Genomic DNA, 113,350 nt, shown 5'->3' with positions numbered 1-113,350 from the left:
AGAACTCAAATTTGACCAGCGCCGCCAGCGCGGGGGCCGACACGTACAGCAGGGCGATGCAAAATATGGCCCACGCCACGGAGTTGCGCGTCTCCTTCACCGACGGCGTGGTGTACAGGCGCGTGAGGATATGCGGCAGGCTGGCAGTCCCCACCATCAGGCAGAACACCAGCAGCACGAAATTCAGCCGCTTGTTCCCGCGCTCCTGCTCCGACGCCGAGGGATAGGGCTCGGTCGATGGCGTGGAAGGCTTGCTTCGCGCGAGCGCGTCTTCACGCATCTGGTTCCATTGCTGCTTCGCGGCGGCCGCATCGGCCGGGAATTCGATGCGTTCGCGTTCCTGTGCCTTGATTTCCCGCAGCGGCGCATTGCGCCCGCGCAGGTCCATGAGCCGCGCGTCGAGCGCATCACGCTCTTCGGCGAACGATTCGGGCAGCCGCGCGATACGGTCCTGCATCTGGATGGCCTGCTGCCGGTAGTACTCTCGTACCGCCTGCTCGGCCGGCTCGCGTTCCAGCTGCCGTTCGCGCTGGTCGAGCTGTGACAGCATCGGGCCATAGCTGAGCTGCGGCACCACTTCCTGATGATGCTTCCAGGCGATCATCGAGACCGTGACCAGGAAGGCGACGATCATCATGATGTACTGGGCCACCTGAGTCCACGTCACGGCGCGCATGCCGCCCAGGAACGAGCAGACCAGGATGCCGGCCAGCCCGAAGAAGATGCCGACCGCAAAATCCACGCCGATGAAGCGCGTGACCACGAGGCCCACGCCCTGAATCTGCGCGACAAGATAGACAAACGAGCACAGCGATGCCGCCAGTACGGCGATGGCGCGCACGGGCAGGTTGCCGCCCGGCTTGCCATTGCCGTAGCGCGCCGCCAGGAAATCGGGAATGGTGTAGCCGCCGTACTTGCGCAGGTAAGGCGCGAGCAGGAATGCGACCAGGCAATAGCCGCCCGTCCATCCCATCACATAGGCCAACCCTTCATAGCCGGACGCGAACAGGATGCCCGCCAGGCCGATGAACGACGCCGCGCTCATCCAGTCGGCCGCGATCGCCATGCCGTTGAACATGGCGGGCACGCGCCGCGCGGCCACGTAGTATTCGTTGAGGTCGGAAGTCCGGCAGATCAGGCCGATGCAGGCGTAGATCGCGATCGTGATAAAGAGAAAGACGTAGCCGAGCCAGAGCGCATCGGCATTGGATTTCTCGAGCAACCCCATCATGCCGACGAAGCCGAACAGACCCAGCGTGAACAGGCCGTAGTACAGCATCAGCCGGCGGCGGAAACGCGACTGGGCGTCGGGCATAGGCGGCGGTCGGGCGGTCGAGGGGGAATTACAGTGAAGAACCCGCCGGCGCGCTGGGCGCGGCGGCGGGTCCTGTCGGGCTGGCCGTTACCGGATGATCCGTTTACTGCGCCTGCTTCAGTTGATCAAGAATCGCGGGGTTCTCCAGCGTGGAGGTATCCTGCGTGATCTCCTCGCCCTTGGCCAGCGAACGCAGCAGACGCCGCATGATCTTGCCCGAGCGCGTCTTCGGCAGGTTGTCGCCGAAGCGGATGTCCTTCGGCTTGGCGATCGGACCGATTTCCTTGGCTACCCAGTTGCGCAGCTCCGCGGCAATCTGCTGCGCCTCGGCATCGCTCGGACGCGAACGCTTGAGCACCACGAACGCGCAGATGGCCTCGCCCGTGGTGTCGTCCGGCCGGCCCACCACGGCGGCTTCGGCGACGATCGGGTTGGCAACCAGCGCCGACTCGATTTCCATCGTCCCCATGCGATGCCCCGACACGTTCAGCACATCGTCGATGCGGCCCATGATGGTGAAGTAGCCGGTGTCCTTGTCCCGGATCGAGCCGTCGCCGGCCAGGTACAGCTTGCCGCCCAGTTCCTCGGGGAAGTAGCTCTTCTTGAAACGCTCCGGATCACCCCAGATCGTGCGGATCATCGCGGGCCACGGGCGCTTCACCACCAGGATGCCGCCCGCGCCATTCGGTACGTCCTGCCCGGTCTCATCCACGATGGCCGCCATGATGCCCGGCAGCGGCAGCGTGCACGAACCCGGCACCAGCGGCGTCGCGCCCGGCAGCGGCGTGATCATATGGCCGCCGGTTTCCGTCTGCCAGAAAGTATCGACAATCGGGCAACGCTCGTTGCCGATGTTCTTGTAGTACCACATCCACGCTTCGGGATTGATCGGCTCCCCCACCGTGCCGAGCAGGCGCAGGCTGGACAGGTCGTACTGCTTCGGATGGATCTTCTCGTCGGCCTCGGCGGCCTTGATCAGCGAGCGGATCGCGGTCGGCGCGGTGTAGAAGATGCTGACCTTGTGGCGCGCGATCATGTCCCAGAAGCGGCCGGCATTCGGGTAGGTCGGCACGCCTTCGAAGATGATCTGCGTCGCGCCGGCGGCCAATGGGCCATAGGCGATGTAGGTGTGGCCCGTGACCCAGCCGATGTCGGCGGTACACCAGAAGAGATCGTCGGGCTTGATGTCGAAGGTCCACTGCATCGTCATCAACGCCCACAGCAGATAGCCGCCGGTGCTGTGCTGCACGCCCTTGGGCTTGCCGGTCGAGCCCGATGTATAGAGCACGAACAGCGGGTGCTCGGCGCTCACGGGCACGGCCTCGCAGGTATCGGGCTGGCCGGCGCTGACGTCTTCCATCCAGCGGTCGCGGCCTTCGGCCCAGTTGACCTTGCCGCCGGTGCGGCGATAGACGATCACGTCCTTCACCGCCTCGCAGCCGCCGAGCGCGAGTGCGTCATCGGCAATGGCCTTCAGCGGCAGAGCCTTGCCGCCGCGCATCTGCTCGTCGGCAGTGATCAGCGCCACGGCGCCGACGTCCACCAGCCGCTCCTGCAGCGACTTGGCCGAGAACCCGCCGAACACCACCGAATGCGTAGCGCCCAGGCGCGCGCACGCCTGCATCGCCACCACGCCTTCGACCGACATCGGCATGTAGATCACCACGCGGTCGCCCTTCTTGATTCCGAGTTTCTTCAGTCCATTGGCAAAGCGACAGACCTTGGCGTGCAGGTCGCGGTAGGACACGCGCGTGGCGGTGCCATCGTCGGCCTCGAACACGATCGCCGTCTTGTCGGCATTGCCGTTCTGCAGGTTGCGGTCCAGGCAGTTGTACGAGGCGTTGAGTTCGCCGTCCTCGAACCACTTGTAGAACGGGGCATTGCTCTCGTCCAGCACCTTGGTGAACGGCTTGTTCCAGTGCAGCAGGTCGCGCGCGCGGCTGGCCCAGAAGCCCTCGTAGTCGCGCTCCGCCTCATCGCACAGCGCGCGGTAGGCATCCATGCCCGAGATCGTGGCTTGCCGGACGAAGGACTCGGGCGGATTGAAAACGCGATGCTCTTGCATCACCGATTCGATGGCGGACATAGGCGGGTCTCCTGATTTTTGACTGAACGGCTTGGCTGCCAAATTACGCCCGGCGGCTTACTTAAACCTGACGCTCCCCCCGCGCTGCGGCTAGGCCGGAGGATCTTGCTGCGAAGCAGCAAGCCTGCGCGCCAATCGCCATGGCAAGGAATGTGCAGCCTTCTTCATTAGGCTAGCACAGCTATAATGCCCCGGGCCCGATATTCGGGCGCCTGAGCGTCCACAGCGCGCCCGATCCCGGCCCGATCCCGGCGTCTGCGGAACTCGCGCACCCTTCCCGCACAAGGGGCTTCGTGCTCATTCCCCAAGACAGTATCCGTGTCCGTCTACCCGTTCTTCCTGATCGCCTCGATGGCACTCGTTGGCAGCAATGTCGGCCTGGGCAAATCGATCATCGCCCATGTGCCGGTGCTGCTGTTCGCGCTGTTGCGCTTTGTCATCGCCATCGTCTGCCTGTCGCCGTGGTACCGGCCCTCGCGCATGCGCCAGGTGTCGCGCGCGGAGTGGCGCAACCTGTTTCTGCAGGCGTTCTTCGGCACCTTCCTGTTCACGCTGCTGATGCTCAATGGCGTGCGCCTGACCAGCGCAATGGCCGCGGGCGTGATTACGAGCACCATCCCCGCGACGGTTGCCATCCTGTCCTGGCTATGGCTGCGCGAACGGCTGTCGCGCCGGACCGTCGCTTCGGTGCTGCTGGCCGTGGCCGGCGTGGCGGTACTCAACGTGGCGCGCGGCGGCTCGCATGGCGCAGGGAGCGGCGGCAGCCAGGCCCTGCTCGGCAACCTGATGATCCTGGGTGCCGTGGTCTGCGAATCGATCTACGTCATCCTCTCGCGTCGACTGACGCAGACGCTGGCGGCGATCGAGATCTGCGCCTACACCCACCTGATTGGCGGCCTGCTGATGCTGCCGCTGGGCTTCATCCCCCTGCTCGATTTCGACCCCTCCACCGTGCCCGCGCAAACCTGGCTCATGCTGCTGTGGTATGCGCTGTCGGCGAGCGTGTTCTCCTTCTGGCTGTGGATGAAGGGCATCCGGCATGTACCGGGCCAGCTCGCGGGCGTGTTCACCTCGGTACTGCCGGTGGCGGCAGCGGCCTACGGCATCGTCTTTCTCGGCGAGACGCCCGGCTGGCCGCACGCCGTGGCGCTGGGCTGCGTGCTGGGCGGTATCGTGCTGGCGAGCTGGCCGGGGCCGGTGGCCCGCCGGGCTTTGCGGGATGCGGGGTGAAACGTTTCAGGTGGTGACAGTCATCGCGACGTGCAACATGGGCAGGATACAATCCAACCCCATTTCGATTGTCTTGTAACAAAGACCTAGCCACCTGATTGCCCATGGCCCAATCCTCGATGCGCCCTATCCCCCGCCTTATCTTTGCCTCGCGCTGGCTCCAGTTGCCGCTGTACCTCGGTCTGATCGTCGCGCAAGGCGTCTACGTCTATCACTTCATGGTCGAGGTGTGGCACCTGCTGTCGCACGTGACCGAGTACGACGAGAACAAGATCATGCTGGTGGTGCTGGGCCTGATCGACGTGGTGATGATTTCCAACCTGCTGATCATGGTGATCGTGGGCGGCTACGAGACCTTCGTCTCGCGCCTGGGTATCGACAACCACCCCGATGAGCCCGAATGGCTCGACCACGTCAATGCCGGCGTTCTCAAGGTCAAGCTGTCGATGGCGCTGATCGGCATCTCGTCGATCCATCTGCTCAAGACGTTCATCGACGCCGAACAGCGTTCGACCCACACCATCATGTGGCAGGTAGCCATTCACCTGGCATTCCTGCTGTCCGCAGTGGCGATGGCCTGGGTGGACCGGATGGTTTCCCACCCCGCCGGCGCTCACGCGAAACCTCAATTGCACTGAAGCCGCGAGCGCCGTTGGCCTCACCCCCGACTGCGGCCTTGCGCCGCGGTTTTCATTTGGGGCTCGGCGCACGTCTGCATATGGCGAAAAAAGCACGCACCACAGTGTCGACGCCTGTATGCAGCCGGGCAGAGCGCCCCGGCTCGGTGTATGATTTCAGGCTGTGTTTCACCGCTGCCACCCCCCACAAAATGACTGCCATCAAGCAAGAAGACCTCATCCAGAGCGTCGCCGACTCCCTGCAGTACATCAGCTACTACCATCCGATGGACTACATCACCAGCCTGGGCCGTGCCTATGAGCTGGAGCAGAGTCCGGCGGCCAAGGATGCGATCGCGCAGATTCTGACCAACAGTCGCATGTGCGCCGAAGGCAAGCGCCCGATCTGCCAGGACACCGGCATCGTCACGATCTTCGTCAAGGTCGGTATGGACGTTCGCTGGGATGGCGCCACCATGAGCCTGACGGACATGATCAACGAGGGCGTTCGCCGCGGCTACACCCATCCGGACAACGTGCTGCGCGCCTCGATCGTCAGCCCGCCCGAAGGCGCCCGCAAGAACACCAAGGACAACACCCCGGCCGTGATCCACTACGAGATCGTGCCGGGCAACACCGTGGACATCCAGGTCGCGGCCAAGGGCGGCGGTTCGGAGAACAAGTCCAAGTTCGTGATGCTGAACCCGTCCGACTCGATCGTCGACTGGGTGCTGAAGACCGTGCCGACCATGGGCGCCGGCTGGTGCCCGCCGGGCATGCTGGGCATCGGCATCGGCGGCACCGCCGAGAAGGCCATGGTGATGGCCAAGGAATCGCTGATGGAGTCAATCGACATCCAGGACATCATCGCCCGCGGTCCGAAGGACTGGGTCGAGGAACTGCGCGTCGAGCTGTACGAGAAGGTCAATGCGCTGGGCATCGGCGCGCAGGGCCTCGGTGGCCTGGCCACCGTGCTGGACGTCAAGATCATGGCCAGCCCGACGCATGCCGCGTCCAAGCCGGTCGCAATGATTCCGAACTGCGCCGCCACCCGCCACGCGCACTTCACGCTGGACGGCAGCGGCCCGGCCAAGCTGGAAGCGCCGGACCTGTCGCAGTGGCCGCAGGTCGAGTGGGCACCGAACACCGAAACGTCCAAGCGCGTCGACCTGAACACGCTGACGCCGGAAGAAGTCGCCTCGTGGAAGCCGGGCCAGACCCTGCTGCTCAACGGCAAGATGCTGACCGGCCGCGACGCCGCGCACAAGCGCATCGCCGACATGCTGGCCAAGGGCGAGAAGCTGCCGGTGGACTTCAAGAACCGGGTGATCTACTACGTCGGCCCGGTTGACCCGGTGCGCGACGAAGCCGTCGGCCCGGCCGGCCCCACCACCGCCACGCGTATGGACAAGTTCACCGAGATGATGCTGGCCGAGACCGGCCTGATCTCGATGATCGGCAAGGCCGAGCGCGGCCCGGTAGCCATCGAGGCCATCAAGAAGCACAAGTCGGCCTACCTGATGGCCGTGGGCGGCGCCGCCTACCTGGTGGCCAAGGCGATCCGGGAAGCCAAGGTGGTCGGCTTCGAAGACCTCGGCATGGAAGCCATCTACGAGTTCGACGTCAAGGACATGCCCGTGACCGTCGCCGTGGACAGCGAAGGCACCTCGGTGCACAAGACCGGCCCCGCCGAATGGCAGGCCAAGATCGGCAAGATTCCGGTCGCGGCGCTGTAAGATTGCGCGCTTGCATGAAAAAGCCGGGTTCTTCCCGGCTTTTTTTCCACCCCTGCCCTTCCGTTTGCCCAACGTGAACCCCGCTCCCATCGGCGTCTTTGATTCCGGCCTCGGCGGCCTGTCCGTGCTGCGCGAGATCCGCGCATTGCTGCCGCAAGAGTCGCTGCTCTACCTGGCCGACTCGAAGTACGCCCCCTATGGCGAGAAGCCGGAATCGTTCGTGCAGGCACGCACGCTGCAGGCCTGCGAATGGCTGCTGGCGCAAGGCTGCAAGGCGCTTGTCATCGCCTGCAACACCGCCACCGGCCACGCCGTGGAACTGCTGCGCCAGACGCTGCCAGTGCCGATCATCGGCGTGGAGCCCGGCCTCAAGCCTGCGGCGGCAGCCAGCCGCAGCAAGGTGGTCGGCGTGCTGGCCACGGCCAATACGCTCCGGAGCGCCAAGTTCGCGCGGTTGCTGGCATCGCTCGACGGGGAAAGCCGGTTTATCTGCGAGGCGGGCCTGGGCCTGGTGCCACTGATCGAGCAAGGCGACATCGACGGCCCGGACATACGCGGCCGGCTGGACAATTACCTCACGCCGATGCTCGAGGCCGGCGCCGACACGCTGGTACTCGGCTGTACCCACTACCCTTTCCTCTCGGACACCATCCGCGGCATGGTCGGTGACCAGCTGGCGCTGGTCGATACTGGCAGCGCGATTGCGCGCCAGCTGGCGCGCAAGCTGGGGGAACACGCCCTGGCCACCACACCCGACGCCATGCCGCAAGACCGCTTCGCCTCGACCAAGGATGCCGCCCACCTGCGGCAGATGGCAGCCGCATTGCTGCATATCGAAGCGCGGGCGGAGACGGTGATCATCGAACCCGCCCCCGCTTTCTGACGTCTACCGCAGGAAGCCAAGCGGCCGGTGCGCGCGCACGTCGGGCTTGACCGCATGCTCGTGCCGTAATTGCGCGAGAAATTCGTCTGGCGTGAGCGAATCCCCGAGCAGCACACACTGGCGCTTGACCGTGGCGAAGTCGCCAGGAGTCAGGCAGTCCATCACGTCCAGCTCTTGCCGCATGGCATCCGTCAGCCGGGCCTCGTCACCATCCAGCGCTTCGTCGACGAACATCGTCGCGCGTTGACCGGCTTTCAGCGGCAGGAAGCGGATCTTGAACGAGAACCTGCGCAAGGCGGCCTCGTCGATGCGGTCGAACAGGTTGGTGGTGCAGACGAAGATGCCGTTGAAGCGCTCCATGCCCTGCAGCATCTCGTTGACCTCCGACACCTCATAGTTGCGCACGGCCTGCTGGCGGCTTTGCATGAAGCTGTCGGCCTCGTCCAGCAGCAGCACCGCGCCGTCTTCCTCGGCCCGGGCAAACATGGCGGCAATCTGCTGCTCGGTCTCGCCCACGTACTTGCTCATGAGGTCCGAGGCACGCCGGATCATCAGCGGCATGTCCAGCGCCGCGGCAATGTGTTCGGCCAGCGCGGTCTTGCCCGTGCCGGGCGGACCATAGAAGCACAGCGTGCCGCGTTGCCGCACACGCAGCGCTTCGGTGATCTTGGCAACGTCGTAGCGCGTCTCCAGGTGCAGGTTGTCCAGGCGATAGTGGGTCACCACCGGCCTGACCTCGGCCTCCGGCCGCAGCCCCATGGCGCGGTCGGCATGCTCGAGCTGGCGCAGGATCAGCGCCTCGACCGGCTCGTCCACATCGGGCCGGGCCAGCTGCACGAAGCGCGCGGCGGACTGCACCTGGGCCGGCGTGAGCGTCTTGCGCCCAGCCAGCGCCGTAATGAACGGATCGCTGACATCCAGCCCGCCGAGGTGCTTGCGGATGATGTTCTCGCGCACCAGCGGCGGCGGGATCTTCAGTTCCAGGTGGAACTGGAAGCGGCGCAGATAGGCGGGATCGATCTGCCGGATTGAATTCGAGATCCAGATCACGGGGACCGGGTTCTGCTCCAGCGTCTGGTTGACCCAGGCCTTGCCGTTCACCGAAGCGCGCGCGTCCTCCTGGCCAAACAGACTCATCAGCTCGCGCGAGCTGCCCGGGAAGACGTCCTCGACTTCGTCGAACAGCAACGCGGTGCGCGGCCGCCCGCGCAGGAAGGCCTGCGACACCTGCAGCGAGCGGTAGCGGTCCTTGCCCGAGAGACTGTTGCCATCACGGTCCAGGCAGTCGACCTCATACAATTCGCAGCCAGCTTCGCGCGCCAGCAGCCGGGCGAATTCGGTCTTGCCGGTGCCGGGCGGGCCATAGATCAGTACATTCACGCCCGCGGCATGCTGGCGTGTGGCATTGGAAAGCAGCGCCGAGAGATAGCGTGCGTCGGTTTCGACATGCGGATAGTCGGTAACGGTCAACGTCGGCGGCGCGGCCGGGCGCGTGAATACCGCCATCATCTCGGCCTCATTGGCATAGTTGCCAAGCAGCACATGCAGCAGGCGGTCGGACAGGCGCATCAGGTCGCCAAGATCGGTCACGCTGTTCTCGGGCAATGGCTGCTCGATCAGGTTCAGCGTTTCCAGGCGCGAGCCGGGCCGCAGCGAAGCGGCCACATCCGCCGGGCTCGCGCCAGTCAGTCCGGACAGGATCTGGAATGCCTCCTGGCTATGCGCCACCTTGCAGTCCACCATCACGGCGCGCAGGTCGCGCTTGTACTTGGCCAGCGCAGCGAACAGCAGCAGCTTGCGCTCGTGCTCGGGCAAGTCCAGCACATGGCTGAGCATGTCGATATTGCGCACCAGCAGCACGCGCTCGCCATCGAGCCGCGATGCGATGGCCGAGGCCGAGGCATCGAACACCGCGAACATGTCCTTGGCGTGGTGCTTGACGTACTCGTCGAGGTAGTAGAACAGCGCGCTTTCGTCGAACGCGCTGTTCCATTGGCCGTGGCGCTCCAGGAACTCCTCAGGCGTCAGGCGGCCGGCCCCTTTCCACGCCGGCATGTCGGCGCAACGGGCCGAGAGAAAGCGCTGCACGCGCAGCACGACACCATATGGCCACACCATCTCCTGCGCGCTGACTGTCAGCACGTCATTGATATTGCTGCGCAGATTGAACCGGGGCCCCAGCGCACACACGACCCGCAGGGCAAACTGGGCGCACATCCAGTCCAGCGCCGAGCTGGCCGAAATGCCCGGCCCGGGGCGCAGTATCTTGGAGCGGTCCTCTTCAGCAAAACGTGTGAAGTCCATGGCCTCATCCCCGTGCACCCGATTGCGACGCCGCAACAGGCGTACCACCACGCTCGCAGTCTTTTTCCTTATGCTAGCGCGCTTCGTGGCTTGCGGCGCATTCCGCATGCCACGCAATGCCGTTCATTGTGGTGCCCGCCACCAACTCGCAACGCTGCCTGGATTTGGGGGTATAACTGCCCTTTGGATAAATTTCCAGCTGCGGCGCACAAATCACAACAAATAAGAATCATTATCGTTTATACTGCTGCACTAACACGCCGCCCGAGAGTGGCGCTCCCCGGCAACCGCTATTGCAGGAGCGTTTATCATGGAATTGCTTGTTAGCTTGCTGGTCGGATGCGGCATCTCGCTGATCCTGTTCTATCGCAAGTGACTCTGTGCCGGCCGGCAGACACTGTTGTTCACCCAATGTTCGATCAACGCTTCCTCAAGATTACGCTCGCCGTCCTGCTGTTCCACGCCGGCCTGCTTTACCTGATCCAGAGCGGCCTGGGCCGCAAGATGACCGAGGCGGTGATTGCCCCGGAAATCATCGCCCGTATCATTCCGCTCGAGCAGCCCAAGCCGCCCGCGCCGGAGCCGCCCAAGCCCAAGACGGAAACGCCGCCCAAGCCGGTCAAGGTGACGACGCCGCGGCCGACGCCGCCGCAGCCCAAGCCGGTTCCGCAAGCGGTCGCCACGCTGCCGCCGTCGCCCACCGCGATCGAAGCGCCGCCGGCACCGCCGACGCCCCCTGCCCCTGCGGCACCCGCGCCCGAACCTGCACCAGTGTCCGCCGCGCCGCGCGCCGTGGGCATCGGCGAGATCCAGTGCTCGCCGCCGCAGCCAAGCTATCCGGCCCAGTCACGCCGCATGGGCGAGACCGGCAAGGCCGTGGTGCGCCTGACAACGGATGAAACCGGCAAGGTGGTCAAGACGTCCGTAGTATCCTCCAGCGGATCGTCGCGCCTGGACCAGGCTGCCGTGGACGCCGTCCAGCGCATGCGCTGCAAGCCGTACATGGACAACGGCCGCGCCATTGCCGTGACCGCGCAGCAGCCGATTGGCTTCGAACTGAACTGATCCCAACCTAAAACGTACTCACCAGGAACCAAACATGCAGGACCTCGGACTTTCCCACCTCTGGTCGCAAGGCGATTTCGTCATGCGTGCGACGGCCATCATTCTGCTGATCATGTCGCTCTTGTCGTGGATCGTGATCCTTACGAAGGCGTGGGATCTGGTTCGCCTGAAGAAGATGGCGCACGGCGCGGAAAAGCGCTTCTGGCATTCCGACGACTTCGACCACGCCCTGGAAACGCTCGGTGCCAGCGACGCCAACCCGTTCCGCACGCTGGCCATCGCCGGCAAGGAAGCCGCCCAGCACCACCGCGCCAGCCAGCCGCAACTGCATGACGTGATGGACATCTCCGACTGGCTCACGCGCTCGCTCAAGAGTTCGATCGACGACGCCGTGGCGCACATGCAGTCTGGCCTGGCGGTGCTCGCCTCGGTGGGTTCGACCGCGCCGTTCGTGGGCCTGTTCGGCACGGTGTGGGGCATCTATCATGCGCTGATCGGCATTGGCGCCTCGGGCGTGCCGACGATCGACAAGGTTGCCGGCCCGGTCGGTGAAGCACTGATCATGACGGCGTTCGGCCTGGCCGTGGCCATTCCGGCAGTGCTCGGCTACAACGCGCTGACCCGCGGCAACAAGTCGGTCATCTCCAAGCTGAACCGCTTTGCCCACGACCTGCACGCCTATTTCGTGACCGGCGCCCGCATTCGCCCGGTCGGCACCCGCGCCGAAGACAACGCCGTGCGGCTCGCCGCGGCACGGCAGTCATAACACCGCATCAAGGAAGTCATCATGGCATTTGGCACCCTCGACAGCGACGATGACGAGGTGATGAGCGAAATCAACATGACGCCGCTGGTCGACGTCATGCTGGTATTGTTGATCATCTTCATCATCACGATCCCGGTCATCAATCACGCGGTGAAGATCGACCTGCCGCGCGCAAGCAATACGCCGAACGATTCCAAGCCGCAGAGCATCAATGTCTCGATCGATGCCCAGGGCAAGGTCTACTGGAACCAGACCGAAGTAGACGATGCCACGCTGGCGAACAACATTGCCCTCGCCGCACAGCAGGAACCGCAGCCTGAACTGCACCTGCGCGCGGACCGCGAGGTGCGCTATGAGCGCGTGGCCGAGGTCATGGCCGCCGCACAGCATGGCGGGCTCGGCAAGATCGGCTTCATCACCGAACCGAAACAGTAGGCGTGGCCTGACCTTGGCCTTGCCATGCGAAAAAGAGGGCATCCCGCGGGATGCCCTTTCTCTTTGGAAGAGTCGCTGCGCCAAATATGTAACGATTGATCGGCACTGTTGAAATGATAACGGTTCTCATTTATGCTCCTTCCATTGCAAGCACGCCGTGACGCCATGCGCCCGGCAGAGCCAATCCCTCATAGCCGAACGGAGCCAGATAATGAGCACCCTTTCCCTGCCGCTGTCGCAACCCCGTGAAGTGACCCGCCGCCGCCTGTCGCTGCGGCGCGTGGAAGTTGCCCCGCAGGGCCGACGCGATACCCCTGCGGCATCAGCCCTCGAATCCGTAAAATCCGCTGTGGCGGGCATTCCCGCCCGCCTGGAAGCCCTCGTGCGCGACAGCCTTCCGAATACCTCTGTAGGCGAGCCTGTCGCACTGGAAACCATCATGCGTGGCGCCACGACGCTGCCGATCCGCCATAACGGCGAAATCTATACGCTGCGCGTCACGCGCTACGGCAAGCTGATCCTGACGAAGTAAGGGAATGGCACGGCGCCGGCACTGCAGTGCGGGCCGTCACAAGACGTGAGATTGTGGCAGGCCGAACGGCCTGCCGATGGCAAAGTAACGCATTTGCCATCCCGCAGCCAGCCGCGGGGCTTCCGGCGAAACGGATCAGAGACCCAGCGCGGCAATGCCGGCACGGGCGATCTGGGCGTCTTCCGTCGACTTGACACCCGACACGCCTACCGCACCCACGACCTGCTCATTGCAGACGATGGGCACGCCGCCTTCCAGCATGCCCTGCAGCGTCGGGGCAGTCATGAAGGAATAGCGGCCGTTGTTGATCATGTCTTCGTAGACTTTCGATTCGCGGCGACCCAGGGCCGAAGTACGGGCTTTCTCCGTCGCGATATAGGCCGAGATCGGTGCAGTACCGTCCAGGCGCTGCATGGCGAGCATGTGGCCACCATCGTCCACCACCACGATCGAGACAGCCCACTGGTGCGCCTTTGCTTCGGCCTCTGCTGCGGCCATGATCTTCTTCACGTCTTCTGCCGTCAGCACGGTCTTTTGCTGCATACCACTCTCCTGATGTTCATACAGTGTGAGGCGGAAGTATAGCGCCGCACAATTGCCACGGTCATCGCGGCAGGCTCGCAAGCAAAGGTCAAACACAATTGCCCAAAACAACATGACCCGCACTTGGGCGGGTCATGTCGTGAATCGGGCGGCGCCGCAGGGCGCCGCGAACGTGTGTCAGGCGCCGTCGGTGAACGGGTCCGGCTTGCTGATCCTGCCACCGTCGGTGTACGGATCCGGCTTGCTTACCCGGGCGCCATCGGTATAGGGATCGGTCTTGCCGACACGCGCGCCGTCGGTGAACGTATCGACCTTGCCAACCTTTGAACCATCCAGATATGGATCCACCTTGCCCGTGCCTGCGAACGACGGCATGGACACGACGGAAAGCGCTGCCAGGGCCGTCGCTGCGGCCAAACTACGCTTGATATTCATGAGAGATTCCCCTTGTTCTCAGTGACAGACAGGCGCTGCGCGAAACACGACCTCTTCGCGTGACATCGCGGCGTCACAAGTGCAGTTTAGGGGAAAACCCTAATATTAGTATCTACTGCCCTTTGTGCAATCTGTTCAGGAAATTTGACCACACTGCAAGCATAGGGAACTTGCCGAGATCCGCCTGCTACCTGCCTCAGGCGAAACCAGACAAAAGAAAAGAGCCCCGAAATGGGGCTCCTTCTTTCAAAAACCTTGCAAGGCTGCTATATCAGCGCCAGTGGCCATGACCATGGCCGTGACCGTAGTAGCCACGGGGACCGTAGTACGGGCGGCCATAGTAGCGCGGACCAGGACCGTAATAACGCGGACCGTAGTAGACGGGAGCCGGGGCATAGTACACCGGGGCCGGCGCCACCACGACCGGCGGCGCGGGCGGATAGTACACCGGAGCCGGAGGATAGTAAGCCGGCGCGCCGATAACCACGCCAGGCACACCGATCGCAACGCCAACGCTCACATGGGCCATTGCCGCACCCGAAGCAAGGCCAGCGACGATACCGAATGCTGCGAGCCACCAACGTTTCATTTCCTGCCCCTCTGTCCCGGATTCCTGATGACTCTATTCTAGTGGCTCGGAGATTTCCGAGTGCAACGGCGCTCACTACATTGTTACGAGCCGTAACAGAAGGATCACTTTTGCTGGAGGGCGGGCTTTAAGGAGAAGTCCCGGCAGCCCGCACTTGCATCCCGGATGCGCAACCACCACAATGTTGGGCTTTCCGCGCGGCCGTGGAGAAATTGGTAGACTCAGCAGACTTAAAATCTGCCGCCCTTACGGGCTTACGGGTTCGAGTCCCGTCGGCCGCACCAGCAACAGGCTGGCTGCGGCCGCCGTCTCATCCCGCCCTTGCGCTCAGGCCATCAGGTAGCAGAGCGAAGCCCCGCCGACCATCAGGAAGACAAAGAGCACGCCTGCCAGGGCGAGCGGCTTGCGCCCGGCGCGCAGCAGGTCGCCGATCCGCGTGTGCAGGCCGATGGCCAGCATGGCGCAGGCCAGCATCCAGTTGTCCAGCGCGATCAGGCCGCTCTTCCACTCCTGCGGGACTGCGCCGGCAGAGTTCACGGCCATCACGGCCACGAAGCCAACCGCAAACCAAGGCACCGACTTCAGCAGGCCGCTCAGGCGCGGAGCGCCGCCATGGGCCTTTGCATCCTTGTTCGGCCACAGGGCCATCACCAGCAGCACCGGCCCAAGTGCCAGCACACGTACCATCTTGGCCACCACGGCAGCGTCGGCAGTCGTGTCGCCGATCATCTTGCCCGCCGCAATCACCTGTGCGACTTCATGCAGCGTCGCGCCGGTGAAGATGCCGAACATGCGATCGCTGACATTCCAGTGCCATGTGCCGGTCACCAGTTCGAACAGGTACGGATAGAGCAGCATGCCGACGGTACCGAACAGCACCACAGTTGCCACCGCAACTGCCGTCTGCTTGTCGTCGGTACGCACCACGGAAGACACCGCGATTGCCGCGGCAGCGCCGCAAATGGCACTGCCCGAGCTGACCAGGATGGCTTCGCGGCGGCTCAGGCCGAATACCTTCGTACCGATGAAGGTGCCGAACAGGAGCGTGCCGAGCAGCATGGCAAGCGGCACCACGATGCCAGGCAGGCCGAGCGCGGCAATCGATGCAAACGTCAGCCGCAAACCATACAGGGCCACGCCCAGACGCAGCAGGTGGTGACGCGCGATCTGCATGCCGGGGGCCAGCGGCTGCAGCCAGTGCTTGGGCATGGTGTTGGCAGCGATCATGCCGGCAAACATTGCCAGCGTCAGGGCGCTCAGGCCATAGCGCGAAATGGCAGGATGGTCGGCCAGGACCATGGCCAGCCATGCCACGCCCCCCAGGGGCAGCAAAGGCAGCAGGCGCTGATGCCACGGCAGCACGACGACTGGCGAAGCAGCCTGGGCGGAATTGGTAGCGGACACGGATGACATGGCGGCAGGGTTTTGATTAGGTGTACGAAGCGTACCCTCGCCCTCTTAATCTGCAAAACGGGTAATATCGTTATGAATTACCTAAAATGTCGATATGGACCAGCGCCCCCTTCGCCTGACGTTGCGCCAGCTCCAGGTCTTCGTATCTGTTGCCCAGCATGGCAGCACGGTAGCGGCCTCGGAAGCCCTCTCCATGTCCCAGTCGGCCGTCAGCGCCTCGCTGGCGGAACTGGAACGTGCGCTCGACGGCCCCTTGTTCGACCGCGTGGCCCGGCGCCTCTGCATCAACGAGACGGGGCGACAGTTTTTTCCGCGCGCCCTGTCATTGCTTGACCAGGCGCAGGAGCTTGAGCGGTTCACGACTCAGACCGGGGTGCAACTGCGCATTGCCGCCAGCAATACGATCGGCAGCTATATCCTGCCGGCGCTGATGGCCGGCTTTCGCGCGTCGCAGGACGGCCCATGCCAGCTGGACCTGCGGATCGGCAACACGCGAGACGTCTTGCGCTCGGTGATGCAGTTCGATGCCGACATCGGGCTCGTCGAAGGCGCGAGCCATGAGCGCGAGCTGCGCAGCGTGCCGTGGTGCGATGACGAGATGGTCGTGGTGGTCGGCCCCTCCCACCCGCTTGCGGCCTCCGATACCCCCCTCGATGGCCTGCGCGATGCCGAATGGATCGTGCGCGAGCCCGGTTCCGGCACGCGCGAGATCATTGAGGAAAGGTTGATGCCGCTGCTTGGCGAACTGCGCTTCGCGCTGGAACTGGGCAATGCCGAGGCGATCAAGCGCGCGGTGATGAGTGGCTTCGGCGTAAGCTGCCTGTCGCTGCACGTGGTTCGCGATGAACTGGAACGTGGCACGCTGGTGGCCGTCAGGCACGGCCTGCCCCGCATCGTCCGTCCGCTGCAATTGGTGGTGCACCAGGACAAGTTTCCGACACGGGGGTTGCTGGCCTTTACCGAATATCTGCGGGTCACGGCCGAACAGGTGGGCGCACGGGCGTAGACGCCGTGAAAACGAAAACAGCGCCGAATAGGCGCTGTTTTCTTCAACTGGAGGCGGAGGTCGGAATCGAACCGGCGTACACGGCTTTGCAGGCCGCTGCATAACCACTCTGCCACCCCGCCAGGTGACGTGCTGCTGGATTGTATCCGCATTCACTGAACGCTGCCTGACAGCGCCCGCGGCGGCTACCAACCCAAACAAAAAGGGAAGCGCTGCTTCCCTTTGGGGATGGAGCGGGAGACGAGTCTCGAACTCGCGACCTCAACCTTGGCAAGGTTGCGCTCTACCAACTGAGCTACTCCCGCATACAACTACTGCTACGAGCCTGACTGCCATCAAACCCGGAATCAACCTGGAGCGGGAGACGAGTCTCGAACTCGCGACCTCAACCTTGGCAAGGTTGCGCTCTACCAACTGAGCTACTCCCGCATGGCGCTGCTTCATGCCCACCACTTCGGCGGACTACGCAATTGACTGCAAATAACAGCTTCTTGCGTTAAACCAGCTTATCTTGCCGCTTTCGTTTGCGTCGTCAGCAGCGAGAACGAGATTATTGCAAAGAACGAATCCGTTCGTCAACCCTTTTTTGCGCGCGGCATCATTTTTGCGCGCGCGCCTCGCCAAGAACGCCGGCCCGCTCGCGGATCTGTGGCCAGGCCAGCTTCATGTAGTAGACCATCGACCACAGCGTCAGCACCGCGGCCAGGTAGATCATCCATGTGCCCATTACCTGTGCGTCGATGCCGAACAGGCGATCACCGTAGAGCAGCATGGGGATCGCGATCATCTGCACCGTGGTCTTCAGCTTGCCGAGGAAGTTCACGGCCACGCTCTTGGAGGCGCCGATCTGCGCCATCCACTCCCGCAAGGCCGAGATCGTGATCTCGCGGCCGATGATGACCAGTGCCACCAGGTCCGCCACCCGGCCCAGCGCCAGCAGCGACAGCAGCGCAGCGGTGACCATCAGCTTGTCGGCTACCGGGTCCAGAAAGGCACCAAATGCCGAAGTCTGGTTCCAGCGCCGCGCCAGGAAGCCGTCCAGCCAGTCCGTCACCGCGGCGACGATGAAGAAGGACGCCGCGGTGACGTTCTTCGTGTGCATCGGCAGCCATGCTTCCGGCAGGTAGTACACGCCCACCACGAGGGGGATCATGGCAACGCGCAGCCAGGTCAGCAGGATCGGGATATTGAAGGGCATGGGGCTTGGAGACCGACGGGGCAATGACGAATTCCGCGATTGTCGCCGATTTCGGCGCCAATGCACGCCCGGCGGGGTAAATCGCCGGGCGGGGAGCATCAATGAAGCTGGCGGTAGATCTCCTCGGCGAGGCCGCGGGAAATGCCGTCGACGCTGGCCAGCTCGTCAATGCTGGCGGCCATGACGCCGCGCAGGCCGCCAAAACGGGTCAGCAGCTTCTGCCGCCGGCGCGCGCCTACGCCCTCGATCTCTTCCAGGCGCGAGGTCGTGCGCGTCTTGGCCCGACGCGCGCGCATGCCTGTGATAGCAAAGCGGTGCGCCTCGTCGCGGATCTGCGCGACCAGCATCAGAGCCGCGCTGCCCTGCCCGAGTTCGAGCGATGGCCTGCCATCGGCGAACACCAGGGTCTCGAGGCCGACCTTGCGACCCTCCCCTTTGGCCACGCCCACCAGCAGCCCGATATCGAGACCCAGTTCCTCGAACACCTGGCGCGCCACCTCCACCTGCCCCTTGCCGCCGTCGATGAGCACCACGTGCGGCACCGGCGACGCGGCCTCGCTGGCGGTGTCAAGCCCGCCTTCCTCCTGCATCTGCTCGACCAGCTTCTGGTACCGGCGCGTCAGCACCTGGCGCATGGCCGCGTAGTCATCGCCCGGCGTGATGTCCTGGATGTTGTAGCGCCGGTACTCGCCGTTCTGCATGTCGTGATGGTGGAACACGACGCAGGATGCCTGCGTGGCCTCGCCCGCGGTATGGCTGATGTCGAAGCACTCCACGCGCAGCAGGGCCAGGTCTTCGAGATCGATGCCGATCGTCTCCGCGAGCGCGCGGGTCCGCGCCTCCTGGCTGCCCTGCTCCGCGAGCCGTCGCGCCAGCGCCAGTGCCGCGCCCTGCTGCGCCATTTCCAGCCAGGCCTTGCGCTGGCCCTGCGGTTGCCGCACGAGCGCGATCTTGCGCCCCGCGTGAAGCGCGAGCGCGTCCAGCAACGCGGCATCATCGGGAACGTGGCTGACGACGATGATCGGCGGCGGCGCCTGATCGAGATAGTGCTGCGCCATGAACGCCGACAGCACGCGCGCCGCAATGCGCTCCACGCCCGGCGCGGCCTGTGCCGGCTCGCTATCGGCGCTCTCTGGCCGCTCATCGCTGTCCTCGACGATCATTGCCGCCTCGTCGGCATGCGCGGGGAAGTAGGCCTTGTCGCCAAGATGGCGGCCGCCGCGCACCATGGCCAGGTTGACGCACGCGCGCCCCCCTTCCACGGCCGCCGCCAGCACGTCGATGTCCCGCGCCTGGCCGACCTCCTCCACCGCCTGCCGCTTGAGCACGGTCGATAGCGCCGCGATCTGGTCGCGCACCGCGGCGGCCTGCTCGAACTCCAGCCGGGTGGAGTGCTCTTCCATCTTCGATTGCAGGCCCTCCAGCACCTCGGTCTCGCGGCCCTGCAGGAAGCGCGCCGCGTTGCCGACGTCGCGCGCGTAGTCCGCCTCATTGATCGCGCCCACGCATGGGCCCGTGCAGCGGTGGATCTGGTGCAGCAGGCAGGGCCGCGTCCGATTATTGAAGACCGTGTCTTCGCAGGTGCGCAGCTGGAACACCTTCTGCAGGATCTGCATGCTCTCGCGCACCGCGTAGGCGCTCGGGAACGGGCCGAAGTACTGGTGCTTGCGGTCCGTGGCGCCACGGTAGTAGGCCATGCGCGGAAAGCGGTGGCCGGTCAGCTTGAGGAAGGGATAGGACTTGTCATCGCGGAACAGGATGTTGTACCGCGGCGCCAGCGCCTTGATCAGGTTGTTCTCGAGCAGCAGGGCCTCGGCCTCGGTGCGCACCACGGTGGTATCGATGCGCGCGATCCTGGCCACCATCATGGCGATGCGTGGCGACAACTGCGTCTTGTTGAAGTAGCTCGATACCCGCTTCTTGAGGTCGCGCGCTTTGCCGACATACAGCACGTTGCCGGCGCTGTCGAAATAGCGGTACACGCCGGGCAGGCCCGGCAGGCGGGCAATGACTGGCTTGGGGTCGAAGGGTTCTGCCGGTGCCGCTTCAGGCGGCTGGGCCGAAGCGTCTGGAAGCTGGTCGGACATGAGGGACGATGACCAATTCGATGTGGCCGGCTCGCGATTCGCGGCAACGGCTCTAAAATCCGAAGTTTAGAGCAATTCACTGCCCCGCCCCGCTTTGCCCGCCCTTGCCGCATTTCCTGCCACCTCCGACATGCCAATCCGCTCCTGGGACATCTTCTGCACCGTCATCGACAATTTCGGCGATATCGGCGTCTGCTGGCGGCTGGCGCGCCAGCTTGCGCAGGAACACGGCCATGAGGTGCGCCTGTGGGTGGATGACCTGCAGAGCTTTTCCCGCCTTGCGCCGGCGCTGGACACGGCAGTACGCCAGCAGCGCCTGTCCGGCGTGGAAATCCGCACCTGGCGCCCCGGCGGCGAAGCCGATGACCGCGCCCGCTTTGCCAACCTTGCGGTTCATGACGCCGTCATCGAGGCCTTTGCCTGCCACCTGCCGGATGCGTTCCTTGCCCGCATGGTGGCACGCGAGCGTGCTCCCGCATGGATCAACCTTGAATACCTGAGCGCCGAGCCCTGGGTGCGCGAGCACCACGGCATGCCTTCGCCGCATCCGCGGCTGCCGTTGATGAAGCACTTCTTCTTCCCGGGTTTCGAGCACGGGACTGGCGGCCTGCTGCGCGAATCGATGCTGGGCGAACAGCGCGACACATTCCTGGCTGGACCAGCCGCCCAGGCCGCCCTGTGGCACCGGCTGCAAGCGACGCCCGATGCCAGCGCGCTCAAGGTCAGCCTGTTTTCGTACCGGAACCCCGCGCTTCCCGCGCTGCTCGAGCAATGGCGCGATGGCCCGGAACCGGTCCAGTGCCTGATTCCGCAGGGCATGGCGGCGGAGCAGCTTGCCGCATGGTCCGGCGAAGCCGCCGCGCCGGGCAGGACGCTGGTGCGGGGCAACCTGCAGGTCAACATCGTGCCCTTCGTGCGCCAGGAGCACTACGACGAAATGCTGTGGGCCTGCGATCTGAATTTTGTGCGCGGCGAAGACTCGTTCGTCCGTGCGCAGTGGGCGGCGCGGCCGCTCGTGTGGCACATCTATCCGCAGGATGAGGACGCGCACCGCGACAAGCTGGACGCGTGGCTCGCGCTGTTCAGCCGCAGCGGCGTGGACAGCGCTGCGGCCCAGGCCCTGGCGGATTTCTGGCACGCCTGGAATGCGTACGGCAATGCACCCGACTGGACCGCCTTGCGCAGCAAGCTGCCCGTCCTGACACAAGCCGCCCGGCAATGGCAGGCGCGCTTGCTCGGATTGGGCGACCTGGCGGCAAATCTCGTGGCGTTCTGTGAAAATCGGGTAAAATAGTGGGTTGATTTGATGGCGACCGGGCCGGGTAACCAAGGCTCCCAGCGACCAGCCGGCAGCGCTGCAATGCGCGCGCCGCAGCGCGGGATCCTGAGCGAACGCTGAGCACGGGGTCAAGCGCGCGTGGGCAGGGGCCCACCAGGCGGCTAAGGCGGCAAGGCGACAGGGCTTCCTGCTGGCCGCGCCTCCGCCACACCTCGCCATACCAATTTCCGAGACTTTCTTTTTCAGGAAAACAGTTCAGATGAAAATCGCACAGGAACTCCGCGTCGGCAACGTGTTCATGATGAACGGCGTCCCGATGGTTGTGCAGAAGGCCGAGTACAACAAGTCGGGCCGCAACGCCGCCGTGGTCAAGATGAAGTACAAGAACCTGCTCACCGAAGCCCCGGGCGAGTCGGTGTTCAAGGCCGACGACAAGTTCGAAGTCGTGATGCTCGAGCGCCGCGAATGCACCTACTCGTACTTCGCCGACCCGATGTACGTGTTCATGGACGCCGACTACAACCAGTTCGAAGTCGAGGGCGACAGCATGGGCGACGCGCTGAACTACCTCGAAGACGGCATGGCCGTGGAAGTGGTGTTCTACAACGAGAAGGCCATCTCGGTCGACATGCCGACCACGCTGGTGCGCGAAATCGTCTATACCGAGCCGGCCGTCAAGGGCGACACCTCGTCGGGCAAGGTGCTGAAGGGCGCCAAGATCAACACGGGCTTCGAGCTGCAGGTGCCGCTGTTCTGCAACATCGGCGACAAGATCGAAATCGACACCCGTACCGGCGAATACCGCAGCCGCGCCAACTAAGCGCACGGCTCGCCCCGCCGCACAAGCGGGGCCGGTAACGAAGAAAGGCAGCCTCGGCTGCCTTTTTTACTGTCTGCCGCAAACGCAGTCGCCCGCTCAGGCGATCAGGCCATGGTCCTTCAGCAGACGCAGCGCCGCGCGATATTCGCCCTCCTGCTGCAGCTTGTTCCAGTCGAGCGGCTTGCGGCGCGCGAACAGCTTGCGGATGCGACGCTGCGAAGTCTTGTCGATGCCCGCATCCAGTTCGGACAGCAACTGATCGGCACGCTCGGGGTGGTTGCAGATCAGCACCATGTCACAGCCTGCGGCCAGCGCGGCTCGTGCGGCCTGCGTGACGTTGCCGGCGACGCTGGCCCCCTCCATGCTCAGGTCATCGCTGAAGATGACGCCCTCGAAGCCCAGCTGCGCGCGCAGGATATCCTGCAGCCAGAACGGCGAGAAGCCCGCTGGATTTGGGTCGACCTTTGGATAGATCACGTGCGCGGGCATGACCGACGACAGCGACAGGCCCATCCAGTCGTACGGGCGCGCATCCTGTGCAAGGATCTCTTCCAGGGACCGTTCGTCCACGGGAATCGCGACATGCGAGTCCGCTTCTACGTAACCATGGCCGGGGAAATGCTTGCCGCAGTTGCTCATGCCCGCCAGCAGCAGCCCGTGGTTCAGGTGGCCCGCCAGCATGGCGACCACGCGCGGGTCGGCGTGGAAAGCACGGTCGCCGATCACGGCACTGCGGCCGTAGTCCAGGTCCAGCACCGGCGTGAAGCTCAGGTCGATATCGCAGGCGCGCAGCTCGGCGGCCAGCACGTAGCCGCAGCTCACCGCGGCCTTGGTGGCGGCCAGCACGTCGCGGTCCCACAGCTCGCCCAGCTTGCCCATCGCAGGCAGGTGGGTGAAACCGTCGGTCTTGCAGCGCTGCACGCGGCCGCCTTCATGGTCGATGCAGATCAGCACGTCGTCGCGAATGGCGCGAATGGCGCGGGTCAGCGCCAGCAGTTGCGCACGCGATTCGAAATTGCGCGCGAACAGAATCACGCCGCCGGTCAGCGGGTGTGCGATGCGGCGCGCGTCTTCGGCATCGAGCTGCTTGCCGACAACGTCGAGCACCACCGGTCCCGGCCGTTTGCCGGAGAGCTTCTTGGTCATGGATATGGTTCGAGGCTAGGCTGGATTTTCCGGGGTGGCCGCTTGGCCGCCCCGCTCGGCGATTGCGAAGGCAACCGCGTAGTCATGTTCATCACTGACACTGACACGTATCGTCAGGCCGCGTTCCCGGATCCATTGGGCGAGCTCGCCATGACATACCGGTGTCGGCTCGCCCGACGGCAGGTTCATCAGTTCCATCGCGCGCCAGGTCATCGGCCAGCGCATGCCGAGCCCGATCGCCTTGGAGAAGGCTTCCTTGGCGGCAAAGCGCGTTGCCAGGAAGGCCAGGCCGCGCCGCTCCGAGCGCGCCTTGCGCGCGTGGTACTTGACCAGTTCGTCCGGCCCCAGCACCTTCTCGGCGAAACGGCCGCGCGTGCGCTCCATCACGCCCTGGACGCGCGCGATCTCGATGATGTCGGTGCCGACGCCGTAGATCACGCCGGGCTGCCCGCAGCGGGATAGCGGGTGCCCAGGCGCGCGGCGACCATGATGGCCTTCATCTCGCGCACGGCGTTCTGCCAGCCGGCGAACACGGCATGCGCAACGATCGCGTGGCCGATGTTCAGCTCCTTGATACCCGGCAACGCGGCAATGGGCTGTACGTTGGTGTAGTGCAGGCCGTGGCCCGCATTGACCACCAGGCCATGGCGGATGCCGGCATCGACGCCATCGGCAATGCGGCGGAATTCGATGGCCAGCTCGTCGGGCGTATGCGCGTCGGCATAGCGGCCGGTATGGAGTTCGATCACGGGTGCACCGCAGGCTGCGGCCGCAGCGATCTGGCCGGCATCGGCGTCGATGAACAGCGACACGCGGATACCCGCCGCGGCGAGCTGCCGGCATGCCGCACTGACCTGTTCAAAACGCCCCGCCACATCAAGACCGCCTTCGGTGGTCACCTCCTCGCGCCGTTCGGGCACGAGGCACACATCCTGCGGACGGATCTCGCAAGCGATGTCGAGCATCTCCTGCGTGATCGCGCATTCGAGGTTCATGCGCGTGGTCAGTTGGGGGCGCAGCGCGCGCACATCGGCGTCGCGGATATGGCGGCGATCTTCGCGCAGGTGCAGCGTGATCAGGTCCGCGCCGGCCTCCTCGGCCTGCAGCGCCGCCTGGATCGGGTCGGGATACACCGTGCCGCGCGCATTGCGCAGCGTGGCAACGTGGTCGATGTTGACGCCAAGGTCGATGACGCCCGGATTTGCGTGGAAGATCATGCTTGCGGAATCAGCAGTGGGCCGGTAGCCCGGCGGGTCAGAGGTAGTGCAGGTCGATCAGGATCTGCCGCGTCTTGAGCGGCGCACCCTGCAGATAATAATGCAGAAGGAAGCGCATCAGCGCGCGGCTTTGCAGCGCGGTCTGCGCGCGCCCGTAATCATCCTGCGACATGTCCAGCAAGGTCTGGCCCGACACCACGGGCCACGACGACGGGTCACTCGGCTGGGCCCTGCGCACACCGCGCTCGGGCTGGTAGACATAATCGAGGCCCGGCTGCACGCGCTCGCCAGTGCTGAGGCACTGGTCGAAGGCCACGGCGAAGCCCGTTTCCTGCAGCAGCACGCGCTCGAAACCGCGCAGCACCAGCCCCGCGGGCTCCCCATGCGCCAGGCGCGTGAGCGTGGCCATGTAGTGGCGGAACAGCGCCGGATGGCCGTCTTCGCGCGGGCAGAACCGCATCACCAGTTCATTGAGGTAGAACGCGGACAACAGCGCGTCGCCGGACAGCGGCGGCATGCCGCCGACCCATTCGGCTCGCGTCAGCGTCTTGACCTCGCCACGTCCGCTCCAGGACAGGGAGATCGGATGAAAGTGCTGCAGCACCGGGCGCAACGAAGAATGCGGCCGCTTGGCCCCCTTGGCAACCATCGACAGCCGGCCGTGGTCGCGGGTGAAGACATCGAGAATCAGGCTGGTTTCGCGATACGGCCACGCGTGCAGCACGAAGCCCGGTTGCTCCGATATGCGCGATTCGCTGCGCGCCGGAACGATGCGCATCGCCCGATCCATCATCGCGCGGCCAGCCGCGTCGGCCATGCCGGGCAACGCCCGGTTGTCCAGCAGCTCGGCGGCTTCGTCCACGACCGGATCGGCGCGGCGGACCTTGGCCGGCCCGCGCGCGAAGTCAGGCATTTTGCTCACTCGTAGCCGTAGGCGCGCAGTCCGGCTTCGTTGTCGGCCCAGCCGCTCTTCACCTTGATCCACATTTCGAGGTAGACCTTGCCGTCGAAGAGCTTTTCCATGTCGAGGCGCGCCTCGGTGGAAATCTGCTTGAGCTTGCTGCCCTTGTTGCCGATGATCATGGCCTTATGCGCGTCGCGCTCGACCAGGATGGTGGCAAACACGCGGCGCAAGCGCCCTTCCGTCTCGAACTTGTCGATGATGACGGTACTCGTGTACGGCAGTTCGTCACCGGTCCAGCGGAACACCTTCTCGCGGATGATCTCCGAAGCCAGGAAGCGCTCGCTGCGGTCGGTCATCGCATCGGCGTCGTACATCGGCTCGCCTTCCGGCAGATAGGGCCGGAGGATCTCGAACAAACGCGCGATATGGTCGTGCGTCTTGGCTGACATCGGCACCACTTCGCGGAACGGAAAGAGCTGCCCCATCTTTTCCAGGAACGGCATCATCACCGCGGCGCGGTCGTCGCCAGTGACACGGTCGAGCTTGTTCGTCACCAGCAGCACGGGCGTGTTCTTCGGCAGCAGGGCCAGCACCTTTTCGTCATCGGCGCCGTAATAACCGGCTTCGACCACGAACAACACCAGATCCACCGACGACAGCGTGGAAGTGACCGCGCGGTTGAGCGAGCGGTTCAGCGCACTGGCGTGACGGGTCTGGAAGCCCGGCGTGTCGACGAAAACAAACTGCGCGTCGTCGGTGGTCTGGATGCCGACGAGGCGATGGCGCGTGGTCTGCGCCTTGCGCGACGTGATGCTGATCTTCTGGCCGACCAGCGCATTCATCAGCGTGGACTTGCCAACATTGGGACGGCCGACAATGGCGACGGTGCCGCAGCGGAACGCCTTGGCTGGGGTATCCGCAGCGGGCTGCTGCGGATGGTTCGATTCGGTCATTCCTTCAACCTGAGAGACAACTGTGGGTCCGGTGGCACCGGCTGCTTGCGAGTCTTGCCCGTGCGCTCGGCCCGACTGCGCTTGAGCAGCTGCGGCACCAGCTTCTGGACTTCATCGAGCGCCAGCTTGGCCGCCGCCTGCTCCGCCGCGCGGCGCGAGGCACCGGTGCCGAACACCCGGACTTCCAGTTTAGGCACCATGCACTCGACTTCAAACTGCTGGCTGTGCGCGGCGCCATGAGTGGCGATTACGTTATATTGCGGCAAGGCGATCTTGTGGCCTTGCAGGTATTCCTGGAGCAGCGTCTTGGCATCCTTGCCAAGCGTGCGCGGATCCACCTGCTCCAGGATGGGGATATACAGCTTGCGGATCAGCGCGCGCGCCGCCTCGAAGCCGGAGTCGAGGAACACGGCGCCGACGATGGCTTCCAGCGCATCGGCCAGGATCGAAGGACGCCGGAAACCGCCGCTCTTCAACTCGCCCTCGCCCAGGCGCAGCGCCTCGGAGAGCTGCAGCATCTGGGCGATCTCGTACAACGCCTGCTGCTTGACCAGGTTGGCGCGCACGCGGGACAGGTCGCCTTCATCCAGCTTGCCGAACATGCCGAACAGCATGTCCGCCACGGCGCAGTTGAGCACCGAATCCCCCAGGAATTCCAGGCGTTCGTTGTGCTGGGCGCTGTGGCTGCGGTGCGTCAGCGCCTGCTGCAGCAACTCAGGCTTGCTGAATCGGTAGCCGAGACGTTGCTGCAAGGCGTCGAGGTTCATATCAGTGCTGCGTTCCCGAATAGCTAATCAGTAGACTCAGTGGACCGTAGACGGGGACCTCGGTCCGGTAGGCAAAATCGACCGACTGGATCGTTCCGTTCTCATCTTCGCGGATCTGGAGGTCTTCTCCCCGCACCACGGCAATCCGGTCGATGGTTGCCTGTTTATCAAAATACTCGACCACCTCACGCTTGTTGGTGGCCTTCTGCTTCGCGTAGCTCGCGGCGCGCTTGACGGAGAAATACTCTGTCAGGCTTGGAATTGCCCTCAGCGCCGGCAACGCGACGCCGATCACGAAAAAGATCACAACCAGCAGTGTCCAGAGGGAAAACCCCCCCGCCCGCCGTCGGACCGGACTAACCCGCCCGCGGCCCACACTCCTGGCGCGACCCAATTGACCCATCTGACCCATTTGCGCTTCCCTCTTTCCGGTTGAGTGTTCTGCGCCGCGCGGGTGTGTTATTTGAACGTCCCGACGCGTCCGAAATTACCGAGATTCATCCAGATCACGAAGGCCTTGCCGACGATATTCTCGTCGGGCACGAATCCCCAATAGCGGGAATCCAGGCTGTTGTCGCGATTATCACCCATTACAAAATAGTGACCTGCAGGCACCTTGCAGGTCACGCCCTGCTGATTGTAAGTGCAGTTTTCCCGGAACGGGAAATCCGGATCGGCCCCGGCAACAAATGCCGGCCGATCCGCATCGTTCAGGATGCCGTGCTCCACGCCACCAGGCAGCTTTTCCCTGAAATGCTTGGAATAGGACAGGCGCTCCTCATCCAGATAATCGGGCAACGGGGTGTAGTCGGCCGGCTTACCGTTGACGGTCAGATGCTTGTTCGAATATTGCACCTCATCGCCCGGCACACCGATCACGCGCTTGATGTAGTCGAGCGACGGGTCTTTCGGATAGCGGAACACCATGACGTCGCCGCGCTGCGGCTCGCCAAGTTCAATGACCTTCTTGTTCACCACCGGCAGGCGAATGCCATAGTCGTACTTGTTGACCAGGATGAAGTCACCGATCAGCAGCGTGGGAATCATCGACCCGGATGGAATCTTGAACGGCTCCACCACGAAGGAGCGCAGCACGAACACCGCCAGGATGACCGGAAAGAAGCTGGCCGAATATTCGAGCCACCACGGCTGGCGCAGCTTTTCCTCCGCCAGGCGCTTGCGTGTCGAGTCGATGTCGCCGGATCCGAAACGGCCCTGCAGGTCCGGCTGGTGCGAATCGAACTCGGCCAGCGCCAGGCGCGCCGAAGCGCGCCGCTGCCGCTCAAATACAAGCTTGTCCGCGATCCACGCGATACCCGTGATCACCACCAGCACAAAAAGGATCAGTGCAAAATTCATGACGGCTTCTGGTTCTTGGATGTCCTGCTACAGCTTCTTCTTCTGCCGCCGCGCCATTTGCGCCGCGGCCCCGCTCCTGCCTGTGCAGTCGTTTTACTTGTCGTCGACCTGCAGGATGGCAAGGAACGCCTCTTGCGGAATTTCGACCGTGCCGACCTGCTTCATGCGCTTCTTGCCGGCCTTCTGCTTTTCGAGCAGCTTCTTCTTGCGCGAAATATCGCCGCCATAGCACTTGGCCAGCACGTTCTTGCGCAGCGCCTTGACGTTTTCACGCGCAATGATGTTAGAGCCGATCGCCGCCTGGATCGCCACGTCGTACATCTGGCGCGGAATGATTTCGCGCATTTTCGCTGCCACTTCGCGGCCGCGGTATTGCGAGTTGGAACGGTGAACAATGACCGACAGCGCATCGACCTTGTCGCTATTGATCAGGATATCGACCTTGACCACGTCGGACGGGCGATATTCCTTGAACTCGTAATCCATCGAGGCATAGCCGCGCGATACCGACTTCAGGCGGTCGAAGAAGTCCATCACGATTTCCGCCATCGGGATCTCGTAGGTCAACTGCACCTGCTTGCCGTGGTAGCTCATATTGATCTGGGAGCCGCGCTTCTGCGTGCACAGCGTGATCACCGAACCGACATATTCCTGCGGCATGTACAGGTTGACCGTGACGATCGGCTCCAGGATGGCCTCGATCCGGCTCGGGTCGGGCATCTTGGCCGGGTTCTCCACCGTCACCGTGGTGCCGTCACGCATCTGCACCTGATACACCACGGTCGGTGCCGTGGTAATCAGGTCCATGTCGAACTCGCGCTCCAGGCGCTCCTGCACGATTTCCATGTGCAGCAGGCCAAGGAAGCCGCAGCGGAAGCCGAAGCCCAGCGCCTGCGACACTTCCGGCTCGAACATCAGCGATGCATCGTTCAGGCGCAACTTCTCCAGCGATTCGCGCAGCGCCTCATACTGGTTGGACTCGACCGGATACAGGCCTGCGAACACCTGCGGCTTGACTTCCTTGAAGCCCGGCAGCGGCGACGCGGCCTTGCGCTGCACCGTGGTGATGGTGTCGCCCACCTTGGCAGCCTTCAGTTCCTTGATGCCCGCAATGACGAAACCCACCTCGCCGGCCGACAGCGAATCACGCGGGATCGACTTCGGCGAGAACACGCCGACCTGCTCCACGAGATGCTGGGCGCCGGTGGCCATCAGCAGCACCTTGTCCTTCGGACGAAGCGTGCCGTTCACCACGCGCACCAGCATGACCACGCCGACGTAGTTGTCGAACCACGAATCGATGATCAGCGCCTGCAGCGGCGCGTCGGCATTCCCTTCAGGCGGCGGCACCTTGGCGATCAGCGCCTCGATCACGTCTTCCACGCCCTGGCCGGTCTTGGCCGAGCACGGCGTGGCGTCCTGCGCGTCAATGCCGATGACGTCCTCGATTTCCTGAATGGCGTTGGCCGGGTCGGCCTGCGGCAGGTCGATCTTGTTCAGCACCGGCACCACTTCCACGCCAAGCTCGATCGCCGTGTAGCAGTTGGCGACAGTCTGCGCCTCGACACCCTGCGAAGCGTCGACCACCAGCAGCGCACCTTCGCAGGCTGACAGTGAACGGCTCACTTCGTAGCTGAAGTCGACGTGCCCCGGGGTGTCGATCAGGTTCAGGTTGTAGACCTTGCCGTCACGCGCCTTGTAGGTCAGCGCCGCCGTCTGCGCCTTGATGGTGATGCCGCGCTCCTTCTCGATATCCATCGAGTCGAGGACCTGGGCCTCCATTTCGCGATCGGACAGCCCCCCACACAGCTGAATGATCCGGTCGGCCAGGGTGGATTTCCCATGGTCGATATGGGCGATGATCGAGAAATTACGGATATGGTCCATCTAATCTTCAGGCAAGCGCCGGCGTCTTCGCCCCGGCGCAGCGGATTCGTGAACGGCCAACCGCGGGCGCCCCCTCGGGAACGCCCGCATCGGAAGGCCGCGGGTCTTGGGGCGCGGATTTTGCGCCAAACTGGAATTTTACCGGATTTTCAATGACTTCCGGGTCGTGAATGGGCCGATTGCCAGGCCCTTATGCGCGACCGGATGTGCTCGTTCCGGCCCATGTCTGTGCCGCAAGCCACGCGCGGACGGAGGCAACATCGAGGAAGTAGTGGCAAAGCTCACGGGGCCCTTCCGGTCCCCCTTCCGGTCCTGCTGCGACCAGCACGGGCACGCGCTCGCCAAAACGGGACTCCAGGTCCGGATCGGTATCCACGTCCACCTCATGCAGGACGAACGGGAATTCGCGCCGGAGGGGCTCCAGCGCCTCCCGCATGTCTGTGCACAGATGGCAATATGCCCGGCCGTACAATGTGAGCTGCAGCATGTCCGATGGTCAGCGGGCGGCAGTGGCTCCGGGACGCAGCGTCAGAACCTGGGTCGCGTCGCCACGGCGCACGAACACGGCGGCAATGCGGTTTTTGTCCAGCCCCTTGACCAGATCGTTGAACTGGCGCGCGCTGGTCACATCGGTATCGCCCAGGCGCAGGATGATGTCGCCAGGACGAATGCCGGCACGCATGGCCGGGCCATCCGCGACTTCGACTTCCACCCCCGACTTCACCTTCAGTTCCTTCTGGCGAGCATCCGGAATGTCGTTAACGATCAGGCCCAGCGCGTTGGGCTTGGCCGCCTGCGCAGTGGCCTCATCCTTGGCCGACGGCGTGCCGCGGACCTTCGCGCGGGTTTCCGGCTCCAGTTCCGTCACGGTGATCGAGACGTCGCGGGTGGCACCCTTGCGCCACAACTGCATCGGCACCTTCGTGCCAGGCTTGGTATCGCCGACCATGCGCGGCAGGTCGGACGCCTTTTCAATGTCGCGGCCGTTGAACTTCAGAATGATGTCGCCCGGCTCAATGCCAGCCTTCTCCGCCGGACCGCCCGGCTCCACGCTGCCCACCAGCGCGCCGCGTGCGCGGCCGAGGCCGAGCGAATCTGCCACCTCCTTGGTTACATCGCCGATCGCCACGGCAATACGGCCTCGCGTGACGCGGCCCGAGGTCTTCAGCTGGTCGGTGACGCGCATCGCTTCGTCGATCGGAATCGCGAACGAAATGCCCATGTAGCCACCGCTACGGCTGTAGATCTGCGAGTTGATGCCGATGACTTCGCCGCGCAGGTTGATCAGCGGCCCCCCCGAATTGCCGGGATTGACGGCCACGTCGGTCTGGATGAACGGCAGGTAGTCACCGGTATCACGCCCCTTGGCCGAGACAATGCCAGCGGTCACGCTGTTGTCGAGACCGAACGGCGAACCAATGGCCAGTACCCATTCGCCCGCGCGAACCTTGTCCGAATCACCGAGCGTCAGCCGCGGCAGCCCCGTCGCCTCGATCTTGAGGAGCGCCACGTCCGTGCGCTTGTCCGCACCGATCAGCTTGGCCTTGAACTCGCGCTTGTCGGGCAGCGTGACGTAGATGGTTTCCGCATCGGCCACCACGTGAGCATTGGTCATCACGTAGCCGTCCTGGCTGATGATGAAGCCTGAACCAACGCCGCGGCTCTGCTCCTCGCCCTGCGGCGGCTGGCCCTGCGGCGGCTGGCCACGCCGCGGCGGCGTCGGGGCACCCGGAGTCGGAGCACCCGGCATCGGAACACCGAAGAAGCGCCGGAAGAACTCGGCCATCTCATCGTCTTCGCTGCCCTGGCCGCTGCGCGTGCGCACGCGCTCCGTGGTCCGGATGTTGACTACGGCCGGGCTGGCTTTTTCCACCAGGTCGGTGAAGTCAGGCAGGTTGTAGTTGGAAGCCGCGGCCTGGGCGTGGCCCACTTCGGCAATCGCCGGACCGAGAATCAACATGGCAGCCATGACCATGGCACGCGCCAGGGCTGGGGATCTGAACGTCATCGACAACTCCCGGGATTCAGCAAATGATGAGGTACCGGCTGGGACAAGATGCAGGACGCCGCCCGCTGGGGCACGCGGACATGGGGCCCGGCAGACCCCGCATCCGCCACTTGTACGCGCTCAGTGTAACGCCTTGGGAGGGCGATATTCCACGGCCGACGCGAACTGCCGCACCGTGCTGGCGGGGACTTCGCCCACCACTGTAATCCAGTAGTCGGCGATGCGGCGCACCACGACCTGCGTGGCGCCCAGCGACGCGACACCTTCACGGCGCACACGCTGCTCGGACACGGGTTCGATGAACACCGACAGCCCGGTCAGCCCGTCGCTGTACACCACCTGAAGCACCTCGAACACCTGCCCGCGGCCCTGCGCAGGCGTGCGCAGCTCGCCGAGGGGGCGGCGCACTTCACGAATCTTCTGAAAGCCCTTCAACGGCACGGCGATGTTCCAGCCTTCGTCCGCAACGTTGGTCGGCTGATAGGTGACCTCATAGTGATTCCAGGAACTGGAATTCTTGATCGCCCCGAGGATGCGCTGCTTGTCTGACGGCACACCGATGTCGACCTGCGAAAAGGCCACCTGCTCCAGCACCTTGCCGCCGTCGCCAATGGTCTGCGCCCGCATCAGCAGGCCCGAATTCTTTTCGGCCCACAGGCGTACGGCATAGCGCGCCGCGTCGTGCGGTTCCAGCGAAAACACTTCGCATTCCACCCCGGCCACACGTTCGCCGGGCAGCTTGCGCATGTCGTAGAGATCGAGCACGTCGCTCTTGTTGGTGGCCAGCAGCGCCGGGAAGCGGTCCTTCGCCTCCTGCTTCTCGACCACCACCAGCTTGGCTTCCGGAATCAGGCTGTGGACCACGTCATTCTGCCGCAGCACTTCGCGCGGCTTGCCATCCAGCGTTTCCAGGCGCTCATACTCGTTGTGCACGAGGTCGCTGTAGTGCTGGATCTTCGACGCGTGCATTACGCTGCCGCGCTGGTAGATCAGCGTGCCGACATAGTTCTCGCGCTGTGCTGCGCGATGGATCTTGCTGAGCCAGGCGGAGGCATCACGCCGGTTCAGCGAACTGTCCGAGGGCTGGGCCGTTACCGCCGCCGCACTCAGACACAAGGCCAGAAAAAAGGACCTACGCAGGGCCCCCATTCTCGGTTCGCCCGCTACGCCGGCGGGCGACCATCCTTTGTGCATGTCCGGCATTATTCCTGCGAATTGTCCTGAGAGAAATTAGCGCCGTTGGCGACCGCACGCATGGTCGGCACGAACGCCTCTGTTGCAACCGAGGTGCGATGAGCGCGCAGGTACTCGTCCAGCCGCGGATCGCGGATCATCTGGGCACTTTCGGCTGCGACGGTAACGATGGCCCCGGGCTTGGCGGCCGTCGGCTGGTCCGCTCGCGCGACCACCGCGTCAGGCGTGCCCAGGTCAGCCGGCCCGCGCATTTGCGGTACCACGACCCAGCTCACTGCAGCCACCGCCGCGGCGATGGCCGTGCCGGGCATGACCCGACGCACCCAGGACGGACGCACCAGCAAGCGCTGGCGCGTGCCTGCGGCCTGGGCCACGGCCGGCACGAGCACATGGGGCTCGACTTCCAGCCGCGACGAGAAGCGGGCGAGAAAATCACCGGTCGGACCCGCGTGGCTCAGCTCTTCCGAGCGGAGCGTATCGCCGATCATCTGGAACACGGTCCAGTTCGCCATGCCGGATTCGCTCTTGGCGAGCGCCACGACGGCATCGACCTCATGCGGCGACAGTTCGCCATCCATCAATACGGAGATCTGCTCCGCCGCTTCCGCTACATGAACCGACTGCTTATGAGCCTGACCCATTTCCCACCCCAAGACATTCCAATTCCATTGAACACCGATAGTCCCGTCACCTACTGTCGCTTATCGATGCAGGAATAGGCTGCAACGCTGGCCGCACGACATTCTTCTCACTACCATCGCTTGCCCTCTGCCGTTCCCAGCAGCGGGCGCAATTTCTCGGCAATCGCCTCGCGCGCACGGAATATGCGCGACCGGACCGTCCCGATCGGGCAACCCATCGCCTCGGCGATTTCCTCATAGCTGAGACCTTCGATCTCGCGCAGGGTGATGGCGGTACGCAATTCCTCCGGTAGCGCCTCCATCGCGCGGTTGACCGTCTCGGCAACCTGGCGCGTGTGAAGCATCGATTCCGGCGTATTGATATCCCTTAGTTGCTCACCGTCCGCAAAAGTTTCAGCCTCTTCTGTATCGATGTCGCTGGACGCCTCGGGCCTCCGGCCCTGAGTGGCCAGGTAGTTCTTGGCCGTGTTGACGGCGATCCGGTACAGCCATGTGTAGAAGGCCGATTCCCCGCGGAACTGGGGCAAGGCGCGGTATGCCTTGATAAAGGCATCCTGCGCCACATCCTCGACTTCGGCGGGATCTCTCACCAGGCGCGAAATCAGACGGATGATCTTCCGGTGGTACTTTGCCACCAGCAGCTCAAAGGCCCGCTTGTCGCCCTGCTGGACGCGTTCAACTAGGAGCTGATCGGCTTCGCGTTCGCTCACGTATGGCTCACCTGCAGTGTATCTCTTGGTTTGGTCGTCACGACGAACGTTGTATTTTACCTACGAACCACCGATAGTCCGGTGCTTCAAAGTGCATGCTGTGACCGCTGCCTAACAATAACGTTCCCCATCACCTTGCGCTGGTTGCACCTCGCGTGCAACCGCCAGCGCCACTCTCGCGGCGCGCACCACGCGCGGGGAACGCGCCTGGAACGGGAAAACCAGTAGCCCACGGCGCTTGTCAGGCCCTTGTGCCAGGCTCAGGAAGAGAATGCCGCCGACGTTCCAGCTGCTCGTCACCAAGGCGGTTTCGCTGCCGGTACCGGAGCGCCGCAGCACGACCCGGGGCATGCCGTGGCGCTGCGGCGACGGCAACACGGCGGAACATGACTGGCCGGCCCATGACCACCAATCGCGCGAGGCCCAGACCAGCATGACAGCCATGCCAAGCCACGCGACACCAATCAGGAAAGGAAAGGCGCTGCCGGCCGTCCCATGGGGCGTTGCCGCGCCCAGGCACATCTGGGCCAGCAGGCCCAAGGCAACGACCTCGCCGGACCAGAACACGAGCAGGGCCCACTGCAGGTGAGTGAGCCCGCCGAGACGAGGGCCGGCGAGGCGCTTCCGTAACACCGAATCAGGCGCGACGGAAGACCAGCGTGCCGTTGGTACCGCCGAAGCCGAAGTTGTTCTTCACGGCCACATCGATCTTCATGTCACGCGCCGTGTTGGCCACGTAATCCAGGTCGCATTCCGGATCCTGGTTATCGATGTTGATGGTCGGCGGCGAGACCTGGTGATGCAGGGCCAGCACGGTGAAGACCGATTCCAGGCCGCCGGCGCCGCCCAGCAGATGGCCGGTCATCGACTTGGTCGAATTCACCACCATCTTGTAGGCATGGTCGCCGAAGGCCGCCTTGACGGCGTCGGACTCGTTCTTGTCGCCCAGCGGCGTGGACGTGCCGTGCGCGTTCAGGTACTGCACCTGGTCTGCATTGATGCCGGCATCCTTGAGCGCATTGACCATGCAGCGGCGCGGGCCGTCCATGTTCGGAGCGGTCATGTGGAAAGCGTCGCCGCTCATGCCGAAGCCCACGAGCTCGGCATAGATGCGCGCACCGCGCGCCTTCGCCGACTCGTATTCTTCAAGCATCATGACGCCGGCGCCCTCGCCCAGCACGAAGCCGTCGCGGTCCTTGTCCCACGGACGCGAAGCCGCCGCCGGGTCGTCATTGCGCGTCGACAGGGCGCGTGCAGCGGCGAAGCCGCCAATACCCAGCGGCGACACGGTCGACTCGGCGCCGCCCGCCAGCATGGCATCGGCATCGCCAGCCTGAATCAGGCGGGCAGCCAGGCCAATGCTGTGCAGGCCGGTGGTGCACGCCGTCACCGCAGCAAGGTTCGGGCCCTTCAGGCCGTGCATGATCGACAGGTGGCCCGAGATCATGTTGATGATCGAGCCCGGCACGAAGAACGGCGAGATGCGGCGCGGACCACGCTCGGTCAGCGTGGCATGCGTGTCCTCGATCATCGGCAAGCCGCCAATGCCCGAGCCCACCAGCACGCCGATGCGCTCGGCGTTGGCATCGGTCACTTCCAGGCCGCTGTCCTTCAGCGCCTGGGCGCCGGCCGCGATGCCAAAGTGGATGAAGGTATCCATGTTGCGGGCTTCCTTGGCGGGGATGTAATCCTCGGCATTGAAGCCCTTCACTTCACCGGCAAAGTGCACGGAAAGCGCGGAATGATCGAATTTGGTGACGGTGGCGATGCCAGACTTGCCGGCAACCAGGTTGGCCCAGCCTTCGGCAACCGTGTTTCCGACCGGAGACACAAGGCCAAGCCCAGTGACAACGACGCGACGACGGCTCACTATGATTTCCTACGGGTGCGTGATGCAGGATCGGGGACACATGTCGCCGCGCTCCGCAACCGGCAGGTTTACCCGGCCAGTCAGGTCCACGCGGCACAAGCCTTGATTCTGCGTCTTCGAACAGACGAAAGCCACAGAAAACAGCAAGGCGCTACCGGAACGGTGCGCCCACCCGCCTTCTGTGGCTCGGAATTCAGATACGACTGGCTTAGGCCTTGACGTGCGCGGTGGCGTAGTCGATAGCCTGCTGCACGGTCGTGATCTTTTCGGCTTCCTCATCAGGAATTTCCATGCCGAATTCATCTTCCAACGCCATCACGAGTTCAACCGTGTCCAGCGAGTCCGCACCGAGATCGTTCACGAACGACGATTCGTTCTTGATGTCTGCCTCGGCCACGCCAAGCTGTTCTGCAACGATTTTCTTGACGCGTTGTTCGATATTGTCCATGTAACCCTCCAGGGAAGTTCGACAAAAAGTGGGCGCATTTTAGCAGGTTTGGGGCGTCAGAAATGCCGCCTGCCAAGCTTTGCAAGAATCGCGCCCGATTGGTTCGGAAAACTACGACTTCAGACGGCTTCTTCCGGCTTCTTCTCCGAAAGAAGCACCCAAAAACCTATTAATTCATGTACATCCCGCCGTTCACATGCAGCGTGGTGCCGGTGATGTAGGCCGCTTGCGGACCGGCCAGGAAGGCCACCGCATTGGCGATATCTTCCGGCTGGCCCAGGCGGCCCAGCGGGATCTGCTGCTTGAGCGAAGCATGCTGCTCTTCGGACAGCGCCTTGGTCATGTCGGTGTCGATAAAGCCCGGCGCGACGCAATTGACGGTCACGTTGCGGCTGCCGATTTCGGCGGCCAGCGAGCGGGTCATCCCCGCCACGCCCGCCTTGGCGGCGGAATAGTTCATCTGGCCGGGATTGCCCACCGAGCCCACCACCGAAGTGATATTGATGATGCGACCCTGACGGGCCTTCATCATCGGGCGCAGCACCGCGCGCGACAGGCGGAAAACCGAGGTCAGGTTGGTCTGGATGACGGCCACCCAGTCCTCGTCCTTCATGCGCATGGCGAGCTGGTCCTGCGTGATGCCGGCATTGTTGACCAGCACGCCGATGCCACCATGGCCCTTGACGATCTCGTCGATCAGGGCGTCGCAGGCGGCCGCGTCATTCACGTTCAGCACGGCGCCCTTGCCCTTCAGCCCTTCCGCGCCAAGGTATTCGGTGATGCCGGCCGCACCGGATTCGCTGGTGGCGGTGCCGATCACGGTAGCGCCCTGGCGGGCCAGTTCCAGCGCAATGGCGCGGCCAATGCCGCGCGAGGCGCCAGTGACCAGCGCGACCTGGTTATCGAGGAGTTTGGTCATTCGATTTGTCCTTTCTTGCGATCGCTTACTTCAGCAGCGCCAGGGTTTCCTGCAGCGAGGCGGGATCGAAGATCGCACCGCCAACCAGGTTGCCGTCGATGCGCTTGGTCATGCCAGCCAGGACCTTGCCCGGACCGCATTCGATCACGTTCGTGACGCCTTCCGCGGCCATCTTCTGCACGCACTCCACCCAGCGCACCGGTGCGGCGGCCTGGCGCACCAGCGCGTCCTTGATCGCATCCGGATCGTTGACGATGGCAACGTCGACGTTGTTGACCAGCGGAATCGCCGGTGCCGAGAATGCCAGGCCAGCCATGCGCTCGCGCAGGCGGTCCGATGCCGGCTTGAGCAGCGACGAATGGAATGGCGCCGACACGGGCAGCGGCAGCGCGCGCTTGGCGCCCCTGGCCTTGGCGACTTCGCACGCCTTCTCGACGCCGGCCTTGCTGCCGGCGATCACGACCTGCGACGGCGCGTTGAAATTCACGGCCTCGACCACGCCCGCGGCCGATGCTTCGGCGCAAGCGGCGCGCACGTCATCGTCCGACAGGCCGAGGATGGCGGCCATGCCGCCCTCGCCCACGGGCACGGCTTCCTGCATGGCCTGCGCGCGGAAACGCACCAGCGGCACGGCTTCGGCAAACGGAATCACGCCAGCCGCCACCAGCGCCGAGTATTCGCCCAGGCTGTGCCCCGCAACCAGTGCAGGCACCGGGCCTCCAGCGTCAAGCCAGGCGCGGTAGATCGCCACCGCGGCGGTCAGCATGACCGGCTGCGTGTTCGTGGTCAGGTTCAGTTCTTCAGCCGGACCTTCTGCGATCATGCGGCCGATGTCCTGGCCCAGTGCCGTCGACGCTTCCTCCAGGGTCGCGCGCACCACGGCGTTGTCGGCGAACGCATTGAGCATGCCGACCGATTGCGAGCCCTGGCCGGGAAATACGAAAGCAAATTTCATCGGAGTGCTATTCCAGAAATTGAATACCTGTAGCCGCGCGACCGGCCTTGCCCGCCGCGCCGGCCGTCGTTACATGCGCAGCAGCGCGGCGCCCCAGGTGAAGCCGCCACCCACGCCTTCCAGCAGCACGGTATGGCCCGGGCGGATGCGACCGTCGAGCACAGCGGCGTCGAGCGCCAGCGGAATCGAAGCGGCGGAAGTATTGCCGTGCTCGTGCACGACAGCCACCATGCGCTCGGCGGGCAGGCCGAGCTTGCGCGCGGTGCCCTGCATGATGCGGATATTGGCCTGGTGGGGAATCAGCCAGTCGACCTGCTCGGGCTGGATTTCCGCCGCGGCCATCGCCTCGCGTGCCACTTTGTCCAGGACGGTCACGGCGAGCTTGAACACCGCCTGGCCGTCCATGTGCAGGAAAGCATTCCCCGTGATGGCGCCGCCGGCGACGTTGCCTGGCACGCACAGGATGCCAACGTGGCTGCCATCCGAGTGCATGGCCGTCGACAGGATGCCTGGCTCATCGGAGGCCGTCAGCACGACCGCGCCGGCACCATCGCCGAACAGCACGCAGGTGGTGCGGTCGTTGAAGTCGAGAATCCGCGAGAATACTTCCGCGCCAATCACCAGCACATTGCGATGCGAGCCGCTGCGGATGAACTTGTCAGCCGTGGCCAGCGCATACACGAAGCCCGAACAGACCGCCTGCAGGTCGAATGCCGCACACTGGTTGTCGATGCCAAGCTTGTTCTGGACGATGCACGCGGTGCTCGGGAACACGAAGTCCGGCGTCGACGTCGCCACGATGATCAGGTCGATGCTCTGGCGATCGATGCCAGCCGCCTCGATCGCCTTCTCGGCAGCCTTGACGGCCAGGTCGCTGCTTGCCATGTCGGGCTCGGCCCAATGCCGGGCCGAAATGCCGCTGCGCGAGAAGATCCACTCGTCGCTGGTCTCGATGCCCTTTTCGGCCAACTGCACCGCCAGATCATGGTTGGTCACGCGCCGCGGGGGCAGGTAGCTCCCGGTACCGATGATTTTTGCGTACTTGGTCATGTAGTGTCGGATCGATTTGTCCGTATGGCAGCCCCAGGCGCCGGCCCGATGCATCAGGCGGCGCGGGGGCTGGGGTGCGGGGTCGGTGCTGTCTCCGGGCTGCCCGGCACAGCGCCCACAGCGCTGGTCTTGTCGGCGAATGCCCTTGCTATGCGTTCGATGACGCCGTTCTTGGCGGCATCATACCCGCGTTTGATCGCCCACTCAAAAGAATGGGCATCGGCCGACCCGTGGCTCTTGATCACCAGCCCGCGCAGGCCGAGCAGCGAAGCCCCGTTGTAGCGCGCCGGATCCAGCCGCTTGGCCAGGCGGGACAGTACGGGCATGGCAATGCCCGCGAGCAGCTTGGTGAACCAGGAACGGGTGAACTCTTCCTTGATCATGCCACCGATCATCTTCGCGAGGCCTTCGGTGCTCTTGAGCGCCACGTTGCCGACAAAGCCATCGCATACGACGATGTCGGTCGTGCCCTTGAAGATGTCGTTGCCTTCCACGTTGCCATGGAAATTCAGCTCCGAGGCACGCAGCAGTTCACCCGCGCGCTTGACCACCTCGTTGCCCTTGATCACTTCCTCGCCGATATTGAGCAGACCTACCGTCGGATGTTCCTTGTGGTCCACCACGGCCACCATCGCCTCGGCCATGCGCGCGAATTGCAGCAGGTGCTCCGGTTCGCAGTCGGCGTTGGCGCCAAGGTCGAGCACAGTCGTGCCCCAGCCCTTCTCGTTGGGAATGGTGGTGGCGATGGCCGGCCGCTCGATGCCCTCGAGCGTCTTCAGCACGTAGCGCGACACCGCCATCAGCGCGCCGGTATTGCCGGCGGAAATGCAGGCACCAGCCAGGCCTTCCTTGACCTGGGTCACGGCGACCCGCATCGAGGAATCCTTCTTCTTGCGAAGCGCCACTTCCACCGGGTCATCCATGGTGATGACCTCGGTCGCCGGCACGATGCTGACGCGCGCATGGTTCTGCGCGTGCAGCTTTTTCAGCTGCGTCTGGATGGCGTCGGGCAGACCGACCAGCACCACCTCGGCATCGTCATGACTGGAAAGAAAACTGATCGCTGCCGGGACCGTCACGGAAACACCGTGGTCACCGCCCATGCAGTCGATAGCGATTTTGATCGTCATTGTTCCGGATACGGATTACGCATCGGCGCCGGCGGAAAGCCGGTTCGCATCGCGAGCGCCCAACAAAAAAGCGGCAACGATCTTGCCGCTTTTTTGTCTCTGACCTACAGGCATGCGCGAGCGAGACGCAACGTCACGCCGAACGAAGCGATCAGTCGTTCTTGGTCTTGATGACCTTGCGACCACGGTAGTAGCCGTTCGGGCTCACGTGGTGGCGCAGGTGGGTTTCGCCGGTGGTCGGTTCGACTGCCAGCGGGGCGACCGACAGGTGATCGTGCGAGCGATGCATACCGCGCTTGGACGGCGACTTCTTGTTCTGTTGAACAGCCATGATGACTCCTTCGAGAATTTTTCAATATTAACACACGCATCCCGCACTAGGCGTAGCCGGGGCCCGGCCGGATGCTTCAACCACTACCTTCAAGACCTTGCGCGACGCCGCCCTGCGGCATCAATGCCTGGTCTTCAGGCCGGCCAGCGCCGCAAAGGGCGATGGCCGCTTTTCCTCTTCTTCCGGTGCAGCCTCGGGCTCCACCTCGCCATCGGCGCCGGTCACGAGACTCTCGTGCACTTCCGGGCAGACAGAATGCTTGGGTGCCGCAGGCAGCGCCAGCAACACCTCATCTTCAATCAGTTCAAGCAACGAGAATCGCTTGGAGCCGACAATCGCGTCAATCTCATCATCGTCCATCGGCGCGCTGTCGGCCGCCGCATCGCTGGCGAACACTTCAAAGCGCATGGACGTGGCGACGGGTTCCGCATAGACCTCCAGGCACCGCTGACAATTCAGCCAGACGTGACCATTGATGGAAAGATCCAGGAACAGGCGCTGCGCCACCGGCGCGCCGGGCTCTGAAGCCTCTTCGCGCGAAAACCCGGTAGCCGTATAGGCAAATACCTCGTCCGCCGCCGAAGCTGGCGCTTGCGCGGCCGTCTCGGCTAAGATGCGCGGCAAATCCCGCACCGCCACTTCGCCGGCTGCGCTCCCGCCTTTGCGGCAGAAAGCAAAGAGATCTAGCTCGCGCAGGTCGATCGACTCGGTCATATGGCTGCTCATGCTTGGCTCGCCACATCCTGGACCATCAGGCCTTTCATCAGGACCTTTCAGGCAGCACGGCAGGCCATGCGCGCATGCGGCGAAACGCGGGATTATAAGACGAGATTAGCCTCCTGGTCAAAGGCCTTGAGCGCGTTGCCCCTTGAATTCCCGTTCCGCTTCAATCACTTATGCATTTACAAGCACTTCCCCGACTGATCCTGGGCTCCAGCTCGCCCTATCGGCGCGAGTTGCTGGAGCGGCTCCGTCTGCCTTTCGAGGTGGCGGTGCCCGATATCGACGAGACCCCGCTGGACGACGAAACGCCGGAAGCCACCGCGCTGCGCCTGTCGCTGGACAAGGCCCAGGCCATCGCGCAGCGCCATCCCGGAGCCCTGGTCATCGGCTCGGACCAGGTGCTGACACTCGACGGCCGGCAGATGGGCAAGCCCGGCTCACACGACAAGGCGCGCGAGCAGCTGCGCCTGATGCGTGGCCGTACCGCGACCTTCCATTCCGCGCTCTGCCTGCTCGACGGACGTACCGGTCAGTCGCAGCTTGCCGACGTGCAGACACTTGTCACCATGCGCGACCTCAGCGACGCCGAGGTCGATGCGTACCTGCACCTGGAAAAGCCTTACGATGTCGCCGGCAGCGCCAAGTCCGAAGGCCTGGGCATCGCGTTGCTGTCACGCGTGGAGTCGGATGACCCCACCGCGCTGGTCGGCCTGCCGCTGATTGCGCTCACGACGATGCTTCGTCAGGCCGGTTACCCATTCTTTGCCGCATGAGCGGCACCAATACGATGAGCGGCACCCTTTACCTGATCCCCAACACTCTCGGCAAGCGCGACGAGGCCGATCCGCTGCCCGACGTCATCCCGGCGGGCGTCCAGCAGGTCGCAGCGCGGCTGGAATACCTGGTCGCGGAAAACGCCAAGACCGCGCGCGCCTTCCTCAAGAAGCTAGGGGAAACGTGCCCGCTGGCCCGGCCGATCCAGCAAATCGAGATTCGTGAACTGAACGTCAACACCCGCGCCGATGCGCTGGCCGAACTGCTCGCGCCGCTGGCCGACGGCCGTGACGGCGGGTTGCTGTCTGAAGCCGGCGTGCCCGCCGTGGCGGACCCCGGCGCCGAACTGGTGCGGCTGGCTCATGCACGCGGCATTCGCGTGCGCCCGCTGGTCGGGCCCAGTTCGATCCTGCTCGCGGTGATGGGCTCGGGTCTGAACGGCCAGAGCTTCGCCTTCAACGGCTACCTGCCGGTGGACGCCGACGAGCGCGCGAAGCGGCTGCGCGAGCTGGAACAGCACTCGCGCAAATTCCGCCAGACCCAGGTCTGGATTGAAACGCCATACCGCAATGGCGCCCTGCTCGACGCACTGCGCCAGCACTGCGCCGGCACCACGCTGCTGTCCGTGGCCGTGGATCTCACGCTGCCGACCGAGACCATCGTCACGCTGCCGCTCGCGCAGTGGCGGCCGGACCGGCTGGACCTGCACAAGCGCCCTGCCATCTTTTCCTTGCTCGCCGACTGAAACGGCGCAAGAACGGGAAGAACCGTGACGGGACGGGCCCGAGGATTCCGGCGGGCCTCCAGCGCTTGCCGGATACCGCCCGTCCGGGTGTCTGCGCTTACCGCATGCCCTGCAGGCCGGTGCTCCAGAGCATCGTCTTCATCGCTGCCGTGCCCACCGCGGCACCGAAGCGCTTGGCCACGCGCTCGGCGATGTTCTCCTTGACGGTGTAGTCCACGATGTCCTCGGCCTTGAACAGGTCGCGCGCCACGTAGTCGGCACCCCCGAGACCATCGGCAAGGCCCAGTTCGACGCTGCGCTCACCCGACCAGAACAGGCCCGAGAACAGCTCCGGGTCATCCTTGAGGCGATCGCCGCGCCCTTCCTTCACCACGTCGATGAACTGCTCGTGGATCTCCTTGAGCATGGTTTCCGCAAAGGCCTTCTGCCTGGGCACCTGCGGGGAGAACGGATCCAGCATGCCCTTGTTGGCACCCGACGTGTACAGGCGGCGCTCCACGCCCAGCTTGTCCATCAGCCCCGTAAACCCGAAGCCGTCCATCAGCACGCCGATCGAGCCGACGATACTGGCCTTGTCGACATAGATCTTGTCCGCGGCGGCGGCCACGTAATAGCCCCCGGACGCGCAGATCTCTTCGACGACCACGTAGAACGGCTTGGACGGGTACAGCGCGCGCAGGCGATGGATCTCGTCGTTGATAATGCCCGCCTGCACCGGCGAGCCGCCGGGCGAATTGATCTTCAGGATCACGCCGGCCGCATTGCTGTCGGCAAAGGCCGCTTGCAGCGATGCGTTGATCGATTCCGCGCTGGCCGGGGTTCCCGCCGCGATCTCGCCTTCGAGCGAGACCATGGCAGTATGCTTGCCGGTGCCGATGGCACTGTCACCCTTGAAGTCGAACACGGCCAGGAAGATCACCAGCAAGACAGCCAGGCCCGCGAATCGAAAGAAGATGCGCCAGCGACGGGCGGCACGTTGCTCACGCAGCGTCGCCATCAGCACTTTTTCGAGCACGTCGCGCTCCCAGCCGGCACCACCGCCGACCGGCCCGCTGCCCTTGCCGCTCTCTATGCGCGCCTTGCGCTCGTCGGCCTCGCGGCGTGCGGCATCATCGGAGGCACGCAGTTCTCGCTCCAGCGGATAGTCCGCCTTCCCCGCAGTCTCGAGGCGTTCCGCCTCGGTGGCGCCGCTCGCCGGACCCGGCGCTGCGGCAGGGCTGGCACCCTCCTGTTCATCCGGCTGACCCGATTCGTCCGAAGGCGGTTTTTGCTGTTCTGTCATGCAAGTGGCTCGTGGAAAGGCTCTTGGAAGGGGCTGACGTCATGCCGCGCGACCCGCTTGCGCATTGTCCGCCGTCTGCGCCGGTCGGTATGGCGCTTCGGGCACCCAGAATATCTTGCCTTCACGCTCTTCGACACGCAACTTGGTGAGGGAAGCGCCCCGGCAAGGGCCACCGACGCACAGCCCGCTGTCGGGCTCGTACATGGCCCCATGTGTCGCACAGATCAAGTATAGGCCCGAGGACTCGAAAAACCGCCCCTCCTGCCAGTCCAGCTCCATGGGCACGTGAGCGCACTGATTCAGATAGCCATGCACCGCGCCATCGAAGCGAACCGCGAAGGCAGCCAGCTGGCGCGCATTGAACTCAACGGTGAAACGCACGCCGGCTCCGCCGTCGACCAGCGTCTCGGCGGGGCACAGGAACTGCGCGGCCATGCCGTCAACACCGGCTTCAGGCATTGGCCAGCAGCCATTCGGTCAGGTCGCCGATGGAACTCGCGCAGTGGACGGGTGCCATTGCCCGCAGGGAATCCGCAGGATGCGCCCCATATGACACACCGATGCCGCGGGCACCGGCATTGACGGCCATCTGCAGGTCGTGCGTCGTATCGCCGATCATGACCGTGCGGCCCATGTCCTGGCCCAGTTCCCGGGTCAGTTCCTGCAACATTGCCGGATGCGGCTTGGAGAAGCTCTCGTCCGCGCAGCGCGTGGCGTCGAACAACTGCGTCAGGCCGCTGGCGGCCAGTGCGCGCTGCAGGCCCACACGGGTCTTGCCGGTCGCCACGCCGAGGAAATAGTGTTCCCCATGCAGCGTCTCGAGCATTTCCCGCACACCATCGAACAGCACCAGTTCGGCATCTCGCGTGAGGAAGTGGTAGCGATAGCGCTCGGCAAGACGAGGGTAGTCGGCCGGATCCAGGGTCGGGACGGCATACGACAGCGCATCTTTCAGGCCGAGGCCGATGACATGGCTGGCGGCGCTGTCGTCCGGCACCGGCAGCCCCAGGTCCCGGCTGGCCAGCTGGATGCACTTGGCGATGGTCGGGGTGGAATCCATCAGGGTTCCGTCCCAGTCGAACACGATCAGGTCAAATTGTTGCCTGGCCATTGCTTTCCTTGTTGGCGTGACGGGCGCCCTGCTCCGGGGCGCCCTGGTTTTTCTGACTACGCAATTGTTGCAGGAATCCGGTGCATTCGTCCGGCAGTGGCGCCGCCACCACGAGCGGTTCGCCTGTCCCCGGATGGACGAACGTCAGCTTGTGCGCGTGCAGGAACATGCGCTTGATGCCCGGCCGCGCGCTGGCCCGGGCCAGCTGCTTGTTGAGCGTGAAGTCGCCGTACTTCTCATCGCCGACGATGGGAAAGCCGGAATGCGCCAGGTGCACGCGAATCTGGTGGGTGCGCCCGGTCTTCAATTCAGCTTCCAGCAGCGTGAAGCCCGGGAACGCCTCGATCCGGCTGAACACGGTGTGCGACGCCAGGCCGTCCGCCTGGACGCGCACACGGCGCTCGCCATCCGGCGTGCTGTATTTATATAGAGGCAGGCGGACATGCTGGCGGCTGTTGGGGAATTCCCCGGCCACACAGGCGAAGTAGCGCTTGTCCATGCTGTTGCCCCGGATCTGCTCGTGCAAGTCGACCAGCGCCGACCGCTTCTTGGCCAGGACCAGGATGCCGGAGGTCTCGCGGTCCAGGCGGTGGACCAGTTCCAGGAATTTCGCCTGCGGCCGCGCCTTGCGGAGCTGCTCGATCACGCCGAAGGCCACGCCGGAACCACCATGCACGGCCACGCCCGCGGGCTTGTTGATGATCAACAGGTGCGCGTCCTCAAACAGGACCGGAAAATCGGCCGCCGGCACTGGCTGTCGCCCGGCCGCTTGTGAAGATTCAGCCACCCGCATTGGTGGAATGCGTACCACGTCGCCGATCTGCAGGCGATAGGTGGCGTCGACGCGCCCCTTGTTGACGCGCACCTCGCCCGAGCGCAGCACCCGATAGATATGGCTCTTCGGTACCCCCTTCGATATCTTCAGCAGGAAGTTGTCGATGCGCTGCCCTTCGGCCCCTTCGTCAATCGTGACATACGCCACCTGGGGAGCCGTCGGCGCAGACTTTGCCCCTGTTTCAATTTGATGGCGTAACTCATTCATTTTCAATATAATTTCCTCGCTGTTCCGGCCAATGACCGGCAGCGCAAGACCTGTGTAGGCGATTTATCGCATTTTACACTTGGGGTTGCCGTCAGCCCTTCCGTCTCCCGCTTATTCGCGTAACCCGCAGGCGCCAGACGGGCAAATGACGGCAAAGCAGCACGCGCGCGGTTGCTGGCGCGCAGGAAGTCGCCCAGAGGTGGCTTCGGCAAGGCCGGCAATTTCGTGGGAACAAAGTGTTGAGGTAATACAGAATTCAAGGCGGATGCCTGGTGGCATCCGCTTCGGTGAGAGAAAGTCCCGCCGCACCGGGAAACGGTGCCGGCCGGCAGGCGTGCCTGCCACCTGACTAGAAATACCGGCGCCCGGTCGCAGAACTCCAAGAAGTAGTAGGTGCGCCCGCCAGGAGATGTCAGGTAGCAAATGGTCGCCGTGCCGCGTCCGAATAACTTGCTCTTTGACGCGTCTAGGCCTTCCGTGGCCGGCCGCGATGCCGCCGGCGCCGGTTGCGCCGGCCCCGCATCGCCGCCGGCATCCGGGAACGCGCCGGATTTCTGCGACAAGAGCAGCAACCGGCGTTCTCTCCCGCCATGCGGACGTCCTCGCAGGCGCCGTCGCCTTTCTTTCACCCGCGCCCAGCCGGTTGCGTCTTGACGCAATCTGGCGCTTTTCGGCAATTCTCGCGCCTCGCTTCGCTCCCTTGCGTGCTTCATCGATCGCCGCGGACACCGCTTGACGGTGCCATCCGCGACACTGGAATGAGGTATTGCGATGAAACGCATGCTGTTCAACGCGACGCAACAGGAGGAATTGCGCGTCGCCATCGTCGACGGTCAGAAACTGATCGATATCGACATCGAAACCGCCGGGCGCGAACAGCGCAAGGGCAACATCTACAAGGGTGTCATCACCCGCATCGAACCCTCGCTGGAAGCCTGCTTCGTCAATTACGGCGAAGAACGCCACGGCTTCCTGCCCTTCAAGGAAGTCGCCCGCGCCTTCTTCAAGGAAGGCGTCGACGTGCGCAACGCGCGCATCCAGGACGCCCTCCATGAAGGCCAGGAACTGATCGTCCAGGTCGAGAAGGAAGAGCGCGGCAACAAGGGCGCAGCCCTGACCACGTTCATCTCGCTGGCCGGCCGCTACCTGGTGCTGATGCCGAACAACCCGCGCGGCGGCGGCGTGTCGCGCCGTATCGAAGGCGAAGACCGCCAGGAACTGCGCGAAACCATGGCGCAGCTGGCCGTGCCGGATGGTATGAGCATCATCGCCCGTACCGCCGGCATCGGTCGTTCGGCCGAAGAGCTGCAGTGGGACCTGAACTACCTGCTGCAACTGTGGAAGGCCATCGACGGCGCCGCCGGCGACAACAAGGCACCGCTGCTGATCTACCTGGAATCCAGCCTGGTCATCCGCGCGATCCGCGATTACTTCCAGCCGGATATCGGCGAGATCCTGATCGATACCGACGAAATCTACGAGCAGGCCCGCGCCTTCATGAGCGTGGTGATGCCTGACAACATGAACCGCGTGAAGAAGTACCGGGACGACGTTCCCCTCTTCTCGCGTTTCCAGATCGAGCACCAGATCGAGTCGGCCTATTCCCGCATGGTAATGCTGCCGTCCGGCGGCGCCATCGTGATCGACCACACCGAGGCACTGGTTTCGGTCGACGTGAACTCGGCCCGCGCCACCAAGGGCGCCGACATCGAGGAAACCGCGCTGCGCACGAACCTGGAGGCTGCCGACGAGATCGCCCGCCAGCTGCGCCTGCGCGACCTGGGCGGCCTGATCGTGATCGACTTCATCGACATGGAGTCGGGCAAGGCCCAGAAGGACGTCGAAACCCGCCTGAAGGATGCGCTGCGCCACGATCGCGCGCGCGTGCAGATGGGCAAGATCAGCCGCTTTGGCCTGATGGAGCTGTCGCGCCAGCGCCTGCGTCCATCGCTGTCGGAGGGCTCGCACATCACTTGCCCGCGCTGCAACGGCACGGGCCACATCCGCGATACCGAATCGTCCGCCCTGCAGGTGCTGCGCATCATCCAGGAAGAGGCGATGAAGGAAAACACCGCCGCCATCCACTGCCAGGTGCCGGTGGAGGTCGCCGCCTTCCTGCTGAACGAGAAGCGCCAGGAAATCAACCTGATCGAGCTGCGCTTCAAGGTCAATGTGCTGTTGATCCCGAACAAGCACCTCGAGACGCCGCACTACAAGCTGGAGCGCCTGCGCCACGACGATCCGCGCCTGGAAGAAGGCATGGCCAGCTACCGCATGGCCGAAGCCGCCGCCAAGGAGCTGGAAGCGGACACCAGCTACAGCAGCCGCAAGAAGGAAGACGCCAAGCCGCGCCAGGAAGCGGCGGTCAAGGGCATCACGCCGGAACAGCCGGCGCCCGTATCGGTGCCTCGCGCCGAACGTGCTCCGCGTCCGGAGGCCGCTCCGGCAGCCCCGCCGGTCCCGGCGACCAAGCCTGTGGAAGGTGGCGGTTTCATCGCCTGGCTGAAGGGCCTGTTCGGTGCCCGTCCGGCTGCGCCGGTGGTGGTCGAGCCGGCCAAGCCGGCCGCCAGCGAAGCGCGCAGCGCCGATGGGCGCCGCGAGCGTGGCCAGCGTGGCGAAGGCCGCGGCCAGGGCCAGCGTGGCGAACGCGGTGAGCGCACCGAGCGTGGTGAACGCACCGAGCGCGGAGAGCGCCAGCGCGGCGAACGCGGTCCGCGCGGCGAGCGTAGCGAGCGCCAGGGTGGCGAGCGGCCTGAACAACGCGAACAGCGCGAGCCGCGCGGTGAGCGCCAGGGCCGTCAGTCGCGTCAAGGCGACGCACAAGCCACTCCCGCACTGGCCCGTCAGGCCGACGCGCCCCAGGGTGAACGTACCGAAGCGCGCCAGGAAGGCCGCCGCGACCGCACCCAGGAGCGCCGCGAACGGCAGCGCGGCCAGCGTGACCGTGGCGATGCGCGTGAAACCGAGGCCGGCGAAGCCGCACCGGCAGAAGCCGTAGCCGCCATCCAGGCCGCCGCCAGCCTGCCGCGGGCAGCGTACGAGGACACGCAAACCGATGTATCGCGCGCCGATCAGCCTGAAGGCACCGAAGCCGCGACCGAAGGCGCCGAAGGCGAGGAACGCCGCCGCCGTAACCGTCGCGGCCGCAACCGCTATCGCCGCGAACGCGACGATTCGGTGCAGGGCTCGCAGGATGACGCCGAAACCGCTGCGCCTGCGGACATCGCCGCCGAGGCGACGGTGGCCGTGGCCGCCGAGGCCGTGGCCACCGAGGCCGCCGAGGTCGTCGCAGCACCGGCTCCGGCCGCTGTGGTAGCCGAAGTGCGTGAAGCCGAAGCCGTCGCCGCCATCGCTGAAGCGCCGGCCCAGGCAGTCGAGGCTGCGGCGGTCCCCGTTGCAGAAGTTGCGGCCGAACCGGTTGTGACGCAGGCACCTGCCCCGGTGCATGCCGAAGCTCCGGCCGCTGAAGTGGCGCCGGCGCCAGTCGTCGTCCAGCCAGTGGCCGTGGCTGCCGAGCCGGCCGCAGCAGTCGTGCAGCCCGCTGTCACGCCCGCCGCGGTTGAAGAACCGGTGGCACCGGTGGCACCGACTGCACCCGTGGCCACCCCGGCCGTCGCACCGGCCGCCCCGGCTCCGGCCGTGATGGCCAGCCCGTCCGCCGCGTCGCCGCTGCCGATGGAAGGCCTGCAGCCGATGCTGGCCACGGCCGGCCTGGAATGGGTCAACACGGACAGCGAAAAGCTGCGCGCAGCCCAGGAGGCCGCCGCACGCATCGTTCCGGCGCCGCGTGTGCCGCGCGAGCGCAAGCCGCTGCCGCCGTTGCCGCAAGGCCCGATGATCCTGGTCGAGACCGGTGGTCGCGCGGTCGAAACGGACGCGCAGCAGTAAGCGCCACATTTCCTGCCAGCAGGAAACCGAAGGGGACGGCATGGCCGTCCCCTTTTTCGTGCAGGGACAATCCGGATGCCGGCAGCCCGCCTCGGCTAGAATGGCACCAGAATGCATCCGCTCCCCGAGCCCTGCTCCCCGGACGCATCGCCCACCCACAGGCCATGACCGAAACCGTCATTCCGATCTTCGATCTGCGCGATCATCGCTACCGCTCGATGACGCCCAGCATCCCCGAAACGCTGGTAGAGCCTTCCGGGCTGGTCGCCGATACCCGGGCGCGCCCGCTGCATGACCTGCGCATCTCGGTGACGGACCGCTGCAATTTCCGCTGCGTGTATTGCATGCCGAAGGAAGTCTTCGACAAGGACTACACCTTCCTGCCCCACTCGGAGCTGCTCAGCTTCGAGGAAATCGAGCGTACCGCGCGACTGTTCGCGAGCCTCGGCGTCGAGAAGATCCGCCTGACCGGCGGCGAGCCGCTGCTGCGCAAGAACATCGAGAAGCTGGTCGAAATGCTGGCGCGCATCGAGACCGCCTCCGGCAAGCCGCTGGACCTGACGCTGACCACCAATGCATCGCTGCTTGCGCGCAAGGCGCGGTCGCTGCGCGATGCCGGGCTGAGCCGCGTGAGCGTGAGCCTCGACGCCATCGACGATGCCACTTTCCGCCGCATGAACGACGTGGACTTCGCCGTGGCCGACGTGCTGCATGGCATCGAGACCGCGCAGGCCGTGGGGCTGGCCCCCATCAAGGTCAATATGGTGGTCAAGCGCGGCACCAACGATGCCGAGATCGTGCCGATGGCCCGCCACTTCCGCGCCAGCGGAATCATCGTGCGCTATATCGAGTTCATGGATGTCGGCGCCAGCAACCACTGGCAGATGGATGAAGTGCTGCCGTCCGCCGAAGTGGTCCGACGCATCGACGAGGCCTTCCCGCTGGAGCCGGTACAGGCCAACTACGCCGGCGAAACCGCCGAGCGCTGGCGCTACCGCGACGGCGGCGGCGAGATCGGCGTGATCTCCAGCGTGAGCCACGCCTTCTGCGGAGACTGCAGCCGCATCCGGCTGTCGACCGAAGGCCGCCTCTACCTGTGCCTGTTCGCGACCGAGGGCTATGACCTGCGCGCCCTGCTGCGCGGCGGTTACAGCGACCTGCAGGTGTCGAACGCCATCGCGCAGGTCTGGCAGCGCCGCACCGACAACTACTCCGAGCAGCGCAGCAACCCCGCGGTGCGGCAAGCCCGCGCCGAACGCAAGATCGAAATGTCCTACATCGGCGGATGACTCTGCGCCGAACCCAAACTTTCCGATGATTGCACGCGACGACATTACCGGCCTGATCCTGGCAGGCGGCAGGGGCAGCCGCATGGGCGGCACCGACAAGGGCCTTCAGCCCTTGCGCGGCACGCCCATGGCCATGCACACCATGATGCGGCTGACGCCGCAGACCGGCGCGCTGATGATCAACGCGAACCGGAACCTGTCGGCCTATGAATCGTTCGGCGTGCCGGTGGTAACCGATTCGGTGCCCGACTTTGCCGGCCCGCTGGCCGGCATGCTGGCGGGGCTCGAGCAATGCCCCACCGGCTGGATGGTCACCGCGCCCTGCGATTCACCGTTCCTTCCCACCGATCTGGTGCAGCGACTCGCCGACGCCATCGAAGCTGAAGGCGCCGAGCTGGCGATTCCGGTCACGGTCGACGCGGATGGCCGCCGGCAACTGCAGCCAGTCTTCTGCCTGATGCCGGTCGGCATGCTGGACGACCTGGTCGCCTACCTGAACGGCGGCGGACGCAAGATCGAAACCTGGGCTGCCTCGCACCGGCTCGCGCAAGTCCTGTTCGATGACGCCGGCGCCTTTGCCAATATCAACACCCTCGACGAGCTGCGCACGCACGACGCCGGTTGAGAGCCCGCTGAGAGCCCGCTGAGAGCCCGCCGAGAGCCCGCTGAGAGCCCGATCCCACCATGCCATCCCTGCAATCCGTCATTTCCTGCCTGTCCGACTACGACCCCACCGCCCTGCCCGTGGCGCATGCCAACCGCATCATCGGCGAGGTGGTGGAGCCCGTGCGCGGCGTCGAGCAGGTGCCCATCCGCAGCGCGCTGGATCGCGTGCTGGCCGAGGACATCATCTCGCCCATCGACGTGCCCGCGCACGACAACTCGGCCATGGATGGCTACGCCTTCGCCAGCAGCGCGCTACAGACGACCGCAGGGCAGGTGGAACTCGAGGTCGCCGGTAATACCGCATTCGCTGGAGGCGGCGCCGGCAGCCAGCCGGGCGCGGGCCAGGCCGTGCGCATCATGACTGGCGCGGTCATGCCCGCAGGTTGCGACACCGTGGTGCCGCAGGAGTTCGTGGAGGCATCGGCCGACGGCAGCCGCATCCGCTTCGCCGCCGACGCCGTGCGCGCCGGTGACAACCGCCGCCTGCGCGGCGAAGACCTGGCGCGCAACCAGGCCGCGCTGCCGGCCGGACGCATCATCCAGCCGGCGGACCTGGGCCTGCTGGCCTCGCTGGGTTTTGCCGAGGTACGGGTGCGCCGCCGCCTGCGCGTAGCCTTCTTCTCGACCGGCGACGAGTTGCGCTCGATCGGCGAGCCACTCGATGCCGGCTGCGTCTACGACTCGAACCGCTATACCTTGCACGGCATGCTGCGACGCCTGAACGTCGAGCTGATCGATATGGGCGTGGTGCGCGACGACCCCGCCGCCCTGGAAGCCGCGTTCCGCTCGGCCTGCGAGAACGCGGATGCGGTCATCACCTCGGGCGGCGTCTCGGTCGGCGAAGCGGACTACACCAAGCAGATCATGGCCAGCCTGGGCGACGTCACCTTCTGGAAGATCGCCATGCGCCCCGGGCGGCCGATGGCATTCGGGCGCATCGCCTCGGGCGGGCGCGACGCGCTGCTCTTCGGCCTGCCGGGCAACCCGGTGGCCGTCATGGTGACCTTCTACCATTTCGTACGCGCCGCGCTGCACCGCCAGATGGGTGCCAGCGTGCCGCCGCTGCCGCTGATGCGCGTGCGCAGCGCCCAGTCGATCCGCAAGAAGCCCGGCCGTACCGAATACCAGCGGGGCATCCTGGCGCGCAGCGACGGCGGCAACGGCGGCGAATGGGAGGTGCGGGTCACCGGACAGCAAGGCTCCGGCGTGCTGCGCTCGATGAGCGAAGCCAATTGTTTCATCGTGCTGGCGCACGAGCAGGATTCGGTCCGGGCCGGCGATCTGGTCGACGTGATGCTGTTCGACGGGCTGGTCTGAGTCCCACCGGGGGCACCCGGGACGCGGTCAATCTGTCGTTTTTGCGCCGCATATTGGCAGCCGCCGTTGGCGGGAGCGGGTGAAATGTACGCCACGCCGTTGTCGGGCTATGCGTGGGTCCGGGCAATCGCTAAACTTGCCGCACGATTTTGAAACAATTCCCTCCCCCGTCATGAATCAGGAGATTGCCTACCTCCACCCGGTCAAGACCGCCCGCGCGCTGGTGCTGGTCTACCTGTGCTTTTCGGTACCGATCGTCTCGCTGGGCCTGTTTGTCGCCTTCGTCCGCTACGGCGACCTGCCCGGCATCACCGTGTTCACCGCGCTGATCCTGAACGCACTGATCGGATTCGGGCTGCTGTGGCTGGCCTGCAAGGCCTACAACTGGGTTGCCGCGCGCTTTGGCGGCATCGAAGTCCACGTGCGCGAACTGGTTCCCGAAGAGCAGAACTGATCCGCCTCCGGAGCTGGCGCCGCGGCGCCGGCTTCAGCCACCCGCGTCTTCCGACACCTCCGGCACCTCGGGCACACCGGTGCCCAGCAACTGCTGCGCCGCCTCGCCGGGCAAGGCCTCGACCGTCCGCAGCTTGCGCGCCATCTGACGCGTGCGAACCTCGGCCTGCTCGATATTGCGCGCCGCCCGCTCGAGCGTATCGCGGGTCTTCGCAAGCACCTCCCCGAATTTCCCGAACTCCGTCTTCACGGCTCCCAGCACTTCCCAGACCTCGCTGGAACGCTTTTCCAGCGCCAGCGTGCGGAAGCCCATCTGCAGGCTGTTCAGCAGTGCCGTCAGCGTGGTTGGCCCCGCCACCGTGACGCGGTAGTTCCGCTGCATCACATCGGTCAGGCCGGGCCTGCGCAAGACCTCTGCGTACAGCCCTTCCGTCGGCAGGAAGAGAATGGCGAAATCCGTGGTGGCGGGCGGCGACAGGTACTTCTCCGAGATGGTCTGCGCCTCGCGTCGCAACGCCATTTCCAGTTCGCGGCCAAACGCGGCGACGCCGTCGACGTCGCCGCGCTCCTGGGCATCGAGCAGCCGCTCGTACTGCTCCTTGGGGAACTTGGCATCGATCGGCAGCCAGACCGTGCCGTGCTCGGCATCCTTGCCCGGCAGGCGAATCGCGAACTCCACGCGCGCGCCCGAGTTGCGCACGGTTTCCACGTTCTTGTCGTACTGATCCTTCGTCAGCATCTGCTCGAGCAACATCTCGAGCTGCACTTCGCCCCAGGTGCCGCGCGACTTCACGTTGGTGAGCACCTTCTTCAGGTCACCCACGCCTTGCGCCAGCATCTGCATTTCGCCGAGTCCGCGATGCACCTGCTCCAGCCGGTCCGAGACCAGCCGGAACGATTCGCCGAGCCGTTGCTCCAGCGTCGCGTGCAGCTTCTCGTCGACGGTGCGGCGCATCTCGTCGAGCTTGGTGGAATTGTTGGCCTCGATGTCGTGCAGTTTCTGTTCCAGCGTGGCGCGAACCTCGGCCAGCCGGCGTTCGTTGGCCTCCGACATCTGCGCAAGCTGCTGCTGCAGGCCGTCGCCAAAGCGGCGCAATGACACCGCCTGCTCATCGCGAGCCTGCTGGCCCTGCAACAGCAGGTTCTGCCTGACGTGTTCGAGCTGCTGCGTATTCGATTCCGTCAGCTTGGCGAGTTGCTGGGCAAAGCCGTCGATCTGGTTGTTCTGCAGCGTGGCGATGCTCGTGAGCTGCGACGACAGCGTCTGCTGGAAGCGCAGCATCTGCTGGGCCGACTCCGAACGGCTGCCGCGCGCGCCCTCGGCCACTTCGTTGCGCAACTCGCGCTCGAGCCGCTCCATCCCGCGCAGGCTTTCGTTGCGGGAATCGGCAAGCTGGCGATGCAGGTCGCCGGCGGCGTCGGGCGATGCCTGCTGGCGCAGCACAAGCACGACAAGCAGGACGAGCGCCAGCAGCGCCACGCCCAGCGTAAGCAAGGGAATCCAGGTCATGGGAAGCGTTTCAGCGGCGATGCCCCATCACCGCGGGATTGATGACCGACTGCGGATGTCCGGCGTCGGGTCCGGCATCGAGCGCCGCGATCAGGTTGTCGGCGGCCAGCATGGCCATGGCGCGGCGCGTTTTCTCCGACGCGCTGGCGATGTGCGGCGTCAGCACCACGTTGGGCACGGTCAGCAGGCCCGGGTGGACATCAGGTTCACCTTCGAACACGTCGAGTCCCGCGGCAAAGATACGGCGTGTCTTGAGCGCCTGCGCCAGTGCGGCGTCGTCGACGATACCGCCGCGCGCCAGGTTGATCAGCGTGGCCGTCGGCTTCATCTGGTTCAGTTCGGCGGCACCGATGACATGGTGGCTTTGCGGGCCGTACGGCAGCACCAGCACCACGTGGTCCGACTGCTGAAGCAGCTCGTCCTTGCTGACATAGCGCGCATTGAGCGCCTGCTCCGTGGACTCCGGCAGCCGGCTGCGGTTGTGGTAGAGCACCGTCATGCCAAACCCGGCCGCGCGACGTGCCAGGGCCTGGCCGATACGGCCCATGCCGAGGATGCCCAGCGTGCTGCCGTACACGTCCATGCCGACCAGCATGTCGTAGCTCCAGCGCTGCCACCTGCCATCACGCAGGTAGTGCTCGGACTCGGTGACGCGCCGCGCGGTTGCCATCAGCAGCGCCCAGCCGAAATCGGCCGTGGTCTCGGTGAGCACGTCTGGCGTGTTCGTGGCAACGATACCGGCTGCCGTCAGCGCGGGAATGTCGAGGTTGTTGTAGCCGACCGCCATGTTGCAGACGGCTCGCAGGCCGGGCAGCGCGGCGATCAGGCCAGCATCGACGCGGTCGGCGGCATTGGTCAGCACACCTGCCTTTCCGGCCAGGCGCGCCTTGAGCGCGTCGGCATCGAGCACGGCGTCCTGCTGGTTGTCATCGACATCGAAGTGCCGCGCGAGATGTTCGATGACGTCGGGAAAAATGGCGCGGGTGACAAGGACAGACGGCTTCATGGCATCACACTTTGAAAAAAAGGAACGTCATCACCAGGAACAGCGGCAACAGGATGGAGCCAGACCATAGCATGTAGCCGAAGAAACTGGGCATGCGCAGGCCGCGGTTTTCAGCGATGGCTTTCACCATCAGGTTCGGCGCATTGCCAATGTAGGTATTGGCCCCCATGAAGACCGCGCCGGCGGAGATGGCCGCGAGTGTGGACGCGTCGCGCGTCATCAGCGTGGCGGCATCCCCGCCTGCCGTACTGAAGAACACCAGGTAGGTCGGCGCATTGTCCAGGAAGGACGAGAGCAGGCCGGTCGCCCAGAAGTACATGCTGTCGACCGGCTGCCCGTTGGCATCGCTCACGGCCCGGACCACGACCGCGAACGCCCCGTCGGTGCCCGCCTTGAGCATGGCGATCACCGGGATGATGGTCAGGAAGATGCCGGCAAAGAGCTTGCCGACCTCCAGGATCGGTTCCCAGCTGAATTCGTTGCCGCTGCGCGCGGCATGCGGCGTCACCAGCAGCGAGACGATGGCCACCGCCACCAGCATCACGTCGCGCACGGCCGCCTGCAGCGGCACGTCGGTGCCAAGCACGTCGAACGAGATGCCCGGCTTCCACAATCCGCTCATCAGGACCAGCCCCACCACCGCGAGCAACAGCACGAAGTTGATCTTGCCTTCGATGCGGATGCCGCGCGTGTCTGGCGTGGGATCCCTGTGCGCCGGCCGCGCTTCCTCCTTGTTGTGGTAGTAGTGCCGGTCCAGCACGTAGAAAATGGCCAGCAGCGCCAGGCAGATGAACAGCGTCTCCGGCAGGATCTTGCGCATGGTCCAGAAGAAGTCCACGCCCTGCAGGAAGCCCAGGAACAGCGGCGGGTCCCCGAGCGGCGTCAGCGCGCCGCCGGCATTGGCCACCAGGAAGATGAAGAACACCACCACGTGGGCCACATGCCGGCGGTTGTCATTGGCGCGCAGCAGCGGCCGGATCAGCAGCATGGCCGCGCCCGTCGTGCCCATGAAGCTTGCAAGCAAGGTGCCCAGTGCCAGGATGCCGGTATTGAGCCCCGGCGTTCCGTGCAGGTTGCCGCGCACGCAGATGCCGCCCGCGACGATATAGAGCGCTGCGATCAGCGCGATGAACGGAATGTACTCGGCCAGCAGCGCGTGCACCGCGCCTGCCAGTGCCATATGCGCGCCGAACACCGCGGCGAACGGCAGCAGGAACAGCAGGCCCCAGCCCGCCGCGATCTTGCCGTAGTGGTGATGCCAGAAACGCGGCGCAAGCAGCGGGCACAACGCGATCGACAGCAGCACACCGGCAAACGGCAGCCCCCACCATGCGGACAGGGCCGCGCCATCGATATCGGCGGCGTGGGACAGCGAAGGCAAAACGGCCAGCATGGCCGGCAGCGGCAACAGCATGCGGGCGCGTTGCATCAGACGGACTCTCCTTGGACAGTGTGTGGCGTGGGGCGGAACGGCAGCGCCTGCCGCATGCGGATCGCCCTGCGGCAACGCTCCGCACATCGCACGGTGAACGCACGGTGAACGTGCCAGTGTAAATCAGGCGCCGCCGCGTCCAGCGCGGCATGTGGCCGAAACGCTGTCAGGCCTGGTCGACCAGGATGACGTGGACGCGGTACGGCCCGTGTGCGCCCAGCACGATGGTCTGCTCGATGTCGCCGGTACGCGACGGGCCGCTGATGATATTGGTCGCGCGCGGCAGCTCGCCGCGTTCGCTGCGCATCAGCGCAAACGCATCTTCGAGGCTGTCGACGATGCGCGACACCGGCACCACCGCGATATGCGTCTCGGGCAGCAGCGCTGCCGACGCGAACGTTTCCGGGCCCGACAGCAGCATCAGCGAGCCGGTCTCGGCAATGGCGCAGAAACAGCCCGTGATGCCGACCAGGTCGCCGTGGTCGTGGTCGGCCTGCGGATCGCGCACGGGAGGCCGGCACTCCACGGTCATGCCGCTGTCCTGCCACGGCAGCGCGCCAAACGCGTCCCAGGCGACGGCACGATGCACGAGGTTCAGGCTGTCGAGGAAGCGCACCGCTGCGGCCGGCACATCGGCGAGCGTCGCGACACGATCGACCGTGGACGCCATGCGCTGCGCCTGCGCCATGAAGGCTTCGGTACGGTCCGGCTGCGCGCTCGGGCGCGGCCCCTGCGGATGACGCGCGAGGTAGTCGGCCACGGCTTCGCGCTCGCCGCTGCTTACCTTGGGCGAACGCCCCTGCGCGGCGCGGATACGGGCAAAGATGCGGTCACGGGCGTCGTTGGTTTCCATAGGGCCTGGCGTCATGAACATGCGGGGCAATGCACGCCATTATAGTGGCGCGCCCTGCTCCGCTCACGCCCCGAATCTGTTGAAAATTGCTAAGCAGGCGCCCGAACCTCGAACACCTGGCGCAGGTAGGCCAGGTAGCCAGGATCGTCGCACATGGTCTTTTCCGGCGTATCCGACAGCTTGGCCACCGGCTGCCCGTTGCAGCGGACCATCTTGATGACGATCTGCAGTGGCGTATAGCCAAGGTCATTGGTCAGGTTGGTGCCCACGCCGAACGCCAGCCGGCAGCGGCCGTGAAAGCGCTCGTACAGCTCGATGACGCGCGGGATATCGAGGCTGTCGCTGAAAATCAGTGTCTTGCCGAGCGGATCGACCCGGTTGGCCGCGTAGTGCGCCAGCATCCGCTCGCCCCACAGTAAGGGGTCGCCGGAATCGTGCCGCACGCCGTCGAACAGCTTGCAGAAATACAGGTCGAAATCGCGCAGGAACGCGTCGAAGCCGTAGGTATCCGACAGCGCAATGCCCAGGTCGCCGCGGTATTCGCGCGCCCAGTTCTCGAGCGCAAAGACCTGCGAATCGCGCAGGCGCGGGCCCAGCGCCTGGCACGCCTGCACATACTCATGCGCCATGGTGCCCAGCGGCACCATATTGTGCAGGCGCGCGAAATGCACGTTGCTCGTGCCGGCCAGTTGCGGCCCCAGCGTGTTGCGTATCTCCAGCAGAACCTCTTCCTGCCAGTCGCGCGAGAAGCGCCGGCGGGTGCCATAGTCCGCGATCACGCAATCGCGGTATTCGTGCGCCTGCAGCAGTGCGAGCTTCTGCTCCAGCCGGCGGCGCCCTTCTGCCAGGTCGGGCCTGGGCTGCGTGCGGCGGAAATACACCTCGTTGACGATGGCCAGCAGCGGCACCTCGAACAGGATGGTGTGCAGCCACGGGCCACGGATTGCGATCTCGATCTCGCCATTGCCCTGCGGCGCGGGCTCGATCGACACGTACTTCTGGTTCAGGTGGAACAGCGCGAGAAAATCGACGAAATCGCTCTTGATGAATCGCATGCCGCGCAGGTAGGCGAGTTCCTCTTCCGTGAAGCGCAGGCTGCACAGTTGTGCCACCTCCGCGCGGATCTCCTCGATATACGGGGTCAGGTCGACGCCCGCGTTCCGGCACTTGAAGCGGTACTCAACCTGCGCCTGGGGGAAATGGTGCAGCACCACCTGCATCATCGTGAACTTGTACAGGTCGGTGTCGAGCAGGGATGGGATGATCATAACGGGCCAGACGGCGATGCCGGTTCAGGCACACATGCTAACCGATGTCCGCCCTTGCGGGCGGCTGCGCTCGAAAGCGCGCTCAGCCGCCGTCGAGAAAAGGTTGCGGGCGCCGCGGGGCCGGGACGCCCTGCACACACCACAAGGGACGGCCATCGCCGGCCCGGCACGACATGAGCGTTGCCGCCGCCCGCGGCACCTGCACCGGCAACGGCTCGGCGAAGGCACCGTTCTCCGCCATGATGCGCTCGGCGTAGACCTGGCGTCCCCCGCGCTGGAAGCTCAGCACCTGCACCATCTGGCCGGCTTCGGGCTGCAGTTCCGGGCCGCACGGCAGCAACCCGGCCCGGCCGCAGTTGGCCATGGCGTCCCCGGCCGGGGCCCGGGTGACGCTGAAGCTCTCCCAGTCGAAGCTCGTCAGTGCCGCCAGCGCCACTGGCTGGTCCGAGCGCGTGCGCCATGCCACGAGGCGGGACACCACGCTGTCGGCCATGCGGGGCTCGGACAATGTCTGCGCGTTCGCGCCGGTCGGCAGTGTGGCCGCCAGCAAGTGCAGTCCGATGAGCCCGAGCCACCCGCACAGCGCGCGCCGACGTGCCCGCCTGCCCACATCCCACGGACCAAAGCGCTGCTGGCAAGGCATGGTGATCTCCTCGTGATTGGCCCCGACGGCGGGTGCGACGACAGGAAGTGCTTCCGGCACCATCGCATCGTGCCATTGCCGGCCCGTATGGCACAGACCTGTTCGCAATCAAATATACATAAAGAAATAAGAAAACTATCTGATCCGGCTATATAGACCCGCTATCCTTGCCAGAAGGCTCGGATACAATATCGGTTTCTGAAAGGCCACGGCCCGCGTTCGCCCCATGCAGATCGCCATTGGCGGCAATGCTCGTTGCAGCGCAGGCAAACAAGCGGCCGAAACCAGTTTCCCATCAAAAGCCGACCCGTTTTCCTGGAACCGAAATGACTCACGTTGTCACCGAATCCTGCATCCGTTGCCGCTACACAGACTGCGTTGACGTATGTCCGGTGGATTGTTTCCGTGAAGGCCCGAACTTTCTGGCCATTGACCCGGATGAGTGTATCGACTGCGCGGTGTGCGTGGCCGAATGCCCGGTGAATGCCATTTACGCCGAGGAAGACGTCCCGGGCGACCAGCAGCACTTCATTGAACTGAACGTCGAGCTGGCGCGCAATTGGCCGTCCATCACCAAGACCAAGGCCCCGCTGGCCGAGGCCGAAGAGTGGAAGGACGCGACCGACAAGCTGCAGTACCTGCAGCGCTGAACCGACTAGAAAGCCGTCCCCACGCGCTTTCCGCAATGCCGGGCACGCGATGCCCACAAACGTATCAGGACGAATATGGACTTGAGCATTCCCAATCCCGTTGCCGACACGACGAAAGCGGCCGCCAGCAACACCGCCGGCGGTCAGCCGCTGGAAATCGACGCACTGATCGTCGGCGCAGGCCCGGTTGGCCTGTTCCAGGTGTTCGAGCTGGGCCTGCTTGAAATCAAGGCGCACGTCATCGACTCCCTCAAGGTGGTCGGCGGCCAGTGCGTGGAGCTGTATCCGGACAAGCCCATCTATGACATCCCGGCCGTGCCCAGCTGCACCGGCCAGGAACTGACCGACAACCTGCTCAAGCAGATCGAGCCGTTCGAGCCCACCTTCCACCTGGGCCAGGAAGTCTCCGTGGTCGAGCGCCGTGAAGATGGCCGCTTCTTCGTCGAGACCTCGCTCGGAACCCGCTTCATCACCAAGACCATCTTCATCGCCGCGGGCGTGGGCTCGTTCCAGCCGCGCACGCTGAAGGTCGACGGCATCGACAAGTTCGACGGCAAGCAGCTGTTCTACCGCGTCAAGGATCCGAGCCGCTTCCACGGCCGCAACCTGGTGATCGTCGGTGGCGGCGACTCGGCGCTGGACTGGGCGCTGGACCTGGTCGGCAAGGCCGAGTCGGTGGTGATGATCCACCGCCGCGACGGCTTCCGCGCCGCCCCGGCTTCGGTCGCCAAGATGAAGGATCTGTGCGAACAGATGGAAATGCAGTTCCTGGTCGGCCAGATCGGCGGCTATGAAGAGAAGGACGGCGTGCTCACCGAAGTGAAGGTGGCCGGTGCCGACGGCGTGACCCGCCGCCTGCCGCTGGACGACCTGCTGGTGTTCTTCGGCCTGTCGCCCAAGCTCGGCCCGATCGCCGAGTGGGGCCTGGACCTGGAGCGCAAGCAGATCAAGGTGGACACCGAGAAATTCCAGACCAATATCCCTGGCATCTTCGCGGTCGGCGACATCAACACCTACCCCGGCAAGAAGAAGCTGATCCTGTCGGGCTTCCACGAGGCCGCGCTGGCCGCGTTCGGGGCTGCGCCGTATATCTTCCCCGAGAAGAAAATCCACATGCAGTACACCACCACCTCGCCGAAGCTGCACAAGGTCCTCGGCGTGGAATCGCCGGTGTTCGACTGATCCCGGCCCGGACCGCAGCGATCGAATGAAAAGCCGCCTGAATGGCGGCTTTTTTCTTTGGAGCCCCGGCCCCGCGGCCTCGCTATAATTCGGCCTCGCTGTTGAATGCAAAGCACCGGAGCGCCGCCAGTCAGGCGCACCCGCAGCGCGGCCACAGCGGCCAGGCGCCTCGCCAAAGCAGTCGGCAGCCATAAAGTTGCCGAAAGGTGTTGACGAGCAAAAGAGAAGCTGGCTATAATCTCTTTCTCTGCTGTTCCCCGATAGCTCAGTCGGTAGAGCGACGGACTGTTAATCCGCAGGTCCCTGGTTCGAGCCCAGGTCGGGGAGCCAACCGATACAAGACGAAGGCCGATGCGCAAGCATCGGCCTTTTTCTTTTTGCCGCTCCGGTTTTGTCTTTGCGCTTCGAAGCGCGTCGGCGCCGGGAGCTGGCGGCAAATCAAGAAGCATTCGCTTCGCGCATGCCCTCTTCCGATATTGCGGGCAGCGACGCCAACGCCGTCTCCAGCCGCTGCCACAGCGCCTTGCTGGCCGGCTGCATGGGCAGGCGGACATCGGGTTCGATCCAGCCCTCTATCGCCAGCGCCGCCTTCACCGGCGCAGGATTCGGCTCCGAAAACATCAGTGAGACCAACGGTTGCAACTGGCTGAACAGCGCCCCCGCGGCGAGTCGCCGCCCGGTTTCGGCAAGGTGCAGCAACCGGACGAACAGTTCCGGCCGGATATGCGCCGACGCCGGCACCGCGCCCGCGCCACCCGCCAGCAGGTGGTCCAGCATGTGCGCATCGTCGCCACAGAACACCGGGAACGGCTGCCGCCTGGCCGCCTCGCGCAGATTGGCAGCGTCGCACTCCTTCACTGCCACGATGCGCGGATGTGCCAGCAACGACCGCATCAGCGCCAACGACATGGCGCAGCCCGTGCGCCTGGGTACGTTGTAGAGCATCAGCGGCCGCTGCGTCACCTTCAGTACTTCGGCAAAATGCCACGCAATGCCCGCGTCCGACGGGCGCAGGTAGTACGGCGGCGCAACGAGGTAGCCGGCGAGATCGAGGTGGTCGAGATGGCGGACCTGCTCGCCTACCGCACGCGTATCGACCCCGCCAGCGCCAGCCATCACCGGCACGGCGCCATTCACCGCCTCGAGCACGGTCGCGGCAAGCTCGCGTCGCTCCTTCGGCGACAGCAGGCCGCCCTCGCCTGTCGTGCCCAGGATGACGAGACCGTCCACACCGGCACGCGCGTAGCGCTCGGCCAATCGTGCCGCCGCCGGCAGGTCCAGCGCGGCACCGCGCATGGGCGTCACCATCGGCAGCCACATGCCCCACGGCGGCGCGTGCCCGCCCGCGACCGGGCGCAGGCAGGCATCGATCGCGGCGGCGGCGAAGCCCTGCTCCTCAGTGCGCCACATGATCGGCCCCTAGTGCGGTGGCAAAGCCGAACTCCGCGGCCGGCAATGCCTGCATGATGGCGTCCATGGCCTGCTCGCGGTTCGTGCGGGCCACTTCCACCTGCACGGTCGTTTCATCATGACGGTGATCGACCTTGATGATATAGATCCGCGCAACCTGGCCAATCGCTCGCTGCAGCGCCTGGCGGATCATGAACACTTCGGTGGATGCCACCGCCACGCGGAAACGGATCCAGACCGGTGTCACCTCCGGGTGCGTGTCGCGGGCCCGCAGGGCCCGGCGTCGGGGAACGGCTTCGGTGGCAAGGTTCGACTGGGGCATGTCTGTTGGCCCGTCGTTGCGGGCCGTCTGTTGAACATGCATCCATGCTAGGCATCGCGGCCTAAATTTGATGCAGCAATGCCGGGCCCGTGCATCAAATTCCCATCAAGAGCGCGCGGCTCAGAACGTCTTGCTGATCGACGCCCAGGCCGTGGCCTTGCCCATGTAGCGCCCCTTTGCGTTGGTATAGACCGCCTTGTCGGCGTTGGTGTCGATGTACGCCACCGACACTGCGAAACCATTGCCAAGGTCCTTGGTCAGGCCCAGCTTCCAGTCCGTGTAGGAGGCATCGGTGAACTGCACCTTCTGGTAACCCACGTGCGCGTTCAGCGTCAGGCCCCAGACATTGAGCGGCACGTTGGCCGACAGGTCGGCATACCAGCTGTGCTTGCTGTCGGCAAAGCCGAACAGGTTGGTTGGTGCATAGGAGTACTTCAGGAATACCGGTCCATAGCCCACGCCCGCGTACACCTCGGTGGTATAGGGCCGCACATAGCCGGCCGGATAGTCGCCCGGATAGTAGTACTGCAGCACGCCAACGTCGTAGTTCCAGGCGCCGCCACCGAAGGTGTTCTTGAATCCGCCATAGAAGTCCATCTCGATCGGTGCCGAGACCGCGGGATTGCTGTCACCCAGGAAGCTCACGTTCGAGTTCCAGTTGCCCAGGTAAAAACCAGACGCGTGGCTGACATCGAAGCCGCCCTGAATGGCCGGACGGCCGTTGGTCTGCATCAGCCCGCGATAGCGGTACTCGGTCGCCAGCGCGACGTTCGCGGTGATTGTCCATGCCGATGCCGGCTCGGCCACCGGTTCCGGTGCGGACTGTGCAAGAGCCGGGCTCGCGCCGAGGAAAGCGATGAAGGGAATTGCGGCCACCATCCAGGCGGCCGATTTGCGCAAAGCTGTCATTGTTATCGAGGCAGAGTTGAGGAACAGCCCGCGGAGCCCCGCGGGACAGCCTGCCACGATAAGGATGAGCGCCTAAAAACGGCATCAAGAAACTTGAGCCAGGCAAAGGGATGGAATAAAAAATCTCGCCCTGCCCCGCGCCTTACCCCGCAAACCGGTATCCGAGCCCGACTTCCGTAAGCAAATGCACGGGCTGCGCAGGGTCCGCTTCGAGCTTGTGCCGCAAGTGGCCCATATAGACCCGGAGATACTGGCTGCTCTCGGAATGCGAAGGTCCCCAGACCTCGCGCAGCAGTTCGCGATGGGTCATCACCTTGCCGCGATGCGCGATCAGTACCGACAACAGGCGGTACTCGATTGGCGTCAGGTGCACGGCCTGCCCCGCGCGCATGACCATGCGATTGGCCAGATCGACCTGCACCTCACCGAAGGCGATGTGCGTCGACCCATGCGGATTCGATCGCGCATGCCGGCGCAGCAGCACGCGCAGGCGCGCCACCAGTTCGCCCACGCCGAATGGCTTGGTCAGGTAGTCGTCGGCACCGGCATCGAGCGCGCCGATCTTGTCTTCCTCGCCACTGCGCGCGGACAGCACCAGGATCGGCACCTCGGTCCAGGTACGCACTTCGCGGATCAGGCTGACGCCGTCGCCGTCGGGCAGCCCCAGGTCAAGCACCACCAGGTCCGGCTGGCGCGTGCCTGCCTCGATCAGGCCACGCTTGAGCGTCTCCGCCTCGTGCACGGTGCAGCCTTCGTCCTGCAGGGCCGTGCGCACGAAGCGTCGGATATGGGGTTCGTCCTCGACCAGCAGCACCGTGGGCGAAAACTCGAAAGGCATCTGTTGCTCTCCGTCTGAATGGGATTACGCGGGGATGTCCGCCGCTTCCGGCTCGATCACCGGCGGATTGCCGCGCGGCAGGGCCACCACGAAGCGCGCGCCGATGCCGACACCCGGCATCGCCGCTTCGCGCACCGGCTCGACCCAGATGCGTCCGCCATGGGCCTGCACGATCGCGTCGCAGACAGCAAGGCCAAGGCCCACGCCCGTCGTTACCGATTCGCGCTCGCCCCGCGTGAATTTCTCGAAAATCTGCCGCTCGCTGCCGGCCGGCACGCCGGGGCCGTCGTCTTCCACCACAAGGCGTACCTCGTCATCCACGGCCTCGGCCCTGATGCGGATCTCGGTTCCGGCCGCCGTGTACTTGGCCGCATTCTCCAGCAGGTTGCACAGCACCCGGTCCATCAACACGGCGTCGCATTCGACCAGCGGCATCGTGGAGAGGTCCGCTACAACGACGCGATGCAGGGCAAGCGCGTCGCGCAATGCGCCAAGCGCCGCGCCGACCAGCTCTTCGAAGGACTGCCACTCCTTCTGCATGCGCACGTCCCGACCCTGGAGCCGCGCCATGTCCAGCAGGTTGACCACCATGGTGCTCATGCGTCTGGCCTGGTCGCGCATTGCCGCCACCGTATCGGCGACATGCGGCACCAGCGGCGGATCGCCGCGCTGCAGGGTCTCGGCCATGCCGATCAGGCTGGTCAGCGGCGTGCGCAGGTCGTGCGACACCGCGGCCAGCAGCGAGCTGCGCAGCCGCTCCGACTCCATCGACAGCAGCGCCTGCTGGGCGACGTCCACATAGTGCAGCCGCTCGATCGCGATGGCCATCAGCGTCGCAAACACGTCGATCTGGCGTCGCAGCGCCGGCTGTGCAAACGCGCGCCACGCCCGCGGCTCCACCGCCAGCACGCCGCGCGTCTGCATCGGCGCCTTGAGCGGCAGGTACAGCACGGTGCCCGCCGGCAGCGTGTGGGTGCCCGTGCCGGCGGGCTGGCCGTGGTCAAACACCCATTGGGCGAGCACGCGATCGATGGCGTCACTGTGCCTGTCAGTCTGGCCCTCTATGTCCACCGCGGGCGGCAGAAGCCGCCCATCTGGCCCGACCAGGAAGAACGCCGAATGCGCGTCGAAGGCTGCGCGCAGGAATCGGCTGCCGATCGAGACGATCTGATCGCTCATCAATGCCGACGACAGCTCGCGCGCGAGCTCGTAGAGCGTGCGCGCATCGGTCTCGCGCTGCACCGCCACCTCGGCCTGCTCGCGCAGGCCGGCGGTGAGCTGGCCGATCACCAGGCCCACCGACAGCAGCACCAGAAACGTCAGCAGATACTGCACATCGCTCACGGCAAAGGAAAGCCTGGGCGGCACGAAGAAGAAGTCGAAGGCGCCCACGGCGATCACGGAGGCCAGCGCGGCCGCAGCGCGGCCGTGCCGCAACGCCACGCCGACCACCGCCACCAGGAACAGCATGGCGATATTGACCAGGTCGAACCACGGCCGGGCCAGCATCGACACAGCCGTTGCGCCGGCGCACCAGGCAACGGCCCACAGGTAGGACTGCATGCGCACGCGGCGCTCCTGCGCCTGCGCGGCCTCGCTTTCCTCGGCCGGTGCCGGCGCGCTGGCGGGCTTGACATCCATGCGCGTGGTATCCGCTGCCACGCGTATCACGTCGATTTCGGGGCAGGCAGACGACAAGGCATCGGCAAAGCTTTTGCGGCCGAACAGCCAGGCACGCGCGCCCAGGAACGGCGAAAGCGCCCAGGCCAGCAGCGAGCGCCCTTGCATCAGCAGCGACTCGTCCTCGCGTCGCCATCGGGTCGGGGTGCGGCCAAGCACGACCTTGGTCAGGTTGTGGCGCCTGACATAACCGGCGACAGCCTGCACCATATCGCTGCCGGCCAGCGTCTCGGTACGCGCCCCCAGTTCCTCCGCCAGGCGTATCGCCGACTCCAGCCGCATGCGCTCTGCGTCCGACGCGGGCGCGAGCCGTGGCGCGGCCACGGTGATCACATGGCAGTCGCAATCGAGCTGGCCGGCCAGGCGGCGCGCGCTCCTGACGACCTGCTCGGCATCGCTGCCGGTACCGATGCAGGCCAGCACAGCCTCGCGCGTGCGCCAGACCGACTGGATCGACTCGGCGCGGCGATAGGCGCGCACATCATCGTCCACGCGGTCCGCGGTACGCCGCAGGGCCAGTTCGCGCAGGGCGATCAGGTTGCCCTTGCGGAAGAAATTGCGCACCGCGTGGCGCGCCTGCTCCGGCAGGTAGACCTTGCCTTCGCGCAGGCGCCGCAGCAGTTCATCGGCGGGCAGGTCGACCAGGATCACTTCATCGGCGCTGTCGAAGACCGCGTCCGGCACGGTTTCCCAGACACGGATACCGGTGATGCCGCCAACCGCCTCGTTGAGGCTGTCCAGGTGCTGCACATTGACGGTCGTCCAGACATCGATGCCGGACGACTGCAGTTCCTGGATGTCCTGCCAGCGCTTGGGGTGCCGGCTGCCCGGCGCGTTGGAATGAGCGAGTTCGTCGACCAGCACCAGCGCCGGGCGGCGCGCCAGCGCGCCGTCCAGGTCGAACTCCGCGAGCACGCGGTCCCGGTACGGCACGTCCCGCATCGGCAGGCGCTCGATGCCGTCGATCAGCGCCTCGGTCTCGGCACGGCCATGCGTCTCGACCACGCCGATGACCACATCAACGCCCTGCTCTCTCAGTGAGCGCGCGGCGGTCAGCATGGCGAAGGTCTTGCCCACGCCGGCCGAGGCGCCGAAGTAGACGCGCAGCTTGCCCCGCGCGGCGCGCGCGCCCTCCTCCTGCATCCGCTGCAGCAGGCTGTCCGGGTCCGGACGTTCAGTGGGAGATCGCAATTCGGGCATGGTCAGCAGCGCTCCCCGGCGCGCGGGCGGGCACGGTCAGATTGTGCCACGCGTACGGCAAAGCACGCCCGCTCGGCCTGCCTATTTGCCGGATGCCGCATCCAGCGCCAGGTTCAGCCTGAGCACATTGACGCCGGGGTCACCCAGCACGGCCAGCGACGGCGATTCCGTGTTCGCCCGGATCAGTTCCTGCACCGTCTCCGGCGGCAGCCCGCGCAGCCGCGCCACGCGCGGCGCCTGGTAGTCCGCCGCCGCCAGGCTGATGTGCGGATCCAGCCCGCTGCCGGACGCGGTGACCAGGTCCACCGGCACCGCCGCCTTGTTGTCCGGGTCCGCCGCGCGCAGTGCGTCGATGCGTGCGCGCGCCGCATCGGTCAGCGCGGGGTTGGTCGGCCCGAGGTTGGAGCCGACCGATGCCGCCGCGTTATAGGGCATGGGCGCAGTGGCCGACAGGCGGCCCCAGAAATACTTCGGGTCCGAGAACGGCTGCCCGATCAGGGCCGAGCCCACGGCTTTGCCGTCCCTGACGATCAGCGAGCCGGCTGCCTGCTGCGGGAACACCGCCTTCGATATTGCGGTGATCACGCCGGGGTACAGCAAACCCGTCAGCAGCGACAGCGCGGCGAAGATAACCAGCGCCGGCCGCAGCAGACCACCCTGCTGCGGCACGACGGGCGCGGATTGCGTGGATTGCATATGCGTATTCATGAATGCCTTCTCTTTGCAGATGTTCGGTCAGACCCAGCCCAGCAGGGCCAGCACCATGTCGATCAGCTTGATCCCGGCAAACGGCACCAGGATGCCGCCCAGGCCGTAGATCAGCAGGTTGCGCCGCAGCAGCACCGCCGCGCCGAGCGGCCGGTAGGCCACGCCCTTGAGCGCCAGCGGTATCAGCGCCACGATGATCAGCGCGTTGAAGATCACCGCCGACATGATGGCCGACGCCGGCGTGCTCAACCCCATCACGTTCAGCAGGTTCAGCTGCGGGTAGGTGGTGGCAAACGCGGCCGGGATGATGGCGAAGTACTTGGCCACGTCGTTGGCCACGCTGAACGTCGTGAGCGATCCGCGCGTCATCAGCATCTGCTTGCCGATCTCGACGATCTCGATGAGCTTGGTCGGATTGCTGTCGAGGTCGACCATGTTGCCGGCCTCTTTCGCCGCCTGCGTGCCGCTGTTCATCGCCACCGCGACATCGGCCTGGGCCAGCGCCGGCGCGTCGTTGGTGCCGTCGCCGGTCATCGCCACGAGACGGCCCTCGCCCTGGTACTGGCGAATCAGCTTGAGTTTGGCTTCCGGCGTCGCTTCGGCAAGGAAGTCATCGACACCGGCTTCAGCCGCGATGGTCGCCGCGGTCAGCCGGTTGTCGCCGGTGATCATCACGGTCTTGATGCCCATCTTGCGCAGCTCCGTGAAGCGCTCGCGGATGCCGGTCTTGACGATGTCCTTGAGTTCCACCACGCCCAGCACGCGCACGTTCCCGTCGGCTTCCTCCGCCACCACCAGCGGCGTGCTGCCCGCGCGGGCGACATCGTCCACCGCCTGCATCACGGCTTCGGGAAACTTGCCGGCGCGTTCGGTCACGAAGCGGCGCACCGCGTCGGCCGCACCCTTGCGCACAATGCGCTCGCCTTCGCCATCGCGCAGGTCCACGCCGCTCATGCGCGTCTGCGCCGTGAACGGGATGAACACCGGCCGCAGCACCGCCATGTCCGGCGCGGCAACACCCTGCTGCTGGCGCGCCAGCGTCACGATGCTGCGCCCTTCCGGCGTCTCGTCGGCAAGCGACGACAGCCACGCCGCCTGTGCGAGCTGCTGGGCCGGGATGCCCGGCGCGGGCACGAAGCGCGAGGCCTGGCGGTTGCCGTGGGTAATGGTGCCGGTCTTATCGAGCAGCAGCACATCCACGTCGCCCGCGGCTTCCACCGCGCGGCCCGAGGTGGCAATGACGTTCGCCTCCATCATGCGGCTCATGCCAGCCACGCCGATGGCCGACAGCAGTCCGCCGATGGTGGTCGGGATCAGGCACACCAGCAGCGCAACCAGCACGGTGATGGTCACCGGAAGGCCGGCCCTGGTGACCAGCACGCTGTAGAGCGAAAACGGCAGCAGCGTGACGGTCGCCAGCAGCAGCACGATGGTCAGGCCCACCAGCAGGATCGTCAGCGCCAGCTCATTGGGCGTCTTCTGCCGCTTGGCGCCCTCGACCATGCTGATCATCCGGTCGATGAAGCTTTCGCCCGGATTGGTGGTGATGCGTATCACGATCCAGTCCGACAACACGCGCGTGCCGCCGGTGACCGACGAAAAGTCACCACCCGATTCGCGGATCACCGGTGCGGATTCGCCCGTGATCGCGCTCTCGTCCACCGATGCCACACCCTCGATGACTTCGCCGTCGCCCGGGATCATGTCGCCGGCCTGGGCCAGCACGATGTCACCGCGCCGCAAGGTGGTGGCCGCACGCGTTTCCGCCGCCCCGCCACGCTTGCCGTCCACCAGCACGCGCGCCATGGCGGTCGTCTTCAGCCCGCGCAGCGATTCCGCCTGCTGCTTGCTGCGGCCCTCCGCGAGGGCCTCGGCAAAGTTCGCGAACAGCACCGTGAACCACAGCCAGACCGAAACAGCCAGGATGAAACCGGCGCTTTCCCCGCCCGCTGCCGCGGGCGAGGCCAGGGCCTTGAGGAACAGGATGGTGGTCAGGATGCTGCCCACATACACCACGAACATCACCGGGTTGCGTACCTGCTCGCGCGGCGACAGCTTCTTCAGCGCGGCCAGCAAGGCCGGCTTGACGAGGTCGGGCGCAAACATGCCGCTTCGCGGCGAGCGATGGTGGTGGTCATGCGGACGGGGCGCGCCGCCCGACGGGGTGGCGGCATTCGCCGCCGATGCATTGGTTCTGGATGCAGCGCCGCCAGCCTTGCTGCGCGTCGCCATGGATTCTTGTTGCATGCGTTTCTCCGCAATACGCTTACTTGGCAATCGCCGTCACCGCGCCCTGCAACTGCTCGGCAACGGGGCCCAGCGCCAGAGCCGGGACATAGGTCAGTGCGCCGACCAGCAGCACCGAACCAACCAGGAGCACCACGAACAGCGCGCCGTGCGTGGGCATGGTGCCGCCGGTAACCGGCAGGCGCTTCTTCGCGGCCAGCGAGCCGGCCAGTGCGAGGACCGGGATGATGATCCAGAAGCGGCCGAACCACATGACCGCGGCCAGCAGGGTGTTGTAGAACGGCGTGTTGGCGGACAGGCCGGCAAAGGCGCTGCCGTTGTTGTTGGCCGCCGAGGACAGCGCATAGAGGATCTCGGAGAAGCCATGCGTGCCCGGGTTGAACACGCCCGCCCTGCCCGCCTCCGTCATTACCGCGATGGAGGTACCGACCAGCACCAGCAGCGGCGTCACGAGGATGGCCACCGCGGCCATCTTCATCTCGTACGCCTCGATCTTCTTGCCCAGATACTCCGGCGTGCGTCCGATCATCAGGCCGGCGATGAACACAGCCAGCACCGCGTACACCAGCATGCCGTAGAGGCCGGAGCCGACGCCCCCGAACACGACTTCACCCAGCTGCATCAGCAGCAGCGGCACGAGCCCGCCAATGGCGGTGAAGGAGTCATGCATGGCATTGACCGCGCCGCACGAGGCCGCCGTGGTGATGGTGGCGAACAGCGCCGACGCCGCCATGCCGAAGCGCGTTTCCTTGCCTTCCATGTTGCCGCCGGCCTGCAACGCCGAAACGGCATGATCGACCGGCAGGCCTGCCAGCGCAGCATTGGCCTGCAACTCCGACATCGATGCCACGCACGCCATGGCGACGAATATCACTGTCATCGACGCCAGCACCGCCACACCCTGGCGCCGGTCCTTCACCATCTCGCCGAAGGTGAAGCACAGTGCGGCCGGGATCAGGAAGATGGCCAGCATCTGGATCATGTTGGCGAGCGCGGTCGGGTTCTCGTAGGGATGCGCGGAGTTGGCGTTGAAGAAGCCGCCGCCGTTGGTGCCCAGCATCTTGATGGCTTCCTGCGAAGCCACCGGGCCCATGGCCAGCGTCTGCTTGTCCGTCTTCAGGTCTTCGGTGACCGGCTTGCCCTGCGCGTCGAGCACAGGCTGACCGGCTGCATCGACCTTCGGCTGGCTGTACTCGACCGGCGTCACCAGGCTGACTTCCTTGTAGCTGTCGAAGTTCTGGATCACACCCTGGCTGACCAGCGCCAGCGCGATCACCGTAGAGATCGGCACCAGCACGTAAAGGGTGCTGCGCGTCATGTCGACCCAGAAGTTGCCGATGGTGGCGCTGCTCTGGCGCGCGAAGCCGCGGATCAGCGCGAACACCACCGCAATGCCGGTTGCCGCGGACACAAAGTTCTGCACGGTGAGCGCCAGCATCTGCGTCAGGTAGCTCATCGTCGATTCGCCCGCGTAGCCTTGCCAGTTGGTGTTGCTGACAAAGCTGATGGCCGTATTGAAGGCCGAGTCGGGCGTCACGGCGCCGAAACCCTGCGGATTGAGCGGCAGGTAGCCCTGCAACCGCTGCAGCGCGTAGACCACCACCACGCCGAGCAGGTTGAACGCGAGCACGGCGACCGTGTACTGCTTCCAGCCCATCTCGCTATCGGCGCGTACACCGGCGAGCTTGTAGAGCACGCGTTCGAGCGGACTCCCCCACGCGGTCAGCTTGTACGCGCCGTCCTCCATCGCGCGCCGCATGTAGCGGCCAAGGAACGGCGCCATGGCAAACAGGATTGCCAGGTACAGGGCCAGCAGGCCCAGGAATTGGGTCGACATCAGAATTTCTCCGGGCGGAACAGCGCAATCAGGAGGTAGATGAAAATCAGCGCGGCCAGTGCGCCGCTCAGCAGATCAGCCCAGTCCATCACAACCCCCTCTCGGCAGCGCTGTGCTTGCCAAGCGCGGCGTCGTTGCGCAGACCGCCGTGCTCCGCGGCGGCTCCCGGCCCGTTGGCGCCCAAGGCGGCGCACAGCCATAGCAATGCCGCGCTGGCGGCGGCAAATACGATCAAGGCGATGAGGAAGACCCCGTCCATGACAATCGATCCAAGAGTGACTGACACCCGGAAGCTTATGGATCGACCGCTAAAAACGGGGTAGAAAGACCGGCAACGGAGATAAAGAAGATATAAAAACGCATGGCGACCGCCCTGGACGGTCAGGGCAGCTACAGGCGCCCGATGTCGCCGCGATCGTGGGCCGCGTCTTCCTCGCGGCGCCACAGCGCACTGGTCAGCCGGTACTGGCAGATGAAAAGCAGGATGAGCGCGAGCAGCGCCAGCACTGCAAGCGCCAGTTTGTAGACCCACATGATCGTGCTCCTTGGATTGCGCCGGACCGCCGCTCTCGCGCTTGCCCGCGCCATCCGCTTCAGCCCGCGGCCGGCAACATCGTGGCGGGCCGGCGTTGCGTCAGGCGGCTGGCACGGGTGGCCATGCCGTCGCCACAGCCGACAACGCGCGGCGCCCTGACGAGCGTCACCGGCACTCGCGCACGGCGCATCAGCCGCGCGGGCAGGCCGCCACCGAAACAGGCGTTCAGCCGGGACCAGAACGTCGTACCAAGCACAATGCCGTCGCACTGGCTGGCCTCGGCAACTCGGAGGATGGTCGGAACGATGGCGCCGACGCCGATGACGGCGGTATAAGCCACGCAGGAATCCTCAAGGATGTCTCGCGCCTCACCCAGTTCGCTTTCGCCATGCCGGCGCGCCAGTTCGCGCTGGTCGCCCAGCGAGCGGAAGGCAACCGTGCGCCCATGCTGCAGCGACTCCTGGACATTGAGCAGCACCACTCGCGCAACGCTGCCCTCGCGGAACAGGAACGCCGCGTGCCGCGCGGCTGCGGCGGCCGCGTCCGAACCGTCGACCGTAACCAGTAGCGTGATCATGGCAAAGACCCTGTCGAGCGGTACCGCCGCTCCTTGCTTCGAGCGTAAGCAATGTGGTGTTCAGACGGTATCAAGAACCACCGCGGGGGCATCAACTTCGTGTAAATTCACGTCCTCGGGCTCGCGGGCGCTCTGAAGCGGGCATCGCGACTCCGGGTGCGATTCGAGCGCCACTTTGCCGGTAACGAGTACCGCGCGATGCATTCCGAATCCACCCACGTTCTTGACATTTGCGCCGTATACGTGCCATAGTTACGGGCGTATAGCTTTTTACGGAAACCGGTACTGCCAGGCCTCCCGTTGTTCAAGGAACCCGGCGCTATCACCCCTGACACTGGTTGCACGGACTCACCGGTCCACATCTTTCAGGTTCGCGGGGGTGCACCCAGGGCAGTGTCTGCCCCGTGTGCAATACCAGCCGCCCCGGCGGCGGCCGCAGTTTCCCCTCGTTTGAACCAGCCGCTTGCGCGGCAGCAATCCCCTAAAGGACTGAATTGACCAAGATCGTCTTGAAACCCGGTGAGCCGGTTGAAGTTGCAATGCGTCGCTTCCGTCGCTCCATTCTGCAGACTGGCCTGATCGTCGAGCTGAAGAGCCGCACCGCCTACGAGAAGCCCACGACCGAGCGCAAGCGCAAGAAGAAGGCTGCCGAAGCGCGCCTGCGCAAGCGCCTGCGCATGCAGATGCTGCCGAAGAAGATGTACTGATTCGGTTCGCACCATAAAAAAACCGCCAGCATGCTGGCGGTTTTTTTATGCGCCGCGTCCGCGCCATCCGTGTGGAAGCGCCGCCGGGATCATAGTGCAGTGCACCACCGGTCATGCGCGGCGATGACCGGCATAATGGCGGATATTGCGCCCGCCGGCGCGCCAACCGTCTTCCTGCCTTGACTGCCATCCTCGAGTTGCGCAAGGTGCGCAAGCAATATGGTGATACCGTCGTCGTCAACGACCTGGACCTGCAGGTGCATCGCGGCCAGTGCTTCGGGCTGCTCGGGCCCAACGGTGCCGGCAAGACCACCACGCTGCGGCTGTTGCTGGGCCTGACCACGCCGGCAGGCGGCTCGCTGACGCTCTGCGGCGAACCCATTCCCGAGCGCGCACCGCAGGCACGCATGCGCGTGGGCGTGGTGCCGCAGTTTGACAACCTCGACCCGGATTTCTCGGTCATCGAGAACCTGCGCATCTTCGGCCGTTACTTCGGCCTGTCCTCGGCCGTGATCGAGCAGCGCGTACCGGCCCTGCTCGAATTCGCGCGTCTGGAGAACCGTGCCAACGCCCAGGTGCGCGACCTGTCCGGCGGCATGCGCCGGCGCCTGACGGTCGCTCGCGCGCTGATCAACGACCCCGACCTGCTGATCATGGACGAGCCCACCACCGGGCTCGACCCGCAAGCCCGTCACCTGATCTGGGAGCGGCTGAAATCGCTGATGGCCAGCGGCAAGACCATCCTGCTGACCACGCACTTCATGGAAGAGGCCGAGCGCCTGTGCAACTACCTGTGCGTGATCGACGGCGGACGCAAGATTGCCGAAGGCAAGCCGCACGAACTGATCGACAGCCAGATCGGGTGCGACGTGGTCGAAGTCTACGGCGATGAACTGGACACGCTGCGAGGCAGCCTGACGCCGCTGGCCGAGCGCACCGAAATGAGCGGCGAGACGCTCTTCTGCTATGTGCGCGAGCCCGCCCCGTTGCTGGCCGCCCTGCACGGCAAGAGCGGCGTACGTTACCTGCACCGGCCGGCCAACCTCGAGGACGTGTTCCTCAAGCTGACCGGCCGCGAAATGAGGGACTGACATGAGTGAACAGGATCCGCGCCCGGAAGCAGCCACCGCAGAGGCCGGCCACGCCCGCAGCCGCGCCGGCGGCACCGAACCGCGGCAGCACTATCCGCAGCCGCTGCTGCCGCGCAACCTGCGCAACTGGATGATGGTCTGGTACCGCAACTACATGGTGTGGAAGAAGCTCGCCATCCCGTCGATGATCGGCAACCTGGCCGACCCGATGATCTACCTGTTCGGCCTGGGCCTGGGGCTCGGCCTGCTGGTCGGGCAGGTGCATGGCGTTTCGTACATCGCCTTCCTTGCGGCCGGCACCACGGCATCGAGCGTGATGATGTCGGCCAGCTTCGAGTCCATGTACTCGGCCTTCTCGCGCATGCACGTGCAGCGCACCTGGGAGGCCATCATGCATGCACCGCTGACGCTCGGCGACGTGGTGCTCGGGGAAATCCTGTGGGCGGCCAGCAAGGCCGTGCTGTCGGGGCTGGCCATCATGCTGGTGGCGGGCGCGCTCGGCTATGCGCACATGCCAGGCGCGCTACTGGCGCTACCGGTGATCGTGCTGGCGGGCATCACCTTTGCCAGCCTGGCGATGATCGTGACGGCGCTGGCCCCCGGCTATGATTTCTTCATGTTCTACCAGACGCTGGTCATCACGCCGATGCTGCTGCTCTCGGGTGTGTTCTTTCCGCTGGAGCAGTTGCCGGAGGGCGCACGGGCGGCTACCAATGTCCTGCCCCTGGCGCATGCGGTGGCGCTGATCCGTCCGCTGATGCTCGGACGTCCGAGCGAAAACATCGGACTGCATATCGCCGTGCTGGCGGCATATGCCATTGTCGCGCTGGTGCTTTCGCTGGTACTGTTGCGGCGCCGCTTGCTGCGCTGAGCTCTGAGACACGCAGGCGGCCGGTTGCCCGGGCCCGATGACCCGGCGCTTATTCACATGCCCGCCGGGCAGCCTTGCATGCCGTTTTCGTTTTCCGGTTTTTCCCGAGCTTCACATCAGGCTGTCCGCCTTGCCGGCGCTGTTCTGGCTGGCGCCATCCTTGCGGGATGCAGCGTCGTCGGGGCAACCGTGGCCGTCGGCAGTGCTGCCGTATCGACCGTGGCGACAGTGGGTTCCGCCGCCGTCAGCGTTGCGTCGACGGCGGTCGAGGCCACTTATGACGTGACCAAGGCCGGCGTCAAGGCCGTGGCCGGCAGCGACAGCGAAACACCGGCCCAGACGCCCTGAGCCGGCGCCACGCCTTCGCCTTACTCGCCCAATCCGCGCAGCAGGTCGGCCTTCAGGTCGGCCACCGACTCCAGCCCCACCGCCAGTCGAATCAATCCTTCCCCGACCCCCGCGGCCGCCTTGGCTTCGGGCGTGACGCGAGCATGCGTGGTCGTGTACGGATGCGTGATCGTGGTACGCGTGTCGCCGAGGTTGCCGGTGATCGAGCACAGCCGCGTGTTGTCGATCACGCGCCATGCATTCGCGCGCTGCTGCTCGGGCGTGGCGCCCTTGAGTTCGAACGACACGATGGCACCGCCGCCGCTCTGCTGGCGCATGGCGACCTCGTGCTGCGGATGCGACTTGAGCGCGGGGTGGAAGACGCGCGCGACCGCCGGATGCGATTCCAGGAATTCGGCCAGCGCGAGCGCGTTGACGGAATGCCGCTCCATGCGGATGGCCAGCGTTTCCATGCCCTTGAGCAGCACCCAGGCATTGAAGGCCGACAGCGTCGGGCCGGCGGTGCGCACGAACGGGAACACCTTGCCCATGATGAAGTCGCGCGAGCCGAGCACCGCGCCGCCCAGCACGCGGCCCTGCCCGTCGATATGCTTGGTGGCCGAATGCACCACGATGTCCGCGCCGAACTTCATCGGCTGCTGCAGCGCGGGCGAACAGAAGCAGTTGTCGACGACGAGCTGCGCGCCGGCATCGTGCGCGATCTCGGCCACGGCGGCAATGTCGGCCACTTCGGTGAGCGGATTGGACGGGGTCTCCAGGAAGAACATCTTCGTGGTCGGCCGCACCGCCGCGCGCCAGGCATTCAGGTCGCCCGGATCGACGAAGGTGGTCTCGATGCCGAACTTCGCGAAGATATTCCCGAACATCGTCATGGTCGAGCCGAAGATCGCGCGCGAGCTCACCAGGTGATCGCCCGCCTGCATCAGCGACATCACCACCGAGAGGATGGCGCTCATGCCCGAGGCGGTCGCCATGCAGGACTCCGCGCCTTCCAGCGCCGCCAGGCGCGCCTGGAACATCGACACCGTGGGGTTGGTGAAGCGCGAATAGGTGAAGCCTTCTTCCGAGTTGGCGAAGCGTTCGGCGGCTTCCGCGGCACTGTTGAAGCAGAAGCTCGAGGTCAGGTACATCGCCTCGGAATGCTCCATGTATTCGCTGCGCAGGGTGCCGGCGCGCACGCCGAGGGTATCGATGCCAAGCGATTCAGGATTGAGCGGTTCGTTCATGCTGGTGGCGCGGTCGTACCCGCGTGAATGCAGTGGTTCCAACAAGCCGGCGGCAAGCGGGGCAAGCGGCCGGCCATGAAAAAAGCCCGTGCGATCGGGTGGTCGGATCGACGGGCTTGCGTGTTCTGCGGATACCTTGGGACTTCGCGGCTGCAGCCGGTTGTTCCCCTTCTGACGGCTATCTCTTTAGCTGTTTCGGGCAGGACCCGCGTCCGCAAGCTGACTTTCAAATCGACGCCCGGCCATGTTACGGCCGGGCCCCGCATTCGTCAACGCACGCGGGGCCGGCGCGGCTTACTCGTTGCCGCCCGAACGCTGCAGGTGCAGTTGCGAGCGCTCGCTGCCCTCACCCGCACCAGCGCCTTCGCGGTCTGCCTGGCTGCGCGCGGTTTCCAGGCGATCCAGGTAGGCCTCGTCGATATCGCCGGTGATGTAGCGACCGTCGAAACACGATGCATCGAAGTCCTTCAGCGCGGGGTTGATGTCGCGCACGGCCTGCTTCATCGCCTCCACGTCCTGGTACACCAGCTTGTCGGCGCCGATGATCTTCGCGATTTCTTCGTGCGTGCGGCCATGGGCCACCAGTTCGCCGCGCGTCGGCATGTCGATGCCGTACACGTTCGGGTACTTCACCGGGGGCGCGGCCGAGGCGAAGATCACCTTATTGGCGCCGGCGTCGCGGGCCATCTGCACGATCTCGAACGAGGTAGTACCGCGCACGATCGAGTCGTCGACGATCAGCACGTTCTTGCCCTTGAACTCCACGCCCATGGCGTTGAGCTTCTGGCGCACCGACTTCTTGCGCACTGCCTGGCCCGGCATGATGAACGTGCGGCCGATGTAGCGGTTCTTGAAAAAGCCCTCGCGATAGCCCACGCCCAGCTTGTTGGCCACCTGCATGGCGGCCGGGCGGCTGGAATCGGGAATCGGCATGACCACGTCGATGTCGCCGGCCGACACTTCCTGGCGGATCTTCTCGGCCAGGTAGTCGCCCATGCGCAGGCGCGCGTCGTAGACCGGCACGCCGTCGATGCACGAATCCGGGCGGGCCAGGTAGACGTACTCGAAGATGCACGGGGTCAGCACGGGGTTGTCCGCGCACTGCTTGCTGTACAGCTTGCCGTCCAGGTCGATGAAGATCGCCTCGCCCGGCGCGACATCGCGCTCCATGCGATAGCCGATGCCTTCCAGCGCCACCGACTCCGAGGCCACCATCCATTCCTTGCCGGTGGGCGTATCCACGCTGCCCAGGCACAGCGGACGGATGCCGAACGGGTCGCGCACGGCCAGCATGCCGTAGCCGGCGATCTGCGCGGCAATGGCGTACGAGCCCTTCACGCGGCGGTGCATGCCGGCCACGGCCTTGAAGATGGTCTCGGGGTCCAGCGCCATGCCGTGGCTGGCACGCTGCAACTCATCGGCCAGCACATTCAGCAGCACCTCGGTGTCGGAGTGCGTGTTGATGTGGCGGCGGTCGCGACGGAACATCTCTTCGCGCAGTTGCTGCCAGTTGGTCAGGTTGCCGTTGTGGGCCAGAATCACGCCGTACGGCGCGTTGACGTAGAACGGCTGTGCCTCTTCTTCACTGGAGGCCGAGCCTGCGGTCGGGTAGCGCACCTGGCCGATGCCGGCGTTGCCCGGCAGGCCGCGCATATTGCGGGTCCGGAACACGTCGCGCACGAGGCCGTTGGCCTTGTGCATGTGGAAGGTACTGCCGTTGGCGGTGGCGATGCCGGCAGCATCCTGTCCGCGGTGTTGCAACAACAGCAGGCTGTCATAAATCAATTGATTGACGGGCGAGGTAGAGACCGCGCCGACGATACCGCACATGCCAAGCTCCCAGGGTAAGGCTTTGATTCAGGGGCGCAGCCCGGTCCTGAGGACAAGGCCTGCGTTTCGTAGCGGCCAGGCATGGGTGCCGGGCCTCTGTGTCATGTCTTGACGTACTTCGCCAGCTCCGGTGGCAGCCATGGCTTGAGCGATTCCATGGCCTGCATCACATAGGGGCGGCTTACCGCGTCGCGCCAGAATTCCTCTTCCGGCATTTTCGTCAGGCCGGCCAGCGTGACCAGCAGCATCACCAGCAGCGCGCCGCGCAGCAGCCCGAACACCAGACCGAGCCCGCGATCCGCCGGCTTCAGGCCGGTGCTTTCCAGCAACTGGCCGATGACCGTGCCCGCCAGTGCCGCGCCGATCACGGTGCCGATCAGCAAGCTGATGAAGCCGAGCGCATGGCGGGTGACCTCGCCACCGGGCAGCGACTCCGGCATCCAGCCCGCGGCCACGCCGCCAAAGCGGTAGGCCACCCAGAACGCCGCGACCCAGCCGATCAGCGACAGCACCTCGCGGACCAGTCCGCGCAGCACGCCAATCAGGCCGGAAGCAAGCAGGGTGAAGACAACTGCGTAGTCGAAGAAAGTCGGCTGCATCGTTACTGGCGGCTGCATCACGCGCGGCCGCGCGGGCTTACTGTTCCACCACCTTCGACGTCAGGCCGGCAGCGCGCACGCGCTTGTCGGCGGCATCGGCGGCATCACGGTCATTGAAGGGGCCCGCACGCAGCAGGATACGCTCGCCATCGGCCAGGACTTTCTTTTCCACATACGCCGGCACCTTGCTCGCCTTGAGCTTGGCCAGCCAGTTCTTCGCCTTCTCTTCCGAAGAGAAGGCGCCGATCAGGATCATGTACTTGCCGCTGCCTTGCGCCTTGGCTTCAGCGGCCTTGGCTTCGGCGGGCTTGGCATCCGCACGGGCAGCCGGCTTTTCCGCCGTGGCGGCGGGCTTCGCTGGCGTGCTCACCAGTTCCTCGCCGGCATCGAGCGCCTCGGCGCCTTCGCCGCGGGCCTGCTGGGACTGCGGGGCCGGTGGCAGCGGATCTGCCTTGCGCGCCTCGACCTTCGGCTTCTGCTCGCCCTGCCCGCCCGCGACCTTCACCGACACATCGTCGGACACCGGACGCGGCTTGGTTTCGAAGATGATCGGCAGCACGATGACGGCGGCCACCACCAGCACCACGGCACCGATCAGGCGGCGGCGTGCGCGCTGCTTCTGGGGGAATTCGGGGTCCAGCGTGTCATCGGCATATTCCTCCGCCAACCGGCGCGACGAGGCGATGCCTGCACCAGGGTCGGTACGCTGGCGGCGCGCACGCTCGGGTGCCGGGTCGTTGCCCTTGCGGGAAGAAAACAGCGAAAGCAGGCCCATAGATTGGTTCGGTGCGGCGGCCGTCCGTTTTGCGTCGGTGTCGACCGCTGGTTTGTCGCTCGATTGCCGCACGACCGTTGCGCTACAACGTGGTCGTACCGGCGGCGGTACCGCTAGTTTGCCTGCGTGGCGCGGTAAGCCATCACGCCGGCAACGGTATAGAACGATCCGAAGACCAGAATTCTATCATTCTCGGTCGCTCTCTCGATGGCATCCCTGTAAGCCGCCTCCGGGCTGGAAAAGCAGGCTGCCGTGGCATCCGGCCCCGGCTGGAAACCGCCCTCTTCCAGCTTCTGCAGCAAATCGGCCGCGGTGGCGGCACGCTCGGTCGGCAGGTCGCACAGGCACCAGTGGTCGATCTTGTCGGCCACCTGGCTCAGCACGCCGGCAATGTCCTTGTCCTGCATCGCGCCGAACACCGCGTAGGTGTAGCGGAAGAAGCCCATGTTCTCCATGTTCTGCCCCAGCGTGGCCGCCGCATGCGGGTTATGCGCCACGTCGAGGATCACGGCCGGACGTCCCGGCAGTACCTGGAAGCGCCCCGGCAGTTCCACGAAGGCCAGGCCGTTGCGCACTTCCTGCGCGCTCACGGGCAGGCGCGAGCGCATCGCCTGCAGCGCAGCCAGCGCCGCCGATGCATTCAGCAGCTGGTTGGCGCCGCGCAGCGCAGGATAGCCAAGGCCGTTGAGCTTGCGCTCGCGCCCGCTCCAGTCCCACTGCTGGCGTTCCTGCCCCTTGGCGGCCTGGTGCCGGAAATCGCGCCCGACCAGCCACAGGTCGGCGCCGATCGCCTCGGCATGGTCCACCAGCGACTGGGGGGGCATTGGGTCGCCGCAGATCGCCGGCACGCCCGGGCGGAAGATGCCGGCCTTCTCGAAGCCGATCTTCTCGCGCGTGTCGCCGAGGTACTGCGTGTGATCGATATCGACGCTGGTGATGACCGCGCAGTCCGTATCGATCACGTTGACGGCATCGAGCCGGCCACCCAGCCCCACTTCCAGCACCATGGCATCGAGCCCGGCGGCCGCGAACATGTGGATGATGGCGAGCGTGGTGAACTCGAAGTACGTCAGGCTGACCGGATCGGCATAGCTCGTGCGGGCGCGTTCCACCGCCTCGAAGTGCGGCAGCAGTTGCGCGTCCGTGGCGAACTCGCCATTGATGCGGGCGCGCTCGTTGAACGACACCAGGTGCGGCGAGGTATGGCAGCCCACCTTGTAGCCCGCCTCCAGCAGGATGCGCTCCAGCATGGCGCAGGTGGAGCCCTTGCCGTTGGTGCCGCCAACCGTGAACACCACGGCATCGATGCGCAGGCCCAGCGCTTCCTTGACGCGCGTGATACGGGTCAGGCCCATGTCGATGCCCACGGGATGGGCAGTTTCGAGATGGGCGAGCCATTCGGGAAGGGTGTGGAAGACAGGCATGAGGGGGGGTGAGGATGCTTTGCTACTAGATTTGGCCAGCCGGCCCGAAAGTCAAGTTCGCTGGCGCGGCGGCGCCAGCAAAAGCAAAAGGCGCGTCAACCGCCCGCGCCCTTGCCTGTACCACCGATGCGGTCTTACGCGACCGCGTCCGCGGGCTGCTTCTGCAGCAGCGCCAGCAGCTGTGCCAGCTCGGCGCGCAGCTTGCGGCGGTCCACGATCATGTCGATGGCGCCCTTCTGCACCAGGAACTCCGAACGCTGGAACCCTTCCGGCAGCTTCTCGCGCACGGTCTGCTCGATCACGCGCGGGCCGGCAAAGCCGATCAGCGCCTTGGGCTCGGCAATCACCACGTCACCGAGGAACGCGAAGCTCGCGGACACGCCGCCCATGGTCGGGTCGGTGAGCACGCTGATGAACGGCAGCTTGGCCGCGGAGAGCTGGTTCAGCATGGCCGTGGTCTTGGCCATCTGCAGCAGCGACAGCAGGCTTTCCTGCATGCGCGCACCGCCCGTGGCGGTAAAGCAGATGAACGGCACCTTCTGCTCCAGCGCCGCCTTGGCGCCGCGCACAAAGCGCTCGCCGACCACGGAGCCCATCGAGCCGCCCATGAATTCGAACTCGAAGCAGCTCGCCACCACCGGGATGGTGTGGATGGCACCACCCATCACCACCATGGCATCGGTCTCGCCGGTCTCCTCCATGGCGGCCTTGATGCGGTCGGGGTACTTCTTGCTGTCCTTGAACTTGAGCGCATCCACCGGCACGATTTCCTGGCCGATCTCATAACGGCCTTCGGCATCGAGCAGCGCGTCCAGGCGCGCGCGCGCGCCGATACGCATGTGGTGGTCGCACTTCGGGCAGACGTGCAGGTTGGCCTCGACGTCGGTCCGGTACAGGGTGGACTCGCACGACGGGCACTTGACCCACAGCCCCTCGGGAATGCCCTTGCGGGTACTGGGGTCGGTCTGTTGAATCTTGGGGGGCAGGAGTTTATCCAACCAGCTCATGAAAGCTCCTTTCGGATGACTGCCGTTCGCCGTGCACGACTGCACCACGACTGCACTAGGCATCGGCCCGGCGAAAGCCGGGGCCACGACAGGGAATCAACCTGCGAATTTACCATGCCGGCATGGTTCGGCCGAAGCAGAACACGCATCACGCGCATGCTTCGGCACTTTTCCTTCACCTTGAAGCCGGCAATTCATCACTTCAGGCGTCCATGGCCTGACGGATCCCGGCAATGAACGAACGCAGCGATTCTACCGCCTGGGCCCGTGGCGCATCTTCCAGCAGTTGCACGAGGCGGCTGCCGATCACTACGGCATCGGCCACGCCGCTGATGGCGCGCGCGGTCTGCGCGTCGCGGATGCCGAAGCCCACGCCGACCGGCAGGTTGACGTGCTTCTTGATCAGCGGCATGCGCGCCGCCACGCTGTCCAGGTCGAGCGTCGCCGATCCGGTCACGCCCGTGAGCGAGACGTAGTAGACATAGCCGCTCGCCACCTTGCCCACGGCCGCGATGCGGTCATCCGTGGAAGTCGGCGCCAGCAGGAAGATCGGGTCGATGCCGTTGTCGCGCATCAGCGCGGCGAAAGTCTCGCACTCCTCGGGCGGGTAGTCGACCACCAGCACGCCGTCCACGCCGGCGTCGCGCGCGGCCTCGGCAAATGCCGCTTCGCCCATGCGCTCGATCGGGTTGGCATAGCCCATCAGCACGACCGGCGTGTCGGCATTGGTCTGGCGGAATTCGCGCACCCAATGCAGCACCTGCGTGAGCGACACGCCATTGGCCAGTGCGCGCTCGGAAGCGCGCTGGATCACGGGGCCATCGGCCATCGGGTCGGAAAACGGCACGCCCAGCTCGATCACGTCGGCGCCGCCGGCAACCAGCGCGTGCATCAGGTCCACGGTCAGGCCCGGTTCCGGGTCACCTGCGGTGATGAACGGGATCAGGCCCTTCTTGTTCTGCGCGGCCAGCGCCGCCAATGTCTTCTGGATGCGGGACATATCAGGGAATCAGGTGAGGCCGCTGCGCCGACGAATCCTCGTCATTGGCAGCCGCCGATGTTGGGTTGCGGTCCGCCTCGGACCTGGCCAGTTGCACGGCCGCTTCGACGCGCCCGCGTGCCACCTCGACATACTCGGGATTGATCTCGAAGCCCACGAAGCGCCGCCCGTGGCGCAGGCACGCCACCGCGGTCGTGCCACTGCCGGCGAACGGATCCAGCACCAGGCCGCCCGGCGGGCAGCTCGACAGCACCATGCGCTCGACAATCTCCAGCGGCTTCTGCGTGGGATGGTTGGCGCGTTCCGGATCCTGCCGGTGGATGCGCGAGATGCTCCACAGGTCCTTGGGGTTGTAGCCCATCTCGAGCCACTTCTTGCCTTCGAAACGCGGGCGGCTGCGTGCCTTCTTGGTCTCCGGGTCATACGGGATGCGCACCGGGTCCAGGTCGAAGTAGTAGTCGCGCGCCCTGGCGAAGAAGCCGATGTTGTCGTGCACCGACGAGTACTTGCGCGTGGTGCCGCCCATGCTGGGTACGCGGCGGTCCCAGATGATCTCGTTGATCATGGTCAGCCGGCGCTTGAGCATGACGAACAGCTCGGGCGAGTACTGCCAGGTGCAGAACAGGTACAGCGTGCCCTTCGGCGACAGCTTGGGGCAGACGGCATCCATCCAGCGCTCGGACCACTCCAGGTAGGCCTGGCCCGAGAGCAGGTCGGAATCATTGCCGTAGTCCTTGCCCAGCCCATAGGGCGGATCGGCAACGATGAGGTCGACCGAACCGTCCGGCAGGCGCGCAATGCCTTCGAACATGTCCTCCTGGAACAGCTGCAGCGCGGGGGCGTGCGGCGCGCCGGGCAGGTCCGAAGCCCCGCCCAGGGCCAGCTCCGACGGTACGGAAGGTGGCAGCGCGCGCATCAGAGCTTGAGCCCCGAACGTTCGGCCACGGTATGCATGTCCTTGTCGCCGCGGCCGGACAGGTTCACCAGCAGCAGCTTGTCGTTGGGCAGCGTCGGTGCCAGCTTGCACGCGTAGGCGATGGCGTGGCTCGATTCCAGCGCCGGGATGATGCCCTCGATGCGGCAGCAGTCATGAAAGGCCTTGAGCGCCTCTTCATCGGTGATCGGCACGTACTGTGCACGGCCGATGTCCTTGAGCCAGGCGTGCTCGGGGCCCACGCCCGGATAGTCGAGGCCGGCCGATACCGAGTGCGTCTCGATGATCTGGCCATTCTCGTCCTGCAGCAGGTAGGTCCGGTTGCCGTGCAGCACGCCCGGCGTGCCCCCAATCAGCGAGGCCGCATGCCGGCCGGTATCCAGGCCGTCGCCGGCGGCTTCCACGCCGATCAGTTGCACGTCCTTGTGCTCGATGTACGGGTAAAAGATGCCCATGGCATTGGAGCCCCCGCCCACGCAGGCGATCACCGCATCCGGCTGGCGGCCGGTCATCTCGGGCATCTGCACCTTGGCTTCCTCGCCGATCACGCACTGGAAATCGCGCACCATCATCGGGTACGGGTGCGGGCCGGCAACGGTGCCGATGATGTAGAAGGTGGTCTCGACGTTGGTCACCCAGTCGCGCATGGCTTCGTTGAGCGCGTCCTTGAGCGTGCGCGAGCCGCTTTCCACGGGCACCACGGTGGCGCCCAGCAGCTTCATGCGGTAGACGTTGGCGGCCTGGCGCTTGACGTCCTCGGAGCCCATGTAGACCACGCATTCCATGCCGAAACGCGCAGCGATGGTGGCCGTGGCCACGCCGTGCTGGCCGGCGCCGGTCTCGGCGATCACGCGCTTCTTGCCCATGCGCTTGGCCAGCAGCGCCTGGCCGATCACGTTATTGATCTTGTGGGCGCCGGTGTGGTTCAGGTCCTCGCGCTTGAGGTAGATTTGCGCGCCACCGAGCAGCTCGCTCCAGCGTTGCGCGTGGTAGATCGGCGACGGGCGGCCGACAAAGTGCTTCAGTTCACGACGGAATTCGGCATCGAACTCCGCATCTTTCTGGTAATGGGCATAGGCCTCGCGCAGCTCATCGAGCGCGTGGACCAGCGTCTCGGAGACGAAGGTGCCGCCATAAGGGCCGAAATGGCCACGGGAATCGGGCAGGTCGTACATGTCTGGGCTCTTCAGGTCAGCGGCCTTGCCTGCAGGGCAAGGGCGCAAATTTGACGGTGATGCGGGTGGGCGCGGCCAGCGGGCCGCCGGGAGCATGGTGCACGGGCCGATCCTGCGGCCCTGCTCATCCTGCTTCGGCACTGCGGACAGCGCGCACGAACGCGGCAATGCGGGCGTGGTCTTTCACGCCCTTGGCGGCCTCGACACCACTGCTGACATCAACAGCGTAGGGCCGCACGCGTTCAATCGCGCCAGCGACGTTTTGCGCGTTCAACCCACCACTCAAAACGATGCGAGGAGCGCCGCTTGCGTTCGGGTTGCTGGTGGACGGATGGTTGGAAGCTAGCCATGCCGGGGGAATCAGGGTCCAGTCGAAGACGTGGCCGCCGCCGCCATAGCCCTCGACGAAGGCATCCAGCAGCAAGCCAGCGGCATCACGGTATTGATCGGCGAATTCTATCAAATCAAGACCGGGGCGCACACGCGCTGCGCGCAGAAAAGGCAGGCGGCAGCGCTGCGCCGTCTGCGTGCAGTACTGCGGGCTCTCGTCACCGTGGAACTGAAGCATCGTCAGAGGCACACGCTCGGCCACGTGGGCCACCTCTTCCATGTCGGCGTTGACGAACAGGCCCACCACCGAGACGAACGGCCCGGCGGCTTCGGCCAGTTCGGCGGCGCGCGCCAGGTCGACATAGCGCGGACTGGGCGGATAGAACACCATGCCGATCGCGTCGGCACCGGCATCCACCGCCGCCCGCACGTCTTCCTCGCGCGTCAGGCCGCAGATCTTGATGCGGGTGCGGGGCGGCGCCGCGTCGGCGCGCTCAGGCTGCGTCATGGGGGAACACTCCGTGGAACAGGCTGGCGGACGGGTCGGCCGCCGGAATCTGGAAAGCCTCAGGATACTTCACGTCCGCGAGGTAAAGGCCGTCGGGCATGAACGTGGGCGCGGCCAGCCGGCGGCTGCGCCCGGCCAGCACCCCGGCCAGCCATTCCGGCGGGTAACGCCCCCGCCCTACCGCCACCAGGCAACCCATCAGGTTGCGCACCATGTGGTGCAGGAAAGCGCTGGCGCGGAAACGTACAAAGACCCAGTTGCCGTCCGCCTTCAGCGTCACGTCATACATGGTCTTGACCGGTGACTTGGCCTGGCATTCTGCCGCGCGGAACGAAGAAAAATCATGCTCGCCCAGCAGGCAGCGCGAGGCGTCACGCATGGCATCCACATCGAGCCGCTGGCCCGGCGGCAGCATCAGGTAGCCGGCGCGGCCATGCGCGAGCGGTACCCGGTGCGGCCCGGTGTAGAGTGCGTAGTAGTACATGCGCTCGAAGGCGAGGAAGCGCGCGTGAAAGTCTTCATTGACCGGGAGCGCCCACTGCAGCGCAATCGACGGCGGCAGGAAGGCGTTGACGCCACGCACCCAGGAGAACTTGTCCCGGTTCAGCGTGGTGTCGAGATGGATCACCTGGCCCAGCGCGTGCACGCCGGCATCGGTGCGGCCCGCCACGGTGGTCAGCAGGCGCACGCCGGCGAAGCGCTCGATCGCGTCCTCGAGGTGGTCCTGCACGGTATTGCGATGCGGCTGCGACTGCCAGCCGGAGAAGGCGGCACCGTCGTAGTGGAGGCCGATGGCGATGCGGTTCATGGCGCGGAAGACTGGCCCGTCAGTAGAGGGGCCGACAAAAACAAATGCGCCGGAAGGGACGCTTCCGGCGCATCACTTCGGGCCGCGGCACGCGTGCCGCCTGCCCGGACCGTCGATGATAACTCAGGCGACTTCGAGCAGCAGCGAGCGCGCCTCCGCCTGCAGGTCGTCCTGCGACTGCTCCACGACTTCCTGCAGCAGCTCGCGCGCGCCTTCCTTGTCGCCGATCTCGATGTAGGCGCGGGCCAGGTCGAGCTTGATCTGCATATCGCGGCCGCCATCCATGCCGTCCGTCGACAGCGTGCTCGGCGAGACGCCCGGCGTGGTGTCGGCGCCGCCGTCGCTCATGCCGAGGCCGGCGAGGTCGATCGGCTCGGGCAGCTTGCCGTCACGGATCATGGTCGGGGACGGCAGCGGCGTCGCGGACTCGGCGTCGCTGCGCACCTCAGCGTCGGATCCGGCATTGAGGTCGAGCGAGATGCCCGACATGTCGAAATCCAGCGCGCGCGAACGCGTCGGCGTATCCAGGCGCGGCACGTCCGCCAGGGTATCGTCGCCGGTGGCCGGCAGGGTCAGGTCCAGGCCGTCATCGAACTTCGCGGCCGGTTCAAGCCGCTCGTTCGCATGCATGGCGGTGTCGCCGAACACCAGCGCGGCCGAATCCGGCGCGACGATCGGGTCGCCGGCCGCCGGTGCCGGGAAGGCATCGAGCGGCAGGGCCAGGTCCGCGAGCGAGGCTTCGCGCGGCGCCGCCGCAGGATTCTGCGACGGATCCTGCGTGCGCCACTGATCGCCCGGCGCCGTGGCCGTTTCGGGGCCACCACTGGTATCCGGCGTCACGGCCAGGAACAACGCATTGCCCGCATCGAGTGCGCGCCCCATTTCCGCGGCCTTGAGCCATTCCGCACCTTGTCCGCCGGTCTGGGCGAACATCTCTTCTGCAATCACGCGGAAACCTTCCACATCCTGACGATTACTGTAAATCTCCAGGAGCTTGAGCCGGATCGGCTGCTGCTCCGGATCCTTCTCGAGCGCTTCGCGCAGGATCTCTTCCGCCTGCACATCGCGCCCGTAGGCGATATAGACCTCCGCCTCGGCGATCGGATCGACTTCGCTGGCTTCCGGCATGTTGTTGCCGATGCGGAAATCCGCACCGAACACGCTGTGCTGCGAGGTGTCCACGCTCTGGCCGCCGGCGGCACCGAACAGCGAATTGGCGCCGGCCATCACGGTGCTTTCCTGCGACAGGATGCTGTCACCGAAGGCGCCGCCATCGGCCGTCTTCTGCTGCTGGCGGCGGCGATAGATCGCATAGCCGCCCAGCAGCGCGATCAGCAGGCCGCCGCCCGGCAACAGCATCGGATTGGCCAGCAGGCCGTCAAGGAACGACGGCTCGGGAGCGGGTGCCGCCTGCACCACGACCGGCGGACGCTTGACGGCCGGGGCCGACGCCGGGGCGGCTGCCTGCGCAGCGCTGGCTGCCGCGCCAGGCGCCGCGGCGGCGGCCGTTGCCGTGGCAGGCGCCGCAACGGTAGCCGCCGCAGCGCTTGCCGCAGCCTGCGCCACCGGCGCGGCTGGCGTGGCCTCGGCCGGCGCGTCCGCCTTCGGCGGCTCTGCCGCGACCACGTTCGGTGCCTTGGCTTCCGTCTTGACTTCCGCCTTCGCGGCCTTGTCTGCAGCCTTCTCGGCCTTGTCCTTATCGGCCAATGCCGCCTGATTGGCCTGGCTCAGCTTGGCGATCTCGCTGTTCTTCAGCTCGATCAGCTTCTGCATGTCGCCGACGTTCTTTTCAAGCTGGGCCAGACGACTCTCGGCTTCCTTCAGTTGCCGCTCGCGGGCCACGCTGGCTTCAGCCTGCGCCGTGGCGCCGGCCTGGCCCGAGCGTTCTGCCTTGCTCAGCTTGAGTTCGTTCTGCGGGCCTGCGGCCGGCACGGCCTGATCCTGTACGCGCGCCGTGACGTTGCCGGACTGCTGGCGACCACTGTCCGGCTCGACCGACTTGGCCGCGGCGGCGGCCGCGAGGCGGCTCCGATAGGCGTCAAACCCATGCGTACGCGCAACCACTTCCCGCCGGGCCGTCTTGGGCGCCACCGACTGCGCCTGCTGCCGCGAAGGCACCTGGAGCACCGCGCCGGATTTCAGGCGGTTGATGTTGCCGCCGATAAAGGCATTCGGATTGTTTCGGTAGAGCGCGACCAGCATCTGGTCCAGCGACACGCCCTCCTGGTCCAGCAGGGCATCGCCGGCGATCGACGACAGCGTGTCGCCACGCTTGACTGTGTAGGCGCCGCCAGTCGCTGCCTCACCCTCGGTGGCACTCTGGGCCGCCTGGGTACGGCGGCTGGCAGGTGGGCGCGCGGGCTTGGCCACCGATGCCTGGGCGCTCGGCTGCGTGCCCTGGGCAACTGCCGGCGCGGGCTCCGGCAGCGGTGCGGGAACCGGCGCGGCTGCCGGAGACGCGTCCGGCGTGGCGGCCTGCACAACCGTCGCCGGCGAGAAAGTCTGGTTGGAAGGCTTGGCCCCGGCGGGGTCAAGCAGGAATGTGTAGGCTCGCGATACCTTGCCGCTGGACCAGCTCATGTCGACCAGGATGTCGACGAACGGCTCGCTGATCGGCTGGCTGGACCGGACCTTGGCCACGTAGCTGCCATTGGGGCGCCGCTCGACCTCAAGCCGCAGGCTGCCCACCGCAGGCACATAGGTCAGCCCCGCGCTGGCATATGCCGCCGGGGAGGCCAGCTTGACGCTGAGCCCTGCTGCCTCTTCCGCACTCACCCCGCTGATGTCGATCTCGGCCTGCAGTGGCTGCCCCAGATTCGACTGTACCCGCAATTGCCCGAACCCCGCGGCGTAAGCGGCCGGCTGCGCAAGCAGCAGGCCGATAGCCGTGACGGCCAGCGTTGACCAGCGCTGACGGACGGTTGGCGCATCTTTCCGGCGATGTTGGCTCACACTCACCTTGTGCTCCGTTATGGTTTTAGTAGCGATAGAAACCCGACCCCAAAGCATTCGCTCCGGCTAGCGGGCATTCTCGTGCGCCCGTCGCCAGATTGCACCCCGAGTGCCGACGCGAGGGCCGGCACGCAGACGCATGCCGGCGTATTGTGACGCATCGCCCGGAGAAATAGGCGCTCAGATGTAACAACGCCGCGCATGGGCGCGGCGTCGCGGGCAAAGCCGTGGTATCTGTTGCCTGGCCGCAACGAAAGCCGCCAGGCCTCGGAAGGTCGATTCCGGGGATCAGGACTCGATCAGAATGCGCAGCATACGGCGCAGCGGCTCGGCCGCGCCCCACAGCAGCTGGTCGCCCACCGTGAAGGCGGAGAGGTACTCGCCGCCCATCTGCATCTTGCGCAGGCGGCCGACCGGAATGGTCAGCGTGCCGGTCACCGCAGCCGGGGTCAGGTCCGTCATGCTGGACTCGCGCGTGTTCGGCACGACCTTGGCCCACTGGTTGTGCGCGGCGAGCATGCCTTCGATCTCGTCCAGCGGCACGTCCTTGCGCAGCTTGATGGTCAGCGCCTGCGAATGGCAGCGCATGGCGCCGATGCGCACGCACAGGCCGTCCACGGCGATCGGGGTCGCGCCCGTGGCACCCAGGAAACCTTCGCCGCGGCCAAGGATCTTGTTGGTCTCGGCGCCGCCCTTCCATTCTTCCTTCGACTGGCCGTTGCCCAGGTCCTTGTCGATCCAGGGAATCAGGTTGCCGGCCAGCGGCACGCCGAACTGCTTGGTTTCCTCGGCGGACAGGCCGTGCTGCGTCGCCAGGATCTGGCGGTCGATTTCCAGGATGGCCGATGCCGGGTTGTCCAGCAGCGGCTTGACCGACGCGTTCAGCGTGCCGAACTGCGTCAGCAGTTCGCGCATATGCTGCGCACCGCCGCCCGAGGCAGCCTGGTAGGTCATCGAGGTCATCCACTCGACCATGTCGGCCTGGAACAGGCCGCCGAGGCCGATCAGCATGCAGCTGACCGTGCAGTTGCCGCCGATGAAATTCTTCACGCCCTTGGACAGGGCATCCTTGATCACACCCTGGTTCACCGGATCCAGCACGATGATGGCATCGTCCTTCATGCGCAGCGACGAAGCCGCGTCGATCCAGTAGCCCTTCCAGCCAGCCGCGCGCAGCTTGGGGAAGACTTCATTGGTGTAGTCGCCGCCCTGGGCGGTCAGCACCACGTCGCACTTCTTCAGTGCCTCGATGTCGTTGGCATCCTTGAGCGTGGTTTCGTTCTTGGCCATGGCGGGCGCCTTGCCGCCGGCATTGGACGTGCTGAAGAAGACGGGCTCGATATGGTCGAAGTCACGCTCTTCCTGCATGCGCTGCATCAGGACGCTGCCGACCATTCCCCGCCAACCGACGAGACCTACAATCATGATTTACCTCGATGTGATTTTTACTTCCCCGCCATTTTCCTCGCCCGGCGTGGCTGCGCGGGGAAGACGGGCAGGCACGACGAACGGATCTAGGCGATCGCGGTTTTGATAATAGTTTTAATCGTCGTTGCGGTCTGGCCGAGCGAAATCGTGCCGACCGGGCCGCGGGTAGCGGTCAGGGCAGCAACAGCAGTCAGGGTGGACTGGGAAAATCGGGCCATTGGCAGAGTCTACACGAATTTGCGGCGCCGCCGCAGCGTGGAAAATCGGGGACAAATAAAAGAAAAGGCGCTGCCGCGCAGCGCCTTTCCCGGATTGTGACTTACAGAGCGGCCAGTACGGCTTCGCCCATTTCACGCGTGCCGACCTGCTTGCAGCCCGGCGTGACAATGTCGGCCGTGCGGTAGCCCTGGGCCAGCACCTTCTTGACGGCGTTCTCGATGCGGTCGGCCTGTTCGGCCTTGTCCAGCGAGTAGCGCAGCATCATCGCGGCCGACAGGATCGTAGCCAGCGGATTGGCGATGCCCTTGCCGGCAATGTCGGGCGCCGAGCCGTGCGACGGCTCGTACAGGCCCTTGTTGTTCGCATCGAGCGATGCCGACGGCAGCATGCCGATCGAACCGGTCAGCATGGCGGCCTCGTCCGACAGGATGTCGCCGAACATATTGCCGGTCACGATCACGTCGAAGCTCTTGGGCGCCTTGACCAGCTGCATCGCGGCGTTGTCGACATACATGTGCGACAGCTCGACGTCCGGATATTCCTTGCTGACGTCGATCACGATGTCCTTCCAGAACTGGAAGGTCTCCAGCACGTTAGCCTTGTCCACGCTGCACAGCTTTTTGCCGCGCTTGGCCGCTGCCTGGAACGCCACGTGCGCGATGCGGCGGATTTCCGGTTCGCTGTAGCGCATGGTGTCAAAGCCTTCGCGGGCGCCCTTGAACAGGCCGTCCGGCGCCTCGCGCACGCCGCGCGGCTGGCCGAAGTAGATGTCGCCATTCAACTCGCGCACGATCAGGATGTCGAGGCCCGCCACCAGTTCCGGCTTCAGGCTCGATGCGCCGGTCAGTTCCGGGTAGCAGATGGCCGGGCGGAAGTTGGCGAACAGCTGCAGGTGCTTGCGCAGGCCCAGGATGGCCTGCTCGGGGCGCAGCGCGCGCTCCAGGCTGTCGTACTTCCAGTCGCCCACGGCGCCGAACAGGATGGCGTCGGCCTCCTTGGCGAGCTTCAGCGTGTTTTCCGGCAGCGGATGGCCTTCGGCCTCGTAACCGGCGCCGCCCACCGGGGCGGTTTCCATCTCGAACTTTTCGTCGAGGGCGTTCAGGACCTTGACGGCCTCGGCAACGATTTCCGGACCGATGCCGTCACCCGGCAGGACTGCGATCTTCATGCTGTTTTTCCTCGTTTGATTTCTGCTGCCGCGCTCACCCGACCAGGCGGTTGTTCAGCCACGGCATCTTCGCCACGCGTTCGGCTTCATACGTCTTGATCTTCTCGGCATGACGCAGCGTCAGGCCGATGTCGTCGAAGCCGTTCAGCATGCAGTACTTGCGGAACGGAGCGATATCGAAGCTGTAGGCCTCGCCGCCCGGCGTGATCACGACTTGCTTGTCCAGGTCGATGGTCAGCTTGTAGCCGTTGAAGGCATTGGTCTCGTTGATCAGGTGGTCGACCTGCAACTCGCTCAGCACCACCGGCAGCAGGCCGTTCTTGTAGCAGTTGTTGAAGAAGATGTCGGCAAAGCTCGGCGCGATCACGGCGCGGAAGCCGTATTGCGTCAGCGCCCAGGGAGCGTGCTCGCGCGAGCTGCCGCAGCCGAAGTTGCGGCGCGCCAGCAGGATCGACGCGCCCTGGTAGCGCGGCTGGTTCAGCACGAAGTCCGGGTTCAGCGGACGCTTGCTGTTGTCCATGCCGGGCTCGCCGACGTCCTTGTAGCGCCACTCGTCGAACAGGTTCGGGCCAAAGCCGGTGCGCTGGATCGACTTCAGGAACTGCTTCGGGATGATGGCGTCGGTGTCGACGTTCTCGCGGTCGAGAGGGGCCACGAGGCCGCTGTGTACGGTGAACTTGTCCATGTCTCTTTCCTTACTTCTTGGCCGCGCGCTCAAGGGAGTTGCCGGCGGCCTGCGTGTCCTTGCCCAGGCCGGCCATGGTATTGCAGCCAGCCAGCTGCAGCATGCCCAGGCATGCCAGCAATGCGATCAGGATCCGTTTCATCGCGTCCTCAACCGAGCTTGCGGATATCGACGAAATGGCCTTCGATGGCAGCCGCGGCAGCCATCGCCGGGCTCACCAGGTGAGTGCGGCCACCCGCGCCCTGCCGGCCTTCGAAGTTGCGGTTCGACGTCGACGCGCAGCGCTCGCCCGGATCCAGGCGGTCGGCATTCATGGCCAGGCACATCGAGCAGCCCGGCTCGCGCCACTCGAAACCCGCGGCCTTGAAGACCTTGTCCAGCCCTTCGCGCTCTGCCTGTTCCTTGACCAGGCCCGAACCCGGCACCACCATCGCCAGCTTCACGTTGGACGCGACCTTGCGGCCCAGCTTCTGCACCACCCACGCGGCGGCGCGCATGTCCTCGATGCGGCTGTTGGTGCAGGAACCAATGAACACCTTGTCAACCTTGATGCTTTCCATCGGCACGTTGGGCTGCAGGTTCATGTATTCGAGCGCGCGCTCCATGGCGTTGCGCCTGGTCGGGTCCTTTTCCTTCTCGGGGTCCGGCACGCGGTCTTCGATGCTGACCACCATCTCGGGCGAGGTGCCCCAGGTCACCTGCGGGCGGATCTCTTCGGCACGCAGTTCCACCACCTGGTCGAACTTGGCGCCGGCGTCCGAATGCAGCGTGCGCCAGTAGCCCACGGCCTGCTCCCACTCCACGCCCTGCGGTGCGTACGGGCGGCCCTTCACGTATTCGAGCGTGACGTTGTCCACCGCCACCAGCCCCGCTCGCGCGCCGGCTTCGATGGCCATGTTGCAGACCGTCATGCGGCCTTCCATGGTCAGGTCGCGGATCGCGGAGCCGGCGAACTCGATGGTGTAGCCGGTGCCGCCGGCCGTGCCGATCTTGCCGATGATCGCCAGCACGATGTCCTTGGCGGTGCAGCCGCGCGGCAGCTTGCCTTCCACGCTGACCAGCATGTTCTTCGCCTTCTTGCCCAGCAGCGTCTGCGTGGCCAGCACGTGTTCGACTTCCGACGTGCCGATGCCGTGCGCGAGCGCGCCGAAGGCCCCGTGCGTGGAGGTATGCGAGTCGCCGCACACCACCGTCATGCCCGGCAGCGTGGCGCCCTGCTCCGGCCCGATCACGTGCACGATGCCCTGGCGATGATCGTTCATCTTGAACTGGGTAATGCCGAAGCTGTCGCAGTTGGCGTCCAGCGTATCGACCTGCAGTTTGGACACCGGGTCGGCGATGCCCTGGGTGCGATCAGTCGTGGGCACGTTGTGGTCCGACACCGCCAGGTTGGCGCTGATGCGCCACACCGGGCGCTCCGCCATTTTCAGGCCTTCGAACGCCTGCGGGCTGGTGACTTCATGCAGCAGGTGGCGGTCGATGTAGAGCAGCGTGGTGCCGTCTTCCTCGACGTGGACGGTGTGGTCATCCCAGAGTTTGTCGTAGAGCGTCTTGGCCATGATGCAGGGGGCGGCCAGCGTCCAGTTCCGGTGGAAATGGCGCGGTGCCGCGCAGGTTGTTTGCAGGGATCTTTTGTTGTCCGGCCGCCTCGTTGCCGGGGGCAGGACACCGTGACGACAACGGCGATGATGACGCCGGAAGCCGCCCGAAGCGAGCGCTTTTTGCGATGCTTGACTTCTCAAGCGATTATGCCACGGGACCGGCGCAGGCCGGCCCCGGCACAGCATTGCGCCGCGCCGCGATTGGCGAAAGGGGGCTTTCGCGGATGGCGAAAGCGTTTCTGCCCCCTCGCTCCCGCACGGGAACCGAGGGGAGCAGGATCAGCCGCCCAGGTAGGCTGCCTTGATCCGGTCGTTGGCCAGCAGGTTGGCGCCGGTATCGGCCAGCACCACCTTGCCGGTTTCCAGCACGTAGCCGCGGTCGGCCACCTGCAGCGCCTTGTTGGCGTTCTGCTCGACCAGGAACACAGTGACGCCTTCTTCACGGATGGTGCGGATGATGTCGAAGATCTGCGCGATGATCAGCGGCGCCAGGCCGAGCGTGGGCTCGTCCAGCAACAGCAGGCGCGGCCGGCTCATCAGCGCGCGGCCGATCGCCAGCATCTGCTGCTCGCCGCCCGACATGGTGCCCGCGCGCTGGCCCGAGCGCTGGTTCAGCCGCGGAAACAGCTTGAACACATGCTCGATGCCGGCCTCGATCTCGTCGCGCCTGGCGAAGAACGCACCCATCTTCAGGTTCTCGAGCACCGTCAGGCTCGGGAACACGCGCCGCCCTTCCGGCGAGATGGCCATGCCCATGCGCATGATCTCGTGCGTGGAGCGGCCGGTGATGTCCTGCCCCTCGAACAGCACGCGGCCGCTCGAGGCGCGCGGCGAGCCGCACACGGTCATCATCAGCGTCGTCTTGCCGGCGCCGTTGCTGCCGATCAGGGTGACGATCTCCCCCTTGTTGACTTCGATCGATACGCCCGACAGCGCCTCGACGGCGCCGTAGTGGGTATGGACCTGTTCCAGCTTCAGCATCAGTCCTCTCCCAGGTAGGCCTTGATCACGCGCGGGTCGTTGCGCACTTCCTCGGGCTTGCCGATCACGATCGGCTTGCCGTGCTCCATCACCAGGATGCGGTCCGACACGCCCATCACCAGGCTCATATCGTGCTCGATCAGCAGCACGGCAATGCCGTACTCCTTGCGCAACTGGTCGATCAGCTGCGACAGCTCGATCTTCTCCTGCGGGTTCAGGCCGGCGGCCGGCTCATCGAGCATCAGCAGGCGCGGCTTGGTGATCATGCAGCGCGCGATCTCCAGCCGGCGCTGGTGGCCGTACGACAGCGTGCCCGCCTCGCGGTTGGCGACCTTGGTCAGGCCCATGCGTTCCAGCCAGTCGGCGGCACGCTGCAGCGCTTCGCGTTCGGCGCGGCGGTAGGCCGGCGTGGCGAACAGCCCGCGCAGAAGGCCCGACTGCACCTGCAGGTGTTGCGCCACCAGCAAGTTCTCCACCACGGTCAGGTTCTTGAACAGGCGGATGTTCTGGAACGTGCGCACCAGGCCCTTGCGCGCCACCATATGGCTCGGCAGCCCGGCGATGGCGTGGCCATCCATCGTGACCTCGCCCGCCGTCGGCTTGTAGAAGCCGCCCACGCAGTTGAACACCGTGGTCTTGCCGGCGCCGTTCGGGCCGATGATCGCGAAGACCTCGTCGCGCTTCACGTCGAATTCGATACCGTCCACCGCCAGCAGACCGCCGAAGCGCATCTGCAGGCCGGAAACTTTCAGCAGTTCGGCTTGTTGCACACTAGTCATCGCGGAAGCTCCACGTGCGGACGGCTCGCGGGCAGCAGGCCCTGCGGACGCCACATCATCATCAGCACCATCACCAGGCCGAATATCAGCATCCGGTACTCGGCAAAGCCGCGCGCCACTTCGGGCAGCACGGTCAGCAGGATCGCCGCCAGGATCACGCCCAGCTGCGAGCCCATGCCGCCGAGCACCACCACGGCCAGCACCAGCGCCGATTCGATGAAGGTGAACGATTCCGGGTTGACCAGCCCCTGGCGCGCCGCGAAGAACGCGCCGCCGATGCCGGCAAAGGCCGCGCCCAGCGTGAACGCCGACAGCTTGATGCGGGTCGGGTTCAGGCCCAGCGAACGGCACGCGATCTCGTCCTCGCGCAGCGCTTCCCACGCACGGCCCATCGGCATGCGGATCAGGCGGCTGGTGACGAACAGCGTGAAGCCCACCAGCAGCAGCGCGATCAGGTACAGGAAGATCACCATGTGCTCGCCCTTGTAGTCCAGGCCGATCAGCTCGTGGAACGTGCGTGCGCCCTCCACGGTGGCGCTGCGCGCCATCTCGAAGCCGAACACGGTCGGCTTCGGAATGCCCGAGATGCCATCGGGACCGCCGGTGTACTCGGTCAGATTGCGCGCGAGCAGGCGGATGATCTCGCCGAAGCCCAGCGTCACGATGGCCAGGTAGTCGCCGCGCAGGCGCAGCACCGGGAAGCCGAGCAGGAAGCCGAAGGTGGCCGACATCGCCGCCGCGATCGGCAGGCATTCCCAGAAGCTGAGCCCGAAGTACTGGTTCAGCATCGCGTAGGTGTAGCCACCCACGGCGTAGAAGCCCACGTAGCCCAGGTCCAGCAGGCCGGCAAAGCCGACCACGATGTTCAGGCCCAGCCCCAGGATCACGTAGATCAGCGCCAGCGTAACGACGTCCACCGCGCCGCGCGAGCCGAAGAACGGCCACACCAGCCCGACGGCCAGCAGCACCCACACCGCCGCGCGTTGCTGGCCCACGCCAAGCTGGGGCATGGCCGGCAGCCGCACGGCATTGCCGGCGCGCGACAGCAGCGGCTTGAACAGCTGGAACAGGAAGACCGCCGCCACGGCGATCCACATCGGCCGCCAGTGCGGCTCCAGCACGACCTTGTAGCCTTCCAGCCTGAGCTGCAGGCCAAGTACGGGAATGGTCAGGATGGCCGTCATCACGGCGGCCATCAGCGCATTCTTCAGGGACTGCCCGGCGGGCATTGCAGAAGTCCGGTTTGTCATGTCGCGTTCCCCCTCAGACCTTTTCCACGTCCGGCTTGCCGAGCAGGCCGGTCGGGCGGAACAGCAGCACCAGCACCAGCAGGCTGAATGCCACCACGTCCTTGTATTCGGCCGGCATGTAGCCGGAGGCGAAAGTCTCGGCCAGCCCCAGCAGCACGCCGCCAAGCATGGCGCCCGGGATGCTGCCGATGCCGCCCAGCACCGCGGCCGTGAACGCCTTGATGCCGGCAATGAAGCCGATGAACGGATTGAGCTTGCCGATGGTCAGCCCGATCAGCACGCCGCCGACCGCCGCCAGCATCGCGCCGAGCACGAACGTGAACGAGATCACGCGGTTGGTGTCGATACCGAGCAGGTTCGCCATGCGCATGTCTTCGGCGCACGCGCGGCAGGCGCGGCCCATGCGCGAATGGCCGATGAAGAGCGTCAGCGCGATCATCAGCACCAGCGTCACGCCAACGATCAGCAGGCGGGAATACGGCACGGTGACGACGAAGTCGCCGCCCATCTGGAATTCGATGGCGCCCGAGATCAGGATCGGCACGGACACGTCGCGCGCACCCTGCCCGATCTGCACGTAGTTCTGCAGGAAAATCGACATGCCGATGGCCGAGATCAGCGGCACCAGCCGCGGCCCGCCGCGCAAGGGGCGATACGCCACGCGCTCGACCGCGAAGCCATAGCAGCCGGTGACCACGACGGAAACCAGCAGCGCGGCACCCAGCACGAGCGGCAAGGGATAGCCGGCCTGCACGCCGATGGCGGTCAGGGTGACCAGGCCCACGTAGGCGCCGATCATGTAGATCTCGCCGTGGGCGAAATTGATCATGCCGATGATGCCGTAGACCATCGTGTAGCCAATGGCGATCAGCGCATAGATCGCACCCAGCGTCAGGCCGTTGACCAGCTGCTGGGTGAACTGTGGAAGAAATTCGTTCATGGGGAAAGCCTCAGGAAATCGAAGCCCAGACCGAAGCCCGAAAGCAGGCCATCCCGCAGCCCCTTTTGAGGGCGCGGGATGGCTTCGGAGGAAGTGCCGGGATTAGTTGGCGGCGGTCTTGCTGGCGTCCTTGTGCCAGGTGTAGACCACGAACTTGAAGGACTTCAGGTCGCCCTTGTCGTCGTACTCGACCTTGCCGATCGGGGTCTGGAAGGCGTTCTTGTGCATGTACGCCGCGACCTTGGCCGGATCGGTACTCTTGGCGCCGGCGATGGCGTCGCCAATGATCTTGACGGCGGCGTAGGACGGCATCTGGAACGGACCGTTGGCATCGCGCTTCTTGTCGGCGAACGCCTTCACCAGGCCGGCGTTGGCCGGGTCGGCGGAGAAGTCTGCCGGCAGCGTCACCAGCATGCCTTCGGAGGCCGGGCCGGCAATGGCGGTCACGTCCTTGTTGCCCACGCCTTCGGGACCCATGAAGGTGGCCTTCACGCCCTGCTCGCGCGCCTGGCGCATCAGCAGGCCCATTTCCGGGTGGTAGCCGCCGAAGTAGACGAAGTCCACGCCCTGCGACTTCAGCTTGGTGATGACGGCGGAGTAGTCCGAATCGCCGGCGTTGATGCCTTCAAACACGGCCACCGGAATCTTCGCGGCTTCCAGGTCCTTCTTCACCGAAGTCGCGATGCCCTGGCCGTACGACTGCTTGTCGTGCAGCACGGCAACCTTCTTCGGCTTGACCTTGCCGATGATGTACTGGGCGGCGGCGGGACCCTGCTGGTCGTCGCGACCGATGGTGCGGAAGATGAACTTGCGCTTCTTGACCTCGGTCAGCTGCGGCGCGGTGGCCGACGGCGTGACCATCACGATGCCTTCGTTCTCGTAGATGTCCGAAGCCGGGATGGTCGAGCCCGAGCACACGTGGCCGATCACATACTTGATGCCCTGGCTGACGATCTTGTTGGCCACGGCCACGGCCTGCTTCGGCTCGCAGGCGTCGTCCATCAGCACCGCTTCGAACTTGTTGCCGCCGGCGCCGCCGGCTGCGTTGATCTGTTCGATGGCGGTCAGCGCACCGGCCTTGACCATGTCGCCATACTGGGCAACCGAGCCGCTCATCGGGCCGGCAATGGCGATCTTCACGGTTTCGGCGTTGGCGGCAGCGCCAAGGGTAGCCAGCACGGCGGCCAGCGAAATGGACGTAAGGCGGGAAAGCGTCATCAGGTGCTCCTCGATTGGTATTTTGGTCATACGGGCAGAGACAGCATGACCTGCGCAATCGAACTACACCCCGCGGACGACAAAGAAACCAGGTCCGAGACGCGGAAGACGGGTCCGGCAAGAAGACAGCGAATGCGGGGCCCGGCATGTGTCAGCCCCCGGAAGGATCAGGGGAGCATGGTTCGGAAAGACAACGTTTGATGCGTTCTCTATTGCGCAAGCGCTGTCGCCTGCCCCGCTTGCCGCACGGCTTGCCGGAGGGTGGCCCGGCTGCCATCGGCAGAGCAGCCCGCATTATAGGGTCAAATTCCCCGCCGGAAGCGAAAATCGCACAATAAATGCGGAACTTAGTTGGCTGATGGCGACACATTTCGCCACAAATTGCGCTTCTCACCACTCAGTGTGCAATTTCCTGCCGCCACGTTCGCCGCATCGCACAAATGGCCTGGCGCCAGAAAGACAAACGCCCCGGCGGGCCGGGGCGTTTGTGATTGCTGCAGTGCGCAGCCGGAGGCAATGCCAGCGCTTAGCGCTTGGCCATGTCCGGCACGTCGCGCGAGGCGGCGCCGTTGAACAGCTGGCGCGGACGGCCGATCTTGTACTCCGGATCGGTGATCATCTCTTCCCACTGCGAGATCCAGCCCGGGGTACGAGCCAGCGCGAAGATGCAGGTGAACAGCGACGTCGGGATGCCCAGCGCGCGCTGGACGATGCCCGAGTAGAAGTCGACGTTCGGGTACAGCTTGCGGCTGACGAAGTACTCGTCTTCCAGCGCAATCTTCTCCAGTTCCATGGCGAGCTTGAACAGCGGGTCGTTATGCAGGCCCAGCTCGTTCAGCACTTCATGGCAGGTTTCGCGCATCAGCTTGGCGCGCGGATCGTAGTTCTTGTACACGCGGTGGCCAAAGCCCATCAGGCGCACGCCCGAGTTCTTGTCCTTGACCTGCTTGATGAACTCGCCGATGTTGTCGACGCTGCCGATCTCTTCCAGCATCTTCAGCGCGGCTTCGTTGGCACCGCCGTGAGCCGGACCCCACAGGCAGGCCACACCCGCGGCGATGGCGGCGAACGGGTTGGTGCCCGACGAGCCGGCCAGACGGACGGTCGAGGTCGAGGCGTTCTGCTCGTGGTCGGCGTGCAGGATGAAGATGCGGTCCAGTGCGCGTTCGAGCACCGGGTTGACGGTGTACGGGGCGCACGGCGTGCCGAACAGCATGCGCAGGAAGTTGCCCGAGTAGGACAGGTCGTTCTGCGGGTAGACGTACGGCTGGCCGATGTTGTACTTGTACGCCATGGCGACCATGGTCGGCATCTTGGCGATCAGGCGGATGGCCGAGATCTCGCGCTGGTGCGGATCATCGATATCCATCGCGTCGTGGTAGAACGCGCTCATCGCACCCACCAGGCCCGTCAGCACGGCCATCGGATGGGCGTCGCGGCGGAAACCGCGCAGGAAGAACTGCAGCTGCTCATGAACCATGGTGTGGTTCATGACGTGGCCGGTGAACTCTTCCTTCTGCTTGGCGTTGGGCAGCTCGCCCTTCAGCAGCAGGTAGCAGGTTTCGAGGTGGTCACACTTCTGCGCCAGCTGCTCGATCGGGTAGCCGCGGTACAGCAGCTCGCCCTTGTCGCCGTCGATGTAGGTGATCTTCGAATTGCACGAAGCCGTCGACATGAAACCGGGGTCGTAGGTGAACTTGCCGGTCTGGCCGTACAGCTTGCGAATGTCGATCACGTCCGGGCCCACGGTGCCCTTGTAGATCGGCAGCTCAACGCTGGGGGAACCATCGGAGAACGATAGCGTGGCTTTCACATCGGACGGCGTCATGTCGGATCCTTCAAATGCTGTGAATAATAGTATTGACCAAAAACTCAGACCGAACGCAGCAGGCCAATTATGCGCTGCATCGGGGGCGTGTCGAGTTCACCGTCGAGCTCCTTGCGGGCAAGGAGCAGGTCCATCAACTCGTTGTCGCTGAGTTCGAACAGCGTGCTCAGCGAAGCCACGTCCTCGTCGGACAGGCTCTCCTCGTAACGGTTGAAAAATCGCTCGACGATGATGTCGTTCTCCAGGAGGCCGCGGCGCGCACGCCAGCGCAGACGCGCGCGTTTGTGTGGATCGGCCTGGTGGGAGAAGATGGTGGCGAGACTCTCGGTCATGGCTTCCTGCTTTCCGGCGCGCCCGCCTGATATTGCCGCTCAGGCTGACGCGCCGCTTACAACAACTGCTCTTTACTTCGAACTCCGCCGGATCAGACTGCGCGGCGAACCATCAGCTCTTTGATCTTGCCGATAGCCTTGGTCGGGTTCAGACCCTTCGGGCACACATCGACGCAGTTCATGATGCTGTGGCAGCGGAACAGGCGGTACGGGTCGTTCAGGTTGTCCAGACGCTCGCCGGTGGCCTGGTCACGGCTGTCCGCGATGAAGCGGTAAGCCTGCAGCAGGCCAGCGGGACCGACGAACTTGTCCGGGTTCCACCAGAACGACGGGCACGACGTCGAGCAGCTCGCGCACAGAATGCACTCGTACAGGCCGTCGAGCTCGTCGCGCTGTTCGGGCGACTGCAGGCGCTCCTTTTCGGGCGGCGGCTCGTCGTTGATCAGGAACGGCTTGATCGAGTTGTACTGCTTGAAGAACTGCGTCATGTCGACGATCAGGTCGCGCACGACCGGCAGGCCGGGCAGCGGACGCAGCACGATGCGGTCCGGCAGCTCGCGCATATTGGTCAGGCACGCCAGGCCGTTCTTGCCGTTGATGTTCATCGCGTCCGAACCGCACACGCCTTCACGGCACGAGCGGCGGAACGAGATGGTCTCGTCCAGCTTCTTCAGCTTGACCAGCGCGTCCAGCAGCATGCGCTCGTGACCGTCGAGCTCGACCTCGTAGGTCTGCATGCGAGGCGCCGCGTCCTTGTCCGGATCGTAGCGGTAGACTTCGAAAATACGCTTCATTTCTGTGGGTCCTGTTTTCTCTACGATGCGGTGCTCAGAAGGTACGGGCCTTGGGCGGAACGCTTTCCACCGTCAGCGGCTCCATCTTCACCGGCTTGTAGTCGAGGCGGTTGCCTTCGCTGTAGAACAGCGTGTGCTTGAGCCAGTTCTGGTCGTCGCGGTTCGGGAAGTCGCTGTGCGCGTGGGCACCGCGCGATTCCTTGCGGGCAGCCGCCGAGATCATGGTGGCCTTGGCCACTTCCACCAGGTTGGCCACTTCCAGGGCTTCCACCAGCGCGGTGTTGAAGACCTTGGACTTGTCCTTCAGGTGGATGCTGTTGGCGCGCTCCGACACTTCCAGGATGCGCTCCACGCCTTCGTCCATCAGCTTCTGCGTACGGAACACGCCGGCATGCGACTGCATGTTCTTGCGGATGTCGTTGGCGACGTCCTGCGTGTATTCACCCGACGACGTGGCCTGCAGCTTGGCCAGGCGCGACATCGCGAGGTCGGCGGCATCCGCCGGCAGCGGCTTGTGTTCCTTCTGCTTCAGGTTCTGCGCGATGATGTGGTTGCCGGCGGCGCGGCCGAACACCACCAGGTCGAGCAGCGAGTTGGTGCCCAGGCGGTTGGCGCCGTGCACCGACACGCACGAGCATTCGCCGATCGCGTAGAAACCGTTGAGCACTTCGTTCGGGTTGCCATTCTTCGGCACCACGACCTGGCCATGGAAGTTCGTCGGAATGCCGCCCATCTGGTAGTGGATGGTCGGGACGACGGGAATCGGTTCCTTGATCGCGTCGACGTTGGCGAACTTCATGCCGATCTCGCGGATCGACGGCAGGCGCTTCATGATGGTCTCGGCGCCGACGTGGGTCAGGTCGAGCAGCACGTAGTCGCCGTTCGGGCCGCAGCCACGGCCTTCCTTGATTTCCTGGTCCATCGAGCGCGACACGAAGTCACGCGGCGCCAGATCCTTCAGCGTCGGGGCATAGCGCTCCATGAAGCGCTCGCCGTCCTTGTTGCGCAGGATACCGCCTTCGCCGCGCACGCCTTCGGTGATCAGCACGCCCGCGCCGGCCACGCCGGTCGGGTGGAATTGCCAGAACTCCATGTCTTCCAGCGGCACGCCTGCGCGTGCAGCCATGCCCAGGCCGTCACCGGTGTTGATGAAGGCATTGGTCGAAGCCGCGTAGATACGGCCGGCACCGCCGGTCGCGAACAGCGTGGTCTTGGCTTCGAGGATGTAGACCTCGCCGGTTTCCATTTCCAGCGCGGTCACGCCCAGCACGTCGCCGTCCTGGTCGCGGATCAGGTCCAGCGCCATCCATTCGACGAAGAAGTGGGTCTTGGCGCGCACGTTGCGCTGGTACAGCGTGTGCAGCAGCGCATGGCCGGTACGGTCCGCCGCGGCGCAGGCGCGCTGCACGGGCTTCTCGCCGTAGTTGGCGGTGTGGCCGCCGAACGGACGCTGGTAGATCGTGCCGTCCGGGTTGCGGTCGAACGGCATGCCGAAGTGCTCGAGCTCGTACACGACCTTCGGGGCTTCACGGCACATGAACTCGATGGCGTCCTGGTCGCCCAGCCAGTCGGAGCCCTTGATGGTGTCGTAGAAGTGATAGTGCCAGTTGTCTTCGCTCATGTTGCCGAGCGAAGCACCGATGCCACCCTGCGCCGCCACGGTGTGCGAGCGGGTCGGAAACACCTTGGACAGCACGGCCACGTTCAGGCCGGCTTCCGCGAGCTGGAGGGATGCGCGCATCCCGGCGCCGCCAGCACCGACGATGACCACGTCAAAGCGGCGACGCGGCAATCCAGTCTTGACTGCGACCATTTATTACACCCTCCAGAGAATCTGAGCAGCGTAGCCCGCACAACCGACGAGCCACAGAATCGTAAGAACTTGCAGCACGAGGCGCACGGCCAGCGGCTTCACATAGTCCATCCAGATATCGCGCACGCCGAACCAGGCGTGATACAGCAGCGACAGGATGGTCAAGAACGTGATGATCTTCATCCACTGGTTGGAGAAGAGCCCTGCCCACGCTTCGTACGAAGCGCCGTTCGACAGCAGGAAAGCAATGGCCAGGACCACGGTGAAGACCACCATGATCACGGCCGTGACGCGTTGCGCGAGCCAGTCTTTCAGGCCGTAGTGCGCACCGACGACAAGACGCTTGGGACCGATATTATTGTTTGCCACCTTGATTCTCCTCAGAACAGGCCGTACAGCTTCAGGCCGAAAATCAGGGTAAGCAGCAGGCTGACAACCAGCACGCTGATGGCAGACTTGGCCGAAGCGGGCTTGGAGACGCCAACGTGCACGTCCAGCAGCAGGAAGCGGATACCAGCGCAGAAGTGATGCAGATAACCCCAGATCAGGGCCAGCACAACCAGCTTGACGAAGCCACCGGACAACAGTGCCGAGAACTTTGCGAAGCTCAGTTCGGAGGTAATGCTCTGCTCAAACAGGTACAGAACGAAGGGAAGGAGGATGAACATCAAGGCACCGCTCACGCGATGCAGGATGGATACCTTGCCGGCCCAGGGCAACCGGTATTTCGCGATCTGCGAGATACCGATATTCCGGAACTCCGGCCTGGCTTGTTTGACGGCTTCAGCCATGCGAGACCCCAATTTGCGGTAAACAAAAAACGAAACTGCCATTGCCCTGCATGCAAAAGAATGCATTGGGGCAAATCCATGAGATTTTAGCGCCTTTGTTGCGCGCCGCACCAATAATTTTCAGCTATCGGGCCCGGACAGGCGGCGCCCGACAATCGCACACAGCGACTCGGGAAGCGCCAAAACCACCCTCGTCACGCAATAGCCGCAGCCACCATGGCGATTATCGCAATAATCGCGACGCAGACTCGCCGGGCAGCGACATTCAGCTCAGGTCATTCTGGTAATAGTGGCGCGTGGTTACATACAGGCCGCGCCGAACCTCGACCGGACGGTCGCCATATGTGTACGACACGCGCTCGACCGACAGAAGGGGCGACCCGACCGGAACAGACAGCAAGGTAGCCGCCGTCTCGTCGGCGGCTACCGCACGGATTTTCTCAGAGGCCCGAATCATGCGGGTACCGAATTCGGCCTCGAACAATGCGTACATGGGGCCCTTCCACTCGGTCAGCTTCTCTGCCGTGAGCCCCTTGAAGTTGGCACCGAGCAGCCAGATCTCGTCCAGCACGGTCGACTCGCCCGAAAATGTCAGCACACGGCGAATCTGCACGACGCTGTCGCCAGTACGGATATCGAGCAGCCGCGCGATCTCCGCGGGCGCGCGCAGCCGCTTGCACTCGAGTACATGGCTGGCGCCATAATGTGGCTCCCCTTCGTCCGGCACCAGCCGCAGGAAGCGGAACTTGACCACGTCTTCGTGGTGGGTGGTGACGAAGGTACCCTTGCCTTGCCGGCGCGCCACGAGGTTCTCGGCGGCGAGTTCGTCGATGGCCTTGCGCACGGTGCCCTGGCTGACCTTGTAGCGCGATGCCAGCTCCATTTCGCTGGGAATCATCTCGCCCGGCTTCCACTCGCCCGATTGCAGGCTGCGCGTGATCAGGGCCTTGATCTGCTGGTAGAGCGGACTGAAGGTAGGCGACGGCACGGCGTGGGCCGCGGCGAGGGCGGGCGGCTGGTGCGAAGGCGATGGCTGCGCCCCGGCACCGGAACTGGCGGCGCCAGAATCCTGCGCTCCAGGTGCGGAGGCGCCGGTCAGGGACGTAGGCAGGGAGGACATAGGGGGGATTTCACCACAAAAGGGCAAAGTCCGTCCAGCCTGACGTTAAATGTCTTATGTCTTATATAAGACATATGAATTGACATAGAGGGGGGCCCGGCCTACACTCGCGCTGGTCCACGCCGGCGGCACGCGTGACAGAAACAAGATAGCCGTCCAATCTGGCTAATGCGCCCCGCTTCGCAGTAGACTTACGCTTCGTTGCCTCACCATGACCCGTTGTGGCTCTCCCTCACCGGTCCCGCCCAGTGGCCTTGCCACCTGGTTCCGGCGGACGGCTGCTCCCCGCTGTGGCGACAACCAGCACCCGGTGACGTGCCTCCCCCTGCGCGGCACGCCACCGACCGGTTTCCCCCATCTTTTCGTTTGGAGATTTACTCATGGCTAAAGCCCCAATGCGCGTCGCAGTGACCGGCGCCGCTGGCCAGATCGGCTACTCCCTGCTGTTCCGCATCGCCAACGGCGATATGCTGGGTAAAGACCAGCCGGTCATCCTCCAACTGCTCGACCTGCCCCAGGCCCAGGCGGCCGTCAAGGGCGTGGTGATGGAACTGGAAGACTGCGCCTTCCCGCTGCTGGCTGGCGTGGTGATCACCGATGACCCGAAGGTCGCTTTCAAGGACGCCGACGTCGCCCTGCTGGTGGGCGCCCGTCCCCGCAGCAAGGGCATGGAACGCAAGGACCTGCTCGAAGCCAACGCCCAGATCTTCACGGTGCAGGGCAAGGCACTGGACGAAGTCGCAAGCCGCAACGTCAAGGTGCTGGTGGTCGGCAACCCGGCCAACACCAATGCCTACATCGCCATGAAGTCGGCCCCGAGCCTGCCGCGCGAGAACTTCACCGCGATGCTGCGCCTGGACCACAACCGTGCCCTGTCGCAGATCGCCGCCAAGACCGGCAAGCCGGTGGCGTCGATCGAGAAGATGTTCGTGTGGGGCAACCACAGCCCGACCATGTACGCCGACTACCGCTACGCGACCGTCGACGGCAAGAGCGTCAAGGACATGATCAACGACCCGGTGTGGAACAACGACGTGTTCCTGCCGACCGTCGGCAAGCGCGGCGCCGCCATCATCGAGGCACGTGGCCTGTCGTCGGCCGCTTCGGCTGCCAATGCCGCCATCGACCACGTGCATGACTGGGTGCTGGGCACCAACGGCAAGGTCGTCACCATGGGCATCCCGTCGAACGGCGAATACGGCATCCCGGCCGACACCATGTTCGGCTACCCGGTCACCTGCGCCAACGGCAAGTACGAAATCGTCAAGGGCCTGGAGATCGACGACTACAGCCGCGAGAAGATCAACATCACCCTGAACGAACTGGAAGAAGAAAAGGCCGGCGTGCAGCGCCTGCTCGGCTGATCTTCGGATCCTGTCCGCTAGGGAAACCGGAGCACCGCAACGATTCAAGAATCGGCGCGGGCTCCGGTTTTTTTGTTGGGCCCTCCCCTGTCCGGCGGCCCGCCTCCCAATCACTTTCTGACCAGAATCCAAGTGCATCCCTCCGAGGTCCTGTTCCAGGGCGAAGCCATCCCCATCCAGCTGCCGGTGTGCGATCACTACGCGGGCAGCGAAAAGCTGATGCTCAAGTCGCTGGCCCTGCAGCAAGAGCTTGGTCCCGTCTTCGACATCACCTTTGACTGCGAAGACGGCGCCGCCGTAGGGCTGGAACGCGAGCACGCCGAACTGTGCGCAAAGCTCGTGAACAGCCCGCTCAATGCCCACAATCGCGTAGGCGTGCGTATCCACGATCCCGCCCATTCGAGCTGGAAGCAGGATGTCGACGTGCTCGTGCGCGCGGCCGGCGCCCGGCTGGCCTATGTGGTCGTGCCGAAAGTGACCGATGTCGTCGAAGTGGCCCGCGTGACCGACCACGTCAACCAGGCGGCACGCGCGGCGGGCATTGCGCGCCACATCCCGATTCATGTGCTGATCGAGACGCATGCCGCGCTCGAACAGGCTTTCGATATCGCCTCGCTGGTGCAGGTCGAATGCCTGAGCTTCGGCCTGATGGACTTCGTCTCGGCCCACCACGGTGCCATTCCCGGCGAAGCCATGCGCTCGCCGCAGCAGTTCGAGCACCCGCTGATCCGCCGGGCCATGCTGGAGATCTCGGCGGCCTGCCACCGTTATGGCAAGGTGCCTTCGCACAATGTCAGCACCGATGTGCAGGCACCGCAGCGCGCGGGCGACGACGCGCTGCGCGCGCGCTCCGAGTTCGGCTACCTGCGCAAGTGGAGCATCCATCCGGGCCAGATCGAGCCGATCGTCGCCGCGTTCCGCCCAGGCATCGAGGAAATCGGCGCGGCCAGCCAGATCCTGCTGGCCGCCCACGAGAACAACTGGGCCCCGATCCGGCACGATGGCCAACTGCATGACCGCGCCAGCTACCGTTATTACTGGTCGCTGCTGCAGCGCGCCCACGCCACGGGCACGCCGCTGCCGGACAACGTGGCCGAGTTGTTCTTCGACTAGGCCGCGACCCTCCGCGTCCGCACAACATCCGGCAAATACCAATACCCAAGGAGAACAGGATGTCCGCAACCAAGAACGTGCCACTCGCTGAAGCCCCTCAGCCGACCGGGCCGAAGCCCAAGAAGTCCGTTGCCCTGTCGGGCGTGACCGCCGGTAACACCGCACTGTGCACGGTCGGCCGCACCGGCAATGACCTGCACTACCGCGGCTATGACATCCTGGACGTGGCCGATGCCTGCGAGTTCGAGGAAATCGCCCACCTGCTGGTCCACGGCAAGCTGCCGAACAAGGCCGAACTGGCCGCGTACAAGACCAAGCTGAAGTCGCTGCGCGGCCTGCCCGCCAACGTCAAGGCCGCCCTGGAATGGGTGCCCGCCTCGGCCCACCCGATGGACGTGATGCGCACCGGCGTGTCC

General features: G+C 65.2%; 110 protein-coding genes and 5 tRNA genes (1 of these 115 cut by a window edge). 29 read left to right on the top strand and 86 right to left on the bottom strand.

All coding sequences use genetic code 11. The annotated features are described in order from the left end of the window. Together KHO22_RS20770 and acs are read right to left on the bottom strand one after the other, a co-directional pair. Positions 1-1,315, bottom strand: the 5' portion of a protein-coding gene (locus KHO22_RS20770) for a VC_2705 family sodium/solute symporter (RefSeq protein WP_211949056.1). It extends 737 nt beyond the left edge of the window; only the first 1,315 of its 2,052 coding nucleotides appear in the window; it begins with the start codon at positions 1,313-1,315; its stop codon lies beyond the left edge, outside the window. A 103-nt stretch (positions 1,316-1,418) separates the two neighbouring features. Continuing rightward, entirely contained in the window at positions 1,419-3,401 is a 1,983-nt protein-coding gene (gene acs / locus KHO22_RS20765; RefSeq protein WP_211949055.1) for an acetate--CoA ligase, read from the bottom strand. A 318-nt stretch (positions 3,402-3,719) separates the two neighbouring features. Between acs and KHO22_RS20760 the strand changes: the two genes are divergently transcribed. The 4 genes from KHO22_RS20760 to murI all read left to right on the top strand — a co-directional run bounded on the left by KHO22_RS20760 (position 3,720) and on the right by murI (position 7,867). Beyond that, a complete protein-coding gene (locus KHO22_RS20760) occupies positions 3,720-4,631 on the top strand; it encodes a DMT family transporter (protein WP_211949054.1) in 912 nt (303 codons plus the stop codon). 104 nt (positions 4,632-4,735) lie between these two features. Continuing rightward, entirely contained in the window at positions 4,736-5,269 is a 534-nt protein-coding gene (locus KHO22_RS20755; RefSeq protein WP_211949053.1) for a TIGR00645 family protein, read from the top strand. A gap of 191 nt (positions 5,270-5,460) precedes the next feature. Beyond that, a complete protein-coding gene (locus KHO22_RS20750; RefSeq protein WP_211949052.1) occupies positions 5,461-6,984 on the top strand; it encodes a fumarate hydratase in 1,524 nt (507 codons plus the stop codon). A 73-nt stretch (positions 6,985-7,057) separates the two neighbouring features. Continuing rightward, entirely contained in the window at positions 7,058-7,867 is an 810-nt protein-coding gene (gene murI / locus KHO22_RS20745) for a glutamate racemase (protein ID WP_211949051.1), read from the top strand. A 3-nt stretch (positions 7,868-7,870) separates the two neighbouring features. Here murI and KHO22_RS20740 read toward each other — a convergent pair whose 3' ends face one another. Then, on the bottom strand, positions 7,871-10,171 hold the full coding sequence (locus tag KHO22_RS20740) for an AAA family ATPase (protein WP_211949050.1): 2,301 nt from the start codon (positions 10,169-10,171) through the stop codon (positions 7,871-7,873). Positions 10,172-10,582: 411 nt separating this feature from the next. Between KHO22_RS20740 and KHO22_RS20735 the strand changes: the two genes are divergently transcribed. The 4 genes from KHO22_RS20735 (at position 10,583) to KHO22_RS20720 (ending at position 12,969) form a co-directional block, all read left to right on the top strand. After that, complete coding sequence (locus KHO22_RS20735; protein WP_211949049.1) at positions 10,583-11,236, top strand: energy transducer TonB; 654 nt, start codon at positions 10,583-10,585, stop codon at positions 11,234-11,236. A gap of 34 nt (positions 11,237-11,270) precedes the next feature. Continuing rightward, on the top strand, positions 11,271-12,002 hold the full coding sequence (locus KHO22_RS20730) for a MotA/TolQ/ExbB proton channel family protein (RefSeq protein ID WP_211949048.1): 732 nt from the start codon (positions 11,271-11,273) through the stop codon (positions 12,000-12,002). 21 nt (positions 12,003-12,023) lie between these two features. After that, the gene (locus KHO22_RS20725; protein WP_211949047.1) at positions 12,024-12,437 is read left to right on the top strand and encodes an ExbD/TolR family protein; all 414 of its coding nucleotides are present in this window, start codon (positions 12,024-12,026) and stop codon (positions 12,435-12,437) included. A 211-nt stretch (positions 12,438-12,648) separates the two neighbouring features. Then, positions 12,649-12,969 (top strand): hemin uptake protein HemP, encoded by a 321-nt coding sequence (locus KHO22_RS20720; RefSeq protein ID WP_211949046.1) that lies wholly within the window; start codon positions 12,649-12,651, stop codon positions 12,967-12,969. Positions 12,970-13,104: 135 nt separating this feature from the next. Here the strand turns inward: KHO22_RS20720 and KHO22_RS20715 are convergent, their stop codons facing one another. From KHO22_RS20715 to KHO22_RS20705, 3 genes are all read right to left on the bottom strand, one after another. Beyond that, complete coding sequence (locus KHO22_RS20715; RefSeq protein WP_211949045.1) at positions 13,105-13,512, bottom strand: heme-binding protein; 408 nt, start codon at positions 13,510-13,512, stop codon at positions 13,105-13,107. 177 nt (positions 13,513-13,689) lie between these two features. Continuing rightward, a complete protein-coding gene (locus KHO22_RS20710; RefSeq protein ID WP_211949044.1) occupies positions 13,690-13,947 on the bottom strand; it encodes a hypothetical protein in 258 nt (85 codons plus the stop codon). 271 nt (positions 13,948-14,218) lie between these two features. Further along, positions 14,219-14,536, bottom strand: a complete 318-nt coding sequence (locus tag KHO22_RS20705; protein ID WP_211949043.1) for a hypothetical protein — start codon at positions 14,534-14,536, stop codon at positions 14,219-14,221. 197 nt (positions 14,537-14,733) lie between these two features. Here KHO22_RS20705 and KHO22_RS20700 point away from each other — a divergent pair. Next, positions 14,734-14,820, top strand: a tRNA-Leu gene (locus KHO22_RS20700). Positions 14,821-14,863: 43 nt separating this feature from the next. Here KHO22_RS20700 and KHO22_RS20695 read toward each other — a convergent pair. Then, the gene (locus KHO22_RS20695; RefSeq protein WP_211949042.1) at positions 14,864-15,949 is read right to left on the bottom strand and encodes a YeiH family protein; all 1,086 of its coding nucleotides are present in this window, start codon (positions 15,947-15,949) and stop codon (positions 14,864-14,866) included. Between the two features lie 94 nt (positions 15,950-16,043). Here KHO22_RS20695 and KHO22_RS20690 point away from each other — a divergent pair, with 94 nt between their 5' ends. Next, entirely contained in the window at positions 16,044-16,955 is a 912-nt protein-coding gene (locus KHO22_RS20690) for a LysR family transcriptional regulator (protein ID WP_211949041.1), read from the top strand. Positions 16,956-17,003: 48 nt separating this feature from the next. Here KHO22_RS20690 and KHO22_RS20685 read toward each other — a convergent pair. The 5 genes from KHO22_RS20685 to uvrC form a co-directional block, all read right to left on the bottom strand. Next, positions 17,004-17,077, bottom strand: a tRNA-Cys gene (locus tag KHO22_RS20685). Between the two features lie 107 nt (positions 17,078-17,184). Beyond that, positions 17,185-17,260 (bottom strand) — tRNA-Gly (locus KHO22_RS20680). Positions 17,261-17,308: 48 nt separating this feature from the next. Continuing rightward, positions 17,309-17,384 (bottom strand) — tRNA-Gly (locus KHO22_RS20675). Positions 17,385-17,553: 169 nt separating this feature from the next. Next, positions 17,554-18,153 carry a CDP-diacylglycerol--glycerol-3-phosphate 3-phosphatidyltransferase gene (pgsA, locus tag KHO22_RS20670; protein WP_211949040.1) on the bottom strand — a complete coding sequence of 200 codons (600 nt, stop codon included), beginning with the start codon at positions 18,151-18,153 and terminating at the stop codon, positions 17,554-17,556. 98 nt (positions 18,154-18,251) lie between these two features. Next, a complete protein-coding gene (uvrC, locus tag KHO22_RS20665) occupies positions 18,252-20,240 on the bottom strand; it encodes an excinuclease ABC subunit UvrC (protein WP_211949039.1) in 1,989 nt (662 codons plus the stop codon). Positions 20,241-20,370: 130 nt separating this feature from the next. Between uvrC and earP the strand changes: the two genes are divergently transcribed. Further along, complete coding sequence (gene earP / locus KHO22_RS20660) at positions 20,371-21,534, top strand: elongation factor P maturation arginine rhamnosyltransferase EarP (protein WP_211949038.1); 1,164 nt, start codon at positions 20,371-20,373, stop codon at positions 21,532-21,534. 244 nt (positions 21,535-21,778) lie between these two features. Further along, entirely contained in the window at positions 21,779-22,339 is a 561-nt protein-coding gene (gene efp, locus KHO22_RS20655; RefSeq protein ID WP_211949037.1) for an elongation factor P, read from the top strand. A 96-nt stretch (positions 22,340-22,435) separates the two neighbouring features. Here efp and nagZ read toward each other — a convergent pair whose 3' ends face one another. The 23 genes from nagZ to KHO22_RS20540 all read right to left on the bottom strand — a co-directional run bounded on the left by nagZ (position 22,436) and on the right by KHO22_RS20540 (position 42,542). Next, a complete protein-coding gene (gene nagZ, locus KHO22_RS20650; protein WP_211949036.1) occupies positions 22,436-23,485 on the bottom strand; it encodes a beta-N-acetylhexosaminidase in 1,050 nt (349 codons plus the stop codon). 15 nt (positions 23,486-23,500) lie between these two features. Further along, entirely contained in the window at positions 23,501-23,923 is a 423-nt protein-coding gene (gene acpS / locus KHO22_RS20645) for a holo-ACP synthase (protein WP_211949035.1), read from the bottom strand. Then, complete coding sequence (gene pdxJ, locus KHO22_RS20640) at positions 23,920-24,702, bottom strand: pyridoxine 5'-phosphate synthase (RefSeq protein ID WP_211949034.1); 783 nt, start codon at positions 24,700-24,702, stop codon at positions 23,920-23,922. Before pdxJ ends, acpS begins: the two co-directional genes overlap by 4 nt. Positions 24,703-24,739: 37 nt before the next feature. Continuing rightward, the gene (gene recO / locus KHO22_RS20635) at positions 24,740-25,615 is read right to left on the bottom strand and encodes a DNA repair protein RecO (protein ID WP_211949033.1); all 876 of its coding nucleotides are present in this window, start codon (positions 25,613-25,615) and stop codon (positions 24,740-24,742) included. A gap of 5 nt (positions 25,616-25,620) precedes the next feature. After that, entirely contained in the window at positions 25,621-26,559 is a 939-nt protein-coding gene (era, locus tag KHO22_RS20630; RefSeq protein WP_211949032.1) for a GTPase Era, read from the bottom strand. Beyond that, on the bottom strand, positions 26,556-27,326 hold the full coding sequence (rnc, locus tag KHO22_RS20625; protein WP_211949031.1) for a ribonuclease III: 771 nt from the start codon (positions 27,324-27,326) through the stop codon (positions 26,556-26,558). Before rnc ends, era begins: the two co-directional genes overlap by 4 nt. Position 27,327: 1 nt before the next feature. Further along, a complete protein-coding gene (locus tag KHO22_RS20620) occupies positions 27,328-27,633 on the bottom strand; it encodes a DUF4845 domain-containing protein (RefSeq protein WP_230426945.1) in 306 nt (101 codons plus the stop codon). 152 nt (positions 27,634-27,785) lie between these two features. After that, positions 27,786-28,685 carry a signal peptidase I gene (lepB, locus tag KHO22_RS20615; RefSeq protein WP_211949029.1) on the bottom strand — a complete coding sequence of 300 codons (900 nt, stop codon included), beginning with the start codon at positions 28,683-28,685 and terminating at the stop codon, positions 27,786-27,788. Positions 28,686-28,778: 93 nt separating this feature from the next. Further along, a complete protein-coding gene (gene lepA, locus KHO22_RS20610; protein ID WP_211949028.1) occupies positions 28,779-30,572 on the bottom strand; it encodes a translation elongation factor 4 in 1,794 nt (597 codons plus the stop codon). A gap of 190 nt (positions 30,573-30,762) precedes the next feature. After that, positions 30,763-31,059 (bottom strand): glutaredoxin family protein, encoded by a 297-nt coding sequence (locus KHO22_RS20605; protein ID WP_211949027.1) that lies wholly within the window; start codon positions 31,057-31,059, stop codon positions 30,763-30,765. 9 nt (positions 31,060-31,068) lie between these two features. Then, entirely contained in the window at positions 31,069-32,580 is a 1,512-nt protein-coding gene (locus KHO22_RS20600; protein ID WP_211949026.1) for a DegQ family serine endoprotease, read from the bottom strand. A gap of 120 nt (positions 32,581-32,700) precedes the next feature. After that, positions 32,701-33,774: a MucB/RseB C-terminal domain-containing protein gene (locus KHO22_RS20595; RefSeq protein WP_211949025.1), complete on the bottom strand. Its 1,074-nt coding sequence runs from the start codon at positions 33,772-33,774 to the stop codon at positions 32,701-32,703. 8 nt (positions 33,775-33,782) lie between these two features. Beyond that, positions 33,783-34,415 (bottom strand): sigma-E factor negative regulatory protein, encoded by a 633-nt coding sequence (locus KHO22_RS20590; protein ID WP_211949024.1) that lies wholly within the window; start codon positions 34,413-34,415, stop codon positions 33,783-33,785. Between the two features lie 110 nt (positions 34,416-34,525). Continuing rightward, positions 34,526-35,125 carry an RNA polymerase sigma factor RpoE gene (gene rpoE / locus KHO22_RS20585; RefSeq protein WP_211949023.1) on the bottom strand — a complete coding sequence of 200 codons (600 nt, stop codon included), beginning with the start codon at positions 35,123-35,125 and terminating at the stop codon, positions 34,526-34,528. Between the two features lie 111 nt (positions 35,126-35,236). Beyond that, on the bottom strand, positions 35,237-35,665 hold the full coding sequence (locus KHO22_RS20580) for a hypothetical protein (protein ID WP_211949022.1): 429 nt from the start codon (positions 35,663-35,665) through the stop codon (positions 35,237-35,239). 97 nt (positions 35,666-35,762) lie between these two features. Continuing rightward, the gene (gene fabF / locus KHO22_RS20575; protein WP_211949021.1) at positions 35,763-36,995 is read right to left on the bottom strand and encodes a beta-ketoacyl-ACP synthase II; all 1,233 of its coding nucleotides are present in this window, start codon (positions 36,993-36,995) and stop codon (positions 35,763-35,765) included. Positions 36,996-37,203: 208 nt separating this feature from the next. Next, positions 37,204-37,443 carry an acyl carrier protein gene (gene acpP / locus KHO22_RS20570; RefSeq protein ID WP_008644813.1) on the bottom strand — a complete coding sequence of 80 codons (240 nt, stop codon included), beginning with the start codon at positions 37,441-37,443 and terminating at the stop codon, positions 37,204-37,206. A gap of 169 nt (positions 37,444-37,612) precedes the next feature. Then, positions 37,613-38,362 carry a 3-oxoacyl-ACP reductase FabG gene (gene fabG / locus KHO22_RS20565; RefSeq protein ID WP_211949020.1) on the bottom strand — a complete coding sequence of 250 codons (750 nt, stop codon included), beginning with the start codon at positions 38,360-38,362 and terminating at the stop codon, positions 37,613-37,615. A gap of 25 nt (positions 38,363-38,387) precedes the next feature. Next, positions 38,388-39,317: an ACP S-malonyltransferase gene (fabD, locus tag KHO22_RS20560; protein ID WP_211949019.1), complete on the bottom strand. Its 930-nt coding sequence runs from the start codon at positions 39,315-39,317 to the stop codon at positions 38,388-38,390. A gap of 69 nt (positions 39,318-39,386) precedes the next feature. Continuing rightward, positions 39,387-40,367, bottom strand: a complete 981-nt coding sequence (locus tag KHO22_RS20555; RefSeq protein WP_211949018.1) for a beta-ketoacyl-ACP synthase III — start codon at positions 40,365-40,367, stop codon at positions 39,387-39,389. A gap of 53 nt (positions 40,368-40,420) precedes the next feature. Further along, positions 40,421-41,497: a phosphate acyltransferase PlsX gene (plsX, locus tag KHO22_RS20550; RefSeq protein WP_211949017.1), complete on the bottom strand. Its 1,077-nt coding sequence runs from the start codon at positions 41,495-41,497 to the stop codon at positions 40,421-40,423. A 151-nt stretch (positions 41,498-41,648) separates the two neighbouring features. Next, complete coding sequence (gene rpmF, locus KHO22_RS20545) at positions 41,649-41,828, bottom strand: 50S ribosomal protein L32 (protein ID WP_008644820.1); 180 nt, start codon at positions 41,826-41,828, stop codon at positions 41,649-41,651. A gap of 120 nt (positions 41,829-41,948) precedes the next feature. Beyond that, positions 41,949-42,542 carry a DUF177 domain-containing protein gene (locus KHO22_RS20540; RefSeq protein WP_211949016.1) on the bottom strand — a complete coding sequence of 198 codons (594 nt, stop codon included), beginning with the start codon at positions 42,540-42,542 and terminating at the stop codon, positions 41,949-41,951. A gap of 182 nt (positions 42,543-42,724) precedes the next feature. On the opposite strand from KHO22_RS20540, the gene KHO22_RS20535 reads away from it, so the two are divergent. After that, positions 42,725-43,324 (top strand): Maf-like protein, encoded by a 600-nt coding sequence (locus KHO22_RS20535; RefSeq protein ID WP_211949015.1) that lies wholly within the window; start codon positions 42,725-42,727, stop codon positions 43,322-43,324. Positions 43,325-43,338: 14 nt separating this feature from the next. Continuing rightward, positions 43,339-44,070, top strand: coding sequence for an SAM-dependent methyltransferase (locus tag KHO22_RS20530; protein ID WP_211949110.1), 732 nt, complete (start codon positions 43,339-43,341; stop codon positions 44,068-44,070). 97 nt (positions 44,071-44,167) lie between these two features. Here the strand turns inward: KHO22_RS20530 and KHO22_RS20525 are convergent, their stop codons facing one another. From KHO22_RS20525 to KHO22_RS20510, 4 genes are read right to left on the bottom strand one after another with little or no spacing between them, the layout of a single operon-like run. Next, positions 44,168-45,352, bottom strand: coding sequence for a S49 family peptidase (locus KHO22_RS20525; protein ID WP_211949014.1), 1,185 nt, complete (start codon positions 45,350-45,352; stop codon positions 44,168-44,170). A 39-nt stretch (positions 45,353-45,391) separates the two neighbouring features. Beyond that, the gene (locus tag KHO22_RS20520; RefSeq protein WP_211949013.1) at positions 45,392-45,811 is read right to left on the bottom strand and encodes a Rieske (2Fe-2S) protein; all 420 of its coding nucleotides are present in this window, start codon (positions 45,809-45,811) and stop codon (positions 45,392-45,394) included. Then, positions 45,804-46,463, bottom strand: a complete 660-nt coding sequence (locus tag KHO22_RS20515; RefSeq protein ID WP_211949012.1) for an HAD-IA family hydrolase — start codon at positions 46,461-46,463, stop codon at positions 45,804-45,806. The genes KHO22_RS20520 and KHO22_RS20515 overlap by 8 nt, the downstream gene beginning before the upstream one ends. Continuing rightward, positions 46,444-47,505 (bottom strand): RluA family pseudouridine synthase, encoded by a 1,062-nt coding sequence (locus KHO22_RS20510; protein ID WP_211949109.1) that lies wholly within the window; start codon positions 47,503-47,505, stop codon positions 46,444-46,446. Before KHO22_RS20510 ends, KHO22_RS20515 begins: the two co-directional genes overlap by 20 nt. Before the next feature lie 771 nt (positions 47,506-48,276). On the opposite strand from KHO22_RS20510, the gene KHO22_RS20505 reads away from it, so the two are divergent. The 5 genes from KHO22_RS20505 to KHO22_RS20485 all read left to right on the top strand — a co-directional run bounded on the left by KHO22_RS20505 (position 48,277) and on the right by KHO22_RS20485 (position 55,119). Next, positions 48,277-51,393: an Rne/Rng family ribonuclease gene (locus tag KHO22_RS20505; RefSeq protein ID WP_211949011.1), complete on the top strand. Its 3,117-nt coding sequence runs from the start codon at positions 48,277-48,279 to the stop codon at positions 51,391-51,393. A gap of 164 nt (positions 51,394-51,557) precedes the next feature. Further along, positions 51,558-52,682 (top strand): GTP 3',8-cyclase MoaA, encoded by a 1,125-nt coding sequence (gene moaA, locus KHO22_RS20500; protein ID WP_211949010.1) that lies wholly within the window; start codon positions 51,558-51,560, stop codon positions 52,680-52,682. 25 nt (positions 52,683-52,707) lie between these two features. Further along, positions 52,708-53,307 (top strand): molybdenum cofactor guanylyltransferase MobA, encoded by a 600-nt coding sequence (gene mobA / locus KHO22_RS20495; protein ID WP_211949009.1) that lies wholly within the window; start codon positions 52,708-52,710, stop codon positions 53,305-53,307. A gap of 59 nt (positions 53,308-53,366) precedes the next feature. After that, positions 53,367-54,665: a molybdopterin molybdotransferase MoeA gene (moeA, locus tag KHO22_RS20490; RefSeq protein WP_211949008.1), complete on the top strand. Its 1,299-nt coding sequence runs from the start codon at positions 53,367-53,369 to the stop codon at positions 54,663-54,665. 172 nt (positions 54,666-54,837) lie between these two features. Beyond that, a complete protein-coding gene (locus KHO22_RS20485) occupies positions 54,838-55,119 on the top strand; it encodes a hypothetical protein (protein WP_211949007.1) in 282 nt (93 codons plus the stop codon). Positions 55,120-55,152: 33 nt separating this feature from the next. Here the strand turns inward: KHO22_RS20485 and KHO22_RS20480 are convergent, their stop codons facing one another. The 6 genes from KHO22_RS20480 to KHO22_RS20455 form a co-directional block, all read right to left on the bottom strand. After that, positions 55,153-56,628 carry a DNA recombination protein RmuC gene (locus tag KHO22_RS20480; protein ID WP_211949006.1) on the bottom strand — a complete coding sequence of 492 codons (1,476 nt, stop codon included), beginning with the start codon at positions 56,626-56,628 and terminating at the stop codon, positions 55,153-55,155. 10 nt (positions 56,629-56,638) lie between these two features. Next, entirely contained in the window at positions 56,639-57,634 is a 996-nt protein-coding gene (locus KHO22_RS20475; RefSeq protein WP_211949005.1) for a 2-hydroxyacid dehydrogenase, read from the bottom strand. A 4-nt stretch (positions 57,635-57,638) separates the two neighbouring features. Further along, the gene (locus KHO22_RS20470) at positions 57,639-59,063 is read right to left on the bottom strand and encodes a sodium:proton antiporter (RefSeq protein WP_211949004.1); all 1,425 of its coding nucleotides are present in this window, start codon (positions 59,061-59,063) and stop codon (positions 57,639-57,641) included. A gap of 169 nt (positions 59,064-59,232) precedes the next feature. Then, positions 59,233-59,919 (bottom strand): LutC/YkgG family protein, encoded by a 687-nt coding sequence (locus tag KHO22_RS20465; protein ID WP_211949003.1) that lies wholly within the window; start codon positions 59,917-59,919, stop codon positions 59,233-59,235. Between the two features lie 89 nt (positions 59,920-60,008). Continuing rightward, positions 60,009-61,187, bottom strand: coding sequence for a nicotinate phosphoribosyltransferase (gene pncB, locus KHO22_RS20460; RefSeq protein WP_211949002.1), 1,179 nt, complete (start codon positions 61,185-61,187; stop codon positions 60,009-60,011). Between the two features lie 82 nt (positions 61,188-61,269). After that, positions 61,270-61,830, bottom strand: a complete 561-nt coding sequence (locus KHO22_RS20455; protein ID WP_211949001.1) for a hypothetical protein — start codon at positions 61,828-61,830, stop codon at positions 61,270-61,272. A gap of 326 nt (positions 61,831-62,156) precedes the next feature. On the opposite strand from KHO22_RS20455, the gene fdxA reads away from it, so the two are divergent. The 3 genes from fdxA to KHO22_RS20440 all read left to right on the top strand — a co-directional run bounded on the left by fdxA (position 62,157) and on the right by KHO22_RS20440 (position 63,992). Beyond that, positions 62,157-62,480, top strand: coding sequence for a ferredoxin FdxA (fdxA, locus tag KHO22_RS20450; RefSeq protein ID WP_211949108.1), 324 nt, complete (start codon positions 62,157-62,159; stop codon positions 62,478-62,480). Between the two features lie 75 nt (positions 62,481-62,555). Further along, positions 62,556-63,662 (top strand): NAD(P)/FAD-dependent oxidoreductase, encoded by a 1,107-nt coding sequence (locus KHO22_RS20445; RefSeq protein WP_211949000.1) that lies wholly within the window; start codon positions 62,556-62,558, stop codon positions 63,660-63,662. A 254-nt stretch (positions 63,663-63,916) separates the two neighbouring features. Further along, a tRNA-Asn gene (locus tag KHO22_RS20440) sits at positions 63,917-63,992 on the top strand. Positions 63,993-64,100: 108 nt separating this feature from the next. Here KHO22_RS20440 and dapA read toward each other — a convergent pair. The 12 genes from dapA to KHO22_RS20380 all read right to left on the bottom strand — a co-directional run bounded on the left by dapA (position 64,101) and on the right by KHO22_RS20380 (position 75,925). After that, positions 64,101-65,072, bottom strand: a complete 972-nt coding sequence (dapA, locus tag KHO22_RS20435; protein WP_211948999.1) for a 4-hydroxy-tetrahydrodipicolinate synthase — start codon at positions 65,070-65,072, stop codon at positions 64,101-64,103. Continuing rightward, entirely contained in the window at positions 65,059-65,394 is a 336-nt protein-coding gene (locus KHO22_RS20430) for a hypothetical protein (protein ID WP_211948998.1), read from the bottom strand. Before KHO22_RS20430 ends, dapA begins: the two co-directional genes overlap by 14 nt. A 120-nt stretch (positions 65,395-65,514) precedes the next feature. Beyond that, complete coding sequence (locus tag KHO22_RS20425; protein WP_211948997.1) at positions 65,515-66,303, bottom strand: TorF family putative porin; 789 nt, start codon at positions 66,301-66,303, stop codon at positions 65,515-65,517. Between the two features lie 142 nt (positions 66,304-66,445). Continuing rightward, on the bottom strand, positions 66,446-67,141 hold the full coding sequence (gene kdpE, locus KHO22_RS20420) for a two-component system response regulator KdpE (protein WP_211948996.1): 696 nt from the start codon (positions 67,139-67,141) through the stop codon (positions 66,446-66,448). A gap of 24 nt (positions 67,142-67,165) precedes the next feature. Further along, positions 67,166-70,021, bottom strand: a complete 2,856-nt coding sequence (locus KHO22_RS20415) for a DUF4118 domain-containing protein (protein WP_211948995.1) — start codon at positions 70,019-70,021, stop codon at positions 67,166-67,168. Between the two features lie 81 nt (positions 70,022-70,102). Next, positions 70,103-70,729 carry a potassium-transporting ATPase subunit KdpC gene (gene kdpC / locus KHO22_RS20410; protein WP_211948994.1) on the bottom strand — a complete coding sequence of 209 codons (627 nt, stop codon included), beginning with the start codon at positions 70,727-70,729 and terminating at the stop codon, positions 70,103-70,105. A gap of 27 nt (positions 70,730-70,756) precedes the next feature. Next, positions 70,757-72,961 (bottom strand): potassium-transporting ATPase subunit KdpB, encoded by a 2,205-nt coding sequence (gene kdpB / locus KHO22_RS20405; RefSeq protein WP_420839630.1) that lies wholly within the window; start codon positions 72,959-72,961, stop codon positions 70,757-70,759. A gap of 34 nt (positions 72,962-72,995) precedes the next feature. Continuing rightward, a complete protein-coding gene (gene kdpA / locus KHO22_RS20400; RefSeq protein ID WP_211948992.1) occupies positions 72,996-74,813 on the bottom strand; it encodes a potassium-transporting ATPase subunit KdpA in 1,818 nt (605 codons plus the stop codon). Then, entirely contained in the window at positions 74,813-74,902 is a 90-nt protein-coding gene (kdpF, locus tag KHO22_RS20395) for a K(+)-transporting ATPase subunit F (RefSeq protein ID WP_041679662.1), read from the bottom strand. Before kdpF ends, kdpA begins: the two co-directional genes overlap by 1 nt. Further along, complete coding sequence (locus KHO22_RS20390; protein WP_211948991.1) at positions 74,902-75,072, bottom strand: hypothetical protein; 171 nt, start codon at positions 75,070-75,072, stop codon at positions 74,902-74,904. Before KHO22_RS20390 ends, kdpF begins: the two co-directional genes overlap by 1 nt. A 131-nt stretch (positions 75,073-75,203) precedes the next feature. Further along, positions 75,204-75,347 carry a hypothetical protein gene (locus tag KHO22_RS20385; protein WP_211948990.1) on the bottom strand — a complete coding sequence of 48 codons (144 nt, stop codon included), beginning with the start codon at positions 75,345-75,347 and terminating at the stop codon, positions 75,204-75,206. Positions 75,348-75,406: 59 nt separating this feature from the next. Beyond that, on the bottom strand, positions 75,407-75,925 hold the full coding sequence (locus KHO22_RS20380) for a universal stress protein (protein WP_211948989.1): 519 nt from the start codon (positions 75,923-75,925) through the stop codon (positions 75,407-75,409). 494 nt (positions 75,926-76,419) lie between these two features. On the opposite strand from KHO22_RS20380, the gene rpsU reads away from it, so the two are divergent. The 4 genes from rpsU (at position 76,420) to KHO22_RS20360 (ending at position 78,942) form a co-directional block, all read left to right on the top strand. Further along, positions 76,420-76,632, top strand: a complete 213-nt coding sequence (gene rpsU, locus KHO22_RS20375; RefSeq protein WP_211948988.1) for a 30S ribosomal protein S21 — start codon at positions 76,420-76,422, stop codon at positions 76,630-76,632. 179 nt (positions 76,633-76,811) lie between these two features. Then, positions 76,812-77,723, top strand: coding sequence for a nodulation factor ABC transporter ATP-binding protein NodI (gene nodI, locus KHO22_RS20370; RefSeq protein WP_230426944.1), 912 nt, complete (start codon positions 76,812-76,814; stop codon positions 77,721-77,723). 1 nt (position 77,724) lies between these two features. Then, positions 77,725-78,594 carry an ABC transporter permease gene (locus KHO22_RS20365; protein WP_211948986.1) on the top strand — a complete coding sequence of 290 codons (870 nt, stop codon included), beginning with the start codon at positions 77,725-77,727 and terminating at the stop codon, positions 78,592-78,594. Positions 78,595-78,783: 189 nt separating this feature from the next. Then, positions 78,784-78,942, top strand: coding sequence for a hypothetical protein (locus KHO22_RS20360; RefSeq protein WP_230426943.1), 159 nt, complete (start codon positions 78,784-78,786; stop codon positions 78,940-78,942). Positions 78,943-78,962: 20 nt separating this feature from the next. Here the strand turns inward: KHO22_RS20360 and KHO22_RS20355 are convergent, their stop codons facing one another. The 29 genes from KHO22_RS20355 to KHO22_RS20215 all read right to left on the bottom strand — a co-directional run bounded on the left by KHO22_RS20355 (position 78,963) and on the right by KHO22_RS20215 (position 110,457). After that, complete coding sequence (locus KHO22_RS20355; RefSeq protein WP_211948985.1) at positions 78,963-80,168, bottom strand: O-succinylhomoserine sulfhydrylase; 1,206 nt, start codon at positions 80,166-80,168, stop codon at positions 78,963-78,965. Positions 80,169-80,462: 294 nt separating this feature from the next. After that, on the bottom strand, positions 80,463-81,998 hold the full coding sequence (gene purF / locus KHO22_RS20350; protein WP_211948984.1) for an amidophosphoribosyltransferase: 1,536 nt from the start codon (positions 81,996-81,998) through the stop codon (positions 80,463-80,465). 101 nt (positions 81,999-82,099) lie between these two features. Beyond that, a complete protein-coding gene (locus KHO22_RS20345; RefSeq protein WP_211948983.1) occupies positions 82,100-82,597 on the bottom strand; it encodes a CvpA family protein in 498 nt (165 codons plus the stop codon). Between the two features lie 37 nt (positions 82,598-82,634). Continuing rightward, complete coding sequence (locus KHO22_RS20340; RefSeq protein WP_211948982.1) at positions 82,635-83,372, bottom strand: SPOR domain-containing protein; 738 nt, start codon at positions 83,370-83,372, stop codon at positions 82,635-82,637. A gap of 113 nt (positions 83,373-83,485) precedes the next feature. After that, positions 83,486-84,796, bottom strand: a complete 1,311-nt coding sequence (folC, locus tag KHO22_RS20335) for a bifunctional tetrahydrofolate synthase/dihydrofolate synthase (protein ID WP_211948981.1) — start codon at positions 84,794-84,796, stop codon at positions 83,486-83,488. A 134-nt stretch (positions 84,797-84,930) separates the two neighbouring features. Next, positions 84,931-85,803, bottom strand: a complete 873-nt coding sequence (gene accD / locus KHO22_RS20330) for an acetyl-CoA carboxylase, carboxyltransferase subunit beta (protein WP_211948980.1) — start codon at positions 85,801-85,803, stop codon at positions 84,931-84,933. 202 nt (positions 85,804-86,005) lie between these two features. Then, on the bottom strand, positions 86,006-86,803 hold the full coding sequence (gene trpA / locus KHO22_RS20325; protein ID WP_211948979.1) for a tryptophan synthase subunit alpha: 798 nt from the start codon (positions 86,801-86,803) through the stop codon (positions 86,006-86,008). Position 86,804: 1 nt separating this feature from the next. After that, positions 86,805-87,719, bottom strand: a complete 915-nt coding sequence (locus KHO22_RS20320; RefSeq protein WP_211948978.1) for a DNA-methyltransferase — start codon at positions 87,717-87,719, stop codon at positions 86,805-86,807. Beyond that, entirely contained in the window at positions 87,719-88,912 is a 1,194-nt protein-coding gene (trpB, locus tag KHO22_RS20315) for a tryptophan synthase subunit beta (RefSeq protein ID WP_211948977.1), read from the bottom strand. The genes KHO22_RS20320 and trpB overlap by 1 nt, the downstream gene beginning before the upstream one ends. 124 nt (positions 88,913-89,036) lie before the next feature. Next, the gene (locus KHO22_RS20310; RefSeq protein ID WP_211948976.1) at positions 89,037-89,750 is read right to left on the bottom strand and encodes a phosphoribosylanthranilate isomerase; all 714 of its coding nucleotides are present in this window, start codon (positions 89,748-89,750) and stop codon (positions 89,037-89,039) included. Next, positions 89,737-90,558, bottom strand: a complete 822-nt coding sequence (truA, locus tag KHO22_RS20305; protein ID WP_211948975.1) for a tRNA pseudouridine(38-40) synthase TruA — start codon at positions 90,556-90,558, stop codon at positions 89,737-89,739. Before truA ends, KHO22_RS20310 begins: the two co-directional genes overlap by 14 nt. Before the next feature lie 123 nt (positions 90,559-90,681). Next, positions 90,682-93,516, bottom strand: a complete 2,835-nt coding sequence (locus tag KHO22_RS20300) for a motility hub landmark protein FimV (RefSeq protein WP_211948974.1) — start codon at positions 93,514-93,516, stop codon at positions 90,682-90,684. A gap of 282 nt (positions 93,517-93,798) precedes the next feature. Next, entirely contained in the window at positions 93,799-94,935 is a 1,137-nt protein-coding gene (asd, locus tag KHO22_RS20295; RefSeq protein ID WP_211948973.1) for an aspartate-semialdehyde dehydrogenase, read from the bottom strand. Positions 94,936-95,257: 322 nt separating this feature from the next. Continuing rightward, positions 95,258-96,325, bottom strand: coding sequence for a 3-isopropylmalate dehydrogenase (leuB, locus tag KHO22_RS20290; protein WP_211948972.1), 1,068 nt, complete (start codon positions 96,323-96,325; stop codon positions 95,258-95,260). A gap of 34 nt (positions 96,326-96,359) precedes the next feature. Further along, positions 96,360-97,010, bottom strand: a complete 651-nt coding sequence (gene leuD / locus KHO22_RS20285; RefSeq protein WP_211948971.1) for a 3-isopropylmalate dehydratase small subunit — start codon at positions 97,008-97,010, stop codon at positions 96,360-96,362. Positions 97,011-97,020: 10 nt separating this feature from the next. After that, positions 97,021-97,152 (bottom strand): entericidin A/B family lipoprotein, encoded by a 132-nt coding sequence (locus tag KHO22_RS20280; protein WP_211948970.1) that lies wholly within the window; start codon positions 97,150-97,152, stop codon positions 97,021-97,023. Positions 97,153-97,159: 7 nt separating this feature from the next. Then, positions 97,160-98,569 (bottom strand): 3-isopropylmalate dehydratase large subunit, encoded by a 1,410-nt coding sequence (gene leuC / locus KHO22_RS20275; RefSeq protein ID WP_211948969.1) that lies wholly within the window; start codon positions 98,567-98,569, stop codon positions 97,160-97,162. Positions 98,570-98,890: 321 nt separating this feature from the next. Continuing rightward, positions 98,891-99,592 (bottom strand): ABC transporter ATP-binding protein, encoded by a 702-nt coding sequence (locus tag KHO22_RS20270; RefSeq protein WP_211948968.1) that lies wholly within the window; start codon positions 99,590-99,592, stop codon positions 98,891-98,893. Next, positions 99,592-100,371: a high-affinity branched-chain amino acid ABC transporter ATP-binding protein LivG gene (gene livG / locus KHO22_RS20265; protein ID WP_211948967.1), complete on the bottom strand. Its 780-nt coding sequence runs from the start codon at positions 100,369-100,371 to the stop codon at positions 99,592-99,594. The genes KHO22_RS20270 and livG overlap by 1 nt, the downstream gene beginning before the upstream one ends. Continuing rightward, positions 100,368-101,621 (bottom strand): high-affinity branched-chain amino acid ABC transporter permease LivM, encoded by a 1,254-nt coding sequence (locus KHO22_RS20260; RefSeq protein ID WP_211948966.1) that lies wholly within the window; start codon positions 101,619-101,621, stop codon positions 100,368-100,370. The genes livG and KHO22_RS20260 overlap by 4 nt, the downstream gene beginning before the upstream one ends. A gap of 13 nt (positions 101,622-101,634) precedes the next feature. Then, entirely contained in the window at positions 101,635-102,561 is a 927-nt protein-coding gene (gene livH, locus KHO22_RS20255) for a high-affinity branched-chain amino acid ABC transporter permease LivH (RefSeq protein ID WP_211948965.1), read from the bottom strand. A gap of 102 nt (positions 102,562-102,663) precedes the next feature. Beyond that, a complete protein-coding gene (locus KHO22_RS20250) occupies positions 102,664-103,779 on the bottom strand; it encodes a branched-chain amino acid ABC transporter substrate-binding protein (RefSeq protein ID WP_211948964.1) in 1,116 nt (371 codons plus the stop codon). 526 nt (positions 103,780-104,305) lie between these two features. Beyond that, positions 104,306-105,607 (bottom strand): citrate synthase, encoded by a 1,302-nt coding sequence (gene gltA, locus KHO22_RS20245; RefSeq protein ID WP_211948963.1) that lies wholly within the window; start codon positions 105,605-105,607, stop codon positions 104,306-104,308. A gap of 44 nt (positions 105,608-105,651) precedes the next feature. Further along, positions 105,652-105,939: an FAD assembly factor SdhE gene (locus KHO22_RS20240; protein ID WP_211948962.1), complete on the bottom strand. Its 288-nt coding sequence runs from the start codon at positions 105,937-105,939 to the stop codon at positions 105,652-105,654. A gap of 92 nt (positions 105,940-106,031) precedes the next feature. Continuing rightward, entirely contained in the window at positions 106,032-106,733 is a 702-nt protein-coding gene (locus KHO22_RS20235) for a succinate dehydrogenase iron-sulfur subunit (protein ID WP_211948961.1), read from the bottom strand. 34 nt (positions 106,734-106,767) lie between these two features. Beyond that, positions 106,768-108,546, bottom strand: coding sequence for a succinate dehydrogenase flavoprotein subunit (sdhA, locus tag KHO22_RS20230; protein ID WP_211948960.1), 1,779 nt, complete (start codon positions 108,544-108,546; stop codon positions 106,768-106,770). A 3-nt stretch (positions 108,547-108,549) separates the two neighbouring features. Further along, positions 108,550-108,915: a succinate dehydrogenase, hydrophobic membrane anchor protein gene (gene sdhD / locus KHO22_RS20225; RefSeq protein ID WP_211948959.1), complete on the bottom strand. Its 366-nt coding sequence runs from the start codon at positions 108,913-108,915 to the stop codon at positions 108,550-108,552. 11 nt (positions 108,916-108,926) lie between these two features. Beyond that, positions 108,927-109,337, bottom strand: coding sequence for a succinate dehydrogenase, cytochrome b556 subunit (gene sdhC, locus KHO22_RS20220; protein ID WP_211948958.1), 411 nt, complete (start codon positions 109,335-109,337; stop codon positions 108,927-108,929). Between the two features lie 265 nt (positions 109,338-109,602). Beyond that, positions 109,603-110,457: a GntR family transcriptional regulator gene (locus tag KHO22_RS20215; protein ID WP_211948957.1), complete on the bottom strand. Its 855-nt coding sequence runs from the start codon at positions 110,455-110,457 to the stop codon at positions 109,603-109,605. A 380-nt stretch (positions 110,458-110,837) separates the two neighbouring features. Between KHO22_RS20215 and KHO22_RS20210 the strand changes: the two genes are divergently transcribed. The 3 genes from KHO22_RS20210 to KHO22_RS20200 form a co-directional block, all read left to right on the top strand. Next, positions 110,838-111,821, top strand: coding sequence for a malate dehydrogenase (locus KHO22_RS20210; protein WP_211948956.1), 984 nt, complete (start codon positions 110,838-110,840; stop codon positions 111,819-111,821). Positions 111,822-111,953: 132 nt separating this feature from the next. Beyond that, positions 111,954-112,934 carry an HpcH/HpaI aldolase/citrate lyase family protein gene (locus tag KHO22_RS20205; RefSeq protein ID WP_211948955.1) on the top strand — a complete coding sequence of 327 codons (981 nt, stop codon included), beginning with the start codon at positions 111,954-111,956 and terminating at the stop codon, positions 112,932-112,934. A gap of 59 nt (positions 112,935-112,993) precedes the next feature. Next, the coding region (locus KHO22_RS20200; protein WP_275950843.1) for a citrate/2-methylcitrate synthase at positions 112,994-113,350 on the top strand (357 nt) is incomplete at its 3' end.

The sequence above is a fragment of the Cupriavidus yeoncheonensis genome (assembly GCF_905397275.1).
Taxonomy (GTDB): domain Bacteria; phylum Pseudomonadota; class Gammaproteobacteria; order Burkholderiales; family Burkholderiaceae; genus Cupriavidus; species Cupriavidus yeoncheonensis.
Note: the sequence above shows the minus strand (reverse complement) of the source record. Positions and strands in the feature narration are given on the sequence as shown.

Coding starts and splice junctions, on each gene's coding strand:
- kdpB (WP_420839630.1), bottom strand. CDS start 72,961: ATGGCGACGCGCAGCAAGGCTGGCGGCGCTGCATCCAGAACCAATGCA.
- KHO22_RS20720 (WP_211949046.1), top strand. CDS start 12,649: ATGAGCACCCTTTCCCTGCCGCTGTCGCAACCCCGTGAAGTGACCCGC.
- trpA (WP_211948979.1), bottom strand. CDS start 86,803: ATGTCCCGCATCCAGAAGACATTGGCGGCGCTGGCCGCGCAGAACAAG.
- KHO22_RS20690 (WP_211949041.1), top strand. CDS start 16,044: ATGGACCAGCGCCCCCTTCGCCTGACGTTGCGCCAGCTCCAGGTCTTC.
- KHO22_RS20480 (WP_211949006.1), bottom strand. CDS start 56,628: ATGACCTGGATTCCCTTGCTTACGCTGGGCGTGGCGCTGCTGGCGCTC.
- KHO22_RS20235 (WP_211948961.1), bottom strand. CDS start 106,733: ATGAAGCGTATTTTCGAAGTCTACCGCTACGATCCGGACAAGGACGCG.
- KHO22_RS20215 (WP_211948957.1), bottom strand. CDS start 110,457: ATGTCCTCCCTGCCTACGTCCCTGACCGGCGCCTCCGCACCTGGAGCG.
- KHO22_RS20505 (WP_211949011.1), top strand. CDS start 48,277: ATGAAACGCATGCTGTTCAACGCGACGCAACAGGAGGAATTGCGCGTC.
- KHO22_RS20320 (WP_211948978.1), bottom strand. CDS start 87,719: ATGCGCGCGCTGCCACCTTCCGTACCGTCGGAGCTGGCCCTGGGCGGG.
- KHO22_RS20710 (WP_211949044.1), bottom strand. CDS start 13,947: ATGAATATCAAGCGTAGTTTGGCCGCAGCGACGGCCCTGGCAGCGCTT.
- pgsA (WP_211949040.1), bottom strand. CDS start 18,153: ATGCCCTTCAATATCCCGATCCTGCTGACCTGGCTGCGCGTTGCCATG.
- KHO22_RS20600 (WP_211949026.1), bottom strand. CDS start 32,580: ATGACGTTCAGATCCCCAGCCCTGGCGCGTGCCATGGTCATGGCTGCC.
- lepB (WP_211949029.1), bottom strand. CDS start 28,685: ATGAATTTTGCACTGATCCTTTTTGTGCTGGTGGTGATCACGGGTATC.
- nagZ (WP_211949036.1), bottom strand. CDS start 23,485: ATGACCAAGAAGCTCTCCGGCAAACGGCCGGGACCGGTGGTGCTCGAC.
- KHO22_RS20445 (WP_211949000.1), top strand. CDS start 62,556: ATGGACTTGAGCATTCCCAATCCCGTTGCCGACACGACGAAAGCGGCC.
- leuB (WP_211948972.1), bottom strand. CDS start 96,325: ATGAAGATCGCAGTCCTGCCGGGTGACGGCATCGGTCCGGAAATCGTT.
- KHO22_RS20520 (WP_211949013.1), bottom strand. CDS start 45,811: ATGCCTGAAGCCGGTGTTGACGGCATGGCCGCGCAGTTCCTGTGCCCC.
- KHO22_RS20540 (WP_211949016.1), bottom strand. CDS start 42,542: ATGACCGAGTCGATCGACCTGCGCGAGCTAGATCTCTTTGCTTTCTGC.
- plsX (WP_211949017.1), bottom strand. CDS start 41,497: ATGACGATCAAAATCGCTATCGACTGCATGGGCGGTGACCACGGTGTT.
- folC (WP_211948981.1), bottom strand. CDS start 84,796: ATGCCTGTCTTCCACACCCTTCCCGAATGGCTCGCCCATCTCGAAACT.
- KHO22_RS20310 (WP_211948976.1), bottom strand. CDS start 89,750: ATGACGCAGCCTGAGCGCGCCGACGCGGCGCCGCCCCGCACCCGCATC.
- pncB (WP_211949002.1), bottom strand. CDS start 61,187: ATGATCATCCCATCCCTGCTCGACACCGACCTGTACAAGTTCACGATG.
- KHO22_RS20735 (WP_211949049.1), top strand. CDS start 10,583: ATGTTCGATCAACGCTTCCTCAAGATTACGCTCGCCGTCCTGCTGTTC.
- leuC (WP_211948969.1), bottom strand. CDS start 98,569: ATGGCCAAGACGCTCTACGACAAACTCTGGGATGACCACACCGTCCAC.
- KHO22_RS20530 (WP_211949110.1), top strand. CDS start 43,339: ATGAGCGGCACCCTTTACCTGATCCCCAACACTCTCGGCAAGCGCGAC.
- sdhC (WP_211948958.1), bottom strand. CDS start 109,337: ATGGCTGAAGCCGTCAAACAAGCCAGGCCGGAGTTCCGGAATATCGGT.
- KHO22_RS20595 (WP_211949025.1), bottom strand. CDS start 33,774: ATGCACAAAGGATGGTCGCCCGCCGGCGTAGCGGGCGAACCGAGAATG.
- fabG (WP_211949020.1), bottom strand. CDS start 38,362: ATGACCAAACTCCTCGATAACCAGGTCGCGCTGGTCACTGGCGCCTCG.
- KHO22_RS20240 (WP_211948962.1), bottom strand. CDS start 105,939: ATGACCGAGAGTCTCGCCACCATCTTCTCCCACCAGGCCGATCCACAC.
- KHO22_RS20415 (WP_211948995.1), bottom strand. CDS start 70,021: ATGCCCGAATTGCGATCTCCCACTGAACGTCCGGACCCGGACAGCCTG.
- KHO22_RS20260 (WP_211948966.1), bottom strand. CDS start 101,621: ATGACAAACCGGACTTCTGCAATGCCCGCCGGGCAGTCCCTGAAGAAT.
- KHO22_RS20380 (WP_211948989.1), bottom strand. CDS start 75,925: ATGATCACGCTACTGGTTACGGTCGACGGTTCGGACGCGGCCGCCGCA.
- kdpC (WP_211948994.1), bottom strand. CDS start 70,729: ATGAATACGCATATGCAATCCACGCAATCCGCGCCCGTCGTGCCGCAG.
- KHO22_RS20455 (WP_211949001.1), bottom strand. CDS start 61,830: ATGCCTTGCCAGCAGCGCTTTGGTCCGTGGGATGTGGGCAGGCGGGCA.
- KHO22_RS20365 (WP_211948986.1), top strand. CDS start 77,725: ATGAGTGAACAGGATCCGCGCCCGGAAGCAGCCACCGCAGAGGCCGGC.
- KHO22_RS20345 (WP_211948983.1), bottom strand. CDS start 82,597: ATGCAGCCGACTTTCTTCGACTACGCAGTTGTCTTCACCCTGCTTGCT.
- KHO22_RS20590 (WP_211949024.1), bottom strand. CDS start 34,415: ATGGGTCAGGCTCATAAGCAGTCGGTTCATGTAGCGGAAGCGGCGGAG.
- dapA (WP_211948999.1), bottom strand. CDS start 65,072: ATGTGGCGCACTGAGGAGCAGGGCTTCGCCGCCGCCGCGATCGATGCC.
- KHO22_RS20390 (WP_211948991.1), bottom strand. CDS start 75,072: ATGGACGGGGTCTTCCTCATCGCCTTGATCGTATTTGCCGCCGCCAGC.
- kdpF (WP_041679662.1), bottom strand. CDS start 74,902: ATGGACTGGGCTGATCTGCTGAGCGGCGCACTGGCCGCGCTGATTTTC.
- KHO22_RS20470 (WP_211949004.1), bottom strand. CDS start 59,063: ATGCAACGCGCCCGCATGCTGTTGCCGCTGCCGGCCATGCTGGCCGTT.
- KHO22_RS20605 (WP_211949027.1), bottom strand. CDS start 31,059: ATGCTGCAGCTCACATTGTACGGCCGGGCATATTGCCATCTGTGCACA.
- moaA (WP_211949010.1), top strand. CDS start 51,558: ATGACCGAAACCGTCATTCCGATCTTCGATCTGCGCGATCATCGCTAC.
- KHO22_RS20725 (WP_211949047.1), top strand. CDS start 12,024: ATGGCATTTGGCACCCTCGACAGCGACGATGACGAGGTGATGAGCGAA.
- efp (WP_211949037.1), top strand. CDS start 21,779: ATGAAAATCGCACAGGAACTCCGCGTCGGCAACGTGTTCATGATGAAC.
- mobA (WP_211949009.1), top strand. CDS start 52,708: ATGATTGCACGCGACGACATTACCGGCCTGATCCTGGCAGGCGGCAGG.
- pdxJ (WP_211949034.1), bottom strand. CDS start 24,702: ATGATCTTCCACGCAAATCCGGGCGTCATCGACCTTGGCGTCAACATC.
- kdpA (WP_211948992.1), bottom strand. CDS start 74,813: ATGTCGACCCAATTCCTGGGCCTGCTGGCCCTGTACCTGGCAATCCTG.
- KHO22_RS20705 (WP_211949043.1), bottom strand. CDS start 14,536: ATGAAACGTTGGTGGCTCGCAGCATTCGGTATCGTCGCTGGCCTTGCT.
- leuD (WP_211948971.1), bottom strand. CDS start 97,010: ATGGACAAGTTCACCGTACACAGCGGCCTCGTGGCCCCTCTCGACCGC.
- livH (WP_211948965.1), bottom strand. CDS start 102,561: ATGAACGAATTTCTTCCACAGTTCACCCAGCAGCTGGTCAACGGCCTG.
- KHO22_RS20535 (WP_211949015.1), top strand. CDS start 42,725: ATGCATTTACAAGCACTTCCCCGACTGATCCTGGGCTCCAGCTCGCCC.
- KHO22_RS20740 (WP_211949050.1), bottom strand. CDS start 10,171: ATGGACTTCACACGTTTTGCTGAAGAGGACCGCTCCAAGATACTGCGC.
- kdpE (WP_211948996.1), bottom strand. CDS start 67,141: ATGCCTTTCGAGTTTTCGCCCACGGTGCTGCTGGTCGAGGACGAACCC.
- KHO22_RS20385 (WP_211948990.1), bottom strand. CDS start 75,347: ATGTGGGTCTACAAACTGGCGCTTGCAGTGCTGGCGCTGCTCGCGCTC.
- KHO22_RS20485 (WP_211949007.1), top strand. CDS start 54,838: ATGAATCAGGAGATTGCCTACCTCCACCCGGTCAAGACCGCCCGCGCG.
- KHO22_RS20430 (WP_211948998.1), bottom strand. CDS start 65,394: ATGCCCCAGTCGAACCTTGCCACCGAAGCCGTTCCCCGACGCCGGGCC.
- fabD (WP_211949019.1), bottom strand. CDS start 39,317: ATGAAATTTGCTTTCGTATTTCCCGGCCAGGGCTCGCAATCGGTCGGC.
- KHO22_RS20525 (WP_211949014.1), bottom strand. CDS start 45,352: ATGACAGAACAGCAAAAACCGCCTTCGGACGAATCGGGTCAGCCGGAT.
- livG (WP_211948967.1), bottom strand. CDS start 100,371: ATGACTAGTGTGCAACAAGCCGAACTGCTGAAAGTTTCCGGCCTGCAG.
- moeA (WP_211949008.1), top strand. CDS start 53,367: ATGCCATCCCTGCAATCCGTCATTTCCTGCCTGTCCGACTACGACCCC.
- KHO22_RS20250 (WP_211948964.1), bottom strand. CDS start 103,779: ATGACGCTTTCCCGCCTTACGTCCATTTCGCTGGCCGCCGTGCTGGCT.
- KHO22_RS20555 (WP_211949018.1), bottom strand. CDS start 40,367: ATGACCAAGTACGCAAAAATCATCGGTACCGGGAGCTACCTGCCCCCG.
- KHO22_RS20270 (WP_211948968.1), bottom strand. CDS start 99,592: ATGCTGAAGCTGGAACAGGTCCATACCCACTACGGCGCCGTCGAGGCG.
- rpmF (WP_008644820.1), bottom strand. CDS start 41,828: ATGGCTGTTCAACAGAACAAGAAGTCGCCGTCCAAGCGCGGTATGCAT.
- KHO22_RS20340 (WP_211948982.1), bottom strand. CDS start 83,372: ATGGGCCTGCTTTCGCTGTTTTCTTCCCGCAAGGGCAACGACCCGGCA.
- KHO22_RS20510 (WP_211949109.1), bottom strand. CDS start 47,505: ATGAATGAGTTACGCCATCAAATTGAAACAGGGGCAAAGTCTGCGCCG.
- KHO22_RS20730 (WP_211949048.1), top strand. CDS start 11,271: ATGCAGGACCTCGGACTTTCCCACCTCTGGTCGCAAGGCGATTTCGTC.
- era (WP_211949032.1), bottom strand. CDS start 26,559: ATGACCGAATCGAACCATCCGCAGCAGCCCGCTGCGGATACCCCAGCC.
- KHO22_RS20515 (WP_211949012.1), bottom strand. CDS start 46,463: ATGGCCAGGCAACAATTTGACCTGATCGTGTTCGACTGGGACGGAACC.
- earP (WP_211949038.1), top strand. CDS start 20,371: ATGCCAATCCGCTCCTGGGACATCTTCTGCACCGTCATCGACAATTTC.
- acs (WP_211949055.1), bottom strand. CDS start 3,401: ATGTCCGCCATCGAATCGGTGATGCAAGAGCATCGCGTTTTCAATCCG.
- recO (WP_211949033.1), bottom strand. CDS start 25,615: ATGCCTGACTTCGCGCGCGGGCCGGCCAAGGTCCGCCGCGCCGATCCG.
- acpP (WP_008644813.1), bottom strand. CDS start 37,443: ATGGACAATATCGAACAACGCGTCAAGAAAATCGTTGCAGAACAGCTT.
- KHO22_RS20715 (WP_211949045.1), bottom strand. CDS start 13,512: ATGCAGCAAAAGACCGTGCTGACGGCAGAAGACGTGAAGAAGATCATG.
- KHO22_RS20280 (WP_211948970.1), bottom strand. CDS start 97,152: ATGAAACGGATCCTGATCGCATTGCTGGCATGCCTGGGCATGCTGCAG.
- KHO22_RS20355 (WP_211948985.1), bottom strand. CDS start 80,168: ATGAACGAACCGCTCAATCCTGAATCGCTTGGCATCGATACCCTCGGC.
- truA (WP_211948975.1), bottom strand. CDS start 90,558: ATGAACCGCATCGCCATCGGCCTCCACTACGACGGTGCCGCCTTCTCC.
- KHO22_RS20695 (WP_211949042.1), bottom strand. CDS start 15,949: ATGTCATCCGTGTCCGCTACCAATTCCGCCCAGGCTGCTTCGCCAGTC.
- purF (WP_211948984.1), bottom strand. CDS start 81,998: ATGTGCGGTATCGTCGGCGCGGTCTCTACCTCGCCCGTCAATCAATTG.
- fdxA (WP_211949108.1), top strand. CDS start 62,157: ATGACTCACGTTGTCACCGAATCCTGCATCCGTTGCCGCTACACAGAC.
- trpB (WP_211948977.1), bottom strand. CDS start 88,912: ATGTACGACCTGCCCGATTCCCGTGGCCATTTCGGCCCTTATGGCGGC.
- asd (WP_211948973.1), bottom strand. CDS start 94,935: ATGATTGTAGGTCTCGTCGGTTGGCGGGGAATGGTCGGCAGCGTCCTG.
- KHO22_RS20425 (WP_211948997.1), bottom strand. CDS start 66,303: ATGACAGCTTTGCGCAAATCGGCCGCCTGGATGGTGGCCGCAATTCCC.
- KHO22_RS20475 (WP_211949005.1), bottom strand. CDS start 57,634: ATGAAGCCGTCTGTCCTTGTCACCCGCGCCATTTTTCCCGACGTCATC.
- KHO22_RS20210 (WP_211948956.1), top strand. CDS start 110,838: ATGGCTAAAGCCCCAATGCGCGTCGCAGTGACCGGCGCCGCTGGCCAG.
- KHO22_RS20750 (WP_211949052.1), top strand. CDS start 5,461: ATGACTGCCATCAAGCAAGAAGACCTCATCCAGAGCGTCGCCGACTCC.
- gltA (WP_211948963.1), bottom strand. CDS start 105,607: ATGACGCCGTCCGATGTGAAAGCCACGCTATCGTTCTCCGATGGTTCC.
- sdhA (WP_211948960.1), bottom strand. CDS start 108,546: ATGGTCGCAGTCAAGACTGGATTGCCGCGTCGCCGCTTTGACGTGGTC.
- rnc (WP_211949031.1), bottom strand. CDS start 27,326: ATGAACCTCGACGCCTTGCAGCAACGTCTCGGCTACCGATTCAGCAAG.
- KHO22_RS20755 (WP_211949053.1), top strand. CDS start 4,736: ATGGCCCAATCCTCGATGCGCCCTATCCCCCGCCTTATCTTTGCCTCG.
- KHO22_RS20465 (WP_211949003.1), bottom strand. CDS start 59,919: ATGGAAACCAACGACGCCCGTGACCGCATCTTTGCCCGTATCCGCGCC.
- uvrC (WP_211949039.1), bottom strand. CDS start 20,240: ATGTCCGACCAGCTTCCAGACGCTTCGGCCCAGCCGCCTGAAGCGGCA.
- lepA (WP_211949028.1), bottom strand. CDS start 30,572: ATGGACCATATCCGTAATTTCTCGATCATCGCCCATATCGACCATGGG.
- accD (WP_211948980.1), bottom strand. CDS start 85,803: ATGAGCTGGTTGGATAAACTCCTGCCCCCCAAGATTCAACAGACCGAC.